We start from the raw sequence: 111394 nt of genomic DNA on the forward strand, positions 1-111394 counted from the left end.
GAAACCCTGGGACACACGCTGGAGAAGGGCGAGCCCTTTGCGGCGGCCTACGTGGATCTGGACAACTTCAAAGCCTTCAACGACGCCTACGGCTACGCCCGGGGCGATCAGGTGATCATTGCGCTTTCGCGCCTTTTACAGGCCCAGGTAGACAGCGCCGGCGGCTTTATCGGCCATATCGGCGGCGACGATTTCATGATGCTGCTGCCGCTGGATCACTGGGAGGGCGTGTGCCGCCAGATCCTCGATTCCTTCGAGGTGATGGCGCCAGGCTTTTTCGACGAGCGCGACCGCCTGCAGGGCGGGGTGCATATTGAAAACCGCCGGGGAGAGGCGGACTTTTTTGCCTTCGTCAGCGTGTCGATCGCGGTCAAGCCGATACTCGATACCACGAGCTGCCGGGCGCTGGAGATCGCCGGGCAGCTTTCGGAACTCAAGCATCAGGCCAAGAAAATCGCCGGTAATAGCCTTTTCGTCGAGCGCCGCGGCGACGGGGCCGCCCCCGCTGTTTACACCGCGGCGTCATAAAGGCGTCATGCAAGTGTCGCAGGGTTGTCACCCGGGCTTGTCAGCATAGCGCTACTTCAAACAACATTTTGGGTGATGTATGTCGACGCTCTCTCTTTCTCGTACTTTGTTAAGCGCTGCGGTCACGGGCGCATTCGCCCTGACCGCGCTCACCGCCACCGCCGATCTTTCATCGCGCTATACCGATAACGACGGTGACATGGTAGCCGACGTACCCGAAGACGCCGCCGAGTGGGTCAACCCGGATACGCTGGTATTTGCCTACACGCCGGTAGAAGATCCGGCGGTGTACGCCGAGGTGTGGGCGGATTTTCTGGATCACCTGAGCGAGGCGACCGGCAAGAACGTGCAGTTTTTCCCGGTACAGTCCAACGCCGCCCAACAGGAGGCGCTGCGCGCCGGACGCCTGCACGTAGCGGGCTTCAATACCGGCGGCGTGCCGGTAGCGGTCAACTGTGGCGGCTTTAGGCCGTTTGCCATGATGGCGGCGGACGACGGAAGCTTCGGCTACGAGATGGAGATCATCACCTATCCGGGCAGCGGTATCGAAGCCGTCGAGGATCTGGCAGGACGCCAGATGGCGTTCACTTCGGAAACCTCTAACTCCGGCTTTCGCGCGCCTTCGGCGCTTTTGCGCTCGGAATACGGCATGGAAGCCGGCGAAGACTTCGAAACCGCGTTCTCCGGCTCCCACGACAACTCCATTCTGGGCGTGGTCAACGAAGATTACGACGCCGCCGCCATCGCCAACTCCGTCGCCACGCGGATGCTGGCCCGGGGCGTGGTCAACGAAGGCGATTACGAGGTGATTTATACCTCGGAAACCTTCCCCACCACCGGCTACGGCCTCGCCCATAATTTGGACCCGGAGCTCGCCGAGCAGATTCAGGACGCGTTTTTCAGCTATGATTGGGAAGGCACGGCACTGGAAGAAGAGTTCGCCAACTCCGGTGAAGCGCAGTTCATTCCCATCACCTATGAAGAAGACTGGTCGGTCATTCGTACCATCGCCGACGCCAACGATGTGACCTACGACTGCGACTAAGCGCTGACGCACCACGAACGCCGGCCGAAAGGGCATCCTTTCGGCCGGCTTGCTATCCAGAGGAGGTGTTTCAATGCTTACCCTAACCGGCGTTGGCAAACGCTATCCCACCGGGGATCATGCCCTGACCGATATCGAGCTTTCGCTGCCCAAAGGGCAAGTCATGGCGTTGATCGGCCCCTCCGGGGCGGGTAAAAGCACCCTGATTCGCTGTGTGAACCGCCTGGTCGAGCCGACCCAAGGCAGCATTCGGCTGGACGAACTCGAACTGACCGGGCTTTCCGGGCGTGCGCTGCGCCGCGCGCGGCGCTCCATGGGTATGATCTTTCAGGAGTACGCGCTGATCGACCGGCTCACGGTGATGGAGAACGTGCTCTCTGGGCGGTTGGGCTACGTCGGTTTTTGGCGCAGTTTTTTGCGCCGCTACCCCGAGGACGCCGTGGCTGAGGCGTTTCGCCTGCTGGAGCGGGTGGGGCTCGAGCACGCTATCGACAAGCGCGCCGACGCGCTCTCCGGCGGCCAGCGCCAGCGCGTGGGCATTGCCCGGGCGCTACTGCAAAGCCCAAGCCTTCTGCTGGTGGATGAGCCCACGGCGAGCCTCGACCCGAAAACCTCGCGTCAGATCATGCGCTTGATTCGCGAGCTCTGCGCCGAGCGCGGCCTGGCCGCGATCATCAATATCCACGATGTGGCGCTGGCCCAGCAGTTCGCCGACCGCATCGTGGGGCTCAACGCGGGACGGACCGTCTTCGACGGCTCTCCGAGCGAGCTGACCGGCGATATCCTGACTACCATCTACGGGGAGGAGGAGTGGGACACCCGCGCCGAACCCGCCGAGGAGGCGGACGGCCCAACCCTTGAGGAGAGCACGCGGCCCATGGGGCGTGGCGATTCTGCTCGAAGGTCCCAACCGTTTCCGGCGGTCGCCGGCGAGGGCGGGCGATGAGTGCCGGAAACGCCCAGGCGCGTCAGCGGGCAGCCCGCGCCGGCCAGTGGCGGCGGCGGCCGTTTATCGAGAGCCCGCGGCTTCGTTGGGGCATTCTGCTCGGCCTCTGCGTTTATCTGGTGCTGGCGCTGGCCTCCGTCGAGGTGAACTGGGCGCGGGTCGCCGAAGGCGCCGGGCGGGCGGTCAATTTCCTGGCGGCGTTCACGCAGCCGGATTTCGTTAGCCGCCAAAACGATATCATCGCGGGCCTTTTGGAAAGCTTGACCATGACGCTCACCTCCACGGTGATCGGTGTGCTGCTGGCCATCCCCGTAGGGCTCGGGGCGGCGCGTAATATCGCACCGCTGCCGGTGTACGCGCTGTGCCGCGCGATCATTGCCATCTCGCGCACCTTTCAGGAAATCATCATCGCTATCCTGTTCGTGGTGATGTTCGGCTTCGGGCCGCTGGCGGGCATGATCACCCTGGCGTTTGCCACCATCGGCTTCATGGCCAAGCTTCTCGCCGAAGATATCGAGGATCTCGACGCGCGCCAGGTCGAGGCGGTGCGCGCCACCGGCGCCGGCTGGTGGCAGGTGATGAACCACGCCGTGCAGCCCCAGGTGATGCCGCGTCTGATCGGGCTCTCCATGTACCGGCTGGATATCAACTTTCGCGAGTCCGCGGTGATCGGCATCGTCGGCGCCGGCGGTATCGGGGCGACACTAAACACCTCGCTGAGCCGCTACGAGTACAGCACGTCCGCGGCTATCTTGCTGATCATCATCGCGATCGTGCTGCTGAGCGAATACGCCTCCAGCCACGTCCGCCGCTTTACTCAATAGGAGCCCGCGATGCCCGTTTCAACCTCCGCTACCGGCGTGCCGCTTTGGCAGCGGCGCACGTCTCGCGCTCAGTGGCTGCGTTTCGGTGGCTGGCTTTTTGGGGCAAGTCTCTTTTTGCTCTGCTGGAAAGTGATTTCCGACAACACCATGTGGGTGTTCGCCCTGGACGCCGGGCGCCAGGGGAGCGATCTGATCAGCCGGATGCTGCCGCCCAAGTGGGAATACGCCGCAAGGCTCTGGCAGCCCATGTGGGACACCATCAACATCGCGACCCTGGGCACGGCGCTGGGCATTTTAATGGCTTTTCCCGTGGCGTTTCTGGCCGCGCGTAATACCACGCCGCACCCGCTGGTGCGAAGTGCGGCGCTGACGGTCATCGTCTCGTCGCGCTCGATCAACTCGTTGATCTGGGCGATGCTGTTGGTCACCATCGTCGGCCCCGGCGTGCTGGCGGGCATCATCGCCATCGCGCTGCGCTCCATCGGCTTCGTGGGCAAGCTTTTGTATGAAGCGATCGAGGAGATCCACCCGACTCCGGTGGAGGCGATCAGCGCCACCGGCGCCAGCCGCCTGCAAGTGATGAACTACGCCGTGTTGCCCCAGGTCATGCCCGCTTTTGCAGGCATCAGCGTGTATCGCTGGGATATCAATATCCGCGAATCGACGGTGCTGGGACTAGTGGGTGCGGGCGGTATCGGCCTTCAGTTGAACGCCTCGATCAACAGCCTCGCCTGGAGCCAAGTCAGCGTGATCTTTGTCATGATTTTTGCCACGGTGCTGGTGTCCGAGTGGGTTTCGGCGCGGGTGCGCCACGCCATGATTTGACGCGCCAGGCGCAGGATCCAGTGGCGGGGGGCCGCGGCTTGGGCCATGATGAAGGCATCCCACTTCAATTGGCTGAGTGCTCCATGTCGACCACTTTGTTTTCGTTTGCCTCGTTCTACGTCCCTGGTCTTCGCCGTCTGGGGCCGCTTTTGGCCCTTTTTCTACTGGCCGGGTGCGCCAGTAAAGAGATCGCCACCGCGCCGGGAACCGGCCCCGGCACCATGGCGGGTGTCTCGATGGAGCGCGCGCTTATCCTCTCCCACGCCCAGCAGGCGATCGGTACCCCCTACCGCTTTGGCGGCAACTCCCCCAAGGGGCTCGACTGCTCGGGGCTGGTCGAGATGACCTATCGCGCCGCCGGTTTGCGCGTGCCCCGCACCGCCGACGCGCAGTACCGCGCGCTACCCAACACGGAAACGCCGCGCCCGGGGGACCTGCTGTTTTTTGGCAGCGGCTCCAAGGCGACCCACGTCGGAATTTACCGGGGTAACCGTCAGATGATTCACGCCCCGGGCTCCGGGCGTCACGTGGTGAGCGTGCCGCTGGATATCGACTACTGGGAACAGCGCTATTTAGGCGCCGCCGCCCTGGCGCCTTGAGCGGATAAGTAAACCTCGTACGTTTAATGCAAGCACGTCGGGAAAGTGTTAATAGTGTTATCCTGGACGAAATGAGAATTACCCTGATGCGGGTATGAGGGTTTTAATACCGTAACGCCGGGCGCGACCAGGTTTAGAGGTTCAGGGAGCCGTGGCCCGGCCACTCGATGGTTCGTTCGAGTGACGAACAGTATGAGCTACGCGTGTCAGTCACGCGTGTCAGCAAAGGTGGTCAAGCAAGCGGTATCAGTGACCGGTGTGTCGATTGTATAAGAGAGTAAGACGGGCGCCATAAAGCCTGCTGCTCGATCTGCTTAAGGAGCAGTTCATTGACCCCACAAAAAACCGATATTGCGCCGTCTTTAGGCCCCGGTGCACCGCTGTCGGTCATTGACGTCGGCGGCTCTTTCTCGCCCAGCGAGGCCGCGTTCGGCTACGCCAACGAAGCCATTATCATTACCGATGCCGACAATCTGGTGCTCGACGTCAATCCAGCGTTTTGCGAGCTGACCGGGCTTACACGGGAACAGGCGATGGGTAAGTCGCCCCAGTCGTTCAGTATTCTGGCGCTGGAAGATAGCCACGAATCGCGGCTGGTACGCGAGGAAGCGCAGTTTCGTGATCGCGGCAAGAGCCAGGTCAGCTACAAAAGCCACGATGGCAAATTCTATCCGGCGATGATGTCGACCAACCGGGTACGCGACGCGCAGGGCGCGGTGGTCTACCACGTCATCGTGCTCTCGGACCTGTCGGCCATCCCGGCCCATGCGCGGCATCTAAACCGTGAGGTCTATTTCGATTCGCTGACCGGCCTGCCTAACCTGCAGCTTTTGACCCAGCTGATCCAGGAATCCATTACCCACGCCGATGCCAGAGGGCTTCCGCTGGCGGTGTGTTCGCTAGACATCGACTACTTCCAAACGATCAACGAGCGTTTGGGGCCGCAGTGCGGCGACACGATTCTCGCCACGTTCTCCCAGCGCGTCAGCCACCTGCTGTTTGGCGATGACGTGCTGGCCCGCGTAGGCGGCGACGAGTTCGTGCTGCTGTTGCACCACGGCGTGGACAAGGCATATTTCGAGGCGCTGCTGGACTCCATTCGTCAGCCGCTGTTGATCGATGGGCAAAGCATCTACCTGACGGTGAGCCTGGGCGTCACCCTTTACCCCGAAGATGATACCCAGGGCGATGTGTTACTGCGCCATGCCAATCAGGCGATGTACCGTGCCAAGCAGCGCGGGCGCAATATCTACCACTTTTTCGACCCTCTCCAGGACCGGCTGCTGCGCGCGCGTCACGAACAGCGCAAGCGCTTCGTCGACGCGCTCAGCCATCAGGAGCTGCGCCTTTACTACCAGCCTCAAATCGATATGCGAAGCGGCGAGGTCATTGGTCTGGAGGCGCTGATTCGATGGCAGCACCCGGAAGATGGGCTGCTGGCGCCGGCGGCCTTTTTACCGGCCATCGAAACCACAAGCCTCGAGGTAGAGCTTGGCGAATGGGTGATCAACGAAGCGCTGCGCCAGCTCTCGGTGTGGCAACACCAAGGGCTGGCGCTGACGGTCAGCGTCAACATCAGCCCGGCTCATCTTCTGGCGAAGGACTTCAGCCAGCGCTTGTCGGCGTGTTTGGCGGCGTATCCCAACGTTTGCCCCCGCTTTTTGAAGCTGGAGGTGCTCGAAAGCGCTGCCATTCACGATATTCAGTCAGCCCTGGTCAACATGACCTGCTGCCAGGCACTGGGGGTCGGGTTTGCGATCGACGACTTCGGCACCGGCTTCTCGTCGCTGACCCACCTTCGCCAGCTGCCGGTGAACCTGATTAAAATCGATCAAAGCTTCGTGCGGGATATGCTCATCGACAACGACGACATGGCGATCGTCGAGAGCGTGATCTATATGGCCAATCGGTTTAAAAAACCGATGTTGGCCGAAGGTGTGGAAACGCTGGCCCACGCCAGCGCGTTGATGGCACTTGGCTGCCACCTGGCCCAGGGCTACGGTATCGCAAAACCCATGGCCGCCGGCCAGGTGCCTGGCTGGATCGAGCAGTGGCCCGAGCGTCTCGATTGGCAAACCCTCAAGCCGTTATCGAAAGGCCTGCGATAAATGTCGAACGATGTTAGTTTGAGTGATTTTTGAAGCCCCGATCATGCCCTCTATCGATGTTATCCTTAACCTGACCCAGCGTGAGTGCCTGGCGCACTACGAAGGGCGCTATAACAATGTACGGGCACGCAGTCTCGATGGCCGCTGGGTCGTGTTTCCCGCTGAAGCGCTTCGTCGCGTAGTGGACCAGGACGGTGTTCACGGCGTTTTTAGGCTGATCTTTACCGAAGAAGGTCGTTTTAGTCGTATCGTTTTTGTTCGAAGGTGATTTTAAATGCACTCCCAAAAGGCAGTAACGACAACCCTCGGGGAGTTGGTGCTTGGCGTTATTCCCAACCTGAACCTCGCGGAAAAACTGGTGTTCAATACGCTCGAAAGTTTGATCGAAAGCGCCAGCGACCCGTTCGAGGTGATAAGGCGTAAAGAGCAAAAAGAGCACTTTACACTGGAGGTGTATCGCTTGCGCCTGGCGCTGGAGGTGTTGTTGGAGCGCCACCGGCGCGATGTGAACGCGCTGCTTGCCGATGAACACCACCCCACGGAGGCACTTTGGCTTTCGGAGGACGAAGAGCTGGCCGTTGCCGAGGCCATTGCCATCTACCAGCGCGTACGGGCTTTTCAGCGCGGTGAGCGCTCGACGCCCATCCACCATTAAATCCCGGGTTTAGACTCCACTGGCACGCATATTGCCTCTATAATGAGACGCTCGCCCAGGGCTTACCCGCCCCGGCGGCTGGCAGCGGCCTACCCGGCAAGCTGCTTCATTGATCAGGAGATAACCCATGTCTGCCTCACCCGTTACCTTGATGGTGGCCCGCCGCGTGGCCGACGGCCGCTATCAGGACTTTAACCGCTGGTTGAACGAAGGCCGTGACCTGGCGGCGGATTTCCCCGGCTACCTGGGCTCCGGCGTATTGGCGCCGCCCAAGGGCGACGACGAGTATCAAATCGTTTTTCGCTTTAGTAGCCACCAAACGCTCAACGCCTGGCAGCATTCGGCCTCGCGGGGCGGCTGGCTCAAGCGGGGCAAGGGGCTTTACGATGCCCCGATCGAACAGCGCGCCACAGGGCTTGGCGCCTGGTTTCAAATGGATGGGGGCGAGCCGCCGCCGCGCTGGAAGCAAGCAGTGGCCGTGTGGCTGGCGTTCTTTCCCATTTCGCTGGTGTTTCAGGCGCTGTTTGGTGCTTTTTTGGCCGATTGGGCGCTGGTGCCCCGTGTGCTGGTCAGCACGCTAGCGCTCACTCCGGTCATGGTGTTTATCTTTATTCCGCTCTCGACCCGACTGCTCCGGCCCTGGCTTCAGGGCAAGTGGCCGCCGCGGGAGATGCTTTCGCGCTGGTGGCAAAGCTACCGCTCCCAGGCCAAGCTGTAATGGATGACGTCTGGCTGGCAAGCCCGGCCAGACGATAGCAGCAGGCAATACCGCCATCGACGACAGGGAAGGGCCATGATCCACGTACACCATCTCGAGAAATCGCGCTCCCACCGGGTTATCTGGCTTTTAGAGCTTTTGGAACTCGAGTACGAGATTCGCGTTTATAAGCGCAACCCCAAAACCCAGCAGGCACCCAAAGAGCTCAAGGACGTGCATCCGCTGGGCAAATCGCCGGTGATTACCGACGGCGAGCTGGTCATTGCCGAGTCTGGCGCGATTATCGATTACCTGATCGAGCGCTACGGCAACGGGCGTTTCAAGCCGGATACCGACGCGCTCAATGACTGGGTCGATTATCGTTACTGGCTGCACTACGCCGAAGGCTCCTTGATGCCGCTTCTGCTGATGAGCCTGGTCTTTAGCATGATTCCCAAACAGTCACCGGCCCTGGTGCGGCCCGTGGCCAAGGGCATAAGCTCTACGGTGCGCGAGCGCTTTATCGACCCGCAGCTCGACCAGCACGTGGCGTTCATGGAAGCGCACCTGGCAAAGCACGGCAACTTCGGCGGCCAGTGGCCAAGCGGCGCGGATGTGCAGATGAGCTTTCCCATTCTGGCGCTGAAGGGCACGCGCTCGCTGGAGGCGTATCCGAGCATCGACGCCTACGCCCAACGCATCGAAAGCGACCCGACCTGGCAGCGCGTGATCGAACGCGCCGGGCCTTTGGATATACTCGAGCGTTAGACGATTGCCCCGGCGCCTTGGGAGTGGCGCCGGGGGTAGAGCTAGCTGGCCGGGCCGAAGCTACCCGCGTTGAGCCACAGGTGGACCAGAATACTCGCTACGTAGCCAAGCAGGATCACCGGCGTCCAGCGAAGGTGCCCCATGAAGGTATACGACCCGCGCGCCTGGCCCATCACCGCGACCCCCGCCGCCGAGCCAATCGAAAGCAGGCTGCCCCCGACTCCGGCGGTCAGCGTAATCAATAGCCACTGGCCGTGCGCCATCTCCGGCTGCATGGTCAGCACGGCGAACATCACCGGAATGTTGTCCACCACCGCCGAGACCACGCCGAGCACCACGTTGGCCCAGGTCGGGTTCCAGCCGGTATAGAGCGCCTCGGACAAAAGCCCCAGATAGCCCATGAAGCCAAGGCCCCCCACGCACATCACCACCCCGTAGAAGAACAGCAGCGTGTCCCACTCGGCCCTTGCCACGCGGTTGAAAACATCGAAAGGCACCACGCTACCCAACTGCTCGAGCTTTTTATTGTCGCCCCGGCGGCTGTAACGTTCGCGCTTGCGCGCAAGCGACTTGGGTAAGCTTTTGCGCAGGTAAAAGCCGAAAAACTGCAGGTAGCCAAGACCGGTCATCATGCCCAGCACCGGGGGCAGGTGTAAAAGCGTATGACACAGCACGGCGGTGGTAATGGTGAGCAAAAACAGCGCAACGATACGCCGCGCGCCGCGTTTCAAGGCGACCTCCTCGTAAACGCTGCCCGGCTTTTGGTTCTTGATGAAGGCGCTCATGATCAGCGCGGGAACCAGGAAGTTGACCAGCGCCGGCACGAAGAGAATGAAGAAGTCCTGGAACTCGATGAGCCCGGCCTGCCACACCATGAGCGTGGTGATATCGCCAAAAGGGCTGAACGCGCCACCGGCGTTGGCGGCCACCACGATATTGATACACGCCAGGTTGATGAAACGCCGGTCGCCTTCGGCGACCTTGGTAATGACCGCGCACATCAAAAGCGCGGTGGTCAGGTTGTCGGCAATGGGCGAGAGCACGAAGGCAAGCCCCCCGGTCAACCAAAACAGCGTGCGGTAATTGAACCCTTTACGCAGCATCCAGCAGCGTAGTGCATCGAATATACGGCGCTCTTCCATGGCGTTGATGTAGGTCATGGCCACCAGCAAAAACAGCATTAGCTCGGTAAACTCCAAAAGGGTCATCCGAAACGCGTACTCCGACGCCTCTGATAGCCCGTTTTGAACGTATACCCAGCCAATGAGTCCCCAGATGATGCCCGCGGCGACCAGCACCGGCTTGGATTTGCGCATGTGAATCTTTTCTTCGGCCATGACCAGTGCATAGGCCAGTACGAACACGCCCAGCGCAAAAAAACCCACTATCGAGGTGGTCAGGTCGAGATCGCCGGTCACCGCAAACGCGGAAGGAGCCAAACAAAAAAGCACTAGTGACAACCAAAAAAGCCAGCGGCGAGAGGGTCTCGGCTGGCGTGGGGCTTGATGCAGCGTTAGCATGAGAGCAAGTTCCTGTGAGTTTAAAGAGAGCGAAAAAGTCCTGCCAAGTTTAACAATTGAGCTTTTATCGTAATACGGAATTAAAACGAACGAAGTTTGTATTAAGTTGGTTTAATGCATCTTTTTTTAGTAAATTAACCGTTTCGCTAATAGCCAATATCACCCATAAGTGGCATATCTCTTAATGCTCTTATCCGTTAGTCGAAACGCACTGTAAACGGGTTTCGATAAGCCGCCAGTCGACAAGACCGTATGGCACTATGGTCATGACACCATGGCTCAGCTCAGGCGCTGGCGCGGGGTACGCGCGGGCTGTAGCTGTCTCGAGCGTCAAGTCATGGTATGTTAGCCGCGCCGGCCTCGCGGGCTGGCCATCAAGAGATCTCTATCGAGAGCTGACCCCAACGAGGACACCCCATGCGCCATTTTACTTGCTCACTTCGCCGCGCACTGAGTGTATCGGCCACGTTGCTCGCCTTGAGTGCTTTATCCTTTGCCGCTCAGGCGGAAACCCGGATCACCTATAAATCGTCTTCGGCGGGAACCGCTTATTATCAAATGGGCGTCGAGCTTTCCGAAGCGATCCGCGAAGGTACCCAGGATGACATCATCCTGACGCTCGAGGAGAGCCAGGGCTCGGTACAAAACGTCATGGAAGTGATGGCGCGCCAGGGCAATTATGTGTTCACTACGCCGCCGACGCTCGTCGAGCAGGCGATGGCGGGCGAGGGGCCTTTTGCTCAGCGCCAGGGCCCGCGCCTACAGGAAATTCGCGGCCTTTTCCCGATCCCTTCCATTACCATGCACTTCGTGCTGGCCGACGACCAGGGGACGGCGTCGTTCGACGAGCTGGCGGGTAAGCACGTGTTGATCGGCCGCGGCACCTTTGGCGCCCGGGAAGCGCAGCGCTATTTCGAGCTGTTCGGCCTTGAAAACGACATTCGCGTGGCAGATGCGGCGCTGGGCAGCGGTCCGGATGCGCTTAAAAACGGCCAGATCGATGCCTTCGTGACCGCAAGCTCCTTCCCGACGCCCAACGTGATCGAAATCGCCGCCAGCATGCCGATCACGCTGGTATCGCTTACCGACGAGCAGATCGAGCAAACCGGCGCGACGGCGCAATTGATTCCCGGCGGTACCTATCCCGGCGTGGATGAAGACGTCAACACCACGTCGCTGCCGGTCATGGCCTTTACCACCGAGCAAATGGACGACGACACCGCCTACACGCTGACCAAAACCTTCTGGGAGCGCCGCGACGCCATGGCCGAAGAAGCCGCCTGGTGGGGCAGCATCACCCCGGCGCTTTTAGAAAACCTAACAACGCCGCTGCACCCCGGGGCGCTGCGCTATTACGATGAAGCCGGTATCGACGTGCCCGACGCACTGCGTTAATCCCCTTTATTTTCCTGATACGCACTACAGCGGCTTGGCCGCTGTAGTGCGTTTGTGTTGATAGGCATATCCGATGCAGGCTCTTTCAGAAACGCCCGCGCCCAAGACAAGCCCTTGGGCGAAGGGGTGGGTGGCCCTGGGCGCGACAAGCGTTATTTTTCACCTTGGACTCATTTTTTACGGTTTGGCCCCGGCGCTGGTCAGCCGGCCGCTGCACATGGCGCTTTTGCTGCCCTGGGTGCTGGTATATATGGCACGCACCCGCTTTCAGCGGCTAAGCGGCGGGTTGCTGACGCTTCTGGGTGTGGCGGCGTGTGCCTATATCGCGCTCAACGAGCAGGCGTTGGCTTACCAGTACGGCTTCATCGATACGCCGCTTCAGATGGCCATCGGCGTGTTCTTGATCTTTCTCGCCCTGGAGGCCGCCCGCCGCGCGATTGGCTGGCCGCTGCCGCTGGTAGCGTTGCTGGCGCTGATGTACGGCGTCTTCGGTGAGTACATTCCTGGCACGTTCGGCCACGCAGGGATTCCCTTACCCAGCATGGTGGGCACGCTCACCATCGCCGAAGGCGGTCTTTGGGGATCGCTTACCGGGGTTAGCGTCGGCGTGGTGGCGATCTTCGTCATTTTCGGTGCGGTGCTCAACGCAGGCGAGGCGGGCCGGGGCTTCATGAACCTGGCGGGCGCCCTTGCCGGGCGGCTGACCGGCGGCGGGGCGAAGGTCTCGGTGATCTCCTCGGCGCTGATGGGCTCGATTTCCGGGTCCGCCTCGGCCAACGTGGCTTCGACCGGCGCAATCACCATTCCCTCGATGGTGCGGCTGGGCTACCCGCGTTCGCTGGCCGGCGCGGTCGAAGCGGTGGCGTCTTCCGGCGGGCAGATCATGCCGCCCTTGATGGGGGCCGGCGCCTTCGTCATGGTCGAGCTGACCGGCACACCCTATACCCTGATCATGGCGGCGGCGGCCCTGCCCGCGGTGCTCTATTTTCTGACCGTTTGGGTGGGCATCAACGCCTATGCGACCCGTTACGATCTCAAGCCCGTGGCGGCCAGCGAGCGCCCGGCGGCGAAAGAGGTGCTGATTACCTCGCTGTTTTTCGCGGTGCCCTTCGTGCTGCTTTTGGAGCGTATTTTCAACGGCGGCTATACCCCACAGTACGCGGCAAGTATCGCGATTTTCGCGGGCATGGCGCTGCTTTTGTTCAACGTTCGCTTGCGCTTCTCGCTGGCCGGGTTTGGCCAGCGTTTGAGCGAGGCGGCCCTCACCGCCGGGCGCCAGATCGCCGTGATCGGGTCGATCATCGTCTGCGCCTCGCTGGTGATCGGTGTGCTTTCGCTGACCGGGCTGGGGGTGAAAATCACCTCGGGCATTTTGTCGCTTTCCGGCGATATGCTCTGGCCCGCGCTTTTGCTCACCGCTTTGGCCTGTTTGATTCTGGGTATGGAAGTGCCCACCACCGCCGCCTACGTCATTTGCGTGTCGGTGGCGGGGCCGGCGCTGACCTCACTGGGCCTTTCGCCGCTGCTGGCCCACCTGTTCGTGTTCTGGTTTGCGCTGTTGTCCACGATTACGCCGCCGGTGTGCGGTGGGGTGTTCATCGCTGCGGGCATGGTGGGGGAGAACTGGCTCAAGGTTGCCTTGAAGGCAATGGCGCTGGGTATCGGCCTCTACATCATTCCGCTGGCCATGGTGGCCAACCCAGCTATCATCGGCCTTGCCGTCGACCCCGCCCAGGCGGTGCTCATCGCGTTCAAGGTGGCGGTGGGCCTGGCGCTGATCTCGTTTGGCGTGATCGCCCGGCGCGTGGCCTGGTGGCGGGTGCCGCTGGTACTGTTAGGCGCCGCGGCGATCTTTCTCGTGTAGCCACAGCGGCGAATCCTTTCCAAGCGGGGTGGTTGCGTAGACCACCCAGCTATCCAGCGCCGGGCCTAGTGAGCGCGCAACGCGCAGCGTCTCTGGCGCGTTAAGCGCCACTGCCTCGGCGCAAATGCCCGCCACCTCTTCGCCTTCCAGCAGCGCCTGGGCAACGGCGGCGGTGGTCGGCCATTCCCGTACCTCGGCAAAGGCGCTCAAATCGGTGTAGTAACGAGTAGCCGCTTGAAGCGCCACCCGCGCGGGGCTTTCGACGTCGCGGCGCACCACCAACGCCAGCGGGTGGGAGCCGGCAATGAATGTGTCCACCGGAAAGGCGCGGTGCATGGTGCGGCTCACGCACTCGGCGTGGCTTGCGTGAGCGGTGCATTGCAGCAGGTGGGTAATCTCACCGTTTAAAAGTGCGGTGAAGGCACGCTCGAAGATGTCAAAGTAGACGCTCTGGCCCGCTGGGGCGTGGTGTGCCAGGTAGCGCTGGGCGATCAGCGCGTGGTTGCTGCTCTCTGGTCCTAATGTGCCCAAACGCACGGGCGGCTCCTTTCGTTGGCTGGGGGCGCATCATTATGCCAAAAGCGTAAAGCTTGCCGCTACGTAGGCCACATAGGCTGCCAGCAGCAGTGCCCCTTCCGTTCGGGAAAGGCGCCGCCCGGTGTAGAGAAATATCACCAGCACGACCGCCGCGCCCAGCATGACCCACTGGTCGAACGCCGCCATGCGCTCGACCAGCGTAAGCGGCTGTAAAAATGCCGATATACCCAGAATACCCAACAGGTTGAAGATGTTACTGCCCAGAATGTTACCCACCGCTACATCGGCGTGGCGGCGAAGAGCGGCCACCAGCGACACCGCAAGCTCGGGCAATGAAGTGCCCACTGCCACCACGGTCAGCCCGATGACCGCCTCGGAGAGCCCCGCCGCCTGGGCGATGCCCACGGCGCCGTAAAGCAGCAGTTGAGAGCCGCCAACCAACAGCGCGAGCCCGCCGGCGAGGCTGGCGAGAATCCACAGGGTCGAGGTAGGTCGCTTGGCCGGTGGTGGGGGTGTCGGAGCCTGGGCGAGCTCGGCCCCACCGCTCGCTTGACGCTCGCCCAGGTACGCCCAAACGAGGTAGGCGGCAAGCCCAGCTAGCAGCAGTATTGCATCCAACCGGCCAAGTTCGCCGCTCAAGCCCAGCGCGATGAATAAAAACGTGGCGAGCAGCATGACCAGGCCATCGCGCTTGAGCACTTCACGCTTGGCGGTAAGCGGGAATATAAGCGCACACAGACCCAGAATCAGCAGCACGTTGCCGATATTACTGCCCACTACGTTACCAATGGCGATATCGGGCTGTTGCCCGAGCGCGGCGTTGATCGACACCATGAGCTCCGGCATGGACGTGCCAAAGCCGACGATCACCAGACCGGTAAAAAGTGCCGAGACGCCGAGGCGCTCGGCGCCGGCGACCGCACCGCGAACGAGCCCTTCACCGCCCAGCGTTAAAAGCGCGATGCCGCCCAGCAAACTCAGTATATAAAGCATGTTCGATCCTTGTTATCCCCGGCCATGTAGGCGCCTACCCGCTTAAATTAGCGCGATAAAACGGTCACTACCAGGATTAAAAAAGCGACCAATACCATTGGCGAATCCTGCTTTTTATTGATATGTTATATCATTGTTTTAAGGGGTCTCCATCAGGCTCAAAACAAACCCTCGGGTTACATTTGGTTTAAAAACAGGAGCGTATATGTCACGTTTTTCAGGCAAGACACTAGGGGCGGTCGCCGCGGGTTCGCTGCTGCTGGCCGGTTTGCAGGGCGCGCATGCCGAGCAAGAGGATCACTCACACTCCCATGATCATGAGCACTCTCACGATCATGAGCACGACCATGGCCACGATCACGATCACGATCACGATCACGATCACGGCCATGACCATTCGCATTCCCACGATCACGACAGCGATATTTACGCCGGCTACTTCGATGATGAACAGGTAGAAGATCGCCCGCTGACCGACTGGGAAGGCGATTGGCAGTCCGTTTATCCCTATCTACAGGATGGCTCGCTGGCGCCGGTGTTCGAGCACAAGGCTGAAAACGGTGACAAAACCGCCGAGGAGTATGCCGATTACTACGACATCGGTTATGAAACCGAGGTCGAGCGCATCGTGATCGATGGCAACACCATCACGTTTTATGAAAACGGTGAAGAGCGCAGCGCCGAGTATCAATACGACGGTTACGAGATTCTGGAATACGAGGCGGGCAATCGCGGCGTTCGGTTTATCTTTGAAAACGAGGACACCGATAGCATGCCGCGCTATATCCAGTTCAGCGACCACGATATTTATCCGGTCCAGGCACATCACTTCCACCTCTACTGGGGCGATGACCGCGAAGCCCTGCTGGAAGAGGTGACGAACTGGCCAACCTACTACCCCAGCGCGATGGATAGCGACGAAATCGTATCGGAAATGCTCGCCCACTAACCAAACAGCAGTGCTGACAAAACCACCCCAACGCCCCCTGACGCTCAAGCGCCTGGGGGCGTTTTTTGGGTAGCGACCAAGAGAAAAGCGCGCTTTTTTTTAGAACGTGCCGGCGTTTGCGGGTGTCATAGCCTCCAGATGCGCCGCAAGCGGGCGATGGATTCAGCTGCCCCGCCGCCCCCTAAAAAGTGAAGGAACTGTTTTTATTGTGTAATTTATTTGTTTAATAGTGTGGGATATCAGCGATATCGGTTAAAAAGTGTATCATAGTGTAATTGAAAAGAGCCCTCCTGCGGCTGCCAGCTTCTTCACGGCTTGAGAGGGTAGTGAAGGACGCTGCTCAATCATGATTCATTGGACGAGAATACATGCTGGAACCTCTGGTAACGCCAACCCCTCTTGTTATGGAGCCCAACCGCCAGGCCATCGCCATTTTGGGTGGCCGGCCGGATAGCATGGGCTTGCATATTCTGGATGCCAGCGATGAGTACACGCGGTTTTGGGGCGGGGTGCGCAAGCAGTGGCTGGGTGCATCGCCTAAAATCGTGAGTCACGATATCGACAACCGAAAGCTTCTGCGTAAGCTAAGTTGTGCGTTGGCCAAGGGGGAAGTAGGCGATGGTTACTCGCTTTCCGGGCTCGATAAGAGCACGCTAAGTGCGGGCAAGCCGAGCGTACTGATCGAGTGGCGCGTTACGGCGATTACCATGCCCGGCTACACCGAGCGTGTGCTGGTACTGGTCCAACGCGATATTTCCAAACGTGTCGAAAAAGAGGCCGAACTCGAGCGCCTTGCCACCACCGACACGTTGACTGGGCTTTATAACCGCGCCCGCTTCGACCAGCTGCTTAAAAAAGAGATCAACCGGCTCAACCGTTACGTGCGCTCTTTCTCACTGATCATGCTCGATATCGACTTTTTCAAGACGATCAACGACAGCCACGGCCATGACGTAGGCGACCAGGTGCTGGCAAGGCTTGGCAGGTTACTGAGAAACAACCTGCGTAAAGTGGACCACTGCGCCCGTTGGGGCGGCGAAGAATTCATGATTCTGGCCCCGGAAACCTCCCTCGAACAGGCGGTACAGCTGGCGGAAAAGATCCGCTGCTGTATACAACAGACGCGCTTCCCCCAAGTGGGCAGCGTGACGGTCAGCCTGGGGGTCATTGAGGCACGCCTGAACGAATCGCAAAAAAGCGTGATGAAACGCGCCGATAACGCCCTTTACCAGGCCAAGGAGCAAGGGCGTAATCGGGTCCGCTACTAATCAGTCCTTATCGCGGTCCACGGCAAACGGGGACCACGCCTGACGTACCGGCATGATCTCGAGACGGTTGATATTGATATGCGCGGGCAGCGTGGCCAGATAAAAGAGTTGTTCGGCAATATCCTCGGCCTGCAACGGGTTCGTGCCACGATAGAGCTTATCCGAGGCTTCCTGATCGCCCTTGTTGCGCACCAGCGTAAACTCGGTTTCCGCCATGCCCGGCGCCAAGTCGGTGACGCGCACGCCGGTCCCCAGCAAGTCGCAGCGCAGGTTATAGCTAAACTGCTCGACGAATGCCTTCGACGCCCCGTACACGTGCCCACCCGGGTAGGGCCAGTGCCCGGCCACCGAACCCAGGTTCAAAATGCTCGCCCCTTCGCCGTGACCGATCAAAAGCGGAAGCGCTGCATGGGTGACGTTGACCAACCCGGTAATATTGGTGTCGATCATGGTATGCCAGTCTTTTAAATCGGCGTTCTGCGCCGGCCCCGGTGCTAGCGCAAGCCCTGCGTTATTGACCAGGCACGTCAGCGGTAAAAACGCCTCCGGCAGATTGCCAAGCTCGCGGGTAACGGCGTCGCTATCGCGCACGTCCAGCGTCAGCGTGAGTACGCTGACCTGATCGCCAAGCTCGCTTTCGAGCGCTTTCAAACGCTCTTCACGGCGCCCGGTCAAAATCAATGACCAGCCCGCCTTGGCAAAGCGGTAGGCGGCGGCCCGGCCAAAGCCCGACGTGGCGCCGGTAATCAAAACGCTAGGCATCGTCCCAATCTCCTTGTGGCTATTAACGTTGATCGTGCTACCCCAATGTAGCCTGATGTGAGCGCGTTCGGAAAGACCTGCCCAATGGTTTCCGCTGCGGCCAAGCGTGAAATCAGGGCCGCGGGTCGTTTATAGACCGCCGGGCACTTTGCTTTGCCCTGATAAACGTTTTAACCGACAATGCCGGACTTCTTTCCACGTGAGACGACGCGCATGCAGGCAAACGGATTTTTCGACGGAGTAGGCGAGGCCATCGGCGATGCAATTCGCGTGGTGGTGGAGTTCCTGCTGGGCATTTTTGGCAACTTCTTCGGCGCGTTTGGCGACTTCATCGATGGCCTGACCCGTTCACTTGGTATCAACGACTCCTTTTTCAGCATTGCCGTGCTGATCATTGGTCTGCTGATTCTATGGGGCGGCATCAAGTCGTTTCTGCGCGGTTCGATCATTGGCGGTATCGTGCAAACCTTGATCGCGCTTTTCATCCTCTCGTGGCTGATGATGTAGTGTCGGGTCTGGTTGAATGAAATTCATTCGATCTTGATCAATCACCACTTGCTTATTGAGTACATTTTGCGATTATTCGCACTCATTTAGTGCGTGCGTGAGTGTGATGAAAACGTATTTAGGCAAAATGCGCGGGGAGCCTTTCAAACGTGCCCGGGTAGGCTGGCAGGATGCACTCTGGTCCTGGATCGGGGCTTTCTGCGGTATGGCCCTGATTTGCTGGCTCAGCGCCGAGTGGCTTAGCCAGCAGCTTTTGATCGTGGGGTCGTTCGGCGCGACCTCGGTGCTGATCTACGCCGCCCCGGAAAGCCCCTTCGCCCAGCCAAGCCATGTGCTGTTTGGCAGCGTTCTCTCAGCCGGGGTGGGCGTTGCCTGCTACCAGGTACTGGGTGCTACGCCGGTCTCCATGGCGCTGGCGGTGTCGCTCTCCATTCTGGTCATGCAACTGACTCATACGGTGCATCCGCCTGGCGCTGCGGCGGCGTTGATCGCGGTCGGCGGCGGGAGCAGTGTGCACCAGATGGGGTGGTGGTATCCGCTGTTGCCGATCGGCATGGGCTGCGTGGTCATGCTGGTCGTGGCGATACTGGTCAATAACCTGGCTCGCCACCGCCGTTACCCGCGTTACTGGTAGTCTCAAAATCGTTTGAGCTGCTCCTCCAGCGCGAAGATATGCGCATCTTCTACGTTCAGCTCGCGCAGTGCCTGGGCAAGATTGACCAGGTAGTCGCGGTTGGGGCCGCTGGGGCCCACCGCGGCGGCAATTTGGCGCGCCATGGCGTCAAGCGGCGCGGGGCCCAAAAACGCCGGGTTATCGTCGGTCGCCATATAGACAAGTCCCTGGACCTCGCCGCCATCTGCAAAGTGCAGTGGGGTGATTTCGCGCAGGTAGCCGTTTTTTTCCCGATGATCGAGCGGTGCCAGGGTCTCCTCGGTAATTCGGTAGGCCATACCGTGACAGACCGCGCCTTCTACCGGTACCAGGGTGGCTACCCGGCCAGGCGCGCTAGGTGTTCCGCGGTGGTCGTGGGAGCCCTGCCAGAAGCGGCGCTCGAAGCCTTCGATAAAGGCGCTTCGCCGCTCCAGAAAGGGGAAGTCCGCCTTCCAGATCAGCGAGCCATAACCGAATAGCCAGATGTCACCGTTGTCATCGAAGGGGCGGCGGCTTTGGTTAACGGCGGTGGTATCTATCAACATGAAATCGCCACAAAAAGTCGGTAAACGGCCATGGTAACATGGCCTGAAACGCTCTTTGGGAGGCTTTCATGCGCGCGATTTTCCTGGTCGATAACGGCTCGCTGCGCCCGGCGGCAACGCTCAACCTGCGCCGGGTGGCGGGGGCACTCAGCGAACGGCTGGGCGAGACGGTCCAGCCCGCCTCGCTATTGCACTCCAACAAGGTGGATGCCGAGGCGCTCGGCGGCGTAGCGGCGCAGACGCTGGGCCCGGCCGCCGAACGAAGCGCCGAGGCGGGGGCCCGCGAGATCATCGTGCTGCCGTTTTTCTTCGGCGCAAGCCGTGCGCTGACCGACTACCTGCCCAAACGCATGGGCGAGCTGCAAGCGCGCTTTCCAAACGTACGGGTGCGCGTTGCGCTGCCGCTGGTGGACGAGCAGGGCGACAACGACCTGCGCTTGGCGCATTTATTGGCCGATAACGTCCTCCAGACAATGCCCGAAGGCGCCCCACCCAGCGTGGTGCTGGTGGATCACGGCAGCCCGATCTTCGAGGTCACCGCGGTGCGTAACCGCCTGGCGGGCCAGCTCGGCGCGGTGCTGGGCGAGCGTGCCGCCTGCGTGGCGCCGGCCTCCATGGAGCGCCGCGAAGGCGACGAATACCGCTTCAACGAGCCGCTTTTGGAGCATCTTTTAAAAAGCGATAGGTTTAATAGTGCCACCGTGGTGGTGGCGCTTTTATTCCTCTCCCCCGGGCGCCATGCCGGGGAAGACGGCGATATCGCCGAGATCTGCCGCGCCGCCCAGGCGCGCCATCCAAACCTCAAGGTGGTCACCACACAGTTGGCCGGTGAGCACGAAGGCATCGTGGCGATCCTGCACACGCGGCTGCGTCAGGCGCTGGATGAAGGCCGGGTTTTGCTAACGCTGCCCTAAAGCGTGCTGGGCGCGTTACGGTAGTGCCAGACGCGGTGAGAGCGCGTAGAATCGCGAGCCTTTAATGCGCGCACGTGTGCACTCATCATCAACCAGGGGCTCCTCTTGATCGCCACCGCCAATATCACCATGCAGTTCGGGGCCAAGCCCCTGTTTGAAAACGTCTCGGTCAAATTCAACAACGGTAACCGTTACGGGTTGATCGGTGCCAACGGCTGCGGCAAGTCGACCTTCATGAAGATTCTCGGCGGCGAGCTCGAGCCTTCCGCCGGCCAGGTGATGCTCGATAGCAGCACGCGCTTGGGTAAGCTGCGCCAGGATCAGTTCGCGTTCGAAAACGAGCGCGTGATCGACACCGTCGTCATGGGCAATGCTGAGCTCTGGAGAGTCGCGGCAGAGCGCGAGCGCATCTACTCGATGGCCGAAATGAGCGAAGAGGACGGCATGGCCGTGGCGGATCTCGAGGTGCGCTTTGCCGAGCTCGACGGCTACACCGCCGAGGCGCGCGCCGGCGAGCTGCTGCTGGGCCTGGGCATCCCCATCGAGCAGCACTTCGGCCCCATGAGCGAGGTAGCGCCGGGCTGGAAACTGCGCGTGCTGCTCGCCCAGGCGCTGTTCTCCGATCCGGACGTTTTGCTTCTCGACGAGCCGACCAACCACCTGGATATCAACACCATCCGCTGGCTGGAAGACATGCTCAAGGCGCGCAGCAGCACCATGGTGATCATCTCCCACGATCGCCACTTCCTGAACAGCGTCTGCACTCACATGGCGGACCTGGACTACGGCGAGATTACCCTGTTCCCGGGCAACTACGACGACTACATGACCGCGGCCACCGCCGCCCGCGAGCGCCAGCACGCGGACAACGCCAAGAAAAAAGCCCAGATCGCCGAACTTCAGCAGTTCGTCAGCCGCTTCTCGGCGAACGCCTCCAAGGCCAAACAGGCCACCTCCCGGGCGCGCCAGATCGACAAGATCAAGCTCGAGGACATCAAGCCTTCCAGCCGGGTCAGCCCGTTCATTCGCTTCGAGCAGAACAAAAAGATTCACCGTAATGCGCTGAACGTCGAGGCGATCACCAAAGGCTATGATGGCAACAAGCCGCTGTTCGAGCGCTTCTCCATGGGGGTCGAAGCCGGCGAGCGCGTAGCCATCATCGGCCCCAACGGCATCGGCAAGACCACACTTTTGAAGACCCTGTCCGGCGATTTCGCACCCGATAGCGGCGAGGTAAAGTGGACCGACGCCGCCGAGCTTGGCGTGTTCGCCCAGGACCACGCGGCGGACTTCGCCGAGGATGCCACCCTGTTCGAGTGGATGGGCCAGTGGACGCAAGGCGGCGAGCAGGTGGTGCGCGGTGCGCTTGGCCGCATGCTCTTCTCGAGCGACGATATCGGCAAGTCGGTGAAGGTGATTTCCGGCGGCGAGCAGGGGCGGATGCTGTTTGGCAAGTTGACCCTGACCAACCCCAACGTATTGCTGATGGACGAGCCCACCAATCACCTGGACATGGAGTCCATCGAGGCGCTCAACCTGGCCCTCGAGAACTACCCCGGTACGCTCTTTTTCGTCAGCCACGACCGGGAGTTCGTGTCGAGTTTGGCCACGCGCATTCTGGATATGCAGCCCGAGGGAATCATCGACTTCAGCGGCAGCTACGACGACTACCTGAAAAGCCAGGGCGTCGTCTAACCCTACTGGGTTTCGCCCAGTATTTGTTGGTAGGTCACTTCCGAGACAGGGTTTTGTTCGCTATCGAGAATATCGCCCTTGAAGGTGTCGTTCATCTCCTTGGCCAGCGCCACGTAAACGTGCATCTGCTGGTTGCGTCGCCGATGAATGGGCGGCTTGACCAGCAAGCTGACCCCACGAATGGTGCCGCCGGTTTCGCCCCTCAAAAGGTCCGGCATCTCCCCCGGGGGAAAGGCGTTGGCGATGACGATCGGGTTGGTACGCTTTTGCCCGTCGATCAAAAACACCTTCTTGAGTGGGTCGAACCGGGCGTTTTTGCCGCGTAGCCACTCGGTCAGGCGCTCGTCGGTGGTTACATCTGGCTGGGCGAAAATGACGAACAGCGAGTGCTGTTTTTTTCTATTCGCCGCCGGGGTGGGCGCCGTGGGCGCGGCGGTTTGAGACGCTTGCGCACGGGGCGGGTGGGTCGGCGGCGCGACCCTGGGTGCTTTGATGCGGCGTTTTTTCGTCAGCGCCCAATAAGCGAAAATCGCGATAGCGACCACGCCGAGAAGCAGCGAAAAAAGCGCAAATCCTACGGGAAGGGAAACAGTGTCCATTTTATCACCCTGAGCCTGGTACCAACATTAGGGACGCTCTTAATCAACCCTTGACGATGGGCGTCCTAAAACCTTATCGATAAGGTAGGTGAAAATAGCAGGCTTTACAGGCGGGAGGATATAAAAAAAGCACCACGTGAGTGGTGCTTTGGATCAATCAAGTACGTTTTATAAACGTCAATAACCTATCATAAAGCGACGCTTATTTGAGGCGGTCATGGCCGTTATCCATAAACGGATAGTCGGTGTAGCCTTTTTCATCGCCGCCGTAGAACGTGTCGTGGTTTGGCTCGTTGAGCGCCGCGTTGGCCCGGAAGCGCTCGGCCAGGTCCGGGTTGGCGATATAGGGACGACCATAGGCCACCAGGTCGCCGTTACCACCCTTGATCAGCGCCTCGCCTTTTTCGGCGTCGTAGTGGCCGCAGTAGATAATGCTGCCGTTGAAGCGCTCGCGCATCTGCTCGCGGAAACCGTCCGGGAACTCATTGTCACCGCCGGCCCAGTTGGGCTCGTTCAAGTGAATATACGCAAGGCCGCGCTTGGCGAGCTCGTCGGCCAGATAAAAAGACATCTCCTTGGGCTCGGCGTCGGTCAGACCGAAGATCTCGATGAACGGCGTCAGGCGGATACCCACGCGGTCGGCGCCATACACCTCGATGACGGCATCGACGACTTCCAGCGGGAAGCGCGCACGGTTTTCAACCGAGCCGCCATACTGGTCGTCACGCTTGTTGGTGCCGGTGGCCAGAAACTGGTTGAGCAGGTAGGCGTTCGCCGCGTGGACTTCGATCATGTCAAAGCCTGCGCGCTTGGCGCGAACGGCCGCCTGGCGGTAATCCTCGACGATGCCGGGAATCTCGTCGGTCTCGAGCGCTCGCGGCGTGCTCGCAGGGTGCTGGCCGGCGCTGCCATCCTCGAACTCGACAAAGGCCTGGGCGCCTTCACCTTTCAAGGCGCTGGGCGCGACCGGTGCTTGACCTTCGGGCTGAACCATTTCGTGAGAAACGCGCCCAACGTGCCAGAGCTGCATGGCAATGCGTCCGCCCTTGGCGTGCACCGCGTCGACGACGTTTTTCCAACCGGCTTCTTGCTCGTCGGTCCAGATACCCGGGGTATACACATAGCCCCGCGCAGTGGGCGAGATATTGGTCGCCTCAGAGATAATCAAACCCGAACCGGCGCGCTGGCCATAGTAGGCCTGCTGCATTTCACCGGGGACGCTGTCCGGGGTACGCGCCCGGGTGAGCGGCGCCATGATGACCCGGTTGGGAAGTGGCAGGCTGCCAAGCTGGGTAGGGGCGAGTAGTGTCTCGAACGCCATGAGCAAACTCCTTCTTGCGATCAAATAGTGTCAGGTGAGAATAGACCAGTTTACTACTAAGCGCCAATTACGATTTTATATGAGGGTCGATGCACTTATTGGATGGGCTAATCCTGACGCGGTTTCGAGCGTGTCTGAAAAACCGTTTCGAGCGTGTCTGAAAAAAATGAATAGTGCATGGGCGTTAAATACCCACCCGGTGGCACGGTGCGTGTCTGGCTAACGCGGTATCAGGACGGCCAGAACCAGTGTCTTTTAGGCGCGGGGGCGGCCATATACACAAGGGCGGTCGTAAGGGCAGTGACGATCGCGCCTAGCTGGCGGTGGCACACGGCGCTGCTTAAAACGCCGGGGCACTGTTTCAGCAACAGCTCGCACTGGGTAGAGGCCACGCAGAGCTGGGTGAAGGCATCCGGCGGCAGGCTCGATTTGGCCGCGTGGCTTGCATGTTTGAGCTCACTGGCGAGCATCGAGAGCGTATGGGTATCCAGCCAGCAGGGCAGCGGGTCTTCGAGGCGCACTACGATGGCGTTCTGCATCGCTTCGAACGAGGTGCGCAAAAAGAGCACGGTGTGGCGAAGTTGGCGCGGCTGCTGGGGGGCACTCCACCTTTTCATGCTGACGCTCCATTGCGGTTCATTAAAATAAAATGTTTCTCATTTGTATTTGGATAAAAAGATAGCGTGCGCCCGTGTCGGTGTCAAACGCGCGGCTTGGGCTAGCTCGCCAGCAGGTAAAGCCCCTGGATCAGATAAAACACTCCGATGGCGGTGACGATCCAGCGGGTCCAGGCGCGAAAGTTGGCATCGGTCAGCCGGTGCAGAATGCGCGTGCCGGTTTGGGTGCCCAAAAGCGCAAAGGGCGTGGCGAGCAGCACCACGGCCCACTCTCCGGCGCCAAGCGCCAGCGCCGAGCCCAGGTAAAAGAGAATCTTGATACTGTGCGCGATTACTTGAATCATCGCCTTGGTGGCGACGACTTCGCGGCGGTCCATGTTCGAGCGCACGAAGAAGATATCGATCAATGGGCCGGACACCCCCGCTGCAATGGTCAAGCCCCCGGAGGCGAGACCGCACGCCAGGGCGTGGCTTGCGCGGTTGGCGTTGAGCGAGAACCAGCGCTTGGGCATCCACACCAGCACCGGCAGCAGGCCGATCAAAAGCGATACCGTGGCGGCGTTGGGGCTGTAGTCGAAAAGCAGCAAAAGCCCCGCCGCGCCGGCCACGCCCGCGGCCATCAGCGCGACCACCCGCCAATTGATGAAACGCCGCGAAAGCCAGGCGCGGGAGGCGTTGGCGGTGAGCTGAATGACCCCGTGAACCGCCATGGCCGAAGCGGCGGGAAACACCAGCAGCAGAAACCATAAAAGCACCAGCCCGCCGGCCATGCCGAAAATGCCCGACAAAAGCGACGTCAAAAACACAACGCCGGCGAACACGGCGCCCATCAATAATGTCATGCGACGTCCCTAGCGGCAGAAAGGCCACACCTGATAGAACTTGCGGCACTGAAACTCCGCCTCGCAGGCGTTGAGCTGGGCCTGATAGCGACTCGATCGTTCCGCGATCTGGCGCCCGGCGCGGAGCACGTGGGGCTTACCTCGGTAGGTGCCGCGCTTATAGCCGCCGGCGCCTTCGTGGTAGGCGTAGTAGAGGTGCTCCGGGTTATTCAGCGAAATACCGGTTTGCGCGCGGGTGCGGGCGTTGTACCAGCCGATGAAGTCCGTGGCGTGCTTCATGTGGGTACGCCGGGCAAACAGGCTACCGGCCTGGTCGCGGTACTCGCCCCATACTGGGTCCTGGGCCTGGGCGTAGCCCTTGGCGGAAGAAGGGCGGGGGCCTGGTATGAAGCCCAGGTAGTATTTACGGTCTGGCCGAACGTGGCTTCGAAACGAGGACTCCTGCTGAATGAACGACATTTGCGTCGCAATCGGGGTGCCCCACTGGTTTTCGGAGTCGCGGGCGTAGTCGTACCAGCTGGGCTGTTCGCGAAAGATTTCGCACACGTTGCTTTGATTTTGCGGCGGGTTGGGCGCGAAGGTGGCGCAGCCCGAGAGCATGAGCAGGGCACACAGTGCCCAAAGACGCCGGGCGTGTCCGGTAAAGCCGCTAGGGTGGCGCATGAAGTCTCCTGTTTGATCCGTATGCGGTGTTATCGGTTGTTGGGGGGCTACCTTTAGCGCAAGAGCGCCGCCAGCCGGTGGCGCAGGCGCTGCACTTCCCGGGTCAGCGTTTCGCCGGAGAGCATGCCGACGCCCATCACCAGCCCCGAGCGGGTGTCCCCTTTGGCACACACCGGGCTTAGCGGGCGCGCGATCAGGTGCTCCTTAAAAAGCGCCTGGGCAATGGCCACGTCGTCGACGCCGGGCTCGAATTCGATGCACAGGCTAAGGGTGCTGCTGGGCGGCGATACCCGCTCGACCCGAGGCAGTGTGCAAAGCTGGTCGTGCAAGACTTGCTGTCGGCCCAGGTAGTCGCGCTGTATACGCCGGCACCAGCTGTCCAGGCTGCCATCGAACATGAACTGGGCGAGTACCGCCTGGTCGAGCATGCGGCCTTCGCGAAAGAGCTCGCTGCGCAGCCGGTTCATCGGCGCGGCCAGATGGCGGGGCACCACCAGGTACCCCAAGCGCAGGCCGGGAAACATCATCTTGGAAAACGAGCCTACCAGCAAATGCCGCGAAGAGCCGGGTTCGAACAAAAGCTCAGGGTGATCGTCTCGCGTGAACTCGTAATCGTCCTCCAACACGTAGGCGGGGTCGAGCGCCGCGCACAAGCGCTCCTTGTGCACGGCGCTCGCGGGCATGCTCAGCGGGTAGTGGTGGGAGCCGGTCAGGTAGGCAAGGGCAACGGGCTTCGATGCGCCGTCGAAGTCGTAGCCGTGCTCCGGATACCAGGGCCGCAGGTCGATATCGAGCCCGGCGGCGGTGAAAACGTTGCGCGCCCCCCAGTAGCAGGGCGATTCCATGACCACCGTATCGCCCACGTCGGTGAGCGCCATGGCGCAAAGCTCGATGCCGTTATGGGTGCCATCGGTGATGATGATCTGGTCCACGTCGCAGTCGATGTTGCGCCAGCGCGCCAAAAAATCGCGAATGGCGCGCTTTAAAGGCCCAAACCCGCCGGTGGAGTAGGAAAGCAGCAGCGCGTTTTGCGATACCGTGACGCTTTCATAAAGCTTTCGCCAGCGGCGCATGGGGAACTGGGCGATATCCGGAATGCCGGGCATGAAAGAGCCGTTTTGAATACTGCTCGACCCCGGCGCGCTCAATACCTGGCTTGCGCGTTTTGAAAGCGGCGTGGAAAGCGTCGAGGGCGCCGGGGCAGGAGGATGCCGGCGAACCCAGGTGCCTTGGCCGTGAGCGGTTTTGAGAAGCCCTTCGCCAAGCAGCGTATTGACCGCCTGCGCCAGGGTTTGGCGCGCGCAGCCAACGGCTTTGGCAAGCGCCCGGTGGGGCGGCAAGCGGCTACCCTGGCGCCAGTGCTGGGTAATCGCCTGGCGCAGCGCCTGCTCGATACGAACCTGCTTGTTGAGCCGCTCCGGCTGGGACTGAAAGAGCGCGGTTAACTGTGCGAGCATCTTCTCGTAGTCCATTGACGCTCCTTCAACGCTTGCGAGTAAAAAGCGTAGTGGCCCTAAAGTCGAGGCGTTATCGCATATTAGCGCAAAGTGGTCCAGTGAAACCCGAAAGTGGTCCATTCGCGTAGCTGGCCGGCCCTGCTAGCGTGTAGTAAAGCCCATGCCAGGGCTTGGCCCCACGGCCAGGGTCTGCATTGCGGCGCTCAATAACAACCTGCCACGCTCATACAACAACCAACCACAGCTGGGATATTTGCACATGACGACATCGACTCCTGAACAGGCAAAGCTTGTTCGCGTGTTGGCACGGGGGGACGTGCTGGCGCTGGCCTTCGGGGCCATGATCGGGTGGGGCTGGATTGTTCTGACCGGCACCGCTATTGAGTCCGCTGGCAGCGTCGGCGCCATTTTGGCGTTTATCCTGGGCGGCATCGCGATCCTGTTGGTCGGGCTGACCTACGCCGAGCTTGCCTCGGCCATGCCCAAGGTGGGCGGCGAACACGTTTATAGCTACCGGGCGCTGGGCCACGGCGCCTCGTTTTTATGCACCTGGGCGATCATCCTGGGCTATTTGAGCGTGGTGGCGTTCGAGGCCGTGGCGCTTCCCACCGTGGTCGAGCATATTGCGCCCGACTACGCCGTGGGCCATCTGTGGACTATCGGCGGTTGGGAGGTCAAGGCGACCTGGGTCGCGGTCGGCGTGGGTGGCTCGCTTGCCATGATGATGATCAACTACTTCGGTGTGACCACCGCCGCACTTTTGCAAAAGGTCGTCACCGGCTTGATTTTGTTGGTGGGCGTGATGTTCATTACCGGCGCTTTATTCGAGGGCAATACCGCGAACATGTCGCCGCTGTTCGCTTCGAATGAGACCGGTGTGATGGCCGGCATCGTGACGGTGCTGGTCATGGTGCCGTTTTTGTTCGTCGGCTTCGACGTCATCCCCCAGGCCGCCGAAGAGATCAACCTGCCTTATAAAGCGATCGGCAAGGTATTGATGGTCTCCGTACTGCTGGCCGTGGCGTGGTACTCGCTGATCATTCTGGCCACCAGTCTTTCGCTGGATAACGTGGCGCTGGAGGGATCGAGCTTGAGCGTGCCGGATGCCATGGGCGCGCTGTTCAACGCCCCCTGGGCGAGCAACCTGATGGTACTGGCCGGTATCGCGGGCATCATCACCAGCTGGAACTCCTTCTACATTGGCGGCTCCCGCGCCATCTACGCGCTGGCCACCGCGGGCATGCTGCCCAAGGCGTTCGCCAAATTGCACCCGCGCTATAAAACCCCGACCAACGCCATCTTCCTGATGGGCTTTCTCTCGTGTCTGGCGCCGTTTTTCGGCCGCCCGGCGCTGGTCTGGATCGTCAACGCCGGCGGGCTTGGCATCGTGATCGCCTACCTGTTCGTGGCGATTTCTTTCGTCGTGCTGCGCCTGCGCGAGCCGGACATGCCGCGCCCGTTTCGCGTGAGCTTCGGGCTGCCCTGCGGCGTGCTGGCGATTTTGCTCTCCGTCGGCATGGCGTTTTTGTACATGCCGGGCAGCCCCTCCGCGCTAAGCGGCGCCGAGTGGGTCATCTTCGCCGGCTGGTCGCTGCTTGGCGTGGCGCTTTATATCCATTCGCTGCGCACCTACGGGCGCGCCTACAGCGACCAGCACATGCTCGGCGATCTTTAATTTTTCAAGCGTTTAGGAGACTTCATGGGCTTTATCGAACAGTGGTTGAACGACAGCGTACCGGCGCTGATTGGCGGCGAGTGGCGCAAGGGCAAAGAGACCTTTGCTGTCGACAACCCGGCCACCGGCGAGACCATCGCCCGGGTGGCCGAATTGAGCGCCGATGACACTACGGATGCCGTGGCCGCCGCTTACAATGCCGGCGCCGCTTGGCGGGCCACCCCGGTCAAGGAACGTTCCAAAGTGCTGCGTCGCTGGTTCGAACTGATCAATGAACACGCCGACGACCTGGCCCGCTTGATGACCCTGGAGCAGGGCAAGCCGCTTACCGAGGCCAAAGGCGAGGTGGGCTACGGCGCTTCGTTCATCGAGTTCTTTGCCGAGGAAGCCAAGCGCATGGCCGGCGAAACCCTACCGGGCCACGGCGCCGACAAGCGCCTTTTAGTGCTACGCGAGCCGGTCGGCGTGGTCGCCGCTATCACACCCTGGAACTTCCCGCTGGCGATGATCACCCGCAAGTGCGCCCCGGCGCTGGCCGCTGGCTGCACCGTGGTGATCAAACCCGCCGAAGCCACGCCGCTCACCGCACTCGCCGCGGCTTACCTGGGCCTGGAAGCCGGCCTGCCCGCCGGCACCATCAACGTGGTCACGGCCTCGAAACCGGCAGACGTGGGCGAGGTGCTTACTACGGATTCCCGCGTGCGCAAGGTGTCGTTCACCGGCTCCACGCCGGTGGGCAAGCGCCTGCTCGCCCAGTGCGCCAGCACGGTGAAGAAAACCGCCATGGAGCTGGGCGGCAACGCGCCGTTCATCGTGTTTGATGATGCGGACGTGGACGCCGCCGTGGACGGCGCGATCGCCTCGAAATTCCGCAACGCCGGGCAAACCTGCGTGTGCACCAACCGCTTTCTGGTCCAGGACGGCATTTACGATGCGTTCATCAGTAAGCTCACCGAGCGGGTAAAAGCCCTGAAGGTGGGGGATGGTCTTGAGGAGGACAGCGTCATCGGCCCGCTGATCAACCAGGCCGCGGTGGATAAAGTGCAGCGCCACGTAGACGATGCTCAGCAAAAGGGCGCCCGGGTGCTGTGCGGCGGCCAGGCCCACGCGGCCGGCGAGCGCTTCTTCACGCCCACGGTGCTGGCGGATGTCACCACCGAGATGGCGGTGGCCGATGAAGAAACCTTTGGCCCGGTCGCGCCAGTGTTCCGCTTCACCCAGGATGAAGAGGCGATCCGAATGGCCAACGATACGCCGTTTGGGCTGGCGGCCTACTTCTACGCCACCGACTACCGGCGCATCTGGCACACCCTCGAGGCGCTCGAGTATGGCATGGTCGGCGTCAACGAAGGCCTGATTTCCACCGAGCTGGCGCCGTTTGGCGGCGTGAAGGAGTCCGGCCTTGGCCGCGAAGGCTCCCACCACGGCCTCGAAGAATTCACCGAGTTGAAGTACGTCTGCGTTGGTGGGCTTTGAGGCGTCGTCAATGCCCCGTCAGGCGCTGAACGTGCTCAAAAACCGGCACGTGGCCAGCGTCATCGAGCCGGTTCAGGGCGAGGGCGGCTTCTAAATCGCATCCCCTGAGTACCTGCCATTGGCTGATACGTCGCCCGAGGTTCTACGGCCTGCCCGCCGCAAGCGCTTGCTTGCGGCGGGTTGCGCGTTTTAGGGCTACAGTAACGCCCCTAAAAGGTGCCGGGCCCGCCCGCCGCGCCCTATCGATACCGCCGCTTTATCTATCAGGAGTCCCGATGAGTCTATTTTCCCTGGTGAGCGTACTGATTACGCTCGCCGCCGTCTCGAGCTACTTAAACTATCGCTATATCAAGCTGCCCACCACCATTGGTGTCATGCTGCTGGCGCTGGTGTCGTCGCTTTTGCTGATTATCGTCACGCCCTACACGGCGGGGCTGCACGGCCAAGCAGCGGCGCTGGTGGAGCGGATCGATTTCGATCAGGTGGTGCTGCACGGCATGTTGGCCTTTTTGTTGTTTGCCGCGGCCATACACGTCAAGTTCGACCACCTACGAGAAGAGTGGCTAACCATCGCGCTGCTTGCCGTAGTGGGTAACGTGATGTCGACCTTTATCATCGGCGCGTTGACCTGGCTGGTGCTGGGGTGGCTGGAGCTGCCCGTGCCCTTTTTGTATGCCCTGGTGTTCGGCGCCTTGATCTCACCGACCGACCCCATCGCGGTGGTGGGTATCATGAAATCCGTCGGCGTTTCCAGGCAGCTCGAAAATCAAATCGCCGGCGAGTCGCTGTTTAACGATGGCCTAAGCGTGGTGGTCTTTCTGGTGCTTTTGGGCCTTTCCGGGCTGGGCGCGACGGCCGGAGAAGAGGTACCGGTCGAGTCCTCTATCGACATCGCCGCCATCGGTTTGCTGCTCCTTAAAGAGGTTGGCGGGGCGGTGCTGTTGGCGTCAGTCGTGGGTTATCTGGTTTACCAGATGCTCAAGCGGGTCGATAACTACCAGGTCGAGGTGCTAATCACTCTCGCCTTGGCGATGGGCCTGTTCGCCCTGGCGGATAGCCTGCACTTGTCGGCGCCCATTGCCGTGGTGGTCGCGGGCCTGTTCATTGGTAACCACGGACGCTTGTTCGCCATGTCGGATAAAACGCGCGACAACGTCGACACCTTCTGGGAACTGATCGATGAAATCCTCAACGTGGTGCTGTTTTTACTGATCGGTTTGGAGCTTCTGGTGCTGCCGATCGAGCGTGACTGGCTGGTGGCCGGAGGGCTTGCGATCGTCATCGTGCTGGGAACGCGTTTGCTGTGTGTCGCCAGTATCCTGGGCCCGCTTGGCAAGCTTAAGGATCAGTCGAAAGGTGCGATTCCGATTCTGACCTGGGGCGGGCTGCGCGGCGGTATTTCGGTGGCCATGGCGCTGTCACTACCCGCAAGCGAGTTTCGCGACCTGGCGTTGACGTTGACCTACTGCGTGGTGATTTTCTCGATTGCCGTGCAAGGGCTGACCATGGGCAAAGTCATTCGCCTGAGCAGCCGTACGTAGTACGCTTCGATAGCGAACTCGGGATAAGGAGCAACGCATGCACCATACAAGAAAAGGGCAGTTCATCGTTACATCCAGCCGACAGATTTATAAAAACCCCTGGATCGAGGTGACGGAGGATAGCGTCATTAGGCCCGGTGGCGAGAAGGGAATATTTGGTACGCTCGATATGCGCGATGGCGTCGCCATTCTGCCGCTCTTTGACGATGGCAGCGTCCTGCTTGCCCGGGAATACAAGTACGCGCAGGAAAAAGAGATGATAGAGATCGTCGGCGGTGGGATCGACGATGGCGAGTCGCCGGAGAACGCCGCCGCCCGCGAGCTGGCCGAAGAGGCCGGCCTCGAGGCAGACGAGTTGATAAGGCTTGGCGTTGCAGACCCTTTCACCACGCTGGTCCGAACGCGGGACTATCTGGTAATCGCAACGGGGCTTCGTGAATTGCGGGAGAGACCGCCTGCCGATGATGTGGTCGAGCCCTTTAGAATTTCACTCGCGACCGCTGTCGATTACGTAATGGACGGTACGATTACCCACGCGGTTTCGTGCCTACTTATTTTGAGGGCGGCGCTCGCGTTTCCTCACCATGTGAAAGGCCGCACTCTGTCTTCGCGCTAGCAGTCTTGTGCCGTTTTACGCTGGCTTCCACTCGCTGGCCCAGGTTGGCCGGAGCTAGCTGGCGTCGGCAGTGTGGACTCCTATACTGAGCGCATACCCACTGCAAAGGATGTGCCTCATGGCAACAAATAAGCTTCCCTCCGGCGCCGGCGATGTCGCCGGTGAATACCCCGAGGTATGGGACGCCTACGCGGCACTGGGCAAGGCGTGCTCGCAGTCCGGGCCGTTAGAGGGCCGCGAACTACGCTTGGTCAAGCTCGCGCTTGCCATTGGCAACCGCTCCGAAGGCGCGGTGCATTCTCACGTGCGCCGTGGGCTCGAAGAGGGGCTAAGCGCTGAAGAGCTTAAGCAGGCCGCCATGCTGGCGGTGCCGACCATCGGCTTTCCCGCCGCCGTGGCCGCGCTCACCTGGATTACCGATATCACCGACGCCGGGTAGCACGAACGTTTCGGCCGAGCGCAAGGCTCGGCCGAAACGTGGGGCATGGTCAGTAAAGCATCAAGTGGCCGTGCGGCCCTGCTCCTCAAGTGCCTGGTCGACCGAGGACACATAGTACTCGGTGGCGAACGCGCCCTCGGGTTCCTTGAGCCAGACCAGACACACCAGCCAGCTAATGAAGGCACCCGCCGCGATGATCAGGAAAAATTGCGTGGGCGTCACGAAGGTATAGATCGTCAGGTACACCACCGCCCCCACGTTGCCATAGGCGCCGGCCATGCCGGAGATCTGCCCGGTGATACGCCGCTTGATCGAGGGGATGATGCCAAAAGTGGCGCCCTCCGCCCCCTGCACGAAAATCGACGTCGCGATGGTCACCAGGATCGCGAGGATCAGTGGCCAACTGGCATCGAGCAGCGCCATCAGCGCAAACCCAACGCTAATGCCGAACATGTAGCAGAGCATGACGAAGCGGCGGTTGCCCAAGCGATCCGACACCATGCCACCCATGGGCCGGGCCACCAGGTTGACGAAGGCGAACGAAGCGGCGATCAACCCGGCCGTGGCCGCATTGAGCCCCCAGGTTTGCTCGAAAAAGAGCGGCAGCATCGACACCACCGCAAGCTCCGCGCCGAAGTTGGCAAAGTAGGTGGTGTTGAGCGCGGCCACGCTATTGAAGGGGTACTTGTCATCCTCGGGTACGCCCTTGCGCAAAATGGGTAGATTGACCCGCAAAATCTGCACGATCTGATAAATGATGATCGCGACGATCACAAGGTACGCCGCCACCGCGCCGCTCATGGGCAGATAGCCCATGTCCTGGATACGCCACACGAGCACGGCCAACACGCCGACCAGCGGAATGGTCCAGACGATGAGTTTGATCATGTCCGCCCAGGAGCTGACCTCCATGGCGGCGGTTTTGCGCGGTTTACGGTGGGCGGCGGCGTCCGGGCCGTCGGTGATGGCGAACCAGTAGTAGACGCCATAGGCCGCCATTACGATGGCGCTTTGGGCGATTGCCCAGCGCCAGCCGTCCGGGCCGCCATACATCGAGAGCGCAATCGTCGGTAGCGACATGGCCGCCACCGCCGAGCCAAAATTGCCCCAGCCGGCGTAGAACCCTTCGGCAAAGCCGATATCCTTCGGCTTGAACCACAGCGCGGTCATGTGAATACCCACCACGAAGCTGGCGCCAATCGAACTTAACACCAGCCGAGCGACCAGCAATTGCGTCATGGTATTGCCGAAGGCGAAAGCCAGTGCCGGTACCGACATGCTGACCATCAACACGGAAAACACGCGCCGGGGGCCGAAGCGGTCGAGCATCATGCCGACGATGATGCGCGCCGGGATGGTGAGCGCGACGTTACAGATCGCAAACAGCTTGAGATCGTCCTGGGTCAGCCAATCGACGCTCTTGAGCATGCTCGAGGCCAGCGGCGCCATGTTGAACCAGGCATAAAAGGTAATGAAAAACGCGATCCAGGTGAGGTGTAGCGCCCGGATCTCGGGGCTTTTGAATTTGAAAACGGCAGATACTTTCATGGCCATTTCGTCCTGTATTCGACGCGCGGGATCGCCGCGGCTCATGGGCTGGCTAGCGTATGGGCTGGCCAGGTGAAGGGGAGAGCCCGTCAGGGACTGGGCAGAATCAACAACGGACACTCGGCGCGGCGCGCCAAAAACGAGCTGACGCTGCCAAAGGTCATGTAGTCGAGTTCGTCGACGAAGTAGGTCAACGATTTGGCGATGATGCCGCCGTCGGGCTGATGGCTGTGGCGCGCGATGACCAAAAGGTCCGGCGCGAGCTTGCGGGTGGCGGCGAGCAGCATCTTGCGCGCATCGCCTTCGGCCATTAGCTGCACTGCCTGAAACCCTTCGCCGGTGGCGAACGCCACGCCTTCTTCCAGGTGCTGCTTTAATTGCGCGTGGGCTTGCTGAAACAGGGTTTCGTTATGGTCGGTGGCATCGAGCGGGTTTTCGGCCACCCCCACCAGGGTGATCAAGGGCTGGTTGCAGCGAAACATGTTCACCACCTGAGCGAGCGCCAGCTTGGCGTTTCGCGAACCGTCGTAAGCGAGCATTATTTTCATGAGTCCTCCCGCTGGGGGGTAGGGGAAAGCCCCGGAGCCGGGCTCCGGGGTTAAGGGTTAAGGGTTAAGGGTTACGGATGCTGGCGCCCTGGCGCAGGTAGAACCACCAGTTGATACCCAGACAAACGGCGTAGAAGACGGCAAAGCCGTACATGGCAAGCTCCGGGGTGCCCGCCTGGATCTGCGCGCCGATGATGCTGGGGGCGATGAAGGCGCCATAGGCGGCGATGGCCGAGGTCCAGCCGAGCACCGGGCCTTTCTGCTGCGCATCGAAGATCACCCCGATACTGCGAAAGGTGGAGCCGTTGCCGATACCGCTGGCGGCGAACATCACAATGAAAAGCGAAAGGAAGAGCCAGAAGAATGCATTGGGGTCGGTGGCGTTGTAGGCCAGCATCATCACATAGCCGGTGGCAATGGAGGCCACCACCATGACCGCGGAGATGATCTGGGTGACGATGGCGCCGCCCACCTTGTCGGAGATCCAGCCGCCGACCGGGCGAATGAGTGCGCCGACGAATGGCCCTATCCAGGCCCAGGTGAGGGCGCTCGGGGCGTTAGGGTTGACCACGCGCACCAGGCTCCCGTCGGCGGCGCTCTCCATCATGTTGCCGAAGATCACGTTGATCGACAGCGGCAGCGCCGCCGAAAAGCCGATGAAGGAGCCGAAGGTGAGGATGTAGAGAATGGTCATCGCCCAGGTGTGCTGATTGGAAAAGATCGCGAACTGCTTCTGGATATTGGGCTTGATGTTGCCCGGTATCAGGCGTAGCAGGACCAGGGTCAACACGATGGTGAGCGGCAGGGCCACCCACATGTTGAGCCAGGCGAGCGCCAGCATGCCGAGGATCGAGGTCAGAAGGCCCACACCGTAAAGCCCGAGAATCTTGCCAAAGGCGGTGAGGGGGGCGCCCGGGTTGGGGGTGATCGTGCGGATATTGTTCATGCCGAACCAGCCTAAAAAGGCGAGCGGCACCAGCAACACCAGCCAAACGAAACCGGCGTTTTGAATCCAGGTGTCGGTGCCGGCCTCGATACGCCCGATCAAGGTGCCGCTGGCGCTTTCCAGTGCCATGGGGCCGCCGGCCAGCGCCCCGAAGAGCCCGACGGTCATCACCAGCGGAATCAAAATCTGCATGGTGGTGACGCCGAAGTTACCCAGCCCCGCGTTCATGCCCAGTGCGTAGCCCTGCTGCTTGCTGGGGTAGAAGGTCGAAATGTTGCTCATCGAGCAGGCGAAGTTACCGCCGCCGATGCCGGAAAGCAGCGCCAGCGCCTGGAAGATCCAGAACGGCGTATCCGGGTTCATCAGCGCAAGGCCGGTACCGGCGGCGGGAATGGCCAAAAGCGCCGTGGTCAAAAAGATGGTGTTGCGCCCGCCGGCAATGCGAATCATGAACGAGGCGGGAATGCGCAGCGTCGCCCCGGAAAGCCCCGCTAGTGCTGTGAGCGTAAAGAGCTGCTCGACGGAAAACGCAAAGCCCAGGTTCTGCATTTGGGTGGTGATCATGCCCCACATCATCCACACCGCAAACCCGACCAGCAGGCTTGGAATGGAGATCCAAAGGTTGCGGTTGGCAACGTGTTTACCCTGCTGCTCCCAGAAGCGCTCGTCTTCGACATCCCAAGTGACGATGTCGGCATTTCTCTTGGTCATGATGGTTCCCCTTTGCGTAAACCATTACCTGGCGTCGAACCAATAGCGGCTCACCGATAAGGGAAAGATACGCGCGCGAGGGGAGGCTGGGAATGGCCCTGAATATCAGCAAAATCAACAGCCTACCTCTTTATAGGTAGGTGCCTGGAAGAGCCAGAAGACTGATTTCATTGAAGAAAAAAACGAAGGGGTAAGCGCGCCGAGAAGCGAAGGCACCGGCGCGCTATTTGGAGGTATCTACATTGATTCGCTAGTCGTTAATGCCCGCCTGCACCGCCCAAACGGCCGCCTCCACCCGCGAGCGCAGGTTGAGTTTCTTGAGCAGGTGTTTGACGTGCACCTTCACCGTGCCTTCGGTGATATCCAGCTTGCGTGCGATCAGCTTGTTGGAAAGGCCGCCGGCGAGCTGGCGTAAGATCTCGCGCTCGCGCTGAGTGAGGCTGCGAATGTCCGGCGCGGTGGGCGTTGCACGCTGGTTGCGCAGCGCCTCGGCCAGAAGCGCTGTAAGACTTTCGCTGATCACCATGCGCCCGAGCGCTGCCTGGCGCAGCTGGCGCACCATGTCCTCGGGCTCCATATCCTTGAGCAGGTAGCCGTCGGCGCCGGCGCGCAGTGCCGCCACCACGTCCTCCTCGTGATCGGAAACGGTGAACATGACGATGCGGCCGCTAAAGTCGTTCTCCCGCAGGCGGCGAAGGGCCTCCAGGCCGTCGATATCGGGCATGTTCAAATCGAGCAGGACCAGGTCGGGCTCGAGCGAGAGCGTCATCCGAATGCCTTCTTCGGGGCTGCCGGTATCGCCGACCAGTTCCAGGTCGTCTTCGAGTTCGAGAAGCTGCGCCACGCCGCGGCGCAAGAGCGGGTGGTCGTCGATGATCAAAAGTGTGGCAGGGGTATCGTGGCTAGTCTGAGACATTAAAGATTCCGTGTGCCTGAGTGAGCATCGTCGGTGGCCGCTGTTGGCGGCTGTTGAGTCAAGCGAGCGGTCAAGGGGGTGAAGATGACCTCCACGCAAGCCCCGCCCCCGGGGCGATTGTGAATGGAGAGCTCGCCGTTCAGGGTGTTGGCCCGGTCGCGAATGATGACCAGCCCGTAATGCATCGGTGGCGAGGCGTCGCTTTGAAGGCCGATGCCGTCATCTTCCACGCGGACCTGCAAGCGGGCATCTCTAAAGCGCACGGTGATGCCGACCCAAGTGGGCTGGGCGTGCTTGTGCGCGTTGGCCAGCGCCTCGCGGATGATCTGCAGAACGTGGATCTCTTCATTGGGGTTGAGCAGGTAGGGCGGTACGTCGTAGTCGAGTGCGACCGCAAACCCCAGGCGCTGGGTGAACTCGTCCGTGGTTTGGCGCAGCGCGAACTGAAGCCCCGGGCCTTCCAGCTTGAGTCGGAAAGTGGTCAAAAGCTCGCGAAGCTGGCGGTAGGCGCTGTTCAGGCCGCTACGCAGCTCGTCGATCACGGTCGCCTGGGCCTCGCGAGAGGCCTCTTTTTGCTGCATGCGCTCGAGCCGGGTCACCTGCATCTTAAGATAAGAGAGCGACTGCGCCAGGGAGTCGTGCAGCTCGCGGGCGATGATCGTGCGCTCGTTGATCAGCGTGACCTGCTGCTGTTCGTCGATACGCCGCTGCAGATAGATGGCAGTGGCGAGCTGGTCGGCCAGAATGTTCAGAAGCCGGCGGGTGTTATCGTTGAGCTCGCCTTCGGGATACCACACCTCCAGGTTACCCAGTAGCGTATCGCCGGCGCGAATGGAGAGCGTCAGGCATTGGAGGCGCTCACCTGGCGTGGGCAGCGGGTCGATCAGGCACGCATCGCAGGCCATGTCGCGGCAGTACTCGGGGCGTTTCACCGAGTGGGTCTCCAGCACCGGCATGATGCGTTGATCGAAGGGGTCGTTGAGGGACAGGCGGATGGGGCCGATATTCAGAAGGCTTTCCAGCTCGCGCAGCATGGGGGCGGCGCTGGCGCAAAGGTCGTTGCCGCCGCCGAACAGCGTGCGGCTGGCATCGTGCATTACCCGCATGGCCTGATTACTGCGCTCGAGTGCCTGCTCCTTGCGCGAGACGCTCTCTTCGAGAGCGGCGTAGCTCGTTGCAAGCTCAGCGGCCATGGTGTTGAACGTTCGCCCCAGCCGCGCCAACTCGTCACTGCCCGTAAGCTTGGAGCGCTGGTTGAAGTTGCGCTTCGCCACTTCCCGGGTAAGCGTCATGAGCTGGTGCAACGGGGCGACCAGATTGTGGCGCACATCGAAAAGGGCAATGGCGACGACCAGGCTAATGAGTAGCAAAAAGAGCACCTGCATGATGCCCAATAACCTTACCTTGGCTTCGGTACTATGCTCTAACTGCTCGACCAGTATCTCGATATCGCCGACCAGCGTGGCCACCATGGTCTCGAAGGTGTCGAGGTCGATGTCACCACCGGCGCTCGCCTGCGCCAGAGCAGGCTGCACGGTCTCCTGCCAGTAGGTTTGAATATGGGTGAGCTGCTGGCGCCGCTCATGGTGGGCCTCCTCGGGCACGCTTTGCTGCAGGGTATCGCCAAACAGCCGCTGGTCGAAGCGCGCTACGATCGTGCCTAGCGGCTCGCCGATGGACTCATCCGGGGCGTACTGCAAGGACTGAAGCGAACTTAGAATCCGGAAGGCGTTCATGCGCAGTGACCCGGCCACGTTGATCGCCGAGGCGTCGCCGCGGGTGCTGTTCGACATGGTCATGGTCAGCGTGATGCTGATAAAGGCCATGGCGCTGATCGCGATCAGGGAGGCCATGATGCGGGCCACCAGCGAGCGTTGGAGCAGTTTCATAACGGTTCCAGCCGCCTTGGACGGAAAGAGGAGTGGGGCGTTATCGTGGTCGCCATGTGAGGTACTATCCCTTTGGGAGTAGACGGGCTACTCACAATGATTTTTGACCTGGATAAGACGAGTGCCGACAATTCTGGCATGTCTTCTGGCGCCTTCCTAGCCTAACGGAAACCTCACGATGCCCACTAGTGTGCCCCATGGCGCGGAAACCAGGCCGCCGCCACTCCCTGTCAATGACTACCAAAGGCTGGTCGCGATGCTGTTGGTGCCGCTGGCCAGCGCGGTGGCGGTGGCGGGCTGGACGCTTTACGCCATGCTCGCCGCCCGCCCGGCCTATGTATTGCTGCCCCTGGCGAGTGGCCTGCTGCTGGCTCTGCCTTGCGGATACTGGGCGCGGCGTTATAGCACCTGCTACTTGATGCTTGGGCTGTTGGCGGGGCTGGCTCTGGCGCTGCTGCTCTTTGGCGTTGCCCATAAGCCCTGGCAGTTCGGGCTGCTGGGTGTCGGGTTTGGGCTCGGGGGTGGCATCATCGCCATCGGTGCCGCCCATGCCCGGCGGTGGCTGCCCGGCTGCTGGCCATGCCTGGCCGCAACCCTTTGCGTTGCCATCCTGGCGGGCGTGGGATTTTCGCTGCGCCTGGTGCCGCTGGTGGTGCAGGCTTATGGCTGGCGAGCGGCTCCGTTGAGCCTGCTGGTGCCTTTGGGGATGATCATGCTGCTGCTGTGGCTGTTCGTCGAGGCGCCGCAGGTGGCACAGTGCTCGCTGAGCGACGGTGAGGGGTAGGCGAAAGGAGAGCCTTGCGTGATAGAGCACTACTTTTTGATCAAGCACCTTCACATGGGCGCGGCGGCGCTGAGTATCGGCCTTTTTTTGGTGCGCGCCTGGTGGTCGGTACGCGAAAGCCCGCGCCTGCAGGCGCGCTGGGTGAAAATCCTGCCGCACCTCATCGATACGGTGCTGCTGGGCCTGGGGGTCACGCTCATGGTGACGCTGCGGTTCTGGCCCTGGCAGCAGCCGTGGCTGGCTGCCAAGTTACTGGCGCTTTTGGTTTACATCGCCGTTGGCACCCTGGCGATCAAGCGGGGCGCCACGCCACGTCGGCGCGGCGTGGCCGCGCTGTTGGCGGTGGCGGTGTTTGTTTACATGGTGGGCGCTGCCATCCGGCACAGCCCGCTCTCCTGGCTTGCTTGAAGCCTGGCCGCCTTCGGTCGCGCGTTAACGTTACCTCAGCATGTTGAGGTACTGGCGCACCACGGCGGCGTTGTTGTAGCGCTCCTCCTTCGAGGCGAACACCAGGGTGACTTTCTCCTTTTGGGCGCGCCTGGCAAGCTCGCGCAGGCGCTCGCGGTGGCCGGTGAGCTCCTTCATGTAACGCTTGCGAAAATCGCCCCACCCGAGGGAGCCGTCGTGAAACGCCTTGCGCAGCGCGCTACTCGGGGCGATCTCCTTGGGCCACTCGTCGATGTTGGCCTCTTGCTTTGAAACCCCGCGGGGCCACATGCCGTCTACCAGCACGCGGTAGCCGTCCTCCTTGTGCGGTGTGTCGAAGGCGCGTTTCAGTTCGATTGCCATATTCCCTCCTCGATTCAGTAAGCCCAGACGATCGCCATCAATAGCCCCCAGGCCAGCACGCCGGCGGCCATGATGGTGTGAGTGACCGACATCAACGCGACGTCGCGGGTGTGGCGCTCGCAAAGCGCCTGTAGACCGTGGTAGACCAGACTACAGGCGAGGGCTAGCGCTGCCAGTACCAGTACCGCATTGACGACCAGGCTGGGGACTAAAAGCCCTAGCGACGCGACCCAGAGCGGCAGCGGCGCCAGGGCGGCGAGCAGGTAGGCACTGTGATAATCGATCGACAGCTCGTCGTGGCCGTTGACCACCGCCTGAATCAGCCAGCCCATCACGAAGAAGGTTAAAAGTTCGGCGAGAAACAGGATGGTCGTAATGAAGCGCCACTGGCGTTCGGCAAACCCGGCGGCGAAGGTATCGCCGTAGTGAGTCCCCGCATAGAAAAGCAGAATGGGCGGCAATAGCGACATGGGCAGCACCACGCCCCAAGCCAGTGTGGCGATGGAGGGGCGGTGTCGTTTGAGCGCTGGCCAGCCCGTCTGGTGAGTGAAGGGGAGTTGCAGGATATTGAGTGGCGTCATGATCGCCTCGCTTGTCGTTTGGAACGCACGTACCGGAAATGAGCGAATGCTTTATATCACGGTATGATATTATTTAGATTTAAGACGATCATGGGTATTTGTCAAGAGGAGAACGCAATGGCCGACGCGCCGCTATCCAAGCAGGACTTCCACAAGCTCTCCGACTTCCGCTATCAACTGCGCTGCTTTCTCAGGCAGAGCGAGGACATCTGCCGAGAACACGGACTGACGCCGCTGCAGTATCAGCTCCTGCTACACCTGATGGGGTTCGAGGGGCGCGAGTGGGCGAGCATCGGTGAGCTTGCCGAGCGGCTGCAGTCCAAGCACCACGCCGTGGTGATGCTAGTGGATCGCTGCGAACAGCTCGAGCTCGTCGAGCGCCGCCCCGGGCGAAGCGACGGTCGCCGTATGGAGGTCCACCTTCTGCCCAAGGGTGCGCAGCGCGTCGAAGCGATTGCCCGGCGCCACCAGCCGGAGCTTCGCCACTTGAACGAGAAGCTGGACCTGCCGGGGATCGCCGATCTGCTCTAGGAATGCGGGCCGGCGTTTGAAGCTTCTGTCTCCCTCTTCTACTGTATTGAGTACATTCAAGAGACAGGGAGCTGTCATGCCGATCGTTAAAAATCTCGAAGACGTCACACCGACCATGGTTCAGGATGCCGAGGCCGCCACGGACACCGGGCCGGATGCCAATCCGGGTGGGCATGAGCACACCAACAACCCGGTGGCGGACTTGGGTATGTCGATAAAACCCTTCATCGATCAGGGCATGTCGAGAAAGGAAGTCGCTGATCGTATCGGCGCCTCGACGGATCTGGTGGATCGCTGTATTAGCCACCCCATCGTCGCCCAGCTGGATGAAGGCACCGACGGGCGCTAAACGTCTGCCAAAAGGCCTTAAAGACAAGACCTTCAAGCCAGGTTTTTTCAAGCCAGGGTCTTGAGAAAGAATTCGGCCCCCGGGTGTATTGCACACCCGGGGGCCGTTTTTCGTCAGGCGGCTTCGAGCGGGCGCGCCGGGCCGAAGTGTTCGAAATGACGGCGGCTCTCCTCGATACCCAGCTCCGCCAGGGTGGCGTTCATTGCCGCCATGAAGCCTTGCGGGCCCACGAAGTAGCAGCGCGTGTCCAGGTTGGGCAAGTAGCGCGCCAACAGGTCGCGGTTGATGCGGCCCAGGTGATCCGCCTGGTCGCCCCGCTCGTGGACGTTGACCACTTTGAGCTGATCGGGGTAGTCCTGGGCCAACGCCTGGATGTCGTCGCGAAAGGCCTGATGCTCGCCGTCGATGGCCGCGTGCATGTATACCACCTGGCGCCCCTGGGAGAGCGCGTGGCGCGCGATGGGTAGCATCGGCGTTTGGCCCACGCCTCCGCTTGCCAATAGTACCGGCTCGTTGCCCTCGGCCAGGGTGAGATCGCCGGCGGGGGGAAGAAGCTCCAGCGTATCGCCGGGTTTCAGCACGTCGTGGAAATGGCGGCTGACGCGGCCTTGTTCTTCGCGCTTGATGGAGATGCGGTAGTTCTCGCCATTGGGCGAATCGGAAAGGCTGTAGTGGCGATACACCGGCTCACCATCGATCATCACGCGTACACCGATGTATTGGCCGGGCACGTGGGCCGCCACCGGGCCGCCATCCTCGGGTTCGAACACGAACGAACGGATGACCGAGCTTTCCTGCTGGGTGCGCGCGAGCTTGAAGCGACGCGTACCCCGCCAGCCGCCGGGGCGGCTTTCGAACTCGCGATAGCGCTGATCCTCGAGGTCGATCAAAAGCGCGGCCAGCTCGTTATAGAGCGCGGTCCAGGCGTCGGCGATCTCGGGGGTCACGGCGTCGCCCAGCACCTCACCGATGGTCTCCATCAAGCATTCGCCCACGATCGGATAGTGCTCGGGCAAGATACCCAACGAGACGTGCTTGCTGACCACGATGTCCAGCGCCGCCCGCGCCTTGGCGGGGTTGCTACGTAGCTGAACGTAGGCCAGTACCGAGGCGGCCAGCGCCCGCGGCTGGCTGCCGTTTTCCTGGTGTACCTGGTTGAAGAAGGTCTTGACCTCGGGGTAGCGCTTGAACATCAGCTGATAGAACTGCTGGGCGATGGTGTTGAGATGTTCGGCAACGACGGGCGCGGTGGCGCTGATCAGGGCTTCTTGTTCGTGGCTGAGCATGGCGTTTTTCCTTATAAGATGTATTTCATATGCATCTTATAAAGCGCGTTTTGAAAACACAATCTGAAAAGGGCGAGGCAAATTGATCTCAGTCAAGGTTATGTCGTTCAGTCTCAGGCGTTGACGGCGGGAATGCGCATCAGCCCGGCAAGCTCGGGGTGGCGGTTGTCGAGTACGTCCGAAAGCGTGTAGCGGTCGAGCACGGCGAAAAAGGCGGCCAGCGCCTCGCCCAAAACGGACTTGAGCTGACATGAGGGGGTAATGACGCAGGTGTTGCCTCGCTGAAAGCACTCGACCAGGCCCATGTCGTGCTCCATTTCGCGCACCAGCTCGCCCATTTTGATCGTTTTCGGGTCGCGCGCCAGCCATAACCCGCCGTGTTTACCCCGGGTCGCCGTCACGTAGTTTTTCTGGCTCAACTCCTGAACGACCTTCATCAGGTGGTTGCGCGAGATCTCGAAGGTCTCGGCAATCTCACTGATCGTTGCGCGCTCTTCCCCTTTCACGGCGAGATAAATCAACACGCGAATGGAGTAGTCGGTGAATTGGGTAAGTTGCATGGAAGGTGCGTTGCTCCTGAGTGGGCCGTTCGCCGTTGGATCCAGACCATTATAAGAAGATTGGGGGCCGCGCGGCTAATCCCGGCTGACACGCGCTCTATCACCTTGGAGGTAGACGGGCGGTATATGGAGGTAACCACGCAGTAATTCGCTTTTCAATCGCTCAGACTTGTTGCCATGGAGCCCGCCTGGCGGGCAGCGCCCATTTTCAAAGAGCCTGGAGAGCGACCATGAGTCACTTCATAGATCGGCTGAATTTCTTTCGCAAAGACCGCGACGCCTATGCCAACGGGCATGGCGAACTACGCAGCGAATCCCGCCAGTGGGAAGACAGCTACCGTTCCCGGTGGCAGCACGACAAGGTGGTGCGCAGCACCCATGGCGTCAACTGTACCGGTTCGTGCAGCTGGAAAATCTACGTCAAGAACGGCCTGGTGACCTGGGAGGCCCAGCAGACCGACTACCCGCGTACCCGCCCGGACCTGCCCAACCACGAGCCGCGCGGCTGCCCCCGCGGCGCCAGCTACTCCTGGTATTTATACAGCGCCAACCGGCTGAAGTACCCGTTGGTGCGTAAACCGCTGCTGGCGCTTTGGCGCGAGGCACGCAGCCAGCACGCCGACCCGGTGGATGCCTGGGCCTCGATCGTCGAAGACCCGACGAAAACGAAGCAGTACAAAAGCGCCCGCGGCATGGGCGGCTTCGTGCGCGGCGAGTGGGAGGAGATGAACGAGATCGTCGCGGCCTCCAACGTCTATACCGCGAAAACCTTCGGGCCCGACCGCATCATCGGCTTCTCGCCGATCCCCGCCATGTCGATGGTGAGCTACGCCGCGGGCAGCCGCTATCTGTCGCTGATCGGCGGTGTTTGCATGAGTTTCTACGACTGGTACTGCGACCTACCGCCGGCCTCCCCCATGACCTGGGGCGAGCAGACCGACGTCCCCGAGTCCGCCGACTGGTACAACTCGAGCTACATTATCGCCTGGGGCTCCAACGTGCCGCAGACCCGTACGCCGGACGCGCACTTTTTCACCGAGGTGCGCTACAAGGGCACCAAGACCGTCTCGATCACCCCGGACTACGCGGAAGTCTCCAAGCTCACCGATGAGTGGCTCTCGGCCAAGCAGGGCACCGACGCCGCACTGGCGATGGCCATGGGCCACGTCATCTTGAAAGAGTTCCACCTCGAGAACCCCAGCGCCTACTTCACCGACTACGTGCGCCGCTATACCGACATGCCGTTTCTGGTCGAGCTGGAGCCCCGCGCCGACGGCAGTTTCGCGCCGGGCCGCCAACTGCGCGCCAGCGATTTCGACGCCGCACTGGGTCAGGAGAACAACCCCGAGTGGAAAACCGTGGCCTGGGACGAGACCCGGGACCAGCTCGTGGTGCCCCGCGGCTCCATCGGTTTTCGCTGGGGTGAAACCGGCGATAACGTCGGCAAGTGGAACCTCGAGCCGCTGGACGCCGAAGGCGTCGAGATCAAGCCTCTGCTGAGCCTGGTGAGTCATCACGACAGCGTGGCGCGGGTGGCTTTCCCCTACTTCGGCGGTATCGAGCACGAGCACTTTACTCACGTGAAAGGCGAGGGCGCTGGCGCTGCGGACGATCTTCTGTTCCACCATCTACCCGCCAAACGCTTGAAGCGCGCCGACGGCAGCGAGATGCTGGCGGTCACGGTGTTCGATCTCATGTGCGCCAACTACGGTATCGACCGCGGCCTGGCCGCCGATGGCGGCGAAGACGACGGCGCCACCGATTACGCGCAGATCCGTCCGTACACCCCGGCCTGGCAAGAGAAGATCACCGGCGTATCGGCTTCGCAGTGTACCCGTATCGCTCGGGAGTTTGCCGACAACGCCCACAAGACCCAAGGGCGGAGCATGATCATCGTGGGGGCCGGTATGAACCACTGGTACCACATGGACATGAACTACCGCGGCCTGATCAACATGCTGATCATGTGCGGCTGTATCGGCCAAAGCGGCGGTGGCTGGGCGCACTACGTGGGCCAGGAAAAGCTACGCCCACAGACCGGCTGGACGCCGCTTGCCTTCGGCCTGGACTGGCAGCGCCCGCCGCGGCACATGAACTCCACCTCGTTTTTCTACAACCACTCCTCCCAGTGGCGCTACGAGAAGCTGGAGATCAAAGAAATTCTCTCGCCGCTGGCCAACGCCGAGGAGTATCCGGGCAGCCTGATCGACTTCAACGTACGCTCGGAGCGTATGGGCTGGCTCCCCTCGGCGCCGCAACTGGGTTCCAATCCACTGCGCCTGAAAGCCCAGGCCGAGGCCGCCGGCATGTCCACCGCCGACTTCGCCGTCGACCAACTCAAAAGCGGCAAGCTGCGCTTCGCCGCAGAAGACCCGGACGCCCCGGAGAACTTCCCGCGCAACATGTTCATCTGGCGCTCCAACCTGCTGGGTAGCTCCGGCAAGGGCCACGAGTACATGCTCAAATACCTGCTGGGCACGCGCCACGGCATTCAGGGCAAGGACCTGGGGGATTTCGGCGGCCAGAAACCCGAAGAGGTGGTTTGGCGCGACGACGCCCCGGAAGGCAAGCTGGACCTGCTGGTCACCCTCGATTTCCGCATGTCCACCACCTGTCTTTATTCGGATATCGTGCTGCCGACGGCGACCTGGTACGAGAAGGACGACCTCAATACCTCGGACATGCACCCCTTCATCCACCCGCTGACCGCGGCGACAGACCCCGCCTGGGAGTCGCGCAGCGACTGGGAAATCTATAAGGGTATCGCCAAGGCGTTCTCCAGCGTCTGTAAAGGGCACTTGGGTGAGGAGACCGATCTGGTCACGCTGCCCATGCAGCACGACTCCCCTGGCGAGCTCGCCCAGCCCGAGGTATTGGACTGGAAAAAGGGCGAGTGCGAGGCGATTCCCGGCAAGACCATGCCGTCACTCATCGAGGTGAAACGCAACTACCCGGAAACCTATGAGCGCTTCACCTCCGTCGGGCCGCTTTTGGAAAGCATCGGCAACGGCGGCAAGGGCATTGCCTGGAAGACCGAAGCCGAGGTCGAGCTTTTGGGTAAGCTCAACCACCGTAAAACCGAAGGCCCTCACGCCGGGCGTCCACGTATCGACACCGCCATCGACGCCGCCGAGATGATCCTGACCCTGGCGCCGGAAACCAACGGTGAGGTGTCCGTGAAGGCCTGGCAGGCGCTCTCCAACATCACCGGGCGTGACCATACCCATTTGGCCACCTCCAAGCATGAAGAGAAGATTCGCTTTCGCGATATCGTCGCTCAGCCGCGCAAGATCATCTCGAGCCCCACCTGGTCGGGCCTGGAGGACGAGCACGTTTCCTACAACGCGGGCTATACCAACGTCCACGAGCTGATTCCCTGGCGCACCGTTAGCGGCCGTCAGCAGTTCTATCAGGATCACGCCTGGATGCGCGCCTTCGGCGAGAGCCTTTTGGTCTACCGTCCGCCCATCGATACCAAGGCGGCCAAGGGCTTCATTCTGCCGGCGGACAACGGCTTCAAGAGTAAGGCGTTCAACTTCATTACGCCGCACCAGAAGTGGGGCATCCACTCCACCTACTCCGACAACCTGTTGATGCTGACTCTCAACCGCGGCGGGCCCGTGGTGTGGCTCTGCGAGAGCGACGCGGCGGATATCGGGATCGAGGATAACGACTGGCTCGAGGTGTACAACGCCAACGGCTCCATCGCGGCCCGCGCCGTGGTGAGCCAGCGGGTCAAGGAGGGCACGGTGATGATGTATCACGCCCAGGAGCGCCAGGTGAACGTGCCCGGCTCCGAAGTCTCCGGTACCCGCGGCGGTATCCATAACTCGGTGACCCGCGTCTGCCCCAAACCTACCCACATGATCGGTGGCTACGCGCAGCTCTCGTACAGTTTCAACTACTACGGCACGGTCGGCTCCAACCGCGACGAGTTCGTGCTGGTGCGCAAGATGCACCACGTCGACTGGCTGGATGGGGAAGGCAACGACAGCGTCCAAGAGCCTGGTAGTCAGAGCAAAGAAGCTCACAAAAGCGATGCGCACAACAACGATACGCAAAACAACAGTTCCCAGGAGGCCGTGAAATGAAGATTCGCTCCCAGGTCGGTATGGTCTTGAACCTCGACAAGTGCATCGGCTGCCACACCTGCTCGGTGACCTGCAAAAACGTCTGGACCAGCCGTGAAGGCATGGAGTATGCCTGGTTCAACAACGTCGAGACCAAGCCCGGCATCGGTTATCCCAAGGAGTGGGAGAACCAGAACAAATGGAAGGGCGGCTGGCTGCGTCGTGCCAATGGCAAGATCGAGCCGCGTATCGGCGGCAAGTGGCGGGTGCTGGCGAACATCTTCGCCAACCCGGACCTGCCCGCCATCGACGACTACTACGAGCCGTTCACCTTCGACTATCAGCACCTGCATACCGCCAAGATCGGTAAGCACCAGCCGGTCGCGCGCCCGCGCTCGCTGATTTCCGGCAAGCGCATGAAGAAAATCGAGTGGGGCCCCAACTGGGAAGAGATCCTGGGCACCGAGTTTGCCAAGCGGCGTAAGGACGCCAACTTCGATAACGTGCAGGCGGATATCTACGGGCAGTTCGAAAACACCTTCATGATGTACCTGCCGCGCCTTTGCGAGCACTGCCTGAACCCCACCTGCGTGGCCTCTTGCCCCAGTGGTGCGATCTACAAGCGCGAAGAGGATGGCATCGTGCTGATCGACCAGGACAAGTGCCGCGGCTGGCGGATGTGTATTTCCGGCTGCCCGTACAAAAAGATCTACTACAACTGGAAAAGCGGCAAGTCCGAGAAGTGCATCTTCTGTTACCCGCGCATCGAGTCCGGTCAGCCGACGATCTGCTCCGAGACCTGTGTGGGCCGTATCCGCTATCTGGGCGTGCTGCTTTACGACGCCGACCGGATCCAGGAGGTCGCCGCCTCCGCCGACGAGCGCGATCTTTATCACCGCCAACGCGAGATATTTCTCGACCCTCACGACCCGGAAGTGATCGCCCAGGCCAAGCGCGACGGCGTGGAAGATAACGTCATCAAGGCAGCCCAGGCGTCGCCGGTCTACAAGATGGCCATCGACTGGGGGCTGGCGCTGCCGCTGCACCCGGAGTACCGCACGCTGCCCATGGTTTGGTACGTGCCGCCGCTTTCACCGATTCAGTCCGCTGCCGAGGCCGGCCATATCGAGTTCGACGGCATCCTGCCCAAAATCGAGTCGCTGCGTATTCCCGTGCAGTATCTCGCCAACATGCTGACCGCGGGCGAAGAGGCCCCGGTGGTGCTGGCGCTCAAGCGCCTGATGGCGATGCGCGTTTACATGCGCGGCAAGCACGTGGAAGGCGAGGAAAACGACGCCGTGCTCGAGGCGGTGGGGCTAACCCGCGTTCAGGTGGAAGAGATGTATCGCTACCTGGCCATCGCCAACTACGAAGACCGTTTCGTGATTCCCACCAGCCACCGGGAAATGGCCACCGATGCCTTCCCCGAACGGGGCGGCTGCGGCTTTACCTTCGGCGATGGCTGCCACGGCGAGAGCCAGCCCAACCTGTTCAACGGCCGCAAGCAGACCAGTGTGCTGGTCGAGCCGGTCGGTGTTTTCGAGCCGCAATCCGAGGAGGTGCGTCATGACTAATGTAGCCCCACAAGCGCCCGACATCGAGGCGGTACCAGCGACACAGAGCGGCATGCGCACGCTGCGGGTATTGGCCCGCTTGCTGGACTACCCCAGTGCGGCGCTCCAGCAAGCCTGTGGCGAAATGGTCGAGATCATCGAGGCCGAGCCGCGCCTGGACGACGCCATGAAGGCGTCCCTGGCGGGGTGGTGCCAGCGCCTACAGGTGTACGATCTGCTCGAACTGCAGGCGGAGTATGTCGCCTTGTTCGATAAAGGGCGCGCCACCTCGCTTTTGCTCTTCGAGCACGTGCACGGCGAGTCCCGGGATCGCGGCCAGGCCATGGTGGACCTGTTGGACGAGTATCGCGCTGCCGGCTTCGAGCTTGACGCCCGGGAGCTTCCGGACCACCTGCCGGTCTTTCTGGAGTATCTGTCGTTTTGCAGCCCGGCGGATATCGGCCGTTGGCTGGGCGAGATCCGCCATATTCTGGCGCTTCTGACCGCGCGGCTCGAAGAGCGCGAGGCCGACCACGCTTTGGTACCGCTGACGCTTCTGGCGTTGATCGGGGCGCAGGAGGACGTCGCCGCCCACCGCCCTCAGGTGCAAAAGGAGGCGCCGGACCATACCCCCGAAGCGCTGGATGCGGTGTGGGAGGAGGAGGCCGTTCGCTTCTCCGCCAAATCCGACGAAGACTGCGCCCTGCAATCTGCCGAAGGGCGCCGCCTGGCCGAGCGCAAGCATACGGTACAGCCGCAGCCGGTGCGGATCATGCCCGGCAATGCCGGCTCGTCTTCCCCGTCCGCGGGCCGTTAACAGGAGAAAGATCATGTTTGATGCCCTTGAGCACTACTTCACCCACTTGATCTACGGCTACTACCCGTATCTGGCCGGCACGGTGTTTCTGATCGGCAGTCTGGTTCGCTTCGACCATGGCCAGTACACCTGGAAAACCGGTTCCAGCCAGATGCTCTCTCCCGGCACCATGCGCTTGGGGAGTAATCTGTTCCACATTGGGATCATCGTCATCTTCTTTGGCCATTTGTTCGGCATGCTCACCCCGCACTGGATTTATGAGCCCTTCATCGCTGCCCATAACAAGCAGCTGCTCGCCATCGTAGTGGGCGGTATTGCCGGGGCGATGTGCCTCGTCGGCGGAGGCATACTGCTTTATCGCCGCCTGTTCAATCTGCGCGTACGCCAATCCTCCAGCCTGATGGATACCTTGGTGCTGGCGATTCTGGTCGTGCAGGCGGGCCTGGGGATGGTCACGATCTTTTTCTCACTGGGCCATATGGATGGCGAAATGATGCTCACGCTCTCCAGCTGGGCCCAGGCCATCGTGTTCTTTGGTGGCGGCGCCGCGGATTACATCCAGGAAGTGCCCTGGATCTACCGGATGCACATCTTCCTGGGGCTGACCATCATTTTGCTATTCCCCTTCACTCGCCTGGTGCACGTCTGGAGCGCCCCCTTTGGCTACGTTACCCGGCGTTATCAGCTGGTTCGCCGCCGCGGTTAACCCTTTGAGTGAGCCATCGAGACAACGGTGATTGAGATGCAGGCAACGAATAGGCAAGCGACCGATATGAACAAAATCGATATAGAGCAGCTCCCCGGCAGTACCGCGGCCCCTTTGATTCGCGTAGGTGAGGCCGTGATCGACGAGGAGACCATCGCCCGGGAAATGCAGCACCACCCGGCGGCCACCGCTGAAGAGGCGCAAGGCCAGGCGGCGCGGGCACTGGTGATCCAGGAGCTTTTACGCCAGCGCGCCTGCGAGCTGGGGCTTTTATCAACGAGCGACGAGCGATCCAGCCCCGAGCAGGAATCGGCGATCACGGCCCTGCTGGAGCAGGAACTACAGGTACCGGAGCCCTCTGAAGAGGACACTCGGCGCTTTTTCGAGATGCACCAGCAGCGCTTCAACGAACCCGCGCAGATACACGTTCGCCATGTGTTGCTGGCTGCGGCACCGGACGACGCTGCCGGGCGCGACGAGGCATACCGGCAAGGCGAATCGCTGATCGAGACACTCGAGACGATGCCCGAGCGCTTCGACGAATTCGCCGCGCGTTACTCCGCCTGCCCCTCCAAGGAGAGCGGTGGCGACCTGGGCTGGCTGGTGCCCGGCCAGACCGTGGCGGAGCTCGACCGGGCGCTGCAGCATCTACCCGTAGGGCTTCACTCACGCCCGCTCGCCTCGCGTTACGGTTGGCACGTGGTCAGCATCGACGAGCGGGTAGAAGGGCGCGAATCCGTGTTCGAACACGTGGCCGATAGAGTCCGCCACCACCTGCGCGAGCAGACCTCGCGGCGGGCGCTTCGTCACTATCTGTTGGCCCTGGAAAGCGAGTTCGGCGTCGAAGGTTTTGTGCTGGACGACGACGCCGGCGGCTCCCTGATGCAGTAAGCAGGAGACATTCATGTCGCACACCCCGTTCGATGCCCGGTTCATTCCGCTCAACTGCGTGGTTCTGACCGTGTCCGATACCCGCGGACCGGACCGGGACGGCAGCGGTGATCTGCTCGCCCAGCGCCTGACCGAGCAGGGTCACGTACTGGTGGAGCGGCGTATCCTGGTGGACGATATCTACCAGATTCGCGCCGCGGTCTCGGCCTGGATCGCCAAGCCCGATGTGCACGTCGTGTTGGTCAACGGCGGCACCGGCTTTACCGCGCGGGACACCACGCCCGAGGCGCTGACGCCGCTGTTCGACAAGGCCATCGAAGGCTACGGCGAGCTTTTTCGCCACTATTCGCTGCAGACCATCGGCACGGCCACGATCCAGTCCCGCGCCGTGGCGGGGCTTGCCAACCAGACGCTGCTGTTCACCATGCCAGGCTCCCCCAAAGCCTGTGCGCTGGCCTGGGACAGGATCATCGCGCTGCAGCTCGATGCGCGCACCCGGCCGTGCAATTTCGCCACCATGATCTTTCCTACCGCGCCGCTTTGCGGCAGCCGCCGGCACGCGGTGGCCTCGAACGACCCGGAGGGCCTATGAGCTGCCCCTGTGGCGAGCTCGAACACCGCCCCCTCGTGCCGCTTTTCGAGGCCCGGCAGCGGCTGATCGACGCCGCGCCGCCGATTAACGCCACCGAGCGTGTGGCGCTTGCCCAAGCCCAGGGCCGCGTGCTGGCCCAGACCGTCACCGCGCCGGTGGATCTGCCCGGGGTGGACAACAGCGCCATGGACGGCTTTGCCCTGCGCCTGGCGGACTACGCCGTCACCGGCGAAGGGCTGCCCGTGGTGCTACGCGTGCCGGCCGGGGCGGGTGTCCTGCACCTGCAAGAAGGCGGCTGCGCGCGCATCTTTACCGGGGCGCCGGTGCCGCTGGGCGCCGATACCGTCGTGGCCCAGGAGCGCACCAGGCTGGATGAACGGGGCTGCCTTCATCTGGATGAGAAACCGACGCTGGGCGCCAACATTCGCCGGCAAGGGGAAGAAACGCGCAGCGGGGCCACGCTGCTCGAGGCAGGCGATACGCTGGACGCGCCGGCCATCGCCCTGCTGGCAAGCCACGGCGTTAACACGGTCAGCGTGTATCGTCGCCTGACCGTTGCGCTGCTTTCTACCGGCGACGAGCTGATCGAACCCTGGGCGGCGCGCGCGCCGGGGCAGGTCTTCGACAGCAACCGCGCCATGCTCAGCGCGCTGCTGGTAAAAGCGCAGTGCGAGGTGATCGATTTAGGAATCGTCGCCGATGAGCCCGAGGCGCTATATCGCGCCTTGCAAACGGCCACAACGTCGGCGGATGTAGTGCTTTGTAGCGGCGGGGCCTCGGTGGGGGAAGAGGATCACGTACGCTCGGTGATCGAGCGACTGGGACGAATCGACTTCCACGGCGTTGCCGTCAAGCCCGGTAAGCCCTTCGCTTTCGCCACGCTTGGAAGCGGCGACAAGGCCACGCCGCTGATCGCGCTGCCGGGTAACCCGGTCGCCTCGCTGGTGGGTTGGCACTGGCTGGCGCTGGCCTTCATTCACGCGCGACAAGGCCGGCGCGTGGCGCCACTTCAGCGCTACCGGGTAAAAGCCGGCTTCGGCCAACGCGGGCCCAGGGGCCGCTGTGAGCTTTTACGGGTGGCGCTGAACTGGCAGGACGACACACCGGTGGCCCGCCTGGCGGGAGGGCAGGGCTCGCACATGCTCAGCGCTGCCAGCCAGGCCGATGGCTACCTGATGGTCGAGCCGGACACCGATGTGGCCGCCGGGGGCGACTACCTTTTTTATCCGCTCTCCCCGTTCGATGGATGAAAGACGCCTGGGCCGTGCCTTCATGGCCCCGCGCTTTGTCACCCCTCGCTCGCCGAGCCAACAAAGCGGTAGGCACGACTAGCCCGCCCCGCTGCAAGTGTTCGCTTGCGGCGGGGGCGGGTTTTGTGTGTTATTGACCTTTACTTGCGAATGTTTCCAAGCGTTTAAACGCGTGTGCCCAGGGCAGGCGTCGGCCGCGCGCCTGCATTAATGTATAGGTTTGGTGGGCCTGCTCAGGGGTAATAAGCTGGTAGCGGATAAGTTCTTCAACGACCCAAATGGTGCCACGAACATCGATGGCCTCAGTCAGAGCAGTAGTTCTCAGCGCTTTGTCACCCGTGAGGAGGGGGCAATTTTCTTGACGTGCAAGCGCGAGCGCAAAGCAATCATTGCGACTGGGCCCGAGGGAATTTTGCATGATGCGCTGGGCATAAGTCAGCGTTTCAGGTGATAGCTCTCGTTGTGAAAGTCCCATCGAAAGCAAGTAACCATGTTGCTCTTCAAGTTCTTCTGCATAAAGAATATCGGGTACTTGAAAGTCATAGGGAAGAAGGAACAACGTAGCGATCAGCTCACCTTCTTCCAGGTCAATCAAGATATTGGTATCACTGATGAGTAGCTGTTGCATTCAATGGCTCCAGCTTGCGCTCCTTATGAAAGCGCATCAGTGAGATGCCGAGTAGCTCAGCTGCTTTTGATTCGCTGATGATTTTTTCGCCTAACGCTCGATAAACCAACTGCTGGAACGTTAGCGTCGTTTCCCCAGGATAATCAGCGCCCGGCTCTTTTTTGTGCCATCCATTCTTGGAAAACGTGATCGAAAGCTGGCGGTAGTAATGACTGTCGATAATCGTAAGGTCTAGCGCGCGAAAGACGCATGCCCGCATGCTAATCCCGTACTCCATTTTGAGCAGATAGAGCTCTTTGGGCTCGAGATGGCGGCGTTTCTCGCCCAAGTGCTGGTAAACCCGGGTGTCGGGTAGCAAGAATGCCCCGGCAAAACGGTTACAGGCCTTTTCTTCATCAAGGTGATCGCCCAGCCGCCCGTGAAGTAGCAAGTGGCCTAGTTCATGAGCCAGCGTAAAGCGCTGTCGATCCCCCGGCCAATTGGAAGAGACAACGATCACGGGCTTATTGGCAACCTTAGCCTGTAGGCCATCGAATTTGGTTTCTACATCTACGTTGGTGGTAATGACGAGGATGCCATGAGATTCGAAAGTATCGATCAAGTCATGTATCGGGTTGGTACCTAGCGCCCAGTTAGCGCGCAGTACATTAGCCGCATTTTCAACTTCATCCAGCGACTCAAAATGCTCGGAGAAAGCCTCAGGAATAACAAAATCAGCAAGTGGAGAATTAGGCCATAAATTCTCGAGTTCGGCCCATCGCTCGGCCTGGTCTAAAACATCGGCAGATATCTTATCGAGGAGTTTTTTAGGTGTTTTGGCGCGTTTGCGGTATTCCACGCCCGTTAACTCTACTTTCATCGGGCGGAAGAAGTATTCGCTGCGAACGCCAAGTGATTTCGCCAGCTTAATGAGCACGCCTGACCCTGGCATGCTTTCATCGTGCTCATATTTTTTGATCATATTGGCGCTGACGCCAACATGCTGGGCCAATACCTGCATCGAGAGACCCGCTGCAGCGCGGGCACGCTTAACACGCTCTCCAATCATGGCGACCTCTATGCGAACGGCATACGTTGGTTTATAAAAAGTACAATATGGTAAAAATTTTAAACCGAAATAGGCGGTGTGTCTAAACTATATGCGCGTGTTCAGGTTGGCTCTGGGGTCAAAATGCGGCCAAAGGGGGGCGAGTTTTGATTCTATAAGGCGCCGAGAGGCGGGTGTTCGTGGATGCACGTCGGTCAGTTAAAAAGCCAGAGACTCAATCCAGAGCTTCAGGCTCGTTGGCTTTGGCCGGGGTGAGCAGGTAGTAGAGCGCCAGCACGATGGCCAGCGCCAGCAGCGCAGCCGAGAGAGGTATTTTATGGCGCGCATCTTGAGACGAAGCCGCCTCGCAAGCGTTGAAAAGTCGACTATGCCTTAACGACCACTGGGGCGTTATACGATTTGCCCGATCATTGATTTGGACATAGAGTGCAGGCTGACTTCGAGCCGCTCAGGATCCAGGACATGATGCATTCAAACGACTATCTCCGCCCGCTAACGCTTGTGCTGGCCATTGGAAGCTGGGCGCTTTGCTCATCGGCATCGGCGCAGTGGGAGGGCACGCTGGGGGCGGGTGCGATCTACACCCCGGACTACCTGGGCAGTGACGACTACGAGTGGAACCCCTTCCCGGCGGTGGAGGCGACCTACGACGACACGCTGTTCTTGAGCATTCGCGACGGGATCGGCTGGAACGTCATCAATCAGGGTAACTTGAAGGTGGCGCCTTTTATCGGCTACACCTTCGGCCGCGACGATACCGGCGACCTGAGGCATTTCGAAGAGGTCGACGGTGGCGCAACGGCGGGGCTGCGCGTTAGCTACCGCGGTGCTGGCTGGCGCTACACCGGGTCGGCGGAAACGCCCTTTACCGGCGATATCGACGGCTACCGCCTCGCCTTCAAGGCCCGGCATGTCACGCGCTTGAGCGAACGCACCGTGATGACCTTTGGCCCGGAACTGGCTTATACCAGCGACAAATGGACCGACGCCCTGTTTAGTGTCTCGCCCGCCGATAGTGCGCGCTCCGGCATCGCGGCTTTCGAACCCGACGATGGCGCCTTCGCGCTAGGCGCCAATGCATCGCTGAGTTACTACCTGACAGAGCAGTGGTCGGTCACTGGCCTTCTGGGCGTGTCGAAGCTCACCGGCGACGCCAGCGACAGCCCGATCGTCGACGATGTAGGCAACGACGTGCAGTGGCGCACCGGCGCGTTCATCAACTACCACTTCTAGAAAGCGTACGATGGCGCCTTTGTTAGCCGCGAGCTAGCCACGCTCAGAACCCGACCCGCCGCCGTCAAACAGCGAAAGCTGCTGACGGTGGGCGGGTTTTGTCGTTTTACGCCGGGCGCTGGGGCGGCGCTGGCTGGCCAGGCGCGCCATCAGTTCCTGGCTGATAGCCTTGGCCTCGGGAGTGTGGCTTGCCTCATAAATCAGCGTTTTCCAGTGGCGGGCCTCGGTTTCGAAATCATGGGGCAGCGGGTAGTGCTCGCCGGGCATAAACCCGTAGCGCGTTTGCAGACTTTCCGGCAGCGCCCAGGGTTTGGCGCGCCACTCGACGGGTAACACGGCGAGCTCCGATACCCAGCGGGCGACGAACTCACCGCCGGGGTCGTTATCTTCGGCCTGCTTGAGGGGGTTGTAGATGCGCAGGGCATTGAAGCCGGTCGCGCCGGACTGCATCTGGATCTGCGGGTAGTGAATGCCGGGCTCGAAATCGGTAAAGAGCCTGGCCAGGTGGCGGCCCGGCTCTAACCAGTGAAGCCCCAAGCCGAAGGTAGCGAACGAGATCAGCATGGCGCGCATGCGAAAGTTGATCCAGCCGGTATGGATCAAGCAGCGCATGCAGGCATCCACCAGCGGCACGCCGGTTTGGCCCTGTTTCCAAGCGTGCAGGCGCGGGTGGTCCGGGTCGCGCTCGCGTAGCCCCTTAAGCGCCGGGTGCAGGGTTTGGGCTTCGATACTCGGCGCGCTTTCAAGCTTCTGAATGAAGTGGCAGTGCCAGTGAAGGCGCGAGGCCAGTGCTCTCAGCGAGCGTGCCCAGCGGGTTTCTTCCGCGTGCTTTTCGCGCTGGTGGCGAAGCGACTGCACGACTTCACGCATGGAAAGCGTGCCCCAGGCCAGGTGCGGCGAGAGCCGCGAGCCGAATTCCCAGGCCAGCAGAGGCTTGGAGATCGAACCGCGGTAGCGCTCGCCGCGCTGAGTAATGAAGCTGTACCAGAGGCCGCGCCCGGCGTGGCGACCCCCGGTCTGGCGGCCGGGGCAGGGCGTTGTATCCCTGCCAAGCGAAAGACCCGCCAGCGCATCGACTGAGAGATGATGAAACGCCCCCCAGCCGGGAGCGGGGCGGGCATTCTGCGGGGTCTTGAAGGGCGGCGCCTGCATCAGCGCTTCCCACTGCGCCTCCCAGGCGGTTTGGTCAGCGCGGCTTTTCAACCCGCGCACCACGCCCACCTGGCGCGCTTCCAGCCATTCGGTGTCGTGAGCTTTGCACCACGCTTTCACCTCGCGGTCGCGCTGATAGCTCCAGGCGTTGCCGGTTTCTTCGTGGGAGTGGAGCGTGATAGTGCCATAACGCGCCTTCAAGGCATTCAGCAGCGCGATAATATCACCCTGCCAGATACACAGCGGCAGGCCACGCGCGTCCAAAGCGCTTGAAAGATCCACCAGCGATTCCGCAGCGAACTGCCAGTGGCGCAGGGCGCTGTCCGGCGCCTGCCACTGGCCGGGCTCAATGGCAAACATGGGAAGCACCGGGCCCGCCACGCAGGCAAGGCTGAGCGGGGCGTGATCGTGAATACGCAGATCGCGCTTGAACCAAACCACCTGTACGCCGGTCTTTGCCATACTGCCTCCCAAGGCTATCCGCGCATGATCCGTGACGTTACCATCGAGTGACGTCACATCACCATTTTCCAAGGAGCAAGCCCATGTATATCGCCATGAACCGTTTTCGTATTGCCCCGGGCCGGGAAGAGGATTTTCTGGAGGTGTGGCGCAACCGCGACTCCCACCTTAATGATGTGCCGGGCTTCAAGGAGTTCAAGATGCTCCAGGGCGAAAGCCAGGGCGACCACACCGTGTTTATTTCGCACAGCGTGTGGGAATCCGAGGACGCCTTCCGCGCCTGGACCCAGTCAGAAGCCTTCCGCAAGGCCCACGCCAATGCCAAGTCGCCGGAAGGCATTTACCTTGGCCCGCCGAAGTTTGAAGGGTATGAAGTGGTGCTTTAACGCTCGAGCTTCAACCACAAAACACTGCCGCTTACGAGCGGCAGTGTTTTGTGGGGCGCCTAAAAATTGGGGAGTGCAGGCCTACGACCTATGGCTGAGGGCTGTCATCGAATTTACGCGTGACCTAAGGTAAGTTTGTGAGTAGGGTGTGATTTAATTGAGTAAAACGAGCAGGCACGCGAGGAAGGGATAGGCTGCCTGATAACTGTAACGACTTTATTTATCAATGGGTTATGGTTTCTGCTTTGGCTACATACCCTCAATAAACGTGCCGGCACGTTTATTGAGGGTATGTAGCTGGGCGTATAATCACTGTTAACTGCTCACTATATTTAGGATGAAGTAGATGCAAGAGTTCTCACTTGAGAGGATTTCAGAGCAAATCCACTACGGGAAAACAAAAGCGTACTTTCAAGAGGTTTTGTCCTCATACAACAATGGAAATTATCGTTCTTCCGTTGTCATGCTATGGTCGGTGGCAATATGCGATATTGTTTACAAACTCCAGAGCCTAATAGATTTGTACGACGACCCAGCAGCAAAGGAAATTCTTCGAGAAGTAACTGTTATCCAGAATGAAGATTACAAGTCGTCAGCTTGGGAGATAAAGCTTCTTGATGATGTTCACGAAAAGACTTTTTTGCTGGATTCATCGGAATATGAAAACCTTCGCTACCTCCAAAAACAAAGACATCTCTCTGCGCATCCCGTTCTCAATTCCGAGCGGGAACTCCATTCGCCGAACAAAGAAACCGTTCGTTCTCTCCTAAGGAACACTTTGGAAGAATTGCTTGTAAAGCCGCCGTTTTATACCCAGCGGATAATGAAAGAACTACTGGAGGACCTTTCGGAGTCAGCAGATGTTCTAAATAGTAGAAAGAAAGTTAAGCAGTATATTGAAAGCAGGTATCTTAGTAGAACTAAACCATCAGTAGAGATAAATATTTTTAGATCTTTGTGGAAGCTGGTTTTTAAACTAGAAAATGAGGATTGCGAAAAGAACCGAATGATCAACCTCCATGCTCTGGAGATTTTATCCGACCGGAACTCTGCTGCGATCCCCAATGAGGTGGAAGGCGATATCGACTACTACAGCAATATTTCCTCAACCGTTAATCTATTATCGTATTTAGTTTTTTATCTTTCAAAGAACCCTCAGGTCTATCCGCTTTTAAGCGACGACGCACGTTTGAAGGTAGATCATTGTATCGAGACGGACAATGTGGGAAAAACCATGGGATGGTTTAAGAAAGAAGGTTTAGATACGCATGGAAATGATATTGAAGAATGGATTCGAAGTGACGAGCATCCTACGTTTACTACAGGCCAATTTGACGCGTTGCTTGAAATAGCAGATACAGAAGAGTGGCAGAAAAGATTTTGTCGAGTTGTGACTGCTTATTATACAGTCAGTTATAGCTATGACCAAGCTGATACAAGGTTTCAGATCTCAATCCCAAAATACATAAACCTATTCGATGGCGACTCACTTGTTCATTTGGCGCAGGAAATCGAGAGTAATGGTCAATGTTACGCCCGCGGCAGAGCAAGAGAAGATTATGAGGTGATAAAAAAGCGCATTGACGAAGTTTTTGGAGATGATTTTGATTATGAAAATGTACCTTCTTTTCGGCGTAAGGTGGCAACGGCAGAGTGATGCAGCAGTTAACAAGCGCGTCAATTAGGACGCTCGCAAGCTCGCGCCTATTACGCGGGCGTTAGACGGATTTGGAAGCATGTCGATAGAACGTAGCGCTGATTTCATCTTGGCGGCCCTGTATCTGTCGAGATGCGGCCGTAATGTTGAGGGCAAGATGCCGTTTCCGCCTGAGAAGTTGGGAACGGATAGCTGGGCCGTTGCTTATGCTGCCTTCTTTGATCAACTGGCGGATGGTAGGTCTTTGCGGTCGTTCCGCAACAGTTTGAAAGCGACCCGGGATCAATTCGATAGCCATGTAGGTTCAGGGCGGCAAGGCTGGTTAATCGATGGTGCTCCCAGGCCATTGCCCGACCTTGATGCGTCTATTCTCAAGAGGTGGCAGCACCGGAGCGATCTAGAACTTTGGTCTGCCGTTTCCAGTTGGGCCGATCTAGACCTTCCAACGGTGCCGAAAGCCGTACTAAGTGATCTGGAAGCGGAATCAAACGAGGAAGAGGAACGGGTATCCCTTGGCCGCGAAGGAACGATCAAAGCTGTTGTTTCGAGGCGCCGAGAGAGATCGCCTACTTTGAGGGCTGCGGCTTTGCGGATTCATGGCTATCGCTGTCAGATTTGCGATTTCAGCTTCGCCGACACGTACGGCGAATGGGGTAAGGGGTTTGCTGAGGTTCATCACCTTCTCGAGCTAAGCCAAGCCGCAGATTCTGGCGTAGATACGAATCCGGAAACAGATTTGGCCGTTCTGTGCAGTAATTGTCATAGAATGGTGCACCGGAAGCCGAAGCGGGCGCTTACTCTTGGAGAGCTCCGCCAAATTATTGAAAAAGCGAGAAAATCTTAGTATAGGAAAGAATCTGCTTAACATTTTGCTGCAGGCGACGTTCGATCCGCCATCTACTTTTGCTGTCGCAAAAGCCAGCGTCGCCTCAAACGCGCTTGAGCTCAGGTGTCAGAAAGGACTAGGAAAAATGAGTATCATCGAAGAAGTTAAAGGATTGAATGCGAACTCAGCTGTAATATTGGCCATATTTTTTGTATCTTTTATTGCTCCTGCATTCTTACTTATTTATAGGCTCAATCCAGATTTGTTCTTGGCGTTAGATACAACAAAGCTACTTGTTCTTTCCATATCTGTTACAAGTCCAAGTTTTTTGGCACTTTTCATTGTTACATGGGTAGCTGACATAGTTCTGACCCATATGGGGTATCATGAGAAAGGACATTTAGGAACATATGTAGATTGGTTTGTAACTCATGGTATAAGCAACACAACTATTATGTACACCGTTTGCTTTTTAGTTTACGCATTCGGTATATCTTCAGCTTCGGTTGTTTGGTGGCTCATAGTTTTGGTAGTGCTATATATAGCCTTTGAGTTTTGGCGCGTCTTAATTGTTGCAAAAGGCCCAAACTTCAAAAAAAGCGCTATAAATCGTGAGTAAAATTTCTAAAAAGGGCAGGCGCGACGACGGCTTTTCTGTTGCAGCTTCGCCTTCACTATAAAGCTTTTCGTGTTGCGGGCGTGAAACCAAATCAAAATTTATTCCATGCTCCCGCATTGCTTGCAGGCGCAGCCTAATCAGACGACGAGACATTTTATTTGGCATTTCATTTACCTATCAGCTTTTCTAGCGCCACACTAAGAAGGTAAAAATCTTACGCCGACTGTAGAAGCCAGCTCGCGCTATCCACGAAATTGACATGCATTAGAAGGCTCATCACGATGCACGCTTGAAGTCTCACATGAAGTCACGAGTAACAGAAAATGGCGAAACCCAATAAAAAGGGCCCGACTAAAACGATCGATATCTTTTGTAAGAACTGCGGTGCCCAGCTGTTCAAATATCGCAAAGGGGGCAAGGGCGCGCTCGTGAAATGTTTCAAAGAACGCATTGTGGAAGACTTCACCACCCTGGCTTGTATATGCCCTCAATGTGAAAAAGCGTTCGCACGCGAGACCTTGGTGCGCGGCACGCCAGCGTATAAATTTATCGGTGGAAAAGTGTGGTTTAAATAACACTTCAATTCCTGAACCTGTTGGCTCAGTGGCTACTTTTCGCTCTGGACGAGCAAAGACGGCCAGCAGAAAGCGGGTAACAGCGACGTAGAACCGCGCTGGTTCATCGGTGCTCACGCTAATGTAGGCGGCGGCTATGGCACCGACGACACGCTGGCCGACCTATCGCTGAGCTGAATGGTAGCCAAAGCGCAAAAGGCAGGCCTAAAAGTGGCACCTTTCGATGCGGCTGGGCACGGCTGGAACATGGCACCCAAGGATTTGTGTTCTAAGGACCTCTACGCCAGATCCAAACGCCTTGGAAAGACAACGGACGGTCGTTTTTACCGGCCATATTCGCAGAGTATGCAGGGGCTGCCTGCGGTGAATATGTCAGTCGATGCGAGTGCATGGAAGCGCTGGGCCGATACCACGTATGAGTACCGGCCACGTACCTTGATTGATGCCCACCTTTCCCCACCCGAGGAGTAGGCTAGGCGGGCACTTTTGATTGGCATAGGCAGCCTTCACTTCAGCACTCAACCGGCTACGCGATCATTATGATCATCACGCTAGTCGATTCCATCCCTTCGCGGGACCAGACACCTAAGCGTCGCTGGCGCGCCACTTCTGGCCGCGGCGACAAAAACGTTAGGCTACTTAGAGAAATTAATGAACATCGAAGTTTGGCTGGCATTTACTGCAATTGCATCCGTAGCGACTATCGTGCCTGGGCCGGCGATGCTTCTGGTCGCCACACATAGTTTGAAATTCGGAATCCTTCAATCGTTAAAAACGATCCTGGGTAACATTACGGGTCTGGCCATTCTATCGAGCATCTCGGTTACGGGCTTAAGTGCGCTAATCATGTATTCTTCAGGCGCTTTTCTGACCGTTAAAATAGTGGGAGCGTTCTACCTCATATATCTTGGAGTCAAAATTTGGCGGAATGGCGTCTCGCCTATTAATGTCGAAGAGGCTGATTCAAACGAACGTGGTAGATTCTTGTACCTACAAGGTATCGCGGTTTCACTTTCAAACCCTAAAGCTATTGCGTTTACAACGGCGCTCTTTCCTCAGTTTATCGAGCAGAGCCAAAGCGTATTTTTTCAGTTTTCAATATTGTTAGGAACGTTTGTAGCTTTATCATTTAGCTGTTTATGTGTGTGCTCAATACTTGTACGCAAGGCGTCGCATAAAGTTGTAGGAAGTTTGCCGCTTAATTTGGGTAAAATATTTGGTGGTAGTTTAATTGGCGCTGGTGGTTTGTTGCTGGTTTCAAAGCATCAGTAGCCTAAAAAACAGCGGCAAAGCGACCGCCAGCGCCAGGCGTTAGGAACTGCAACCGAACCCAACGAATACCGATGAGATAGAGTGCACCGTGAATCGGTTCACTCTTTTTCGATTCGACACTGGTAGCAGTTGTTTGCGGCCGACCGCACGTGAAGATAAGCAACGCCTGGGTCCGCAAAAAGCGCTTCTGCGTAGTCCGAAATCAGAGTTCTCTGGGTAACCTTTCCCGTTCCATATCTTATTCTGTCGGAGGAATCGTAGCCTCTGACAATGTATTGAGCGCTATCCAGAATGGGGGGAAGGTCGCTACCGCTTTCATGCCTCTCGCATTCCTTCGCGTGCAGAAATATGGGGCCTTGCTCGGAATAGGGCTGGAGGGTAGAAAATGGGCGAAACGATAGAATTAGATATTTGTCACCCTCCTCGATGTCTCGAAGACAGTGGCGACACGGTATTCCGCCACCAGTGGAAGTCGCCTGCTCACACGGTTGCCCGTTGGCATCAAGCCCTCCATTCTGGAGCTTCCGTACGGAGGCAGTATCAAGAGCTACAAAACGAACCATTAGGCATACCTCGATCAATGAACTTTCGTTAGGGGTAGGACCTCCATTGTTGACAAGATTTTCTTCCAAGCCGACCCGTTTCTTGCGGTATTCAGTCTATCGCTGCACTGGATCTTTAGGATTCGGCATAATGGTTGAACGGGGATGAAGGAAGTGCCTAACAAGGTGCTGCAGCGGGCTCGGATTAGACGCAAGCCACTTTCCTTGGCTCCTCGTACGCGCCACTGGGCTTGGTCGTTAACTTTAATCTAGCGTAGGGCCCCATATATGGGATTCAGAGTCGGTGAATACGTCCAGAAGAACCCAAAAACATGGCAGCCTAATGAGTTCGACGCATGGGGGCGTGGCGTTGGAGTAGGACAAATTGTAGAGCCTCCTTTCGAGATGGCAGATGACCAGGTTGATGTTCGATGGCCCGAAGGCCGGTGCTTCGAAAGCGCTCATCGACTCTTGCCAGCAGGAAAAGATGATACGTTTAGCTGTGGCAGTCGATAAAGCGAATCAGCCGAATAATTCAAAGCGGCTTTCCGATTCGCTCCAAGCCACTTTGAATTACGCTGTTCGCGGCGTTAACTGCCCAATTTAAGGACAATAATGAATTACAAGTCATTGCTCGTCACAATAGCGTTAATTTTTTCATTCAATGCCGAAGCCGCTACACCTCAGGGTGACTGTACTGGCACACCTGACACCGCCGTTATAGAGCTACCTGAGCCATTGTCGGAATGGGGAGAAATAGTCTGTACTCCATACGGGCATATTATCTCTAATCGCGAGGGTTGGATTTGGTCAGAGCCTGCTGCGTACTCGCCGGTTTTCATTCCATCCCAGATGGTACAGACTCAGCCGGAACCGATTGGCGGAGCGTCTCACTTTACAAAGATTGAATTTTTAGAGATGCCTACTACCAATCCAGAGGCGCAGGCCGCTATAACTGAGCTGCAATCAGGACTAGACGCAGAGCCTGTAGAAAAAGCATACCGGTTAGCTGTAACTGGATCACTTAATCGAAGCCTGGTCATTTACTTCATTAATATCGGTAGCACGATTTGGGGTATCTGGTGTGGGAGCGATGGTGCTAGCTGCAGTTCAGATTCTAGATTCATGGTGTTGGAAATGCGGGATGGCAACTAAAAAATCACTTTAGGCTAAAATCAAACGTTAAGTATTAAAGGAGAGAAACGTTGCGGGACGAAGTGATAGAATATGGCCCCATAGTTCTTCGGTTCGACAAGAAAATTGTGCCCCAAGAGGTTGGCCAACTGGTGCCCTTCTATCGCTACTGCATTCATGCAGGCTCACAACAAGTGGGTCATATTTCTTTGAAAGACGGAAATACAGAACATATTTTGAAATACGCTGGACATATCGGCTATGGCGTCCATGAGAAATTTAGAGGAAACCGTTATTCTTATTTCGCATGCATGGCACTAAAGCAGCAGGCAGTCGATATGCATGGCGAATTAATTTTGACTGTGGAAGATGATAATAAGGCGTCTATCCGGGTCATCGAGCTCCTTGGCGCAGAATATTTAGAGACGCTAGTCGTTCCAAAAACCGACCCAGCGTATAAAAGTGGCGGCCGTTTAAGAAGAAGGTACAAATGGACCGTTTAGCTTGTTGCTTGCATCGGCTATCTGGAGCCATCAAACCTAATGTATCGCTGGATTCGTTAACCCGAAGCGCTGCCGGTGCTGCCAAGCCAGGTGCTGATCGCGGCGCATAGCCAGCACGTCATTCTGCTACAGGGAGCGTTATGGTAACCAGCCCCTATAGAAGCATCGCCATGAACCGTTTTCGGATTGCCCCCGGCCGGGAAGAGGATTTTCTGGAGGTGTGGCGCAACTGCGACTCCCACCTCGATGAAGTGCCCGGCTTCAAGAAGTTCAAGATGCTCCAGGGCGACAACCAGGATGACCACACCGTCTTCATCTCGCACAGCGTCTGGGAGAGTGAAGACGCCTTCCGCGCTTGGACCCAGTCCGAGGCCTTCCGCAAGGCCCACGCTAACGCCAAGTTGCCAGGAGGTATTTACCTTGGCCCGACGAAGTTCGAAGGGTATGAAGTGGTGCTTTAACACTTCGCTGTCCAACCACTCATTTAATGCTGCCGCTTACGAGCGGCAATGTTGTGTTGAGCCTGCCTGAAAAATTGGCGAGCGAAGGTTTGCGACCTATGGCTGACGACCGTCATCGAATTTACGCGTGACCGAAGGTAAATTTGTGGATAGGGTATGATTGAATCGGGCAAATCAAGCGGGCACGCGAATAATGGATATACTGCCTGACAAAGGGTCGGCGTTATATTGATCATTAAGTTACGGGCTGCGCTTGGGCTGCATAACATCAATAAACGCGCCGGCGCGTTTATTGATGTTACGTGGTTGGGCGTATAATCACTGTTAGGCGTAAATAGAGTGAGAGATTAGTGCCAATTTCAGATGTAGTGTTCCTCGAGGGAAATGATCCTGAGGAAGTGGTGAATAGCGAAGATCCGTATTCATACGGGAAATGGTTTAACGCGAAAAATATCGACATGATCCCGCTATCCCAGCTTGGTGACATTCTCGGTGTCTCCTCATATAAGGAGCTGATGAAAGGGTTTCAGCCCGTTCATCCACCGGAAGGGGAGGCCCTTATTTTGTCATTTCCTCAAGCCCTCCAGGATAAGATTAAGAATCTGAATGACGATGAAATATCCGAAGTAATTGGCAGATGGTCAAAAATTGAAGAATTTCATGGTGCTCCTGAAGAGCCACTTAGACAGTATTTAGCTGGTTTGCGGGAGTTTCTGAATGAAAACTCAGGTTACGCCAATCTGTTCTTATCAGTTTAGGTGTCAGTGCCTAACAAGCGCAGGCACAGGGACAAATTTTCCGCTGCGCTTCAAATTTGCCCGTGCTGTGGGCGTTATGTGCTTGGAGGGAAATCATGGATTCAAAGGAAGTTGTCTTGGCATTTTGGGATGCAATGAAAACTAATGATTTCGCGAAAGCAAGTGAGTGGCTTAGTCCTGATTTTGAGGGTTTTTGGCCTCAATCTGGTGAGCTTATTGTTGGACGAGACAATTTCACCGCGATCAACTCCTATTATCCAGCAAATGGCACTTGGAAATTCGTCGTTCATTCAATCGTCTGTGATGGCGAAACCGTAGTCACTGATGTTTTTATAACTGATAGCGTTCAAAAGGCGCGTGCTATTACGTTCCATACTGTAGAAAATGGACTTATTCGTAAGCAAAAAGAATTCTGGCCTGACCCAATGGAGGCGCAACAATGGCGTTCCAAGTGGGTAAAAGTGGTGTAAGAGTTGGCTACGCACATAACAAGTCGATTAAGGCGGACTGCAAAAGCGTGGCGGTCTTATTTTAAATTGGATTTATGTGTTTACGGTGGTAGTTTTAGATCTAGTGGGACGTTTGCAGTCACTTAGCAAAGCGTTATATTTTTAATTGAGATTCGAGATTATGGAAGAAAGAATTCAAGCTTATTTGAAAGAATATCTAAGCTCATTACCTGGCAAAACTGCGGAAAAATATACGTCTTTCAGTGCTGATTATTTCTGCGCAGATGAGTACAACGCCAATGTATGCGCCGACTTAATACTGCGCGGAGAAAAACGTGCCTCGTGCAGTCTGGAGTATTGGTACAGTCACGAGGGTGAACCCATGCCAGAAGTTGGTCATCTTCAAGTAGTGACGGATTGGGATGGGGCACCTGTCTGTATCATCGAACTCACCTCCGTTAGTAAGTGTAAATACAGCGATGTGACAGCGGCGTTTGCAGCAGAAGAAGGCGAGGGCGACAAGTCATTAAAGTGGTGGCGAGAAGCCCATTGGGAATTTTTTAGCTTAGAGTTCAGCGAACTGGGTGTTGAGCCAACAGAAGATATGCTGTTGGTTTTAGAACGCTTCAAGGTCGTCTATAAATAAAATAAAAAAACGGTTCAAGATAGACTGCCAACGCGTGGCATTTTTTTAAATTAGCATGTGTACTTACGGTTGTTATTTTAGGTTTATTGGTTTTGCGTTGTCAGCCCCTTAACCGGACGTTAACTGGCAGGAGAGAAATGGAAATTCAGCTAATCAAAATTAAAGAGCAAGAGCGCAAGGTACTTGAGAACCTGTTTTCCTATTACATATACGATATGACCGAGTATATGAAATGGAATCCTGACCATGAGGGTAAATTTAGTTACGACGTTTCAAAGTTTGACGTTTACTGGGAGCAGGAAGATTGTATCCCTTACTTTATTTACGTGGGTTCCGAACTGGCTGGTTTTGTGTTGATTCGTCGTTATCCTGGCGATTTATCAATATACGATGTCGCCCAGTTTTTCGTACTTCGTAAGTTTAAAGGTCAAGGAATAGGTAAAAATATTTTTTCGCAGGTGGTTAAGGCGTTTCCTGGTAAGTGGCAAGTTCGTATTCTTCTGGAGAACTCCGGCGCCCTGAGCTTCTGGGAATCTGCCGTTTCCAATGTCGTGGGTGAAGGTTACAGCTTGTCACAAGCTAAAGATGTCGATCTTCTAATGTTTTTTATCCACTTCGAGACAGCTAGTTAAAACGCGTTTAAAACGGGTTCGCAACGCTCGACTATTTTGGTTTAAGTTGAATTTCGTGTTTAAGGGTAAGGGACGATGGTTTAGGTGTGGTGGTCGGCGTTGCTCACCCCTTGACGCGGCGTTATATTGCAAATGAGTTTCATCGTATAAAAAGGAATATAAATGGTTGTGCTTCGGGAAATGCGAAAAGAAGAATATCCCACTTATTGTCAGTATTTTATTGACGACTACGGCCGGGAAATAGCCCAAAACTATGGGCACTCCATAGAGTGGGGAGTTGAGCTGGCTAAGAAGGATCTCCAACGTTGCTTTCCCAATGGTTTACAGGGGAGTGAGCATTCACTGTTGTGCATTGATGCTGACATTGATGGGCAGCTAAAGCATGTAGGTTATTTGTGGCATTCGATCAATGCTGAAGATAAGTCGACATATATTTGTGATTTCTTCGTATTGGATGAGTTTCGGGGTTTGGGTTATGGCACCTTGGCTATTGCCGCTTTTGAACAGCAGCTAAAAGAAGCTGGTATTAATCAAATAAAGCTAAGGGTAGTTTGCCAAAATGAGCGTGCGCTCAAGCTATACCAGGAAGTCGGCTTTGCGATTACTGGTTTCAATATGTCCAAGAACATTGATGAGTAGTAGCTGCGATCTAAAAATTGTTCAGTAGATTCGGCACGCATGGCATTTTTACTAAGCATTGGCTTTAGTGATTAAGGCGATATGTGTGGGTAGCGGTATCGTGTGCCTCACATCAAGATGGTTAGCCGCAGTTAAGTGCCCGTCGTTTATAACGGGCTCTCAACACTTGCCGACATCCCCTAAAAAAACGCCAACCCACTTGCCAGCAGTACGCTATACACCAGCGTGGAAAGCGCCGTCTTCTTCAACATTCCGGTCAGGGTTTCACCGTCGCGGGTGTGGCCAAGCGTTCTAGCGGCATCAGAGAGGGGCTTTGCCACCAGCAGGCAGCTCCAGCCCAGCCAGGGCACCGGTAGGAGTAGCAGGTAGGCCAGGGTCAGCAGTAGCGCCGTGCCCAGCAGCGCCCAGTGATAACGAAGGGCGCTTTCGCGGCCGAGCTTGACCGCCAGGGTCAATTTGCCATTACGTGCGTCGCTTTCGATATCGCGCACGTTGTTCACGTTCAGTACGGCGGTGCATAACAGACCACAGGCCGCGGCGGGGAGTATCGAAAGCCCGCTTATGTGCTGCGTATGAAGATAATACGTGCCCAGTACCCCCAGTAGCCCGAAGAACAGGAACACGGCGATATCGCCCAGCCCCCGGTAGCCGTAAGGCTTGCCGCCAAGCCCAACGGTATAGGTAACCGCCGCCAGCAGGGACGCCGCCCCCAACAGCAAAAACGCCAGAATATGCCCCCACTGCCCGCCGAACGCGGCCAGTAATAGCCCGCTTCCCAACACCGCGGCCGCCCCGGCGGTGACCACCATGCCCCGGCGCATTGCCGCCGCCGTCATAAGGCCCGACGATACCGCTCGCACCGGGCCGATACGCGCGTCGTCGTCGGCGCCAGAGGCCGCGTCGCCGTAGTCGTTCGCCAGGTTGGAAAGTATCTGTAGCGACATGGCCGTCAACAGGGTCAGCACGAAAATACCCGTCTCGAAACTTCCCTGCTGGGCGGCCAGCCCGCTACCCAGCAGGATGGAGGCGCAGGCCAGCGGTAAGGTGCGTGGCCGGGCCGCCAAAAGCCAGGTTTTGAAGTCAGGGTATCGTCTGAAATGGACCATCGATTACTATCTCTTTTAATAACATGGGTTAAGAAATGGCGAGTTGGCTCATCCTGCAAGCAACTCAGGCAAAAATGTAGGTGAATGGCCGGTTAAGTGATGAAACATAGACATATGTCATAAAGCGCCAGCCCACTTTCAACCACACTAAGGGTGTTCCCTTTTGAAAAGGAGTCTACGAAATGATCGGCGACTTATTTAGGAAAAACAAATATATGGCCTTCGTGTGGTTGGTGTTGCGCCTTTACCTGGGCGTGACCTGGCTCATGCTGGGTATCGGCAAGATCACCGGGGGCTTCGATGCTCAGGGCTTTTTGAGTAATGCCGTCGCCAACCCGGTCATGCGCGAGGGTAGCATGGTGTACCCCAACTACGTGGCCTTTCTGGAACACTTCGCACTGCCTTATGCCGAAGTGTTCAATGTGGTCATTCCCATAGGCGAAATACTGGTCGGGCTTGGGCTGATCGCGGGCGTTTTGACGTCGTTTGCCGCTTTTTTCGCCATCGTCATGAACATGTCCTTCTTGATGGCGGGCACCGTCTCGACCAACCCGTGGATGATCGCGCTCACTTTCTTCTTGCTGGTTGCCGGCGCCAATGCAGGCCGCTTTGGCGGAGACCGCTGGGTGCTACCCTATATCAAACACCGGTGGCTGGGTGTCCGCCATTCTTGAGTCTAACCACCTCTACATCGGGCCGTCGCATTGTGCAGCAGGTAAAGAAAATAGGTGCTCAATGAAGCCATCAGCAACCCCGGTCGTCGAGCTAAAGCGCCAGTTGGAAGCGCTTTGCCCTGACGACCGGCGGGGATTTATACGTCTGAGTACGCCTTGCCCGTGTGGCCCTTTGATGGATTGGCTGAACGGGCAGAGCGCGTTACCCAGGCTTTACTGGAAAGCGCGGGAAGCCGAGGCGCCGGAATACGCCATAGTGGGCGCCGCCCGGGCGTTTAATACCCTGGCGGCGCTGCATGGCGACCAGTGGGCCCTGGCCGCCGAACCAGGCGCGCAGCCCGGCTATTTTGGCGGAATGGCCTTCGACCCCGGAGCACCTGGGTGGACCGGGTTCGGCGCCTGTCATTTCGTGTTGCCCCGTATAGAGCTAAAGCGCGAGGGCTCGCTTACGACCCTGTCGCTGAATCTACGCTTTGATGAGCGCCCGCGGGAGCAGGAGCTGGCCGAGGCCCGGGCAGCGCTCGATTCACTAATGCCCCCACGACCCTTTCCGCCCCCCGTGCCGCTTACCCTTATGCGAGACGACATACCCACGCGGGCAGAGTGGGGTGAACGGGTCAAACGCGTGACACGGCCCGAGCAATTGAATGAAACGCCCAAGGTCGTGCTTTCACGCGAGACACGCCTGACGAGCAGTGAACTGCCGGACCCCTGGGCGCTGCTGGCGCGTTGGCAGGCGAAAGCCACCGGGTGTTTTCAGTTTGGTATTCAGTTCACCCCCGATGAGGCGTTTATTGGTTGCCCGCCGGAGCGGCTTTATGGGCGTGAAGGTCGCCACGTGGCGAGCGAAGCCCTGGCGGGCACGACACGCCGCGGGCGCGATGCTAAGCAGGATAGTGAACTGGCGGACGCACTGCTTCGGGATACCAAGAACAGTCTGGAAAACCAGTGTGTGTATCATCAGATACTGACCCAGCTAAAACCGCTTTCGCGCCAGGTAGGCATGGGTGAGGCGCACATCGTTACGCTGCGTTCGGTGCAGCATATCCGCCGCCTCATTCATGCCGAGCTTCACCCCGAGGTGACCGATCAGCAGCTTTTGATGCGCCTACCGCCCACGCCAGCGGTGGGGGGCGTGCCGCACGCCGCGGCGCTTTCGTTCATTCAGCGCCATGAAAGCCATCAGCGCGGTTGGTACGCGGGGGTGGTCGGGCGCATTAGTCATGCCAATAGCGACCTGGCGGTGGCGATCCGCTGTGCCCATGTAGGCGCCGATACGATTCGCCTCTATGCCGGCGCCGGTATCGTGGAAGGCTCTGAACCCGAGGCTGAATGGCGCGAGCTGGATAGTAAAATTGCCGATATCATGGCGCTTTTGGGTATGGGGTAACACACATGACCACGCCTGCTTCAATGCCTGGCTTTGCAACGCATCACGCCACTTTCAATCACCTCTGGGCCGCGCTGATGCTGGAGGAGCTTTATCGCCTGGGGGTGCGCGATGTCGTGCTGGCGCCGGGCTCGCGTTCGGCCCCGTTGACGGCGGCGGCCAGCGAACATGCGGGGCTAAACTGCCACTGCCATTTCGACGAACGCGGGCTTGGCTTTCTCGCGCTTGGCATGGCCCGGGGCAGCCATCGGCCGGTCGTGATCATCACGACCTCGGGGACGGCGGTCGCCAATCTTTATCCGGCGGTCGTGGAAGCCAAATTGACCGGCGTGCCGCTGGTGGTGATCTCCGCCGACCGGCCGATCGAGCTATTGGATAACGGCAGCAACCAGGCGATCGATCAGCGGGATATTTTCGCCCGCCACACGGTCGAGCACCGCGATTTGCCGCCGCCAGCCGCTGAGATGCAAGCGGCTTTTTTGCTGAGTACCATCGACCACTGTGTCGATCGACAGCGCCGCACGCCTGGGCCTATCCATATTAACTGCCGGTATCGCGAACCGCTCTACCCGGGTCGCGAGTTACTGGATGCCACCCACTATCTTGCCCCGCTAGGCCGCTGGCAGGCAGGCACCGCCCCCTGGAGTGATTGGCAGGCGCCTGTGGAAACCCCTGCACACACTAGCGCGTGCGATAGCGAGTGGGAGGTGTTTTCTCGAAAGCAGGGCATGATTGTCGTGGGCAATATCGAGGGAAGCGCCCATGCCCCCCACCAGGTAGCGAAAATCGTCGAGCTCTCCAAACAGTTGGGCTGGCCTTTATTGGCCGACCTGCAAAGCCAGCTTCGCTTCGATCCACAGAACCTGGTGTATTTCGACCTGGCCCTTCATGACCCGCAGTTTTACGAAGAGCTTGCCCGGGCCGAGGTACTGCTGCAGTTCGGCGGGCGGCTGATTTCCAAGCGGTTGACCGGCTTTATCGCGCAAAAGCCCTGGCAGGACACCTGGCTGGTCGATCCGCTGCCGCAACGGCTCGACCCCGATTACGTGATCAGGCGCCGCTGGGTCAGCCCGCCCGACGCGTTCATTGAAGCGTTGCCCACACTCGCCGAGCGGCCGCCCTGGCACCGGTTGGACAGCCTTCAGCGGCGCACCCGCGAGTGTGTCGACGCGCGATGTGCTGCGTTTTCCGAACTGGGGGTGTGCCACCAGCTGGCGCAACAGGCGAAAGGGCAGCTGGTGGTCGGCAATAGCCTGGTGGCGCGGCTGATGAATATGCTGGGCACCTCCCGTGAAATGCCCCTGCGGGTATTCACCAATCGCGGCGCTTCCGGCATCGATGGCCTAACGGCCACGGCCTACGGCCTCAGTTGTACCCATCCAGGGCCCACCACCCTCGTGCTGGGGGACACCAGCGCCCTGCACGACCTCAACAGCCTGGCGCTGCTGAAACAGGCGGCGCACCCCTTGGTGGTGGTCATTCTCAATAACGATGGCGGCAGCATTTTTCATATGCTGCCGGTGCCCAAAGAAGGCGAGCAGTTGGAGCGCTACTTTCGCCAGCCCCACGGGCTAAGCTTTGAGCATGCGGCTTCGATGTTCGGGCTTGCGTACGCCGCGCCCGATTCGCTCGATGCCTTTACCGCGGCCTACCAGCAGGCCCTCGAGACCGGCGTTACGCTGATCGAAATCAGCTTGCCTCATCAGCAGGTAGCGGATGAGCTGGCGGCCCTGGGCACAGCGATTCGAGAGGCCTGATATGAGCGACTCTACCAGGCATTCTTCCAGCCATTCTTCCAACCCGCCCCTGATAATGCTGCATGGCCTGTTAGGCGACCGGCACGACTGGATAAAGGTCCGTGACCAGTTGGCGGGGAAGGGTATTCCGACGCTGGCACTGGACCTGCCCGGCCACGGCGAGAACCACGGCGTGCAGGTAAGCTCTTTCGACGCATTTCATCACTGGTTGGGCAACACCTTGAACGCCCGGGGCATCGACCGCTACTGCTTGCTGGGGTATTCCCTGGGCGGGCGGCTGGCGCTTTATCACGCCAGCCGCCAACCGCCGGGGCTTCAAGCGTTATGGCTGGAGAGTGCCCACCCCGGGCTACCCGAAAGCGAGCGGCCGGGGCGTCTTGCGCATGATGAACGCTGGGCAATACGCTTCGAGCAGGAACCGCTTCAAAGCGTGCTCGCCAACTGGTACCAGCAGCCCGTATTTGCCGATCTCTCCACCGCGGCGCGCAGCCAGCAGTGCAAGCGCCGGGGTCACAATATCGGTAAGTCCGTAGCTTGCATGTTGCGGGCCACGTCGCTGGGGCATCAGCCCTCTCAGTGGCAGTGGCTGGCAGACACCTCGTTGCCGGTCGGCTACCTGTCCGGCCTTCACGACGCCAAATTCAACGGCCTGGCGACCCGCCTGGCAGCGGCGGCGCCCCACATAGCGCATGCCCCCCTCGAAGGGGGGCACAATCTGCATTCCGAGCAGCCCGGCCAGGTCGCGCGGCAGTTGGAAAGCTGGTATCGCGCGCTCCTTTAAGGGCCCTTTGCTCAGTGGATCAGCAGCAGCCACGGAAGCCCGACCGCCAACCAGACCAACAGAAACAGCAGGCCGAAGACCGCCCCTAGCCGCCACCAAAGGCCGCCCGGCAGGTAGCCGCTGCCGTAGTAGACAGGGCTTGGGCCGGTGCCGTAGGGCGTCAAAATGCCCATGAAGCCAAGCGTGGGGAGCAGCAGCAGAACGAACAGCTCCATATCCAGCCCCGCGATGCCCGAGGCCGCCGCCAGCATGACCGGCAGTAAAGCCGTCACGTGGGCGGTAACGCTGGCAAACAGGTAGTGGAGCAGATAGAAAATCACGGTGAGCGCGACCATGGCCATCACGGGGTTGAAGCCGCTGATCTGCCCGCCGACCACGCCACCGAACCAGTTGACGAACCCGACCTGGCTCAGCCCGCCGGCCAGGGCCACCAGGGTGGCAAACCAGACAAAGGTATTCCAGGCCGCGCGGTTATCGAGAATATCGTTCCAGTCGATGATGCCGGTCAGCAGCATGGCGCAAATGACCACCAGGCCCACCAGGGACGCCGAAATGATGTCGCCGCCAAAGATCCACAGCAGTAAGGCCGTGACCACCATAACGACCAAAAGGATTTCATGGCGAGTCAAGCGGCCCAGCTTGACCAGTTCTTGGCCGGCCCAGTCGGAAATTTCATTACCCGCTTTTACCTCTGGGGCGCACAGCCAGTAGCACAACAAGGGCACCAGGAGTAGCAGGAAAATACCCACCGGCGCGACCGCCATGAACCACTGCCCCCAGTTGATATGCAGGCCGGTGGCACTTTCGGTCAGTGCGATGGCCAGCAGGTTGGGGGCCAGTGCGGTCAGAAACAGCGAGCTTGTGACACAGGTGGACACGATGGCCGTCCACATCAAAAAGCTGCCCATGCGCTTCATGCTGGGGTCGTTGGGGTGGGAATCGTAAAGCGGCGGCAGGTTGCGAATCACCGGGTAGATGGTGCCGCCGCTGCGCGCGGTGTTGGAGGGCGTGAACGGCGCCAGAATCGCATCCGCGATCATGACCGCGTAACCCAGCGTTAGGGTGCGCTTGCCCATGGATTTCACCAGCCAAAGCGAGATGCGCCGCCCCAGGCCGGTTTTCTCATAGCCAAGGGCAAACATGAAGGCGCCAAAAATCAGCCAAACGGTCGAGTTGGTGAAGCCCGAGACCGCCCAGGCGAAGGCCTGGTTGGCAGCATTGAAGCCTTCCACTGCCAACTGCTCCGGCGAAAACAGTACCCATTGCGAAAGCAGCGCGGCCAGCGTCACCCCGAGTAGGCCAACGACTGCACCGGGCAGGGGCTCGAGTATCAGCCCGACCACACAGCCCAGAAAAATGGCAAAAAAGTACCACGCATGCGGTGCCAGCCCCGATGGCGCGGGTATCAAGGCAACGACGATGGCGACAAAAAGGGGTGCTAACAACTTCCATAACGGCACGGGTTGAGCACGACTGGTCATGTTGCCCTCTCTTATAGCGGGTCAGGTCAGAAAATTACCCGTAAATCACTTACGGGAGGAAAAAGTGGGGGTCAGTGGCCTCCTTGTACGCGGCCTGAAAGACGCCGGCGCAACGTCACGGTGGGTGGAGATATGACTGTAATACGTGCGCCCAAGGCCTTTGATTGACGTGTGTCAATAGTTCTTTGGATTAAGGCGCGGTCAATAACTTTGACGTGCCGGGGTATGGTAATTTCAAACCAGAAAAGAGTGCCGTAGAGCGCTTTATCGGTAAGCTCTTAACCTGGCCAGCGGAAGGGGGTGCCATGCGTCAGCAGGATTTCGATATTGTCATCGTAGGGGGAGGCGGTGCGGGGTTGCGCGCTGCGATAGGCGCGGCCGAGGCCGCCAAAGAGCAGGGTACCTCGCAGCGTATTGCAATGCTCTCCAAGGTCTATCCCATGCGCTCGCATACCGTAGCCGCCGAAGGTGGCGCGGCGGCGGTTACCAGCAGCGACGACACCCACCAAGCTCACTTCGATGACACCGTCTCCGGCGGCGACTGGCTGGTCGAGCAGGGCGTGGTGGATTACTTCGTTCATCATGCCTATCAGGAGCTGGTGCAGATGGAGCGCTGGGGCTGCCCCTGGAGTCGTAAAGACGACGGCCAGGTGCAGGTGCGCCGTTTTGGCGGCATGAAAACCGCCCGCACCTGGTTTGCCGCGGATAAAACCGGCTTTCACATGCTGCATACGCTCTTTCAGACCTCGCTCAAATACCCGGAGATCGAGCGCTTCGATGAGTATTTCGTGCTCGACCTGGCCGTTCACGAAGGCGCGGTCATCGGCGTCATTGCGCTGCAGATCGCGACCGGCGAGCTGACGCTGCTGCGCGCCAAGGCGGTGGTGTTGGCCACCGGCGGCGCCGGGCGCCTGTTTCGCTTCAATACCAATGCAGGCATCGTCACCGGCGACGGCATGGCGATGGCCTACCGCCACGGCGTAGCGCTGCGCGATATGGAGTTCGTGCAGTATCACCCTACCGGGTTGCCCGGTTCCGGCATTCTGATTACCGAAGCGTGCCGCGGCGAAGGCGGAATTCTGCTCAATAAGGACGGCTACCGTTACTTGCAGGATTACGGCCTGGGCCCGGAAACGCCGCTGGGCCAACCGGAAAACAAGTACATGGAGCTGGGCCCGCGGGACAAGCTCTCCCAGGCGTTTTGGCAGGAGCAGCAGGCCGGGCGCACCGGCAAATTCGGCGACAGCGACGTGGTGTATCTCGACCTTCGCCACCTGGGTGAGAAAACCATCCTCGAGCGCCTGCCGTTCATCTGCGAGCTGGCCAAATCCTATATCAACGTCGACCCGGTGAAGGAACCTATCCCCATTCGCCCCGCCGTTCACTACACCATGGGCGGGATCGAGACCAACCCACAGTGCGAAACCTCGATCACTGGGCTCTACGCCGCCGGGGAGTGTGCCTCGGTGGGCTTGCACGGCGCCAATCGTTTGGGCTCCAACTCACTCACCGAACTGCTGGTGTTTGGCCGCCTGGCCGGTGAACAGGCAAGCCGGCGTGCGGCACACACCGAGTGGGCCGATAGCGCTCTTCTACACGCCCAGGCCGAGCGCCAACAGGCCACGCTTGCGCGCCTTTGCGATGGCGGCGGCAGCGGCGAGAACTGGGTGGATCTCAAACATGCCATGGTGCAGGCCATGGAAAGCGGCTGTGGTATCTACCGCACCGAGGAGAGCATGGCCCAGGCGTTGGCACAAATTCGAAAACTGCGCGCGCGCTACCGCGAGATTCGTGTCAACGATACCAGCAAGATATTCAATACCGAGCTTCTGGAGTGCCTCGAACTTGGGTGTGGCCTGGATATCGCCGAAGCCTCGTGCCTTGGTGCCCTGGAGCGGCGTGAATCCCGCGGTGCCCACCAGCGTCTGGACGAAGGGATGCAAACGCGGGACGACGTTAACTACCTCAAGCACAGCCAGGTGTTCTATCAAGGCGAGGCGCCTGCCGAGCTGCACTGGCAGGAGGTCGATGTACGCTTTTCCGCCCCGGCAGAACGGGCCTATGGGGATGCCGGTAAAGGGGGCAAGGTATGAACAAGACCATCAGCGTTAAGCGCTACGTACCCGATAACGCGGCGGAGTCCTACTGGCAGGCCTTCGAGCTGCCGGTTGATGACAGCACGTCGCTACTGGACGCCCTCAACCATATAAAAGAGCAGTTGGATAGCACGCTGAGCTACCGCTGGTCGTGTCGCATGGCGATCTGCGGCTCCTGTGGGGTCATGGTGAACGGCATTCCCAAGCTCGGCTGCAAAACCTTTTTGCGCGATTATGACGGCGAGATCCGTATCGAGCCGCTCGCCCACTTTCCGGTACAGCGCGACCTGGTCGTGGACATGGAGATCTTTCTCGAGCACCTGGCGGCGGTGAAGCCCTACCTGATTGACGACAATCCGGTAAAACCTTACGACCCTAAAGCGCCGGAAACCTATAAGCAGTCGCCGGCGCAGCTTGCCCGCTACAAGCAGTTCGCCAACTGCATCAACTGCGGGCTCTGCTACTCGGCGTGCCCGCAGTTCGGGCTCAACCCCGAGTTTCGGGGCCCGGCGGCGATCGCGCTGGCCCACCGTTATAACCAGGACAGCCGCGACCACGGCAAAAAGCAGCGTATGGCGGAGCTTAACCGCCATGAGGGCGTGTGGAGCTGCACCTTCGTCGGCTTTTGCTCGAAGGTGTGCCCGAAGCACGTCGACCCCGCCGCGGCGGTGAACCAGGGCAAGGTCGAAGCGGCCAAGCATACCTTGATCGCCTTGTTCAAAGGCGATGAGATGAACGGCGAGGGGAAGGCGCATGAATAAAACATCATCGCAACGCTTGCCGCCACTGAAACGCAACTGGTGGCTAAAGCATCGGTTTTTCAAACTTTATATGCTGCGTGAAGCCACGGTCTTGCCGCTGGTGTTTTTCCTGCTTTGTTTGATGGCGGGAATGGTGGCGCTCGTTCAGGGGGCGGATAGCTGGCAGGGCTGGGTGGGCTTCATGGGCTCGCCGGTGGTGTTGGCGCTGAACCTTCTGGCGCTTGCCGCGAGCCTTTATCACGCCGCCACGTTCTTTGTGCTGTTTCCACGGGTCATGCCGCTGCGCATCGCGGGCCGTAGCCTGCCTGACAATATGATCGTGGCGGGGCAGTGGGCAGGTGTGGTGGTCGTCGCGCTACTGTTCTTCTGGTTATTGGGGAGGGCCTGAATATGAGCAAGCAAGCCATGAGTAAACCCGGCAGCCCACAGGCGGCCCCCCACCAACAAGCCTTCGATGAGCCGCTTTGGTGGGGGCTTTTCAGCGCGGGCGGCGTCTGTTTTGCGGTCCTTTTGCCTGCCGTCATCCTGTTTATTGGCGTTTTGTTGCCGCTTGGGCTGCTGCCCGCCGACGCGCTAAGCTACGGGCGGGCCACGGCGCTACTGTTCAGCGTACCGGGCTTTTTGTTTGTCGGCGCAGTGGTGTGCCTGCCGCTCTTTCATGCCGCTCACCGGCTGCGCCATGGCCTGTTCGATATAAGCGTGGGCCGCGACGGCTTCAACAAGAAACTGATGTACGGCGCGGCGGCGCTGCTGAGTATGCTGGCATTAGGCCTGGTGGTGGCCGGTATGCTGAGCTGACCGGCGCACGGGACGCAGAACGCCTTAACCGATTAAAAGAGACTGACATGATTAACGGACTGACTGAATCAGAACTCTATGCCCCCATCGCGTGGCAGGACAACTCCGCAGACTACCAGGATATTCTGTATCACACCTCGAGCGAGGGCGTGGCCCGCATTACCATCAACCGCCCCGAGGTGCGCAACGCCTTTCGCCCGCAAACGGTCAATGAAATGGCCCAGGCACTCAACCGCGCCCGCCACGACAGCGCCATTGGCGCCATTCTACTGACCGGCGCCGGTGATAAAGCGTTCTGCTCCGGCGGCGACCAGCGTATTCGCGGCGACTACGGCGGCTACCAGGACGAAGAGGGCACCCATCACCTCAACGTGTTGGATTTTCAGCGCGATATTCGCACCTGCCCGAAGCCGGTGGTGGCCATGGTGGCCGGCTACGCCATTGGCGGCGGCCACGTGCTGCACCTGATGTGCGATTTGACCATCGCCGCCGACAACGCCGTGTTCGGCCAGACCGGACCCAAGGTCGGCTCGTTTGACGGCGGCTACGGCGCTTCCTATCTGGCGCGCATCGTGGGTCAGAAAAAGGCCCGGGAGATCTGGTTTTTGTGCCGCCAGTACAGCGCCGAACAAGCGCTCGACATGGGTCTGGTCAACCACGTGGTGCCTTTGGCAGAGCTCGAACGCGAGAGCGTGCGCTGGTGTCGCGAGATGCTCCAGCACAGCCCCATGGCGCTGCGCTGCCTGAAGGCCTCGCTGAACGCCGACTGCGACGGCCAGGCGGGGCTTCAGGAGCTGGCCGGCAACGCCACCATGCTCTACTACATGACCGAAGAGGGCCAGGAGGGGCGCAACGCGTTCAATGAAAAGCGCCGCCCGGACTTCTCCCGCTACCCGCGTAACCCCTGATGGCGCGGGCGCTCTACCGCTACGCGCTGGCGCTGACTAAGCCGCTGATCTTCAACGGCCAGCGGCTGACCCACCGCGAAGGGCTGCTGGTCGAGGTTGACGGCCAGTGGGGCGAGATCGCCCCGCTGCCGGGCTTCTCCCGCGAGACACTGGCCCAGGCCGAAGCCGAGGCGCTTGACTGCCTTGCCGCCCTCGAGCGCGGCGAACCCATCGCCCCGCAGCTTGCCTCGGTGCAGTTTGGCCTCGACTGCGCCCGGCGCGCCTGGCCCGAACACTTACCCGAGGCGGCGGCTCCTTATCCGCTGCTCCAGGGTACGCCCGCCTATCTGATGGTCGCTATCGAAGTCCGCCTCAAGGCCTGGCGAGCGGCGCCGCCTGCGCACCTCAAACTCAAGGTCGCCCGCTACCCCCTCGATGAAGAGCTGGCGCTCATCAAGCGGCTAAGCGAGCGCCTGCCCACCACCCGGCTGATCCTCGATGCCAACGGGGGCTTTACCCGCGAGCAGGCGCTGCGCTTTTGTGCCCGGCTGCCCGAGGGGCAGGTCGATTATCTGGAAGAACCCTGCGCCGCGCTTGCCGACACCCAGGCGGTGGCCGAGGCGACCGGGGTGGCCTTCGCGCTGGACGAAACGCTCTCGCAGCAGCGCCCCTGGCAGCCCCACCCGCAGCTCGCCGCGCTGGTCATCAAGCCCACGCTGGTTGGCTCGCTCTCCAAATGCCAAGCGCTGGTCGAACGCGCCCGGGCGCTGGGGCTTGGCGTGGTGGTCTCGTCGAGCTTCGAATCCGACCTGGGGCTAGGCGTGCTTTCGCGCCTTGCCCGGGAGTGGGCGCCGGGCCAGCCGCCGGGGCTCGATACCGCGGACTCGCTTGCGGAGCGCGTCACCGATGAGCGCGGCGCGGTCCTGCGTGAGCGCTGCCAGTGCCTTTTCCGCGCCGAGTGAGACGCCATTACGTTCCCCGTTATCCACTTCATTCAGCCATCGTCAGGAGTGTTGCGTGACCGAGCCATGCCCCATCCATTACTGGGCCACCCAGACCCCCGAACATACTGCGATCGAAGCGGGCGACCTGCGGCTAAGCTACCGCGACCTGGACCGCCGCGTGGCAGCGCTGGCCCAGCAGTTGGCGCGCCAAGGCGTGGCGCCCGGCGAGCGGCTGCTGGTGCCCGCCCGAGGATCACTCGAGGCGCTGTTGCTGGCCTGGGCCTGCCTGCGCGCCCGCGTGGTGTTCTGCCCGGTCAACCCGGCATTTCCCGCCGCCCAGCAGCTCGCCATGGCGGGGCGCCTGCCCGCGCGTTTCGTGGCCCAGCCCGAAGGCGTCAGCGCGGAGCTTACAAGCGCCAAGGCGCTGACGCCGCTGGCGCTGGACTTCACCGCCGAGGCCGAACCGGGCGAACCCACCCTCGACCCACGCCAGCCCAGCAACACGATTTTCACCTCCGGCTCCAGCGGCACGCCCAAAGCGGTGCAGCACCGGCTGGGCAACCACCTGGCCTCGGCGCGGGGCTCGGCGTCGTTTATTCCCGTGGATCAAACGAGCGGCTGGCTGCTCTCGCTTCCGCTTTTTCATATCGGCGGCTACGCCATCGCCTTTCGGGTCTTTCTGGTCGGCGGGCGCGTCATTATCGACGACGGCTCGCCCTTATTGGCGCGCCTCGAGCAGCGGCCGATCACCCATCTTTCGCTGGTGCCCACCCAGCTATGGCGGCTGCTGCACGCGGGCTTTGACCCGCAAAAGACCAAACTGCGCGAGCTGCTGCTGGGCGGCGCGGCGATCCCCACGCCGCTGGTCGACAAGATGACCGCGCTGGGTTTAACCCCTAAAGTGAGCTATGGGCTCTCGGAGATGGCAAGCCAGGTATGCACCGGCCTGCCCGGCGACCCCGGCGTGGTCGGCGTACCGCTACCCGGGCGCGAGGTACGCATCAAAGACGGCGAGATTCAGGTGCGCGGCGAAACGCTCTTCGACGGCTATTTGCGCGAAGGGCAGCTCGACCCAGCGGTGGATAGCGAGGGCTGGTTTGCCACCAAGGACAAGGGCCACTTCACCGAACAAGGCGAGCTGGTCGTCGAAGGACGGCTAGACAACGCCTTTATCTCCGGCGGCGAAAACATCCAGCCCGAAGCCATCGAACAGCGCCTGGTCAACCACCCCGGCATCGCCCAGGCGCTGGTGGTGCCCGTACCCCACCCGGAATGGGGCGAACGCCCGGTGGCGTTTATTGACTACCACGCCGAGGCGGTGGCCGAAGCCGCGCTCGATGCCTGGGTACGTGAAGCGCTGCCCGGTTTCATGGCGCCGGACGCCTGGCTTGCCTGGCCCGAAGGCGTGGGCTTCAAGCCTTCGCGGCAGGCGTTTGCGGCGAAGGCGCGGGAAGTGCTTGAACCAGCCGAAAAGGTCAGCGAGTGAAGACCTACGACCTATGGCTGACGGCTGTCATCAAATTTACGCGTGACCGAAGGTAAGTTTGTGGATAGAGTATGATTTAATCGAGCAACGTGGGCGGGCACGCGAACAGTGGATATGCAGGCTGCAAATTGATCGGCGCTATATTGATCAGTGAGTTACGTTTTGTGTGTCGGCTGCATAACATCAATAAAAGCGCTGGCGCGTTTATTGGTGTCATGTGGCTGGGCGTATAATTCACTGTTAGCATTCATCGAGAAGTGTCATGGATAAAAAAAAACATAATTGATAGTTGCAGAGAAAAAGAATTCCATGCTTATGGAACAATAAGGATTTTTGAAAAACGAGCTAGAAATCTTCAAGTTCGTAGAACTTGGATAACCTTTCTTGGAATCGTAATTCCACTTGTGGTTGGTTCTATAGTTTTAGCGTTTGGAACACTAACTGCCGCGCTACCATATCTACTAACTTTTGCAGGTGTAGTTAGTACAATACAACTTATTTTATCTACATGGTCAATCGTATCTCGGTGGGATGAGAAGTATGATTATGCTATTGAGTCAGTAAGGGATAACACATATCTATACAATAAGTTTAAAGCTTTGGCAGAGAGGCCACCTAACGACCTTGATGTAAAATTTTTTGAGTTGACGAAAGAAAATGAAAGACGTGAATCAGCTGACATAACTAAGCACATTACCGATAAAGAAAAACGTTATGCCAATTATTTGTCATTAAAGTATTACAACAAGCCTTGCCATGTGTGCAATGAGATACCCAAAACATCAAAACCCTCTAAATGTGATGGTTGCGGTAATTTTTAACAAAGGAGTAAGTGATGAATCAAAATGTAGCTAAGTTTATTAAGGCGTTTCAATCGCTTTCAACTGATGAAAAGCGTCAGGTAATGGAAATAGCTAAAGCGCTAAATGATGCTGGCCCATTCAATGAAAGTCGAATAATTAAATCATTCGGCTTAGAGTCAATGGATACCACTGTAAATTTTGCGCCGGCACCAGGCCGTTGTCCAACTTGTGGTAAATAAATACTAACGAGAATTTAAGACGGTTCCAAAAATGCGTGCTGGACCCGCTTCGCTCAAACATAGCACGCATTTACTCACCGCTTGATTGGGCGTTTAATGTGACTCTCTAAGGTATCAAGATATGAGTTTTTTACACAAAAAATGGGGTATTTATGGCTCAATGCATAGCCAAATTACTTTGTAATTACGATGATAGAAATTCAGATATTGATCAAATATTGTCGCATCTAGAGTCATCAATAGAGAAAATAGTAAACGAAATCCAGGAGCTGCCAAGCCAACCTGATGAAAAATTAACACTCTATGGCCCCTACCTTGGTCGAGCATTGATGGAGTTAGCCACAACTGCAATGTTGGCAAAACTAGACCCATTAAGAATATTGATAACTAAAGGTAGGCAAACCCAGCCAGACTATGAACTAGAGCGGCCTCAGAAGGCGTCACTTAAGTGGCAGGGTGATGTAATGGGAGAGCAAGTACCTAATTTATGGGATGATAAATCTCTTAATAACCCAACTCGCGCCATTCTGGGCCGCTATAGCGTCGAACTGGTGCTGACGAAAAGTGCACAAAACCTATTAGATGAGGTGACTGAAGACGCGGTAGGTGAATGGCATCAAGATCTCACAAGCTTGGAAGCGAAGCCACTTGTTATGAAAATGATAACTCAACTTAGTAGTCTGTACTCCACATTGTCCAAAGGCATTCATCACGAATTACTAATTCCAATTGATTCAGTTTTAGACAGAGACACGGTAGTGAGCAGGCTCAATGAGACTATTTTTGTGGTGGCAACTCTTGGTTTGATAGTTTCTTTTGTTCCTCATGCGTATGCGAGAAATGACGTATCTACTAATTTTTCATTATATAAGTCAGCTAAAGAGTTAGAGGTTAACTGATGGAACATGATGCACATGAAGAGAACTCTCTTGTCTTGGCTGCTGAAGACTTTGATTTAAATAGTTTTGAAGAGTTCCATTTTTTTACAGCCCAAGATCGCAAAAATATATCAAAGTTGAGGGCGCACGGTCCAGTTTTGCTCAAGGGAGCGAGAGGCTCGGGTAAGAGTGCGTTAATGATCGAAGCACATTTAGGATTATATCCAAAAAATGAAGATAGCAATGTTATTGGGGTTTACGTGAGTCTCAGGCACCTAGAATTATTGAGATCAACAGGTGATGCCTACATAAAACTTCTTTGCAAACTAATAGCCAGAGAGGCTAATAGGAGCTTTGATAAAGAAGTCTTGCCTACTACGATTGAATCTATATTCGATTTGCAAGATGAATTAACTACTCTATCTGTCGAAGAAGATAAACGGCTAGTTCTCTTTTTTGATGACGCTGCCCACATTGGTAGAGAAGCTAATCTTAATGACTTTTTTGACGCTTTTAGAACTCTTTCAAATAGCTATATTTCATGTAAAGCGTCGATCTATCCTGGTGTAACTCGTTTTGGCACTAGATTTGATATTTATAATGATGCAACTGTAATTGATGTTAATCGATCTGAAAAATTGCCAGATTTTTCAAAGGTTTTTGAAGAAGTTGTAGAGCGCAGGTTTAGCAACTCATTGAGTCAAGATAAATTCTCAAAGTCTTTGTCCAAGCAGGACTTTTGTGACCTCGTTGGACAGTCCGTGCTTGGTAATATGAGGGCATTTATATTCGCGTGCAATGAAATTATTAGCATTGCGTCCGAATCAAAAAACATTGCATATTCCCATATATCCGAGTCATTTAAGCAGTTGTCAAGTAATTATTTTTGGCCACTCTTGGAAGAAATTAAGCCAAAGCTAGGAATGTATGAAGCAATGGTTGATCCAGCTGAACATATTGCTTTGTTGTTGTTTGAAAAGGTCGGGGGTAATAATGAAAGAGCAGTTATTATACTAAGAGAGATTTGCCATAAATATAGCAAGCCTATTGAAATATTAGAATATATCGGATTTATTTCACGTAGGGAGGTTTCTAGGGTTATGAAGTCTCGAGGGCGTGGAACCCGATATATGCTTAATGTATGTATACTTTCAGAGTATATGCCAAATGGGAGAATTAGTTCTGATGATTATGAAAAGTGGAAGAGTAGTGATGAAAAAGCTCTAGAGTTCCATCGTGGCAGCGAGTTGCTAGAGATAGAGTTACCTGAAGTTGGCGAAGATCATGACCTTGATATATTAAGAAAGCCGATAAGCATACTTTCTAAATCGAATGCCTATCCGTATGGATTGACAGAGTTAATGATCCAAAAGCTAGAGGAAAAGGGTATAGGAACTATTGAAAATCTGCTCGAAATACCAGATGAGGAAATAACTGAGATTGAACGGATTGGCGAGAAAACATTGAAAAGAATTAGAAGTACTACTAACCAGGCAGTTTGGATGTAGCACAGTTAACAAACGGCTGCACAGCGACCTATTTGAAGCCGCTTCGAGGCTCCAAGTCGGCGAATGAGCCGGGCGTTATGACTAAACGAACCGCCATCCTCCAACATCTCAAACGCCGTCTTTTTGAACCTCCCGGTAAGCATTTCGCCGCCGTTGGTGATATTTAGGCGGCGGATGGCACTAGCCTCGGCAACACCCCCTCCAACAACCGCGCCACATGCAGCAACTTCATGTCTTGGTACTTACCTGCCACCAAGTGAAGCCCCACCGGCAACCCCTGGTCATCCAGCCCGCAGGGCATGGAGGCGGCGGGTTGCTGGGTGAGGTTGAAGGGGTAGCTGAACGGGGTCCAGTCCATCCAATCCTTATAAGGCCCACCGGGCGGCACGTTATGGCCCGCCGTGAACGGTGATATCGGCATGGTGGGGGTCACCAGCAGGTCATATCGCTCGTGAAACGCCGCCATGTGGGCGGTCAGCTCGCTGCGCGCGCGCCGGGCGGCCAGGTACGCCGAAAGCGATACGTTTTGACCGCGCCGGGCAATGTCCAAAAAGCCCGGGTCCAAGGCCGCCTGCTGTGCCTCATCCAGCTTCTCCAGCGCCTGGGTGGCGCCCGCGAACCAGAGCGTATTGAACGTTTCCAGCGGGTTGTCAAAGCCCGGATCGATGCGCTCGACCGTGGCGCCCAGCGCTTCCAGATGGCCGATGGCTTCTTCCACTCGTCTGGCGATGTCCGGTGCCACGTCCACGTAACCCAGGTTCGCGCTAAAGGCGATGCGGTAGCCGCTCAGGTCGGCTGGCGGTGGCGCTCGCCAGTCGGGGCCTTGTGGGTTGCCCGCGTAGCCGTCGCGGCTGTCCGGCTGGGCCATCACGCTTAACATCAGCGCGCTGTCCGCGGCGGTGCGGGTAATCGGCCCCAGGTGCGAAAGCGTGCCCATGGCGCTGGCGGGCCATTGGGGCACCCAGCCAAACGTCGGCTTGATGCCAAAGGTGCCGGTAAAGCTGCACGGAATGCGAATGGAGCCGCCCGCGTCACTGCCCTGGTGAAGAAGGCCGAGGTTGAGCGCCGCCGCGGCGCCCGCGCCGCCGGAGGAACCACCGGGCGTCAGCCGGGTATCCCAGGGGTTGCGGGTAATGCCGTGCAGCGGGTTGTCGGTGACGCCTTTCCAGCCAAATTCTGGTGAGGTGGTCTTGCCGATCACGATGGCCCCGGCCTCGCGCAGGTGGCGGCTGATGGGCGCGTCCACCTGCCAGGGGCCTTCGGTCGAGGTGGTGGTCGAGCCCATGCGGGTGGGCAGCCCCTTCGTCAGGGTCAGGTCCTTGATGGTTACCGGTACGCCGTCCAGCGGCCCGCAGGGCGCGCCCTGTTGCCAGCGCTGGTGCGATGCCTGGGCGAGCTCGCGCGCCTCGCGCTCATTGACCACGCTAAAGGCGTTGATGCGTGGGTTGTCGCGCGCGATGCGGGCCAGGCAGTCTTCGACGAGGGTTTCCGGGCTGAGCGTGCCTTCGCGAAACCGCGCCAGCGCTTCACAGGCGGTCAGCGTCTCGAAGGTTTCCTGGGAAGGGTTGGTCATCACGCACCCCCTTCATCGGTACCCGCCGCGTCCAGCACCGCGTGAAGCAGCACGTTGGCGCCGGCGTGAACGTGTTCGGGTGTGGCGCTCTCGGCCTCGTTGTGACTGATGCCGTCCTTGCAGGGGATGAAGATCATCGCCGCCGGCGCCACGCGATTGATGAAAATAGCGTCGTGGCCTGCGCCGCTGATGATCTCCTGATGCGAAAGCCCCAGCGTCTCGGCGCCCTGGCGAACACGCTCGACGCAGGTTTTATCGAAAAACTCCGGCGCGAAGGTCGCTGTCGGCGTGAGCTCAAACTCGAGCCCGTGGCGCTTGCTGATCTCCTCGACGGCCTGGGTTACCTCGCGGCTCATCGCTTCCAGCGCCTCGGGCTCCCAGTGGCGCATGTCCAGAGTCATCTTCACTTGCCCGGGGATCACATTGCGCGAGCCCGGGTGAAGCGCCATGTAGCCCACCGTGCCCCGGCCGTGGGGGGCGTAGGCATGGGCGATACGGTTGAGCGCCTGGGTGACTTCCGCCGCGCCCATCATGGCGTCTCGGCGTAAATCCATGGGCGTGGGGCCGGCGTGGGCTTCTAACCCGGTGAGCGTCAGGTCGAACCACTGCTGGCCGAGGGCGCCGATCACCACGCCGATGGTGGTGTCGGTGTCTTCGAGGATGGGGCCCTGCTCGATGTGGGGTTCGAAGTAGGCCGCGATTTCCTCGGGGGAGACGTCGTCGCTGCCGCGATAGCCGGTCTCATCCAGCGCGTCGCTTGCCGTCATGCCCTCGGCATCGGTGCGCGCCATCATCTCGTCGAACCCGAGCTCGCCGGTAAACACGCCGGAGCCCATCATGCAGGGCGCAAAACGGCAGCCCTCTTCGTTGGTCCAGGCGGCGATCTCGACGGGCGCGCGGGTTTTGATGTCGCGCTGGTTCAAGGTGCGAACGACCTCGAGGCTCGCCAGCACGCCAAAGGCGCCGTCGTACTTGCCGCCGGTGGGCTGGCTGTCCAGGTGGCTGCCGGCCATGACCGTCTTGGCCTGCGGGTCGCGGCCTTCCCGGCGAGCGAAGATGTTACCGATGCGATCGATACGCACCGTGCAGCCTTCGGCCTTGCACCACTCGATGAATAAATCCCGCCCCTGGCGGTCCAGGTCGGTGAGCGCTTGACGGTTGACGCCGCCTTTAGGCGTTTCGCCCAGCTTGGCCATCTCCATCATCGAGGCCCAAAGGCGGTCGCTGTCGGTGGTCAGGTCGGTTGGGGTGGTTTGCGTCGCGGTCATGTTGTTCTCCTCGCAGGGTTAAGCGCTGAGGGCGCCGGTCGAGCGTTGTCTGTCAACAAATCGTGCAGTTTGGAGCGTTGATGTGAATCGAAGTGAAGGCTGCCGGTCAGCATCTGGGCGGCCATCTCGGCTTCTAGGGCGCTCATGTGAAATTCCGCATCCGCCATGTGCTCGGCCATTATCTTGCGCACGCGCGGCGTGTCCTCGGCGCGGTAGGCCTCTACCAATTGACGGTGGTAGTCCTGGTTGGCCCGGTCGAACTGGCCGCGTTCGGGCACGTAAGCTTTCTTGATGACGACCAGGTCGCGCAGCATGTCGTTGAGAAACCGGCACATGAATGCCAGCAGCGGGTTGGGGCAGGCGGCCGCCAGCAGCTGATGGAACTCGAGCTCCAGAAACCGCTGATGGCGGTGATCGTCCTCGCTGGCACCACAGCCGCCGCAAGCGGCCATATTGGCTTCGAGCTGGCGGTAATCTTCCTCACTCAGCCGACCGACCACGGAGGCGGCCAGCTCCACTTCCAGAAGTTTGCGCAACTGGTACACCTGCCAGCCGTCGAGCTTTTGAAAGTGCAGAAAATTGCGCAGCATGCGGCTGGCGGGTTCCATGCCCGGCTGATTGATCACCGCGCCTCCTTTGGGGCCGGTTTTCAAGGTGATCAGCCCCTCGACCTCGAGAATCTTCAGCGCCTCGCGCACGGTGGCTTTGGCGCTGCCGTAGAGTTCCATCAAGGCTTTTTCGTTGGGCAGCCGGTCGCCTTCACCGAGCGACTCAGCGGCGATCCAGCGCTTGATGTCGTCGCTGATCAGCTCGGCGAGCTTGGGGCGGCGGCCGGGCGTGGCGGGGTGAGCCATCAAGGCGCTCCTTACCGGTTACGCGTCGCGGTGGAAGCGGTATCGGCGGTCAGACGCTCCGGGTGGTACTCGGCGTCGTACTCCCTGCGCGCCTGGGTGAAGCGCTCGACCACCTCGGTGTCGCGGCGCTCTAACGCACGGCTCAGCCCGATAAACAGTAAAACGTTGAGCAAAAGCCCCCAGATGCCGGCGTGAAAACCGAAGGGTGCGCTCAGCGGGCCAAAGGTCATCAGCAGTACGCAGGCCACGCCCACCCACAGGCCGGCCAGGGCGGCGGTAGGGTGGGCTCGCTTCCAGGCGATAGCGCCAACGGTGGGCACGATCAGTTGCGCGGTACCCGCCAGCGCGGCAATGCCGATGGTCACCAGCACGCCGGGTACGGTGAGCGCCATGATGTAAGCAGCCAGCGAGAAGCCGACCAGCGAGTAGCGCCCGATGGTCACGATGCGTATCTGGCTCGCGTCCCGGTTCACGTAGCGCTTGTAGATATCCATGGTGACCACGGTGGACACCGCGTGGATCTGGGAGTTGGCCGTCGACATCGCCGCCGAAGCGCCCGCCGCCATGATCAGCGAGGCAAGCAGATAAGGGGCGTACTCCATCAGCATGATGGGCAGGATCTGGTCGGGGTTTTCCACGCCCGGCTCCAGCAGCACGCCGGAATAGCCCGACAGCACCGAACCCACGTAGGCAAAGGCCGCCAGGCCCAGCAAAAAGGGCATCAGGTTGAAGAGCTTGCCGTGTTTGACCGAGTACATGCGCAGCCAGATTTGCGGGCCCATGAAGGCGCCGATGGCCGTAATCGCAAACAGCGAGAACCACATGGGGTAGCCCATGTTGCCGTTCGGCCCCGGCAGGGTCAGGTGCGCCGGCGAGGATTGCTGTAGCTGGCTGAATAGCGCGACGGGCCCGCCCAGCTGGGTCGAGATGTAGTAGCCCGCGTATAGCATGCCGAAAAAGAGCAGGGCGCCGTAGATAACATCGGTCCAGGCGATGGCGCGGATACCGCCGATCCAGACGTAAACGATGATGATGAAGTAGAAAAGCAGCGCCGCCAGCCAGAAGGGAATCAAGCCGTTGGAGGCGACTTCGATCAAGTAGGCGCCGCCGGTGAGCTGGATCTGCAGGTAGGGGACGGTAAAAAACAGAATGATGGCGGCCACGGTGATGCGCAGCGCCTCGCTGTTATAAAAGTCGCCCATCAGGTCCGAAGGCGTTAAATAGTCGAACCGCTTGCCCAGAAACCAGACCCGTTTACCCACGGCGTAATACATGAAGCCAAACAGCAGGTTCCAGGCAAGGGCGGTGAGAAAGACCGGCCCGTTGGTGTAGAACGTGGCGTTGGAGCCCAGAAACGCGAAGGCGCTCCACCAGGTCGCCGCCACGGTAAAAAATACCGCAATACTGCCCATTGCCCGGCCCTGAACGAAGAAGTCCTCGCTGGTGGCCTGGGATTGGCGGGCCGATAGCACCCCAACGATCAACGGGATGATCATGAAGGCCGCAATGATAAAGAGGCTACCAGACATTATTTTTCTCCCTGATCAGCGGGGTGATGCCCTCGACGAGCCGGTGTCGCGCTGCCCCAGTTGGTGAAATACGCCACCAAAAACGTCAGCGTCAGCATCAGCCACCAGAACAGGTTCCAGGCCAGGAAGAAGGGAATGCCGAGCACCGTGGGCTCGATACGATTGGCCACCAGGATGAGGGGGCTTTCCAGCATTACAAAACCAAACGCGATGGCGCCATACAGCCACAGCTTGGCAGGAGGGAAGTGCTTCATGACGAATTAGCCCTTTGTTGATATCCGCTTTATACGTAGTTGTGAGCGGCAGTCAGCACCGTCGAGAGCCGCAAGGGCGCCGCGATATTTGACTTGGGTAGGCGTGCTTATCGGTTTTTATATTTATTCGTATAAATACAATAATTAGGGCTATTCCAAAAAAACGTCAAGGAGTGCGTGCCTGTCACGGCCACGTATTACGTATAAATTTACTAACGTGAGCTAAAGAGAAATCTTGTTTGATAAACGTATTTCGTAACGCATGCTGACTTCATATCCTTATCGCTATGGAGTTTGCCACCGTGACGGATCTCTCCACGACCTCGCACGCTGGCGCCCAGCAAGGCGCCAACGAAACGCTCAACAAGCACTACTGGATGCCCTACACCGGCAACCGCGATTTTCGCGCTCACCCCCGTGTCATTACCGGCGCCGAAGGGCGCTACTACATCGACGACCAGGGTCGTAAGTTGTTCGATTCGCTCTCCGGGCTCTGGACGTGTGGCGCGGGGCACAACCGGGAAGAGATCCAAAAAGCCGTCTCGAAGCAGCTCGGTTCGCTGGATTTCGCGCCGGGTTTTCAAATCGGCCACCCCCTGGCGTTCGAGCTGGCGGAGAAGATCGCAAGCCTTACGCCTAAAGGGCTCGACCATGTCTTTTTCACCAACTCCGGCTCGGATGCGGCGGACACCTCGCTCAAGATGGCCAGGGCCTACTGGCGCTTGAAGGGCAAGCCCGAAAAGACGCGCCTGGTCGGCCGCGCCAAGGGGTATCACGGCGTGAACGTGGGCGGCACGAGCATGGGCGGCATTGGTGGCAACCGTAAGCACTACGGCCAGCTGCTGGACGTCACGCACTTGCCGCACACCCTCCAGGCTGGCCACGCCTTCACCAAAGGCCAGGCCGAGACCGGCGCGGAGCTTGCCGATGCGCTGCTCGACCAGATCGCCCTGCACGACGCCTCGAACATCGCCGCGGTGATCGTCGAGCCGATGTCCGGCTCCGCCGGCGTCATCGTGCCGCCGAAAGGTTACCTGGACCGGCTGCGCCAGATCTGTACCGAGCACGATATCCTGCTGATTTTCGATGAAGTAATCACCGCCTTCGGGCGCAGCGGCGCGCGCACCGGCGCCGAGGCCTTTGGCGTGACGCCGGACATCATGAACGTCGCCAAGCAGGTCACCAACGGCGCGGTGCCCATGGGCGCGGTGATCGCCAACAGTGAAATCTTCGATACCTTCATGCACGGCGGCGGGCCGGACCACGCCATCGAGTTCGTCCACGGCTACACCTACAGCGCCCACCCGGTCGCTTGCGCGGCGGGGCTGGCCTCGCTCGAGCTGTTCGAGCGCGAAGACTTCCCCGGGCAGGTGCGCGGCATCGCCCCGGCGTTCGAGGCGAAGCTGCACGCGCTAAAAGGCCGCGCGAACGTGGTGGATATCCGCAATTTTGGGCTCGCCGGGGCCATCCAGCTCGCCCCGCGCGACGGTGACCCGACCATTCGCCCCCGGGATGCCCATATGGCACTCTGGGAGGCCGGCTTTTACGTACGCTTCGGTGGCGATACGCTGCAGTTCGGCCCTCCGTTTGGTACCACGGAAGCCGAGCTCGAGCGGCTGTTCGATGCGGTGGCAAGTACCCTGGATTCGTTGGCATAACCGATTGGAGTAAAGCGATGAGCGTTGTTTCTCATTTCATCAACGGCGAGCGCGTCGAAAGCCCGCGCACGCTGGACGTTACCAACCCCTCGACCGGCGACGTCATCCGCCAGGTATGCGATGCAAGCGCCGAGGATGTCGAGCGTGCAATCGAGGCCGCCCAGGCCGCGTTTCCGGCTTGGCGCGATACGCCCCCGGCCAAGCGCGCCCAGGTGATGTACCGCTTCAAGCAGCTTTTGGAAGACAACGAAGAGCGCTTGGTGCAGCTGGTTAGCGAAGAGCACGGCAAGACGCCGGAAGACGCCCTGGGCGAGCTCAAGCGCGGCATCGAGAACGTCGAGTACGCCTGCGGCGTGCCGGAGCTTTTGAAAGGCGAGTACTCCCACAACGTGGGCCCAGGCATCGATGCCTGGTCGAACTTTCAGCCGCTGGGCGTGGTGGCCGGCATCACGCCGTTCAACTTTCCCGCCATGGTGCCGCTCTGGATGTATCCCATGGCGATCGCCTGCGGTAACTGCTTCATTTTGAAGCCCTCGGAGAAAGACCCGTCCTCCACCATGGCCGTGGCCGAGCTTTTGAAAGAAGCGGGCCTGCCGGATGGCGTGATGAACGTGGTCCACGGCAGCCGCGAAGCCGTGGAAACGCTGCTGGATGCCAAGGCGGTGAAGGCGGTCTCGTTCGTGGGCTCCACGCCGGTGGCCGAGGCGATCTACACCCGCGGCACGGCCAACGGCAAGCGCGTCCAGGCCTTGGGCGGGGCGAAGAACCACGCCGTGGTGCTGCCGGATGCGGATCTCGACAACGCCGCCAACACGCTGATGGGCGCGGCGTTCGGTAGCTGCGGCGAGCGCTGCATGGCGATTTCGGTCGCGGTGTGCGTGGGCGATGAAACCGCCGACCGGCTGGTGGACGCCATGCTGCCCAAGATTGCCGATCTCAAGGTTGGCCCGGGTACCGACAAGGGCCTGGACATGGGCCCGCTGGTCACTGCCGAGCACCGCGACAAGGTGCTGAGCTTTATCGAAGACGGCGTGAACGCCGGGGCAAAACTGGTCGCCGACGGCCGCGAACTTACCGTGAAGGGCCATGAAAACGGCTACTTCGTCGGCGGCTGCCTGTTCGATAACGTCACCGCGGATATGCGCATCTACCAGGAAGAGATCTTCGGCCCGGTGCTTTGTGTGGTGCGCGTGGGCAGCCTGGATGAGGCCATGCAGCTGATCAACGACCACGAGTACGGCAACGGCACGTGCCTGTTCACCCGCGACGGCGAGGCGGCGCGCCGCTTCACCGACGGCATCGAAGTAGGCATGGTCGGCGTCAACGTACCGCTGCCGGTCCCGGTGGCCTACCACAGCTTCGGCGGATGGAAGCGCTCGCTGTTTGGCGACCTGCACGCCTACGGGCCGGATGCGGTGCGCTTTTACACCCGGCGCAAGGCGGTTTCCCAGCGTTGGCCGTCGGTTAGTGAGGCCACCCGCGCCGAGTTCTCGTTTCCCGCTAACCAGAACTGATGCGTTAACCCTGCTAAACGTTCGTCGCTGCACCGCCGCCAGGCGGTGCTTTTTTATGCACGAAACGTCACTCCTCCATCTCGAGTCGAGAGAAGCGGGAGGCTGCCATCCACCTAGTTAGCTCGCTAATATCAGCTACACTATTGGCCCACCCCATACCCGCCGGGCATCGCTTGGCCGCTCGATCCGCAAGGAGGTTTATGAGTTCGTCACACGCGTCTCCGCCGCGTCGCGCCACTCTCTTTTTAGGCGCCGCCCTGGCCTTCATGACCACCATGATGGGCACGACGTTGCCCACGCCGCTGTATCCGCTTTATCAGGCCGAAATGGGGTTTTCGCAGCTAATGGTCACGGTGATTTTCGCCGTTTACGCGGCGGGGGTGATCTGTGCGCTGCTCGTCACCGGGCGCTGGTCGGATCAACTAGGGCGCCGGCCGTTACTCCTGGCAGGCCTGGCGCTCTCTGCGATTAGCGATCTGGTTTTCTGGCAGGCCGATGGGGTGGGTGCCCTGCTGCTGGGCCGGGTGCTCTCCGGGCTATCGGCAGGCATCTTTACCGCGACCGCCACCGTGGCGGTCATGGAGCTCGCCCCGCCCAATTGGGGGCGCACCAGCACCCTGGTCGCCACCGCCGCCAACATGGGCGGGCTGGGGCTCGGGCCCATGTTCGCCGGTGTGTTGGCCACGCTGTTCGCCGCCCCTTTGCTCGTCCCCTTTGGTGCGCATTTCGTGCTGGTGCTGATCGCCGTGGCCTGCATCTGGCGCGCGCCGGAAATGGTCGAGCGGCCCGCGCGCATTCGTCTCACCTTGCAAACGCCTAAAGTGCCCCAGGAAGTACGCAGCGTGTTCGTGCCCGCCGCCATCGCGGCGTTTGCAGGGTTCATGGTGTGCGGCTTTTACACCGCGGCATCGCCCTCGGTGCTAAGCCAGGAGCTTGGCTATAGCCACCAGGCGCTGCTGGGTTTCGTGGCCGGGCTTTTGTTCATTGCCTCCACGGTAGGGCAAATTCTCCAGGGCCGCCTTTCAGAGCCCAGCCGCCTGCCCGGTGGTTGCGCCGTACTATTGCTGGGCGTGCTGATCGTGGCCTGGGGGATCGCGGGCGAGCAGTTGGCCGGGTTCGTTCTGGGCGCCATCGTGGCGGGTATCGGCCAGGGGATCGCCTTTCGCGCGGGGCTCGGCGCGGTAGCAGCGGCCAGCTCGGCGGAGAACAAGTCGGCGGTGGTCTCCACCTTTTTCGTCATCGCCTACGTGGCGATCTCGATTCCGGTGGTGGGTATCGGCCTGATGGCCTCGGTCGCCGGTCTTAAGGCCACGGCGCTGACTTTCGCCCTCATCGCGGCACTTTTATGCTGTATCTCCCTGGTGTTGCTTTGGCGCAAGCGGGCCGACGCCGTTTAGTCGGCCCGGCCGAGGTAGAACTCTCCTCGACCCACCCGCACGGCGTGACCGCTTACCTGCACCCGGTCGTTCTCCATGTGCGTTTCGATCACGCTAGGCCGGCCCATCTCGGTGCCCTGGTGAATGGTCCAGCGGCGCGTATTACCTTGGGTAGCCAAATAGCCACTCAGAGCAGCGGCGGCGCTGCCGGTGGCCGGATCTTCGCAAAGACTATCGTTCATCGAGAACATGCGGCTGCGAATTGACCCCTCGTGGCTCGTTTCTTCCTCCCGTACGTAAAGATAGATCTGCTCGGCGCCGCTCGGGGCAATCGTCGCGCTCCACTCGGCGGCGGATAGCTGCACGGCGCCCAGGGCCTTGGTATCACTCAGCTCGACAAGATGAAACGCCAGCCCGCAAGAGGCGACGACCGGCTCACTCATCACCTGATCGGGTTCAAGCCCTAAAAGAGCTGCGGCTCCTTCGCGGCTGAGCGGGCTCGCGTCGATGCTGGCCGCGCGGGCGGTCGTGAAGGTGGCCTTTGTACCCGAGAAGCGCACGGCCAACTCGCCTACCGGCGGCGCCAATACCAGCGGTTGCTCGCGCTCGACCAGGCCAAGTTCGGCGAGCAGTTGTGCAGTGCCCACGGTAGGGTGGCCGGCAAAATCCAGCTCCTCGATTGGGGTGAAAATGCGCATTGGATAGTGCCCGGGCGCTTTGGCCGTGCCCAGAAACACCGTTTCCGCCAGGTTCAGTTCGTGGGCGATCGCCTGCATGGTGGGGGTATCGAGCGCGTCGCTTTCCAGAAACACCGCCAGCGGGTTGCCGGTAAAGGGTCGATCGGTAAATACATCGAGCAGGTAGTAATCAGCGCGTGTCATACGGGCCTCCTTTGGGTAGTGAGCTGCGCCAGCACGGGCGCTTGGCCTCGCGATTGACCTGGGCGCGGCTGATGCCGATATCGCGCAGCAGGCGGTCGTCGAGGGTTAACAGCTGGCGGCGGCTGCGGCGGCGTTCGCGGTACTTGCGCAGGGTAGCGCGAAGCAGGTTTAGGCTGAAACGGGGCATGGCGAGTCTCCTTGGGAGGGCTTTTCCAAGGTAACCGGCGCGCGAATGAGGATACAGATATAGGATTTATTGATTTTAAGATACAGAGGGCCGATATTAGCGCTCTGTAGGGTAAAAATCCTTCAATCTGTATGGTCGTTGAAGCGTTCATCGGGAGACTGGTATGACGCGTTACGAGCAAGTGGCGGGTATCCTGCGCGAGCGCATCGAGCACAATATTTACCCCGTGGGCGAGCGGCTACCCTCGATTCGCGCCGTGTGCCAGGAGCTGGATGTAAGTATTTCCACCGCCCAGGAGGCGTATCGCCAACTGATGGATTCGGCGGTGATCGAATCCAGGCCGCGGTCGGGCTACTTCGTTTTGGCCCGCCGGGCGCCGGCGGCGTTGCCTTCGGTATCGCGCCCGGCCCAGCGCCCGCTGGACGTTTCCCAGTGGGACCAGGTGCTCGAGATGGTCGCCACTCAGCGTGACGACCAGCGCCTGCTGCTGGGGCGCGGCATACCCAACCTGGAGTACGAAACGCTCAACCCGCTTTCCAAAATCCTCTCGGGGCTGCACCGCCGCACCGATCTTCACGGCTTCAACTACGATAAGCTCATCGGAAGCCCCGAGCTTCGCCAGCAGGTGGCGCGCCTGGCGGTCGCCTCGGGCTGTTTGCTCCACCCGGATGACATCATGGTCACCACCGGCTGCCAGGAGGCGCTGTCCATCGCGCTACGCACCCTGACCCAGCCCGGCGACGTGGTCGCGGTGGATTCCCCGAGCTTCTACGGCACCATGCAGATTCTCAAAGCCAGCGGGTTAAAGGCGCTCGAGATTCCCACCGACCCGCAAACCGGCATCAGCCTGGAAGCCCTAGAGCTGGCCCTGGAGCAGTGGCCGATCCGCGCTATTCAGGTCACGCCCACCTTTAATAACCCGTTGGGCTACACCATGCCCGCCGCGCGTAAGCGGGCGCTCTTTCAGCTCGCCCAGCGTTTTGATGTGGCGATCATCGAAGACGACATCTACGGCGACCTGTCATTCAGCCAACCCCGACCGCCCACGGTGAAATCCTTCGATGACGATGGCCGGGTACTGCTGTGCAGCGGCTTTTCCAAAACCGTGGGGCCGGGGCTTCGGGTAGGGTGGATGGCACCGGGGCGCTACCGCGACCAGGCGCTGCACATGAAGTACGTCTCCACCGGCGCCTCGGCCACGCTGCCTCAGCTTGCCGTGGCAGAGTTCGTCGCCAAGGGCTATTTCGATCGCCACCTGCGCTTTGTCGTTCGCCAATACCAGCGCCAGCGCGATGTGATGATCAACTGGGTGCAGCGCTACTTCCCCGACGGCACGGCGATCAGCTACCCCCAGGGCGGCTTTCTACTCTGGGTAGAACTGCCCGCCGCGGTGGACTGCGTACGCCTGAACGAGCGCCTGGCCACTCATGCGCTTCATATATCGCCAGGGTCGCTCTTCTCTGCCTCGGGCAAGTTTCGCCAGTGCCTGCGGCTGAACTACGCGTTCACGCTGACCCCGGCGATGGAAACCGCGGTGCGTACGGTGGGGGAATTAGCGGGGGAGATGGTGGAAGAGTCGCGGGCGTCGCTTGCGTAACAAGCCCCTTGGACTCACCGCGCGTTATTAAGTAGGCCTCAAACGATGCATGCTCATACCTTAAGGAACCCGGTCTGGTACGATTTTTATATGCTCCCGCAACATCCTGATTTTATTGATCTTTAACAATATTCTGCTGGTCAAAAATTGACCTAAACGGCTGGTGGATTTTCTGATGTCTATTTTTATCTTATAGATCAGCCATCTACAATTAGTCCGTTCCCCACAGGCGTGGGGATGAACCGCTTTGCTTCTCTGTCATCATAACGCACCAAGACCGTTCCCCACAGGCGTGGGGATGAACCGAGATCCAAAAGATCAGCGGTCCCGAGGAGCTGCCGTTCCCCACAGGCGTGGGGATGAACCGATACGTCATTGATCGGCCTCGATCAAGCGACGCCGTTCCCCACAGGCGTGGGGATGAACCGTGTATGCAGCCGTTGTAGGCACGGGGGCAGCGCCGTTCCCCACAGGCGTGGGGATGAACCGCACACACCAGCACCGCCTGCAGCGAGCCCAATCCGTTCCCCACAGGCGTGGGGATGAACCGCCTGCATGAACGCTCTTTGGTACACAAGCAAGCCGTTCCCCACAGGCGTGGGGATGAACCGCCCTTTGGTAATCCATTAGGCGATGGGTCGGCCCGTTCCCCACAGGCGTGGGGATGAACCGGTCAGCACGTCATACCGTGGCGGCACGTTGCACCGTTCCCCACAGGCGTGGGGATGAACCGGCTTCTTCGTTCGCTGTATTACGATAGATTGCCCGTTCCCCACAGGCGTGGGGATGAACCGAAAACAGTGCAGATATTGTCGTCGTAACCAGGCCGTTCCCCACAGGCGTGGGGATGAACCGCTACGTGCCGCAGGCATAGGAATTGAAGACGCCCGTTCCCCACAGGCGTGGGGATGAACCGTCGAATGGTCGGGTAATCCTTCTCGTTGGGGTCCGTTCCCCACAGGCGTGGGGATGAACCGTACAGAGACCTTTCAGCTTGAGGGTTACGGCGCCGTTCCCCACAGGCGTGGGGATGAACCGCGGTGCTAACGTCGGAAATGCGCACGTTAGGTCCGTTCCCCACAGGCGTGGGGATGAACCGCCGACGAATACGCCGTCGCCCGCCAGGTAGCGCCGTTCCCCACAGGCGTGGGGATGAACCGTAGTTGTGCGTTTGACTGAAGTTGCTACGCCGCCGTTCCCCACAGGCGTGGGGATGAACCGGCGCTGCAGCGCATTCCGACAATCGGCAAGGTCCGTTCCCCACAGGCGTGGGGATGAACCGCCGGAAACGCTGCGCAAGAAGATCGATGATCGCCGTTACCCACAGGCGTGGGGATGAACCGATTATTTGCATTGTCGCCGCGGTCACTGGGCTCCGTTCCCGGCAAGTGCGGGGATGAACCGTTGCCCGTTTTCAGCACAATGTCGAGGTTCAAGCATTCCGCGTAGGCGTGGGGGTGAGTCGTCTATCAAAACGCATATAGTCTCTGCGGTTTAATCAGATCGTCGTTTTGATTTACACAGCTTCCTTGATACCCAAAAAGCCCGGCGTCCCAGTACACCGGGCTTTTTGGCTGGGTATTAGACCCAGTCAAGCAGTAGCAAAATTATCTATGTGATTCTGCTCTTTGCGCTCAGCCTGCCACAACTCGTAACTCGACTGCATTGCTAGCCAATGCCGGGCATTACCGATGCCACCATGTTCGAGCCTAACGGCAAAATCAGGGGAGATGCTGGCGCGCTCATTTAATACGCGCGATACAGCAGCGCGTGACATGCCCAGCTTTTCGGAAAATTCGGTGACCGTCAGCCCTAGCGCCGGAACGATCCGACGGCGCAATAAGCTACCTGGGTGGGGTGGGTTTATCATCGTCATTTTTTTGAGTCTCTCTACTCTATTTAAAGGTGGTGCCATCCCGGCTACCGGCATCGCCGGTAACAACCTGTTCGGTGCACCTTGATAACCGTACCGAGCCAGTTATCAAGATGCGCCGCCACTAGTGGTAATCCAAATAATCGACAAGGGTTGCCAGGTCACCTTCAAACGTAAATATGACTACCCAATTACCGTTTACATGCACCGAGAAAAAATCCTTTCTCTTGCCTTTCAAAGGGTGAAAATCAAACCCGGGCAAATCCATATCCTTGGGTTTTACGGCATCGTCCAGTGCTGAAAGTATTTCTCTCAAATCGACGGCATGATCTTGCTGGACTCCCTGTGTTTCACCATGCGTATAGAGCCGTCTCAAACCTTGGTGCTTAATCTTTTTAATCATCGCATTGCTAACCCTTCCCATGTTGTAAATGTCGATAGCAATGTAGCGCGTAACGTTACACGCTACAATCTGTGCGTTGATTTCTTCATTGGTTTTTACATGCCGTTCTCCACAGGCGTGGGGATGAACTGATCAAGGTAGCCGAATACGGTTCTTTACAATGGTGTAACGCGTTTACTTAACGGTCGTTTTGAGCCTTCCTTTTGACTTCCAGACACGCTATTGTCGGCTTTAATCATTTCGCTAATTTTACTGAGTGAGTGTGACAGCCGGGGTGGCCGCCAAAGCCCGGCTTTGGTCGCCGAGATGAACGTGGCTTTCATCCAGCTAAGAAGGAACGCTTTGGCCATGCCGACCCAAGCGCAACGACCGTCCTATCACCGCTACGCCGGCAAGGCGCTACCGGGCCAATCGGGCGATGCCTGCCATCTGCTGGCTTGGCACAACCTGGACGTGGCGGCCGTTGGCTGGCACCTGCTGGCACCTGCTGGCGCCGGAGCGCCCCTTGACGAAGCAGCTGGCCGCACAGCTGGGTATCCAGCCCGAGCCAATGAGGCGGCTGCTGGTGTTTCTGCTGGGCCTTCATGATCTTGGCAAGTTCTCCCGCGCCTTTCAGGAAGTGTTGAAGCTCGCACTCGATGATATGGCCCCGCCGCAAGGCAAACCCTATAAGCAGCGTCACGACCGTTTGGGCGTGTTGCTCTGGGACGCCTGCTGGAACACCTGGCGCAAGGACGGCGTGCTGCGCTGGCCGGAGGCAAGCACGGCGACCAAACGAAAGCTGTTGACGCCGATGGACCACCTGATGGCGCCTTTTTTCGGCCATCATGGTTACCCCGTAGCGACCGGCCAACTGACGTTTGCGGACTTTTTCGTCGATGATGGCGAGCTGGACGATGCCGCCGCCGCTGGCGATTTCTTCGCCGACTGGGCCGCGTTGGTTGGGCCTGACTGGCCGGTTGAAAAGCTGCTGGATCAAGAGTGGCTGGCGCGTTTCAAGGCGCTGAGCTGGACGATCGCCGGGTGGGCGACGCTCAGCGACTGGCAGGGTTCGAACCGGGACTATTTCCCCTATTGCCAGCAGGCCATGGCGCTGGCCGACTACTGGCCGCGAGCGCTCGAGCAGGCCGAAGCGGTGCTGGACGCTACCGGCTTTGCGCGCCCGCCGGAGCCCGTGTCCTACGCCGGGCTGGCACAGTGGTTTTCAGGCAAGGTAACGCCGACCCCGCTGCAGCAGAAGGCGGAAGAGCTGCCGCTTCAGGCCGGGCCGCAGCTGTTCATCCTCTAAGATCTAATCGGTGTAGCCTAAAAGTTTAGTCACCCGTTAAGGGATATTTGAGGCGGTAAGTCACGAAATAACCTCCCGCTGCCTCACAATGCATCAAGGCAAAATGAGGGTGAGATGCATGGTTCGACATCTAGAGACTTCACAGATCCAGTTGACCGCTTTTTCGTCGCTGAGTGATCCAGCGCGGTCAATGTGGTCCAAAAGTGCGGTAGATGATGGTTCAGGTCATAATTTACTTGCCCATATGCTGGACGTGGCTGCGGTGGTGGAAACACTGCTCGAGCAAGAGCCACCAACAAGCCTGAATTGGGCCAGTCAGGTGCTCGATTTGCCGCGGGAAGGCTGTATTCGCTGGATTGCCGCTATTGCTGGATTGCACGATTTTGGTAAGGCCATACCGGGTTTTGTGCTCAAGTGGCCGGTAGGTTATGCGTGCGCCCAGGCTGCCGGCCTGGATTTTCCAGACGAGGCGACGAGACGTGGCAACCACTCGTTGGCGACCGCGGCGCTGCTCGCCGAGCCATTACAAGCGCTCACGCAGGCACCCTGGGGATGGGTGACCGCAGTCGTGCAGGCGATTGCCGCACATCATGGCCGTCATTTTCGCGCGGACGAGCAAGCGTATGGCCGGCCGAAGCGCGAGCCGGCTAAATGGGCGGCCGCGCGTAGCGAAATACTCGACGTGTACTGGCAGACGCTGAATCCTCAAGGGTGTCCGAGCCACGAGGAGCTGGATCTGGTCGCGGTGAACTGGCTGGCCGGTCTGACCAGTATTGCGGACTGGATCGCGTCCAATGAGGAGTGGTTCGCGCTCGGCGAGCGCCATGACGACTTGCACGAGTACTACCAGTACGCACGCTCGCTTGCGAAGGATGCATTGGCGAGTGCCGGTTGGCCGCGATTTCACCAGCTGTTGTCAGAACCTTTCACGGCGGAGACCCTGCTTGGTCGTATCCGCGGCAAACCGACGGCGCCGCGCCCGTTGCAGCAGGTCGGTGAGGCGCTGCTTCAAGACGCGCGTGGGCCTACCTTGCTGCTTGTTGAAGCACCGATGGGCGAGGGCAAGACCGAGTTGGCCTACTTGGCTTATCTTCGTTTACAGGCTGCGAACGCGCATCGCGGACTTTATGTCGCCTTGCCCACCCAGGCGACCGGTAATGCGCTTTTCGACCGCACCCAAGAGTTCCTGAAGGCCTTCGACGAAGCAACAGACGTGAAACTCGTTCATGGTGGTGCGGCGATGAGCGAGCAGCTACGCCATTTGCGCGGTGTCGCGAACGATCAACAAGAGAGTGTCTCGGCCTCGGTCTGGTTTTCCCAGCGCCGTCGGCCATTGTTGGCACCGTACGGGGTGGGCACGGTCGATCAGGCGTTGCTCGGCGTGCTCAATGCCAAGCACCACTTCGTGCGGTTATGGGGACTAGCGAATCGAGTGGTCGTGCTGGACGAGGTGCACGCCTACGACACCTATACCAGCGTGTTGATCGAGGCGCTCGTCCGTTGGCTTAAGGCCATGGGTAGCTCGGTCGTGCTCATGAGTGCGACCCTACCGCAGGGCAAACGTGATCGACTGGTGAGAGCCTGGGGCGCTGACCCACAACATGTCCCGAAAGCTGATTACCCGCGTCTGACGCAGATCGATGCACACTCGATTCGCAGCGAGACGTTCGACAGCCGGCCGCAGGCCCCCATTGTCGTGCATGGTCTCGACGAGTCGTTGGAGGTGATCAAGGATCAGGCGGTCGCATTGCTCGAAGAGGGCGGTTGCGGCGCGGTGATCGTCAATACCGTCGATCGTGCGCAGACGCTGTTTCGTTTGTTGGACTCGCAGGCTAAAGAAAGCAATATCGAAATGGTGTTGTTCCATGCTCGCTTTCCTGCCGATCAACGCGCTGAGATTGAAAAGCGTGTACTTGAGCTTTTTGGCGATGCGAGTGATTCCGGCGATAGCTCGCGACCGGCCGCGGGTCTGTTGATCGCGACGCAAGTGGCCGAACAATCGCTCGACCTAGACTTCGACTTCATGCTGAGCGATCTCGCACCCATTGATCTTCTTTTACAGCGGGCCGGCCGCATGCATCGCCATGATCGGGAGCGACCGGCCGCGCATGTTCAAGCACGCTTCTGGATTGCAGGGCTGCATTACGATCGTTTGCCGTCGCTCAAGGAAACCGCCTGGGAATATGTCTATGATCCGTTCGTGCTGGGTCATACTTGGGCCTGCCTGCGCGAGCGGCAAACGCTGGAGTTACCAACTGATATCGATACGCTCGTGCAGCATGTTTACAGCTTCCCAGATTTGCCAACCTCGATCAGCGAACAGATTCGTGACTTTTTAGAAATCGAATCCTACGGCGCGCATCTGGGGGTCGAGAAAGGTAAGCATCAACTGGCAATCGATATCTCGCTCGACCCGGAGGACGAGCCGGCCCGCGCCTACCAGAACAAGCCGTTCGGCGGTGACGATGAAGAGGGCGTGAGAAATGTAACTCGACTTGGGCCGGAGTCGGTGAGTCTCGTGCCAGTCGATGTGATCCACGACGCCTGGACGGTCGACGGCATCATTATCGATCCGACACAGGTACCGTCCGACGATGTCGCACGCCGCCTATATGCCCGCCAGCTGCGCGTATCGCGCAAGGCGGTCGTGCTGCATTGCCAGCAGACCGAGAAGCCCGCGGCATTTGCGGATCACCCGCTGCTACGGCATCTCCACCCCGTGCCCATGGCCGAGGGCCGCTGCGAATTGGGTAAGCAACTGATTTATCTCGATCCGGATCTGGGGCTCGTTTATGAAGCGAGTGATAAGTGAGGGGAGAAAGCTCCCCCTCGTCGGCCTCACTTGTGTGGGGAGGTCGAGCAATTCGTGCGTGAGCAAAAAGAGCTATTCGGTTTATTTCTGCTTAAGCAGAGCGCTCGACTATAAGCCAATCGTCGAGGTTACTTATAGATTTACAAAGATCTATTCTTAACTAAAGCTTGGTCGTTCGGGCCTTATCGGTACAGGGGTATATATGACAGACACGAGCGATAGCATCCGGGCGAAGGTTGAACTTTCTATTCCGGCCTATAATCTGCTCCGAGAACCTTGGTTGGCTGTCCGCCTAACAGACGGCGCGGTTACCTCGATGGGGCTGGTCGAGGTGTTCGAGCGGAGCCGAGAGATCGTGGCACTGGCGGACACGGCACCGCCGAGCGTTGTAGCGCAATACCGGTTGCTGCTGGCGATCACTCACCGCGCGATCACCATGGCGCAAGGGCGTTGGCGAGATTCCGAGCGGGCCGAGTGGTACCGAAACGGCCTGCCCGTCTGTGCGATACGCGCGTATCTCCAGCACTGGCAAGAGCGCTTCTGGCTGTTTCACGATACCCACCCGTTCATGCAGGCGGCCGTTCTGGATATGGCCGGGCCCACCCGCGATAAACTCAAGAGCGTGGCGCAAATATCGCTGGCGAGCGCGACCGGCAATACGCCCGTGGTGTTCGACCACGCCTATGACAGCGAGCCGGCAGAATCCACCCCGGCCCAGGCGTTGAATACGCTGCTCGGGTTTCTGCAATTCACGCCCGGTGGTCTGGTCAAGGTGTTTCGTGGTTCGGACAAGGCCGGGGCGCTGGCCAATACGGCGGCAACTATTCCCCTAGGGCAGACGCTTGCAGAGACGATCGCGCTGGGGCTTCACCCTGATGAGCACCGCTCGAACGCGGAACAGGATCTCCCCAGCTGGGAACGTGACCCGCTCACCGAGAAACAGCTCACCGGCGAGCCGGTATTCGCCACGGGGCCGAATGATCGCTACACGCGTCAGAGCCGTGCCGTGCTGTTCAAGCGGGAGGACAGCGGCAATATCCGCTGGTTGCGTTTCGGCGCCGGGTTTGCCCTGGGTGACAGCGAGACCCAGCCCGATCCGATGGCCAGTTTTCGGGCCGGTCAGAACGGCCCCGTACGTATAAGCTTTACTGAAGCTCGTGCGACATGGCGCGACCTGCCCGCGCTCGTCCCCGGGCCTGCAACCGAAACCGAGAACCGGCGTCCGGCGGCGGTCATCGCGTACGCCGCAAGCCTGCATCGAGCGCTCGGGCCCGGCTCGAACCGTTATCAGCCATTGTTGGTGGCCGGGCTGGCGAGTGATCAGGCCAAGCTGCTGCGCTGGCGTATGGAGCAGATCGTGCTGCCGGCCAACCTGCTGGTCGATCCCGACCGCTCCGAGACCCTCCAGGAGAAAGTGGCGGATGCCGAAGCGCTCTACTACGCGCTGCGAACGCTGGCGCGCGCGATGCTCGCCGACAGCATGCCGGATCCAGATAACAAGGAGACGAAGGCCCGGGCTCAGAGCCTTTTAGCGGCCGGGCCACTGACGCCTACCTATTTCGCAACCGCAGAGCGCGCCTTGCCCACGCTCATGGCGCAGCTCGCCGCCGATGAGTTTGAACTCGCAACAGACCACTGGAACGATGCGCTACGTGACGCGGCCCAACACGCCTGGCGCGATGTGGTCGCGGGGACGGGCAGCACGCCGCGCGGACTGCGCGCAGAAGCCCGGCACTATCCGCGGCTGCTGGGTCTGCTCACCAAATACGCGCCCAAGCCAGACCTTGCCGCAGGAGAAAAACCATGACCTCCCCTGCAGGCAAGTTTGTTGGCTATCTCGAAACACTGTATGCAAATAATCCCGGCGCCATTGCCCGCCTGCGTCATAGTCGGGCTCAACCGGTCGGCGAAGATCCAAACGCGATGGCCATCGTCGAGCGCTTTGTAGGCATGGAGCGCGACGCAGACGATCCGTATCGACTGGCGTTGTATCTCACCGCTGGTCTGTACGCGAGTCACCCGGAACAGGCAGGCGCCACGCTTGCACAGGCGTTTGGCACGCTATGGGGTGCTCGGCAAAATCCAAGCATAGAGCAACGCTTCATTGCCCTGCTGCAAGCGGACGAACAGCAGATCGTGGCACGTCTGCGCCAGGCCACGACGCTTCTCGCGGCGGACGGCTACGGCTTTGATTACGTCCAGCTCATCGCGGATATCGCGCTGTGGCTCGATCCTCTCAAAAACGAGTACCGGTGGCAGGCGATGCGCCAGCGCTGGGGTCGTGAGTTTTACCGAGCGGGGCTGTCGGGGCAGATCATACAAAATGCGCCCGATGCGTTGACACAACATCTGCTGACGCTTGCGAAGAATGAATCCTCGGTACTTGCCCGTCTGCGCCGAAGCCTGACGCTCTCGCCCGGTGAAGATCCTGCGGTATTCCCCTGTATTGAGCCTTTCATTGATCCCGCATGGAAAAGCGGCGATCCGCGACGACGAGCACGCTACCTCGTGTCAGGCCTTTTCGCAGCTCATTCGAAATACGAGCCGGGCCGTACTCTGGCTTCTGCGCTCAGCCGGTTGGCGGCGCAGGAGAAAAATGACGCTGAAAGCGTCGAGCGTCGTTTCATAGCGGTGCTTGGCGCATCGCCCGATACCATCGCTGACCATCTACGCCAGGCGATGGCTTTGCTTCGCGACACCCAGATTGGTTACGACCCCGCACTTCTTATCCAAGATATGGAAGTCTGGTTGGCACGCACGCCTAACGTGGCACGCCTCGATCGATGCCGCCAGCGCTGGGCAAGGGATTTCTACTGGGTCTCGCGTAATGACGAACACGATAACCAATCCGAAACAGCACAAGCACAGGGGACCTGAACATGCGTGCATTTCTCGAATTCCACATCATCCAGAATTTCGCACCGTCCAATCTCAACCGCGACGATACCGGCGCGCCCAAGGATGCGATTTTTGGCGGCCATCGCCGTGCGCGGGTGAGCAGTCAATGCTTTAAGCGGGCTACTCGGTTGGCGGCAGCGGAATACGATCTCATCGATGAAGCTCATCGCGGCATACGCACCAAGCGGCTCAAGCGACTGCTGGTGGAGCGTCTGATCGACCGCGATCCGGAAGAAGCGGCGGGCAAGATCGAAAGCGCGCTGGCTGCGGCCGGTCTGAGTTTATCCAAAAAGGATAATGACAAGACCGAATATCTGCTGTTTCTCGGCGAAAAGGAGATTGCTGGATTCGCCGAGCTGGTTGACCAGCACTGGGACGAACTGACCGACGTTGATGCGAAGGCCAACAAAAAACAACGCAAGGCCGCGGCTCCGCCTGAAGTCACAAAAAAGGCCAAGGCGCTGCTGGACGGTGGCAAGGCGGTGGATATCGCGCTGTTCGGACGCATGCTCGCTGATTTACCGGCCGTGAATCAGGATGCGGCATGCCAAGTGGCGCACGCGATCAGCACCCATCGCGTTGAGCGCGAATTCGACTATTACACGGCAGTTGATGATCGCGGCCTGGAAGACGATACCGGCGCCGACATGATCGGTCAGATCGAATTCAACTCGGCTACCTTGTATCGCTATGCCGTGCTCGACATTCACAAGCTGCTCGGCAACCTCCAAGGAGATCGGGAGCTTGTCTTGTCAGCCGTAGAAGCGTTCACAACCGCGTTCGTGCGTGCCGTACCTAGCGGCAAGCAGAACACGTTCGCGGCTCATAACGCACCGGACTTCATCGGTGTGAGTTTGCGCCACGTCGCGCCCATGAGTCTCGCTAACGCGTTCGAAAAGCCGGTGACGGCAAATCTGCGAGAATCGCTTACTGAGCAATCGGTTCAGCGGTTGCAGGAAAGCGACAAGAAGCTGTCTGCCGTCTACAGCGATGGCCAGGACCAGTGGCTCTATCTGGATTTGACCGGGAAGTGGCAGGACACCGATCAAAGTGAAGCGT

General features: G+C 59.3%; 109 protein-coding genes, 1 pseudogene and 1 CRISPR repeat array (2 of these 111 cut by a window edge). Of the genes and pseudogenes, 75 read left to right on the top strand and 35 right to left on the bottom strand.

What is annotated here, in order from left to right; translation table 11 throughout:
• The 11 genes from ACWFVE_RS01395 to ACWFVE_RS01445 all read left to right on the top strand — a co-directional run.
• On the top strand, positions 1–528 hold the end of the coding sequence (locus tag ACWFVE_RS01395) for a bifunctional diguanylate cyclase/phosphodiesterase (protein WP_447527510.1). It extends 1236 nt beyond the left edge of the window; only the last 528 of its 1764 coding nucleotides appear in the window; the start codon falls outside the window, past its left edge; its stop codon occupies positions 526–528.
• A 79-nt stretch (positions 529–607) separates the two neighbouring features.
• Complete coding sequence (phnD, locus tag ACWFVE_RS01400; RefSeq protein WP_447527511.1) at positions 608–1573, top strand: phosphate/phosphite/phosphonate ABC transporter substrate-binding protein; 966 nt, start codon at positions 608–610, stop codon at positions 1571–1573.
• Between the two features lie 73 nt (positions 1574–1646).
• The gene (phnC, locus tag ACWFVE_RS01405; RefSeq protein WP_447527512.1) at positions 1647–2519 is read left to right on the top strand and encodes a phosphonate ABC transporter ATP-binding protein; all 873 of its coding nucleotides are present in this window, start codon (positions 1647–1649) and stop codon (positions 2517–2519) included.
• Complete coding sequence (gene phnE, locus ACWFVE_RS01410; RefSeq protein WP_447527513.1) at positions 2516–3343, top strand: phosphonate ABC transporter, permease protein PhnE; 828 nt, start codon at positions 2516–2518, stop codon at positions 3341–3343. Before phnC ends, phnE (ACWFVE_RS01410) begins: the two co-directional genes overlap by 4 nt.
• Positions 3344–3352: 9 nt before the next feature.
• Complete coding sequence (gene phnE / locus ACWFVE_RS01415) at positions 3353–4168, top strand: phosphonate ABC transporter, permease protein PhnE (protein ID WP_447527514.1); 816 nt, start codon at positions 3353–3355, stop codon at positions 4166–4168.
• 83 nt (positions 4169–4251) lie between these two features.
• Positions 4252–4767, top strand: coding sequence for a C40 family peptidase (locus ACWFVE_RS01420; protein ID WP_447527515.1), 516 nt, complete (start codon positions 4252–4254; stop codon positions 4765–4767).
• A 329-nt stretch (positions 4768–5096) separates the two neighbouring features.
• A complete protein-coding gene (locus ACWFVE_RS01425; protein ID WP_447527516.1) occupies positions 5097–6875 on the top strand; it encodes a putative bifunctional diguanylate cyclase/phosphodiesterase in 1779 nt (592 codons plus the stop codon).
• A 43-nt stretch (positions 6876–6918) separates the two neighbouring features.
• Complete coding sequence (locus ACWFVE_RS01430) at positions 6919–7143, top strand: DUF2835 family protein (RefSeq protein ID WP_447530485.1); 225 nt, start codon at positions 6919–6921, stop codon at positions 7141–7143.
• Positions 7144–7149: 6 nt separating this feature from the next.
• Positions 7150–7530, top strand: coding sequence for a hypothetical protein (locus ACWFVE_RS01435; RefSeq protein ID WP_447527517.1), 381 nt, complete (start codon positions 7150–7152; stop codon positions 7528–7530).
• 127 nt (positions 7531–7657) lie between these two features.
• Positions 7658–8248: an antibiotic biosynthesis monooxygenase gene (locus ACWFVE_RS01440; RefSeq protein WP_447527518.1), complete on the top strand. Its 591-nt coding sequence runs from the start codon at positions 7658–7660 to the stop codon at positions 8246–8248.
• 75 nt (positions 8249–8323) lie between these two features.
• Complete coding sequence (locus ACWFVE_RS01445) at positions 8324–8995, top strand: glutathione S-transferase (RefSeq protein ID WP_447527519.1); 672 nt, start codon at positions 8324–8326, stop codon at positions 8993–8995.
• 41 nt (positions 8996–9036) lie between these two features.
• On the opposite strand, the gene nhaD is transcribed toward ACWFVE_RS01445, so the two are convergent.
• Positions 9037–10515 carry a sodium:proton antiporter NhaD gene (gene nhaD, locus ACWFVE_RS01450; protein WP_447527520.1) on the bottom strand — a complete coding sequence of 493 codons (1479 nt, stop codon included), beginning with the start codon at positions 10513–10515 and terminating at the stop codon, positions 9037–9039.
• Positions 10516–10932: 417 nt separating this feature from the next.
• Here nhaD and ACWFVE_RS01455 point away from each other — a divergent pair, with 417 nt between their 5' ends.
• Both ACWFVE_RS01455 and ACWFVE_RS01460 read left to right on the top strand, forming a co-directional pair.
• The gene (locus tag ACWFVE_RS01455; RefSeq protein ID WP_447527521.1) at positions 10933–11910 is read left to right on the top strand and encodes a TAXI family TRAP transporter solute-binding subunit; all 978 of its coding nucleotides are present in this window, start codon (positions 10933–10935) and stop codon (positions 11908–11910) included.
• Between the two features lie 73 nt (positions 11911–11983).
• Positions 11984–13774, top strand: a complete 1791-nt coding sequence (locus ACWFVE_RS01460; RefSeq protein ID WP_447527522.1) for a TRAP transporter permease — start codon at positions 11984–11986, stop codon at positions 13772–13774.
• On the opposite strand, the gene ACWFVE_RS01465 is transcribed toward ACWFVE_RS01460, so the two are convergent.
• The gene (locus ACWFVE_RS01465; RefSeq protein ID WP_447527523.1) at positions 13745–14311 is read right to left on the bottom strand and encodes a hypothetical protein; all 567 of its coding nucleotides are present in this window, start codon (positions 14309–14311) and stop codon (positions 13745–13747) included. The genes ACWFVE_RS01460 and ACWFVE_RS01465 overlap by 30 nt on opposite strands.
• Positions 14312–14344: 33 nt before the next feature.
• Positions 14345–15304 (bottom strand): calcium/sodium antiporter, encoded by a 960-nt coding sequence (locus tag ACWFVE_RS01470; protein WP_447527524.1) that lies wholly within the window; start codon positions 15302–15304, stop codon positions 14345–14347.
• A gap of 205 nt (positions 15305–15509) precedes the next feature.
• Between ACWFVE_RS01470 and ACWFVE_RS01475 the strand changes: the two genes are divergently transcribed.
• Both ACWFVE_RS01475 and ACWFVE_RS01480 read left to right on the top strand, forming a co-directional pair.
• A complete protein-coding gene (locus tag ACWFVE_RS01475; protein ID WP_447527525.1) occupies positions 15510–16253 on the top strand; it encodes a metal-binding protein ZinT in 744 nt (247 codons plus the stop codon).
• Positions 16254–16621: 368 nt separating this feature from the next.
• Positions 16622–17521, top strand: coding sequence for a GGDEF domain-containing protein (locus tag ACWFVE_RS01480; protein WP_447527526.1), 900 nt, complete (start codon positions 16622–16624; stop codon positions 17519–17521).
• On the opposite strand, the gene ACWFVE_RS01485 is transcribed toward ACWFVE_RS01480, so the two are convergent.
• Positions 17522–18283: an SDR family NAD(P)-dependent oxidoreductase gene (locus ACWFVE_RS01485; RefSeq protein ID WP_447527527.1), complete on the bottom strand. Its 762-nt coding sequence runs from the start codon at positions 18281–18283 to the stop codon at positions 17522–17524.
• Between the two features lie 213 nt (positions 18284–18496).
• On the opposite strand from ACWFVE_RS01485, the gene ACWFVE_RS01490 reads away from it, so the two are divergent.
• On the top strand, positions 18497–18790 hold the full coding sequence (locus ACWFVE_RS01490; protein ID WP_447527528.1) for a hypothetical protein: 294 nt from the start codon (positions 18497–18499) through the stop codon (positions 18788–18790).
• Positions 18791–18896: 106 nt separating this feature from the next.
• Entirely contained in the window at positions 18897–19424 is a 528-nt protein-coding gene (locus ACWFVE_RS01495) for an HPP family protein (protein WP_447527529.1), read from the top strand.
• Positions 19425–19426: 2 nt separating this feature from the next.
• On the opposite strand, the gene ACWFVE_RS01500 is transcribed toward ACWFVE_RS01495, so the two are convergent.
• Positions 19427–19987, bottom strand: coding sequence for a gamma-glutamylcyclotransferase (locus tag ACWFVE_RS01500; protein WP_447527530.1), 561 nt, complete (start codon positions 19985–19987; stop codon positions 19427–19429).
• Positions 19988–20055: 68 nt separating this feature from the next.
• On the opposite strand from ACWFVE_RS01500, the gene ACWFVE_RS01505 reads away from it, so the two are divergent.
• Both ACWFVE_RS01505 and ACWFVE_RS01510 read left to right on the top strand, forming a co-directional pair.
• Positions 20056–20901 carry a sirohydrochlorin chelatase gene (locus ACWFVE_RS01505; protein WP_447527531.1) on the top strand — a complete coding sequence of 282 codons (846 nt, stop codon included), beginning with the start codon at positions 20056–20058 and terminating at the stop codon, positions 20899–20901.
• A gap of 105 nt (positions 20902–21006) precedes the next feature.
• Positions 21007–22596, top strand: a complete 1590-nt coding sequence (locus ACWFVE_RS01510; protein ID WP_447527532.1) for an ABC-F family ATPase — start codon at positions 21007–21009, stop codon at positions 22594–22596.
• A 2-nt stretch (positions 22597–22598) separates the two neighbouring features.
• On the opposite strand, the gene ACWFVE_RS01515 is transcribed toward ACWFVE_RS01510, so the two are convergent.
• From ACWFVE_RS01515 to ACWFVE_RS01540, 6 genes are all read right to left on the bottom strand, one after another.
• Positions 22599–23195 carry a cell division protein ZipA C-terminal FtsZ-binding domain-containing protein gene (locus ACWFVE_RS01515; RefSeq protein WP_447527533.1) on the bottom strand — a complete coding sequence of 199 codons (597 nt, stop codon included), beginning with the start codon at positions 23193–23195 and terminating at the stop codon, positions 22599–22601.
• A gap of 202 nt (positions 23196–23397) precedes the next feature.
• Positions 23398–24516, bottom strand: a complete 1119-nt coding sequence (locus ACWFVE_RS01520) for an alkene reductase (RefSeq protein WP_447527534.1) — start codon at positions 24514–24516, stop codon at positions 23398–23400.
• A gap of 230 nt (positions 24517–24746) precedes the next feature.
• Positions 24747–25133 carry a hypothetical protein gene (locus tag ACWFVE_RS01525; protein WP_447527535.1) on the bottom strand — a complete coding sequence of 129 codons (387 nt, stop codon included), beginning with the start codon at positions 25131–25133 and terminating at the stop codon, positions 24747–24749.
• A gap of 101 nt (positions 25134–25234) precedes the next feature.
• Complete coding sequence (locus ACWFVE_RS01530) at positions 25235–25975, bottom strand: TSUP family transporter (protein ID WP_447527536.1); 741 nt, start codon at positions 25973–25975, stop codon at positions 25235–25237.
• A gap of 9 nt (positions 25976–25984) precedes the next feature.
• Complete coding sequence (locus ACWFVE_RS01535; protein WP_447527537.1) at positions 25985–26638, bottom strand: transglycosylase SLT domain-containing protein; 654 nt, start codon at positions 26636–26638, stop codon at positions 25985–25987.
• A 53-nt stretch (positions 26639–26691) separates the two neighbouring features.
• Positions 26692–28110: an aminotransferase-like domain-containing protein gene (locus ACWFVE_RS01540; RefSeq protein WP_447527538.1), complete on the bottom strand. Its 1419-nt coding sequence runs from the start codon at positions 28108–28110 to the stop codon at positions 26692–26694.
• Between the two features lie 244 nt (positions 28111–28354).
• Between ACWFVE_RS01540 and ACWFVE_RS01545 the strand changes: the two genes are divergently transcribed.
• The 5 genes from ACWFVE_RS01545 (at position 28355) to ACWFVE_RS01565 (ending at position 33842) form a co-directional block, all read left to right on the top strand.
• Positions 28355–29770: an APC family permease gene (locus ACWFVE_RS01545; RefSeq protein WP_447527539.1), complete on the top strand. Its 1416-nt coding sequence runs from the start codon at positions 28355–28357 to the stop codon at positions 29768–29770.
• Between the two features lie 24 nt (positions 29771–29794).
• Positions 29795–31246 (top strand): NAD-dependent succinate-semialdehyde dehydrogenase, encoded by a 1452-nt coding sequence (locus ACWFVE_RS01550; RefSeq protein ID WP_447527540.1) that lies wholly within the window; start codon positions 29795–29797, stop codon positions 31244–31246.
• Between the two features lie 275 nt (positions 31247–31521).
• Positions 31522–32787 carry a cation:proton antiporter gene (locus ACWFVE_RS01555; protein WP_447527541.1) on the top strand — a complete coding sequence of 422 codons (1266 nt, stop codon included), beginning with the start codon at positions 31522–31524 and terminating at the stop codon, positions 32785–32787.
• Positions 32788–32824: 37 nt separating this feature from the next.
• Positions 32825–33403, top strand: coding sequence for an NUDIX hydrolase (locus tag ACWFVE_RS01560; RefSeq protein ID WP_447527542.1), 579 nt, complete (start codon positions 32825–32827; stop codon positions 33401–33403).
• Positions 33404–33521: 118 nt separating this feature from the next.
• Positions 33522–33842, top strand: a complete 321-nt coding sequence (locus ACWFVE_RS01565; protein ID WP_447527543.1) for a carboxymuconolactone decarboxylase family protein — start codon at positions 33522–33524, stop codon at positions 33840–33842.
• A 60-nt stretch (positions 33843–33902) separates the two neighbouring features.
• Here the strand turns inward: ACWFVE_RS01565 and ACWFVE_RS01570 are convergent, their stop codons facing one another.
• From ACWFVE_RS01570 to ACWFVE_RS01590, 5 genes are all read right to left on the bottom strand, one after another.
• On the bottom strand, positions 33903–35390 hold the full coding sequence (locus ACWFVE_RS01570) for an MFS transporter (protein ID WP_447527544.1): 1488 nt from the start codon (positions 35388–35390) through the stop codon (positions 33903–33905).
• An 89-nt stretch (positions 35391–35479) separates the two neighbouring features.
• The gene (locus tag ACWFVE_RS01575) at positions 35480–35938 is read right to left on the bottom strand and encodes a universal stress protein (RefSeq protein ID WP_447527545.1); all 459 of its coding nucleotides are present in this window, start codon (positions 35936–35938) and stop codon (positions 35480–35482) included.
• Positions 35939–36002: 64 nt separating this feature from the next.
• Positions 36003–37595 (bottom strand): antiporter, encoded by a 1593-nt coding sequence (locus ACWFVE_RS01580; protein WP_447527546.1) that lies wholly within the window; start codon positions 37593–37595, stop codon positions 36003–36005.
• 250 nt (positions 37596–37845) lie between these two features.
• On the bottom strand, positions 37846–38511 hold the full coding sequence (narL, locus tag ACWFVE_RS01585; RefSeq protein WP_447527547.1) for a two-component system response regulator NarL: 666 nt from the start codon (positions 38509–38511) through the stop codon (positions 37846–37848).
• Positions 38511–40400, bottom strand: a complete 1890-nt coding sequence (locus tag ACWFVE_RS01590) for a histidine kinase (protein ID WP_447527548.1) — start codon at positions 40398–40400, stop codon at positions 38511–38513. Before ACWFVE_RS01590 ends, narL begins: the two co-directional genes overlap by 1 nt.
• Positions 40401–40578: 178 nt before the next feature.
• Here ACWFVE_RS01590 and ACWFVE_RS01595 point away from each other — a divergent pair, with 178 nt between their 5' ends.
• Together ACWFVE_RS01595 and ACWFVE_RS01600 are read left to right on the top strand one after the other, a co-directional pair.
• The gene (locus ACWFVE_RS01595; protein ID WP_447527549.1) at positions 40579–41184 is read left to right on the top strand and encodes a hypothetical protein; all 606 of its coding nucleotides are present in this window, start codon (positions 40579–40581) and stop codon (positions 41182–41184) included.
• A gap of 21 nt (positions 41185–41205) precedes the next feature.
• Positions 41206–41592 carry a SirB2 family protein gene (locus ACWFVE_RS01600; protein ID WP_447530486.1) on the top strand — a complete coding sequence of 129 codons (387 nt, stop codon included), beginning with the start codon at positions 41206–41208 and terminating at the stop codon, positions 41590–41592.
• Positions 41593–41622: 30 nt separating this feature from the next.
• Here ACWFVE_RS01600 and ACWFVE_RS01605 read toward each other — a convergent pair whose 3' ends face one another.
• Complete coding sequence (locus tag ACWFVE_RS01605; protein WP_447527550.1) at positions 41623–41973, bottom strand: DUF488 domain-containing protein; 351 nt, start codon at positions 41971–41973, stop codon at positions 41623–41625.
• Between the two features lie 14 nt (positions 41974–41987).
• Positions 41988–42554: a YIP1 family protein gene (locus ACWFVE_RS01610; RefSeq protein WP_447527551.1), complete on the bottom strand. Its 567-nt coding sequence runs from the start codon at positions 42552–42554 to the stop codon at positions 41988–41990.
• Positions 42555–42671: 117 nt separating this feature from the next.
• Between ACWFVE_RS01610 and ACWFVE_RS01615 the strand changes: the two genes are divergently transcribed.
• Both ACWFVE_RS01615 and ACWFVE_RS01620 read left to right on the top strand, forming a co-directional pair.
• Positions 42672–43085, top strand: coding sequence for a MarR family winged helix-turn-helix transcriptional regulator (locus ACWFVE_RS01615; protein WP_447527552.1), 414 nt, complete (start codon positions 42672–42674; stop codon positions 43083–43085).
• A gap of 76 nt (positions 43086–43161) precedes the next feature.
• Positions 43162–43434, top strand: coding sequence for a hypothetical protein (locus ACWFVE_RS01620; protein WP_447527553.1), 273 nt, complete (start codon positions 43162–43164; stop codon positions 43432–43434).
• Positions 43435–43547: 113 nt separating this feature from the next.
• On the opposite strand, the gene hmpA is transcribed toward ACWFVE_RS01620, so the two are convergent.
• On the bottom strand, positions 43548–44720 hold the full coding sequence (gene hmpA, locus ACWFVE_RS01625; RefSeq protein WP_447527554.1) for an NO-inducible flavohemoprotein: 1173 nt from the start codon (positions 44718–44720) through the stop codon (positions 43548–43550).
• A 113-nt stretch (positions 44721–44833) separates the two neighbouring features.
• Positions 44834–45280, bottom strand: coding sequence for an Rrf2 family transcriptional regulator (locus ACWFVE_RS01630; protein WP_447527555.1), 447 nt, complete (start codon positions 45278–45280; stop codon positions 44834–44836).
• A gap of 230 nt (positions 45281–45510) precedes the next feature.
• Between ACWFVE_RS01630 and ACWFVE_RS01635 the strand changes: the two genes are divergently transcribed.
• The 7 genes from ACWFVE_RS01635 to ACWFVE_RS01665 all read left to right on the top strand — a co-directional run bounded on the left by ACWFVE_RS01635 (position 45511) and on the right by ACWFVE_RS01665 (position 55159).
• Positions 45511–49371, top strand: a complete 3861-nt coding sequence (locus tag ACWFVE_RS01635; RefSeq protein ID WP_447527556.1) for a nitrate reductase subunit alpha — start codon at positions 45511–45513, stop codon at positions 49369–49371.
• Positions 49368–50924, top strand: coding sequence for a nitrate reductase subunit beta (gene narH, locus ACWFVE_RS01640; RefSeq protein WP_447527557.1), 1557 nt, complete (start codon positions 49368–49370; stop codon positions 50922–50924). The genes ACWFVE_RS01635 and narH overlap by 4 nt, the downstream gene beginning before the upstream one ends.
• On the top strand, positions 50917–51720 hold the full coding sequence (gene narJ, locus ACWFVE_RS01645) for a nitrate reductase molybdenum cofactor assembly chaperone (protein ID WP_447527558.1): 804 nt from the start codon (positions 50917–50919) through the stop codon (positions 51718–51720). Before narH ends, narJ begins: the two co-directional genes overlap by 8 nt.
• Positions 51721–51733: 13 nt before the next feature.
• Entirely contained in the window at positions 51734–52426 is a 693-nt protein-coding gene (gene narI, locus ACWFVE_RS01650; protein WP_447527559.1) for a respiratory nitrate reductase subunit gamma, read from the top strand.
• 66 nt (positions 52427–52492) lie between these two features.
• On the top strand, positions 52493–53317 hold the full coding sequence (locus ACWFVE_RS01655; RefSeq protein WP_447527560.1) for a peptidylprolyl isomerase: 825 nt from the start codon (positions 52493–52495) through the stop codon (positions 53315–53317).
• 13 nt (positions 53318–53330) lie between these two features.
• Positions 53331–53909, top strand: coding sequence for a molybdenum cofactor biosynthesis protein B (gene moaB, locus ACWFVE_RS01660; protein ID WP_447527561.1), 579 nt, complete (start codon positions 53331–53333; stop codon positions 53907–53909).
• A complete protein-coding gene (locus ACWFVE_RS01665) occupies positions 53906–55159 on the top strand; it encodes a molybdopterin molybdotransferase MoeA (protein ID WP_447527562.1) in 1254 nt (417 codons plus the stop codon). The genes moaB and ACWFVE_RS01665 overlap by 4 nt, the downstream gene beginning before the upstream one ends.
• A gap of 130 nt (positions 55160–55289) precedes the next feature.
• On the opposite strand, the gene ACWFVE_RS01670 is transcribed toward ACWFVE_RS01665, so the two are convergent.
• Positions 55290–55787, bottom strand: coding sequence for a PIN domain-containing protein (locus tag ACWFVE_RS01670; protein ID WP_447527563.1), 498 nt, complete (start codon positions 55785–55787; stop codon positions 55290–55292).
• Complete coding sequence (locus tag ACWFVE_RS01675; protein WP_447527564.1) at positions 55765–56835, bottom strand: helix-turn-helix domain-containing protein; 1071 nt, start codon at positions 56833–56835, stop codon at positions 55765–55767. Before ACWFVE_RS01675 ends, ACWFVE_RS01670 begins: the two co-directional genes overlap by 23 nt.
• Positions 56836–57297: 462 nt before the next feature.
• Here ACWFVE_RS01675 and ACWFVE_RS01680 point away from each other — a divergent pair, with 462 nt between their 5' ends.
• Positions 57298–58068 carry a MipA/OmpV family protein gene (locus ACWFVE_RS01680; RefSeq protein WP_447527565.1) on the top strand — a complete coding sequence of 257 codons (771 nt, stop codon included), beginning with the start codon at positions 57298–57300 and terminating at the stop codon, positions 58066–58068.
• 33 nt (positions 58069–58101) lie between these two features.
• On the opposite strand, the gene ACWFVE_RS01685 is transcribed toward ACWFVE_RS01680, so the two are convergent.
• Positions 58102–59682: an FAD-binding domain-containing protein gene (locus tag ACWFVE_RS01685; RefSeq protein WP_447527566.1), complete on the bottom strand. Its 1581-nt coding sequence runs from the start codon at positions 59680–59682 to the stop codon at positions 58102–58104.
• Between the two features lie 83 nt (positions 59683–59765).
• Here ACWFVE_RS01685 and ACWFVE_RS01690 point away from each other — a divergent pair, with 83 nt between their 5' ends.
• The 7 genes and pseudogenes from ACWFVE_RS01690 (at position 59766) to ACWFVE_RS01720 (ending at position 65017) form a co-directional block, all read left to right on the top strand.
• A complete protein-coding gene (locus ACWFVE_RS01690; protein ID WP_447527567.1) occupies positions 59766–60068 on the top strand; it encodes an antibiotic biosynthesis monooxygenase family protein in 303 nt (100 codons plus the stop codon).
• A 346-nt stretch (positions 60069–60414) separates the two neighbouring features.
• Positions 60415–61725, top strand: a complete 1311-nt coding sequence (locus tag ACWFVE_RS01695) for a hypothetical protein (protein ID WP_447527568.1) — start codon at positions 60415–60417, stop codon at positions 61723–61725.
• Positions 61726–61804: 79 nt separating this feature from the next.
• The gene (locus ACWFVE_RS01700; protein ID WP_447527569.1) at positions 61805–62569 is read left to right on the top strand and encodes an HNH endonuclease; all 765 of its coding nucleotides are present in this window, start codon (positions 61805–61807) and stop codon (positions 62567–62569) included.
• 127 nt (positions 62570–62696) lie between these two features.
• On the top strand, positions 62697–63170 hold the full coding sequence (locus tag ACWFVE_RS01705; protein ID WP_447527570.1) for a hypothetical protein: 474 nt from the start codon (positions 62697–62699) through the stop codon (positions 63168–63170).
• A 323-nt stretch (positions 63171–63493) separates the two neighbouring features.
• Positions 63494–63745, top strand: a complete 252-nt coding sequence (locus ACWFVE_RS01710; protein WP_447527571.1) for a hypothetical protein — start codon at positions 63494–63496, stop codon at positions 63743–63745.
• 54 nt (positions 63746–63799) lie between these two features.
• Positions 63800–63922: pseudogene (locus ACWFVE_RS01715) on the top strand (hypothetical protein); the annotation flags it as partial.
• Between the two features lie 474 nt (positions 63923–64396).
• The gene (locus ACWFVE_RS01720) at positions 64397–65017 is read left to right on the top strand and encodes a LysE family translocator (RefSeq protein WP_447527572.1); all 621 of its coding nucleotides are present in this window, start codon (positions 64397–64399) and stop codon (positions 65015–65017) included.
• Between the two features lie 98 nt (positions 65018–65115).
• Here the strand turns inward: ACWFVE_RS01720 and ACWFVE_RS01725 are convergent, their stop codons facing one another.
• Positions 65116–65580, bottom strand: coding sequence for a DUF1203 domain-containing protein (locus ACWFVE_RS01725; protein WP_447527573.1), 465 nt, complete (start codon positions 65578–65580; stop codon positions 65116–65118).
• Between the two features lie 594 nt (positions 65581–66174).
• Between ACWFVE_RS01725 and ACWFVE_RS01730 the strand changes: the two genes are divergently transcribed.
• From ACWFVE_RS01730 to ACWFVE_RS01765, 8 genes are all read left to right on the top strand, one after another.
• The gene (locus ACWFVE_RS01730; RefSeq protein ID WP_447527574.1) at positions 66175–66714 is read left to right on the top strand and encodes a hypothetical protein; all 540 of its coding nucleotides are present in this window, start codon (positions 66175–66177) and stop codon (positions 66712–66714) included.
• A gap of 50 nt (positions 66715–66764) precedes the next feature.
• Complete coding sequence (locus ACWFVE_RS01735) at positions 66765–67196, top strand: GNAT family N-acetyltransferase (protein WP_447527575.1); 432 nt, start codon at positions 66765–66767, stop codon at positions 67194–67196.
• Positions 67197–67336: 140 nt separating this feature from the next.
• Positions 67337–67657 (top strand): antibiotic biosynthesis monooxygenase family protein, encoded by a 321-nt coding sequence (locus ACWFVE_RS01740; RefSeq protein WP_447527576.1) that lies wholly within the window; start codon positions 67337–67339, stop codon positions 67655–67657.
• Positions 67658–68007: 350 nt separating this feature from the next.
• Positions 68008–68415 carry a hypothetical protein gene (locus ACWFVE_RS01745; RefSeq protein WP_447527577.1) on the top strand — a complete coding sequence of 136 codons (408 nt, stop codon included), beginning with the start codon at positions 68008–68010 and terminating at the stop codon, positions 68413–68415.
• Between the two features lie 95 nt (positions 68416–68510).
• Positions 68511–68885 (top strand): nuclear transport factor 2 family protein, encoded by a 375-nt coding sequence (locus ACWFVE_RS01750; protein WP_447527578.1) that lies wholly within the window; start codon positions 68511–68513, stop codon positions 68883–68885.
• A gap of 160 nt (positions 68886–69045) precedes the next feature.
• Positions 69046–69510, top strand: coding sequence for an ASCH domain-containing protein (locus ACWFVE_RS01755; RefSeq protein WP_447527579.1), 465 nt, complete (start codon positions 69046–69048; stop codon positions 69508–69510).
• A 137-nt stretch (positions 69511–69647) separates the two neighbouring features.
• Positions 69648–70142: a GNAT family N-acetyltransferase gene (locus ACWFVE_RS01760; RefSeq protein WP_447527580.1), complete on the top strand. Its 495-nt coding sequence runs from the start codon at positions 69648–69650 to the stop codon at positions 70140–70142.
• Positions 70143–70304: 162 nt separating this feature from the next.
• On the top strand, positions 70305–70781 hold the full coding sequence (locus ACWFVE_RS01765; RefSeq protein ID WP_447527581.1) for a GNAT family N-acetyltransferase: 477 nt from the start codon (positions 70305–70307) through the stop codon (positions 70779–70781).
• A 179-nt stretch (positions 70782–70960) separates the two neighbouring features.
• On the opposite strand, the gene menA is transcribed toward ACWFVE_RS01765, so the two are convergent.
• Positions 70961–71887 carry a 1,4-dihydroxy-2-naphthoate octaprenyltransferase gene (menA, locus tag ACWFVE_RS01770; RefSeq protein WP_447527582.1) on the bottom strand — a complete coding sequence of 309 codons (927 nt, stop codon included), beginning with the start codon at positions 71885–71887 and terminating at the stop codon, positions 70961–70963.
• 215 nt (positions 71888–72102) lie between these two features.
• Here menA and ACWFVE_RS01775 point away from each other — a divergent pair, with 215 nt between their 5' ends.
• The 4 genes from ACWFVE_RS01775 (at position 72103) to menH (ending at position 76489) form a co-directional block, all read left to right on the top strand.
• Positions 72103–72561 (top strand): DoxX family protein, encoded by a 459-nt coding sequence (locus ACWFVE_RS01775; RefSeq protein ID WP_447527583.1) that lies wholly within the window; start codon positions 72103–72105, stop codon positions 72559–72561.
• A 61-nt stretch (positions 72562–72622) separates the two neighbouring features.
• Complete coding sequence (locus ACWFVE_RS01780) at positions 72623–73951, top strand: isochorismate synthase (protein WP_447527584.1); 1329 nt, start codon at positions 72623–72625, stop codon at positions 73949–73951.
• Positions 73952–73956: 5 nt separating this feature from the next.
• Positions 73957–75708 (top strand): 2-succinyl-5-enolpyruvyl-6-hydroxy-3-cyclohexene-1-carboxylic-acid synthase, encoded by a 1752-nt coding sequence (gene menD, locus ACWFVE_RS01785; RefSeq protein WP_447527585.1) that lies wholly within the window; start codon positions 73957–73959, stop codon positions 75706–75708.
• A 1-nt stretch (position 75709) separates the two neighbouring features.
• Positions 75710–76489, top strand: a complete 780-nt coding sequence (gene menH, locus ACWFVE_RS01790; protein WP_447527586.1) for a 2-succinyl-6-hydroxy-2,4-cyclohexadiene-1-carboxylate synthase — start codon at positions 75710–75712, stop codon at positions 76487–76489.
• Positions 76490–76500: 11 nt separating this feature from the next.
• On the opposite strand, the gene ACWFVE_RS01795 is transcribed toward menH, so the two are convergent.
• Entirely contained in the window at positions 76501–77970 is a 1470-nt protein-coding gene (locus tag ACWFVE_RS01795) for an anion permease (protein WP_447527587.1), read from the bottom strand.
• Between the two features lie 305 nt (positions 77971–78275).
• Here ACWFVE_RS01795 and frdA point away from each other — a divergent pair, with 305 nt between their 5' ends.
• From frdA to ACWFVE_RS01850, 11 genes are all read left to right on the top strand, one after another.
• The gene (gene frdA / locus ACWFVE_RS01800) at positions 78276–80063 is read left to right on the top strand and encodes a fumarate reductase (quinol) flavoprotein subunit (RefSeq protein ID WP_447527588.1); all 1788 of its coding nucleotides are present in this window, start codon (positions 78276–78278) and stop codon (positions 80061–80063) included.
• Positions 80060–80827 (top strand): succinate dehydrogenase/fumarate reductase iron-sulfur subunit, encoded by a 768-nt coding sequence (locus tag ACWFVE_RS01805; RefSeq protein ID WP_447527589.1) that lies wholly within the window; start codon positions 80060–80062, stop codon positions 80825–80827. The genes frdA and ACWFVE_RS01805 overlap by 4 nt, the downstream gene beginning before the upstream one ends.
• Positions 80820–81215: a fumarate reductase subunit C gene (locus tag ACWFVE_RS01810; RefSeq protein WP_192536599.1), complete on the top strand. Its 396-nt coding sequence runs from the start codon at positions 80820–80822 to the stop codon at positions 81213–81215. The genes ACWFVE_RS01805 and ACWFVE_RS01810 overlap by 8 nt, the downstream gene beginning before the upstream one ends.
• A gap of 2 nt (positions 81216–81217) precedes the next feature.
• Complete coding sequence (gene frdD / locus ACWFVE_RS01815) at positions 81218–81625, top strand: fumarate reductase subunit FrdD (protein WP_447527590.1); 408 nt, start codon at positions 81218–81220, stop codon at positions 81623–81625.
• A 47-nt stretch (positions 81626–81672) separates the two neighbouring features.
• Positions 81673–82533 (top strand): 1,4-dihydroxy-2-naphthoyl-CoA synthase, encoded by an 861-nt coding sequence (menB, locus tag ACWFVE_RS01820; RefSeq protein WP_447527591.1) that lies wholly within the window; start codon positions 81673–81675, stop codon positions 82531–82533.
• Positions 82533–83474 (top strand): o-succinylbenzoate synthase, encoded by a 942-nt coding sequence (menC, locus tag ACWFVE_RS01825; RefSeq protein ID WP_447527592.1) that lies wholly within the window; start codon positions 82533–82535, stop codon positions 83472–83474. Before menB ends, menC begins: the two co-directional genes overlap by 1 nt.
• Before the next feature lie 55 nt (positions 83475–83529).
• Positions 83530–84942, top strand: a complete 1413-nt coding sequence (gene menE, locus ACWFVE_RS01830) for an o-succinylbenzoate--CoA ligase (RefSeq protein WP_447527593.1) — start codon at positions 83530–83532, stop codon at positions 84940–84942.
• 257 nt (positions 84943–85199) lie between these two features.
• Positions 85200–85763, top strand: coding sequence for a mobilome CxxCx(11)CxxC protein (locus ACWFVE_RS01835; RefSeq protein WP_447527594.1), 564 nt, complete (start codon positions 85200–85202; stop codon positions 85761–85763).
• 14 nt (positions 85764–85777) lie between these two features.
• Positions 85778–85984: a hypothetical protein gene (locus ACWFVE_RS01840; RefSeq protein WP_447527595.1), complete on the top strand. Its 207-nt coding sequence runs from the start codon at positions 85778–85780 to the stop codon at positions 85982–85984.
• A gap of 152 nt (positions 85985–86136) precedes the next feature.
• Positions 86137–86883 (top strand): hypothetical protein, encoded by a 747-nt coding sequence (locus tag ACWFVE_RS01845; RefSeq protein WP_447527596.1) that lies wholly within the window; start codon positions 86137–86139, stop codon positions 86881–86883.
• The gene (locus ACWFVE_RS01850) at positions 86883–88370 is read left to right on the top strand and encodes a hypothetical protein (RefSeq protein WP_447527597.1); all 1488 of its coding nucleotides are present in this window, start codon (positions 86883–86885) and stop codon (positions 88368–88370) included. Before ACWFVE_RS01845 ends, ACWFVE_RS01850 begins: the two co-directional genes overlap by 1 nt.
• Positions 88371–88533: 163 nt before the next feature.
• Here ACWFVE_RS01850 and ACWFVE_RS01855 read toward each other — a convergent pair whose 3' ends face one another.
• The 5 genes from ACWFVE_RS01855 to ACWFVE_RS01875 are packed head-to-tail and all read right to left on the bottom strand — an operon-like array spanning position 88534 to position 93848.
• Positions 88534–89943 (bottom strand): amidase, encoded by a 1410-nt coding sequence (locus tag ACWFVE_RS01855; RefSeq protein ID WP_447527598.1) that lies wholly within the window; start codon positions 89941–89943, stop codon positions 88534–88536.
• Positions 89943–91211, bottom strand: coding sequence for a Zn-dependent hydrolase (locus tag ACWFVE_RS01860; RefSeq protein WP_447527599.1), 1269 nt, complete (start codon positions 91209–91211; stop codon positions 89943–89945). Before ACWFVE_RS01860 ends, ACWFVE_RS01855 begins: the two co-directional genes overlap by 1 nt.
• On the bottom strand, positions 91208–92065 hold the full coding sequence (locus ACWFVE_RS01865) for a FadR/GntR family transcriptional regulator (protein WP_447527600.1): 858 nt from the start codon (positions 92063–92065) through the stop codon (positions 91208–91210). Before ACWFVE_RS01865 ends, ACWFVE_RS01860 begins: the two co-directional genes overlap by 4 nt.
• 11 nt (positions 92066–92076) lie before the next feature.
• Complete coding sequence (locus ACWFVE_RS01870) at positions 92077–93594, bottom strand: sodium:solute symporter family protein (RefSeq protein ID WP_447527601.1); 1518 nt, start codon at positions 93592–93594, stop codon at positions 92077–92079.
• The gene (locus tag ACWFVE_RS01875) at positions 93594–93848 is read right to left on the bottom strand and encodes a hypothetical protein (protein ID WP_447527602.1); all 255 of its coding nucleotides are present in this window, start codon (positions 93846–93848) and stop codon (positions 93594–93596) included. The genes ACWFVE_RS01870 and ACWFVE_RS01875 overlap by 1 nt, the downstream gene beginning before the upstream one ends.
• Before the next feature lie 377 nt (positions 93849–94225).
• Here ACWFVE_RS01875 and ACWFVE_RS01880 point away from each other — a divergent pair, with 377 nt between their 5' ends.
• From ACWFVE_RS01880 to ACWFVE_RS01890, 3 genes are all read left to right on the top strand, one after another.
• Positions 94226–95506: an aminotransferase class III-fold pyridoxal phosphate-dependent enzyme gene (locus tag ACWFVE_RS01880; RefSeq protein ID WP_447530487.1), complete on the top strand. Its 1281-nt coding sequence runs from the start codon at positions 94226–94228 to the stop codon at positions 95504–95506.
• A gap of 17 nt (positions 95507–95523) precedes the next feature.
• Positions 95524–97020 (top strand): CoA-acylating methylmalonate-semialdehyde dehydrogenase, encoded by a 1497-nt coding sequence (locus tag ACWFVE_RS01885; protein ID WP_447527603.1) that lies wholly within the window; start codon positions 95524–95526, stop codon positions 97018–97020.
• A gap of 200 nt (positions 97021–97220) precedes the next feature.
• Positions 97221–98417, top strand: coding sequence for an MFS transporter (locus ACWFVE_RS01890; RefSeq protein ID WP_447527604.1), 1197 nt, complete (start codon positions 97221–97223; stop codon positions 98415–98417).
• Here the strand turns inward: ACWFVE_RS01890 and ACWFVE_RS01895 are convergent.
• Both ACWFVE_RS01895 and ACWFVE_RS01900 read right to left on the bottom strand, forming a co-directional pair.
• Positions 98414–99277, bottom strand: coding sequence for a PhzF family phenazine biosynthesis protein (locus ACWFVE_RS01895; protein WP_447527605.1), 864 nt, complete (start codon positions 99275–99277; stop codon positions 98414–98416). The two genes, ACWFVE_RS01890 and ACWFVE_RS01895, sit on opposite strands and share 4 nt — an antisense overlap.
• The gene (locus ACWFVE_RS01900; RefSeq protein ID WP_447527606.1) at positions 99264–99464 is read right to left on the bottom strand and encodes a DUF1127 domain-containing protein; all 201 of its coding nucleotides are present in this window, start codon (positions 99462–99464) and stop codon (positions 99264–99266) included. The genes ACWFVE_RS01895 and ACWFVE_RS01900 overlap by 14 nt, the downstream gene beginning before the upstream one ends.
• A gap of 163 nt (positions 99465–99627) precedes the next feature.
• Here ACWFVE_RS01900 and ACWFVE_RS01905 point away from each other — a divergent pair, with 163 nt between their 5' ends.
• Positions 99628–101061 (top strand): aminotransferase-like domain-containing protein, encoded by a 1434-nt coding sequence (locus ACWFVE_RS01905; protein WP_447527607.1) that lies wholly within the window; start codon positions 99628–99630, stop codon positions 101059–101061.
• Between the two features lie 216 nt (positions 101062–101277).
• Positions 101278–102465: direct repeats of the CRISPR family, unit length 29 nt; unit sequence CCGTTCCCCACAGGCGTGGGGATGAACCG.
• Positions 102466–102652: 187 nt separating this feature from the next.
• On the opposite strand, the gene ACWFVE_RS01910 is transcribed toward ACWFVE_RS01905, so the two are convergent.
• Both ACWFVE_RS01910 and ACWFVE_RS01915 read right to left on the bottom strand, forming a co-directional pair.
• Positions 102653–102937, bottom strand: a complete 285-nt coding sequence (locus ACWFVE_RS01910; RefSeq protein WP_447527608.1) for a HigA family addiction module antitoxin — start codon at positions 102935–102937, stop codon at positions 102653–102655.
• A 121-nt stretch (positions 102938–103058) separates the two neighbouring features.
• Positions 103059–103337, bottom strand: coding sequence for a type II toxin-antitoxin system RelE/ParE family toxin (locus ACWFVE_RS01915; protein ID WP_447527609.1), 279 nt, complete (start codon positions 103335–103337; stop codon positions 103059–103061).
• A 505-nt stretch (positions 103338–103842) separates the two neighbouring features.
• Between ACWFVE_RS01915 and ACWFVE_RS01920 the strand changes: the two genes are divergently transcribed.
• The 5 genes from ACWFVE_RS01920 to cas7e form a co-directional block, all read left to right on the top strand.
• Entirely contained in the window at positions 103843–104625 is a 783-nt protein-coding gene (locus ACWFVE_RS01920) for a CRISPR-associated endonuclease Cas3'' (RefSeq protein ID WP_447527610.1), read from the top strand.
• A 118-nt stretch (positions 104626–104743) separates the two neighbouring features.
• The gene (gene cas3, locus ACWFVE_RS01925) at positions 104744–107437 is read left to right on the top strand and encodes a CRISPR-associated helicase Cas3' (protein WP_447527611.1); all 2694 of its coding nucleotides are present in this window, start codon (positions 104744–104746) and stop codon (positions 107435–107437) included.
• A 202-nt stretch (positions 107438–107639) separates the two neighbouring features.
• The gene (casA, locus tag ACWFVE_RS01930) at positions 107640–109244 is read left to right on the top strand and encodes a type I-E CRISPR-associated protein Cse1/CasA (protein ID WP_447527612.1); all 1605 of its coding nucleotides are present in this window, start codon (positions 107640–107642) and stop codon (positions 109242–109244) included.
• Positions 109241–110314, top strand: a complete 1074-nt coding sequence (gene casB, locus ACWFVE_RS01935; protein WP_447527613.1) for a type I-E CRISPR-associated protein Cse2/CasB — start codon at positions 109241–109243, stop codon at positions 110312–110314. Before casA ends, casB begins: the two co-directional genes overlap by 4 nt.
• Positions 110315–110316: 2 nt before the next feature.
• Positions 110317–111394, top strand: partial view of a type I-E CRISPR-associated protein Cas7/Cse4/CasC gene (gene cas7e / locus ACWFVE_RS01940; RefSeq protein WP_447527614.1) — the 5' portion only. Its footprint extends 65 nt past the window's final position; the window shows 1078 of its 1143 coding nt (coding positions 1–1078); the start codon lies at positions 110317–110319; the stop codon falls past the right edge of the window.

The sequence above is a fragment of the Vreelandella mediterranea genome (assembly GCF_970647075.1).

What these genes read in the sequence shown, in the direction of transcription:
- phnD (WP_447527511.1), top strand. Translation starts at nt 608, where the DNA reads ATGTCGACGCTCTCTCTTTCTCGTACTTTGTTAAGCGCTGCGGTCACG.
- phnC (WP_447527512.1), top strand. Translation starts at nt 1,647, where the DNA reads ATGCTTACCCTAACCGGCGTTGGCAAACGCTATCCCACCGGGGATCAT.
- phnE (WP_447527513.1), top strand. Translation starts at nt 2,516, where the DNA reads ATGAGTGCCGGAAACGCCCAGGCGCGTCAGCGGGCAGCCCGCGCCGGC.
- phnE (WP_447527514.1), top strand. Translation starts at nt 3,353, where the DNA reads ATGCCCGTTTCAACCTCCGCTACCGGCGTGCCGCTTTGGCAGCGGCGC.
- ACWFVE_RS01420 (WP_447527515.1), top strand. Translation starts at nt 4,252, where the DNA reads ATGTCGACCACTTTGTTTTCGTTTGCCTCGTTCTACGTCCCTGGTCTT.
- ACWFVE_RS01430 (WP_447530485.1), top strand. Translation starts at nt 6,919, where the DNA reads ATGCCCTCTATCGATGTTATCCTTAACCTGACCCAGCGTGAGTGCCTG.
- ACWFVE_RS01435 (WP_447527517.1), top strand. Translation starts at nt 7,150, where the DNA reads ATGCACTCCCAAAAGGCAGTAACGACAACCCTCGGGGAGTTGGTGCTT.
- ACWFVE_RS01440 (WP_447527518.1), top strand. Translation starts at nt 7,658, where the DNA reads ATGTCTGCCTCACCCGTTACCTTGATGGTGGCCCGCCGCGTGGCCGAC.
- ACWFVE_RS01445 (WP_447527519.1), top strand. Translation starts at nt 8,324, where the DNA reads ATGATCCACGTACACCATCTCGAGAAATCGCGCTCCCACCGGGTTATC.
- nhaD (WP_447527520.1), bottom strand. Translation starts at nt 10,515, where the DNA reads ATGCTAACGCTGCATCAAGCCCCACGCCAGCCGAGACCCTCTCGCCGC.
- ACWFVE_RS01455 (WP_447527521.1), top strand. Translation starts at nt 10,933, where the DNA reads ATGCGCCATTTTACTTGCTCACTTCGCCGCGCACTGAGTGTATCGGCC.
- ACWFVE_RS01460 (WP_447527522.1), top strand. Translation starts at nt 11,984, where the DNA reads ATGCAGGCTCTTTCAGAAACGCCCGCGCCCAAGACAAGCCCTTGGGCG.
- ACWFVE_RS01470 (WP_447527524.1), bottom strand. Translation starts at nt 15,304, where the DNA reads ATGCTTTATATACTGAGTTTGCTGGGCGGCATCGCGCTTTTAACGCTG.
- ACWFVE_RS01475 (WP_447527525.1), top strand. Translation starts at nt 15,510, where the DNA reads ATGTCACGTTTTTCAGGCAAGACACTAGGGGCGGTCGCCGCGGGTTCG.
- ACWFVE_RS01480 (WP_447527526.1), top strand. Translation starts at nt 16,622, where the DNA reads ATGCTGGAACCTCTGGTAACGCCAACCCCTCTTGTTATGGAGCCCAAC.
- ACWFVE_RS01485 (WP_447527527.1), bottom strand. Translation starts at nt 18,283, where the DNA reads ATGCCTAGCGTTTTGATTACCGGCGCCACGTCGGGCTTTGGCCGGGCC.
- ACWFVE_RS01490 (WP_447527528.1), top strand. Translation starts at nt 18,497, where the DNA reads ATGCAGGCAAACGGATTTTTCGACGGAGTAGGCGAGGCCATCGGCGAT.
- ACWFVE_RS01495 (WP_447527529.1), top strand. Translation starts at nt 18,897, where the DNA reads ATGAAAACGTATTTAGGCAAAATGCGCGGGGAGCCTTTCAAACGTGCC.
- ACWFVE_RS01500 (WP_447527530.1), bottom strand. Translation starts at nt 19,987, where the DNA reads ATGTTGATAGATACCACCGCCGTTAACCAAAGCCGCCGCCCCTTCGAT.
- ACWFVE_RS01505 (WP_447527531.1), top strand. Translation starts at nt 20,056, where the DNA reads ATGCGCGCGATTTTCCTGGTCGATAACGGCTCGCTGCGCCCGGCGGCA.
- ACWFVE_RS01515 (WP_447527533.1), bottom strand. Translation starts at nt 23,195, where the DNA reads ATGGACACTGTTTCCCTTCCCGTAGGATTTGCGCTTTTTTCGCTGCTT.
- ACWFVE_RS01520 (WP_447527534.1), bottom strand. Translation starts at nt 24,516, where the DNA reads ATGGCGTTCGAGACACTACTCGCCCCTACCCAGCTTGGCAGCCTGCCA.
- ACWFVE_RS01525 (WP_447527535.1), bottom strand. Translation starts at nt 25,133, where the DNA reads ATGAAAAGGTGGAGTGCCCCCCAGCAGCCGCGCCAACTTCGCCACACC.
- ACWFVE_RS01530 (WP_447527536.1), bottom strand. Translation starts at nt 25,975, where the DNA reads ATGACATTATTGATGGGCGCCGTGTTCGCCGGCGTTGTGTTTTTGACG.
- ACWFVE_RS01535 (WP_447527537.1), bottom strand. Translation starts at nt 26,638, where the DNA reads ATGCGCCACCCTAGCGGCTTTACCGGACACGCCCGGCGTCTTTGGGCA.
- ACWFVE_RS01540 (WP_447527538.1), bottom strand. Translation starts at nt 28,110, where the DNA reads ATGGACTACGAGAAGATGCTCGCACAGTTAACCGCGCTCTTTCAGTCC.
- ACWFVE_RS01545 (WP_447527539.1), top strand. Translation starts at nt 28,355, where the DNA reads ATGACGACATCGACTCCTGAACAGGCAAAGCTTGTTCGCGTGTTGGCA.
- ACWFVE_RS01550 (WP_447527540.1), top strand. Translation starts at nt 29,795, where the DNA reads ATGGGCTTTATCGAACAGTGGTTGAACGACAGCGTACCGGCGCTGATT.
- ACWFVE_RS01555 (WP_447527541.1), top strand. Translation starts at nt 31,522, where the DNA reads ATGAGTCTATTTTCCCTGGTGAGCGTACTGATTACGCTCGCCGCCGTC.
- ACWFVE_RS01560 (WP_447527542.1), top strand. Translation starts at nt 32,825, where the DNA reads ATGCACCATACAAGAAAAGGGCAGTTCATCGTTACATCCAGCCGACAG.
- ACWFVE_RS01565 (WP_447527543.1), top strand. Translation starts at nt 33,522, where the DNA reads ATGGCAACAAATAAGCTTCCCTCCGGCGCCGGCGATGTCGCCGGTGAA.
- ACWFVE_RS01570 (WP_447527544.1), bottom strand. Translation starts at nt 35,390, where the DNA reads ATGAAAGTATCTGCCGTTTTCAAATTCAAAAGCCCCGAGATCCGGGCG.
- ACWFVE_RS01575 (WP_447527545.1), bottom strand. Translation starts at nt 35,938, where the DNA reads ATGAAAATAATGCTCGCTTACGACGGTTCGCGAAACGCCAAGCTGGCG.
- ACWFVE_RS01580 (WP_447527546.1), bottom strand. Translation starts at nt 37,595, where the DNA reads ATGACCAAGAGAAATGCCGACATCGTCACTTGGGATGTCGAAGACGAG.
- narL (WP_447527547.1), bottom strand. Translation starts at nt 38,511, where the DNA reads ATGTCTCAGACTAGCCACGATACCCCTGCCACACTTTTGATCATCGAC.
- ACWFVE_RS01590 (WP_447527548.1), bottom strand. Translation starts at nt 40,400, where the DNA reads ATGAAACTGCTCCAACGCTCGCTGGTGGCCCGCATCATGGCCTCCCTG.
- ACWFVE_RS01595 (WP_447527549.1), top strand. Translation starts at nt 40,579, where the DNA reads ATGCCCACTAGTGTGCCCCATGGCGCGGAAACCAGGCCGCCGCCACTC.
- ACWFVE_RS01605 (WP_447527550.1), bottom strand. Translation starts at nt 41,973, where the DNA reads ATGGCAATCGAACTGAAACGCGCCTTCGACACACCGCACAAGGAGGAC.
- ACWFVE_RS01610 (WP_447527551.1), bottom strand. Translation starts at nt 42,554, where the DNA reads ATGACGCCACTCAATATCCTGCAACTCCCCTTCACTCACCAGACGGGC.
- ACWFVE_RS01615 (WP_447527552.1), top strand. Translation starts at nt 42,672, where the DNA reads ATGGCCGACGCGCCGCTATCCAAGCAGGACTTCCACAAGCTCTCCGAC.
- ACWFVE_RS01620 (WP_447527553.1), top strand. Translation starts at nt 43,162, where the DNA reads ATGCCGATCGTTAAAAATCTCGAAGACGTCACACCGACCATGGTTCAG.
- hmpA (WP_447527554.1), bottom strand. Translation starts at nt 44,720, where the DNA reads ATGCTCAGCCACGAACAAGAAGCCCTGATCAGCGCCACCGCGCCCGTC.
- ACWFVE_RS01630 (WP_447527555.1), bottom strand. Translation starts at nt 45,280, where the DNA reads ATGCAACTTACCCAATTCACCGACTACTCCATTCGCGTGTTGATTTAT.
- ACWFVE_RS01635 (WP_447527556.1), top strand. Translation starts at nt 45,511, where the DNA reads ATGAGTCACTTCATAGATCGGCTGAATTTCTTTCGCAAAGACCGCGAC.
- narH (WP_447527557.1), top strand. Translation starts at nt 49,368, where the DNA reads ATGAAGATTCGCTCCCAGGTCGGTATGGTCTTGAACCTCGACAAGTGC.
- narJ (WP_447527558.1), top strand. Translation starts at nt 50,917, where the DNA reads ATGACTAATGTAGCCCCACAAGCGCCCGACATCGAGGCGGTACCAGCG.
- narI (WP_447527559.1), top strand. Translation starts at nt 51,734, where the DNA reads ATGTTTGATGCCCTTGAGCACTACTTCACCCACTTGATCTACGGCTAC.
- ACWFVE_RS01655 (WP_447527560.1), top strand. Translation starts at nt 52,493, where the DNA reads ATGAACAAAATCGATATAGAGCAGCTCCCCGGCAGTACCGCGGCCCCT.
- moaB (WP_447527561.1), top strand. Translation starts at nt 53,331, where the DNA reads ATGTCGCACACCCCGTTCGATGCCCGGTTCATTCCGCTCAACTGCGTG.
- ACWFVE_RS01665 (WP_447527562.1), top strand. Translation starts at nt 53,906, where the DNA reads ATGAGCTGCCCCTGTGGCGAGCTCGAACACCGCCCCCTCGTGCCGCTT.
- ACWFVE_RS01670 (WP_447527563.1), bottom strand. Translation starts at nt 55,787, where the DNA reads ATGCAACAGCTACTCATCAGTGATACCAATATCTTGATTGACCTGGAA.
- ACWFVE_RS01675 (WP_447527564.1), bottom strand. Translation starts at nt 56,835, where the DNA reads ATGATTGGAGAGCGTGTTAAGCGTGCCCGCGCTGCAGCGGGTCTCTCG.
- ACWFVE_RS01680 (WP_447527565.1), top strand. Translation starts at nt 57,298, where the DNA reads ATGATGCATTCAAACGACTATCTCCGCCCGCTAACGCTTGTGCTGGCC.
- ACWFVE_RS01685 (WP_447527566.1), bottom strand. Translation starts at nt 59,682, where the DNA reads ATGGCAAAGACCGGCGTACAGGTGGTTTGGTTCAAGCGCGATCTGCGT.
- ACWFVE_RS01690 (WP_447527567.1), top strand. Translation starts at nt 59,766, where the DNA reads ATGTATATCGCCATGAACCGTTTTCGTATTGCCCCGGGCCGGGAAGAG.
- ACWFVE_RS01695 (WP_447527568.1), top strand. Translation starts at nt 60,415, where the DNA reads ATGCAAGAGTTCTCACTTGAGAGGATTTCAGAGCAAATCCACTACGGG.
- ACWFVE_RS01700 (WP_447527569.1), top strand. Translation starts at nt 61,805, where the DNA reads ATGTCGATAGAACGTAGCGCTGATTTCATCTTGGCGGCCCTGTATCTG.
- ACWFVE_RS01705 (WP_447527570.1), top strand. Translation starts at nt 62,697, where the DNA reads ATGAGTATCATCGAAGAAGTTAAAGGATTGAATGCGAACTCAGCTGTA.
- ACWFVE_RS01710 (WP_447527571.1), top strand. Translation starts at nt 63,494, where the DNA reads ATGGCGAAACCCAATAAAAAGGGCCCGACTAAAACGATCGATATCTTT.
- ACWFVE_RS01720 (WP_447527572.1), top strand. Translation starts at nt 64,397, where the DNA reads ATGAACATCGAAGTTTGGCTGGCATTTACTGCAATTGCATCCGTAGCG.
- ACWFVE_RS01725 (WP_447527573.1), bottom strand. Translation starts at nt 65,580, where the DNA reads ATGGTTCGTTTTGTAGCTCTTGATACTGCCTCCGTACGGAAGCTCCAG.
- ACWFVE_RS01730 (WP_447527574.1), top strand. Translation starts at nt 66,175, where the DNA reads ATGAATTACAAGTCATTGCTCGTCACAATAGCGTTAATTTTTTCATTC.
- ACWFVE_RS01740 (WP_447527576.1), top strand. Translation starts at nt 67,337, where the DNA reads ATGGTAACCAGCCCCTATAGAAGCATCGCCATGAACCGTTTTCGGATT.
- ACWFVE_RS01750 (WP_447527578.1), top strand. Translation starts at nt 68,511, where the DNA reads ATGGATTCAAAGGAAGTTGTCTTGGCATTTTGGGATGCAATGAAAACT.
- ACWFVE_RS01755 (WP_447527579.1), top strand. Translation starts at nt 69,046, where the DNA reads ATGGAAGAAAGAATTCAAGCTTATTTGAAAGAATATCTAAGCTCATTA.
- ACWFVE_RS01760 (WP_447527580.1), top strand. Translation starts at nt 69,648, where the DNA reads ATGGAAATTCAGCTAATCAAAATTAAAGAGCAAGAGCGCAAGGTACTT.
- ACWFVE_RS01765 (WP_447527581.1), top strand. Translation starts at nt 70,305, where the DNA reads ATGGTTGTGCTTCGGGAAATGCGAAAAGAAGAATATCCCACTTATTGT.
- menA (WP_447527582.1), bottom strand. Translation starts at nt 71,887, where the DNA reads ATGGTCCATTTCAGACGATACCCTGACTTCAAAACCTGGCTTTTGGCG.
- ACWFVE_RS01775 (WP_447527583.1), top strand. Translation starts at nt 72,103, where the DNA reads ATGGCCTTCGTGTGGTTGGTGTTGCGCCTTTACCTGGGCGTGACCTGG.
- ACWFVE_RS01780 (WP_447527584.1), top strand. Translation starts at nt 72,623, where the DNA reads ATGAAGCCATCAGCAACCCCGGTCGTCGAGCTAAAGCGCCAGTTGGAA.
- menD (WP_447527585.1), top strand. Translation starts at nt 73,957, where the DNA reads ATGACCACGCCTGCTTCAATGCCTGGCTTTGCAACGCATCACGCCACT.
- menH (WP_447527586.1), top strand. Translation starts at nt 75,710, where the DNA reads ATGAGCGACTCTACCAGGCATTCTTCCAGCCATTCTTCCAACCCGCCC.
- ACWFVE_RS01795 (WP_447527587.1), bottom strand. Translation starts at nt 77,970, where the DNA reads ATGACCAGTCGTGCTCAACCCGTGCCGTTATGGAAGTTGTTAGCACCC.
- frdA (WP_447527588.1), top strand. Translation starts at nt 78,276, where the DNA reads ATGCGTCAGCAGGATTTCGATATTGTCATCGTAGGGGGAGGCGGTGCG.
- ACWFVE_RS01805 (WP_447527589.1), top strand. Translation starts at nt 80,060, where the DNA reads ATGAACAAGACCATCAGCGTTAAGCGCTACGTACCCGATAACGCGGCG.
- ACWFVE_RS01810 (WP_192536599.1), top strand. Translation starts at nt 80,820, where the DNA reads ATGAATAAAACATCATCGCAACGCTTGCCGCCACTGAAACGCAACTGG.
- frdD (WP_447527590.1), top strand. Translation starts at nt 81,218, where the DNA reads ATGAGCAAGCAAGCCATGAGTAAACCCGGCAGCCCACAGGCGGCCCCC.
- menB (WP_447527591.1), top strand. Translation starts at nt 81,673, where the DNA reads ATGATTAACGGACTGACTGAATCAGAACTCTATGCCCCCATCGCGTGG.
- menC (WP_447527592.1), top strand. Translation starts at nt 82,533, where the DNA reads ATGGCGCGGGCGCTCTACCGCTACGCGCTGGCGCTGACTAAGCCGCTG.
- ACWFVE_RS01840 (WP_447527595.1), top strand. Translation starts at nt 85,778, where the DNA reads ATGAATCAAAATGTAGCTAAGTTTATTAAGGCGTTTCAATCGCTTTCA.
- ACWFVE_RS01845 (WP_447527596.1), top strand. Translation starts at nt 86,137, where the DNA reads ATGGCTCAATGCATAGCCAAATTACTTTGTAATTACGATGATAGAAAT.
- ACWFVE_RS01850 (WP_447527597.1), top strand. Translation starts at nt 86,883, where the DNA reads ATGGAACATGATGCACATGAAGAGAACTCTCTTGTCTTGGCTGCTGAA.
- ACWFVE_RS01855 (WP_447527598.1), bottom strand. Translation starts at nt 89,943, where the DNA reads ATGACCAACCCTTCCCAGGAAACCTTCGAGACGCTGACCGCCTGTGAA.
- ACWFVE_RS01860 (WP_447527599.1), bottom strand. Translation starts at nt 91,211, where the DNA reads ATGACCGCGACGCAAACCACCCCAACCGACCTGACCACCGACAGCGAC.
- ACWFVE_RS01865 (WP_447527600.1), bottom strand. Translation starts at nt 92,065, where the DNA reads ATGGCTCACCCCGCCACGCCCGGCCGCCGCCCCAAGCTCGCCGAGCTG.
- ACWFVE_RS01870 (WP_447527601.1), bottom strand. Translation starts at nt 93,594, where the DNA reads ATGTCTGGTAGCCTCTTTATCATTGCGGCCTTCATGATCATCCCGTTG.
- ACWFVE_RS01875 (WP_447527602.1), bottom strand. Translation starts at nt 93,848, where the DNA reads ATGAAGCACTTCCCTCCTGCCAAGCTGTGGCTGTATGGCGCCATCGCG.
- ACWFVE_RS01880 (WP_447530487.1), top strand. Translation starts at nt 94,226, where the DNA reads ATGCCCTACACCGGCAACCGCGATTTTCGCGCTCACCCCCGTGTCATT.
- ACWFVE_RS01885 (WP_447527603.1), top strand. Translation starts at nt 95,524, where the DNA reads ATGAGCGTTGTTTCTCATTTCATCAACGGCGAGCGCGTCGAAAGCCCG.
- ACWFVE_RS01890 (WP_447527604.1), top strand. Translation starts at nt 97,221, where the DNA reads ATGAGTTCGTCACACGCGTCTCCGCCGCGTCGCGCCACTCTCTTTTTA.
- ACWFVE_RS01895 (WP_447527605.1), bottom strand. Translation starts at nt 99,277, where the DNA reads ATGACACGCGCTGATTACTACCTGCTCGATGTATTTACCGATCGACCC.
- ACWFVE_RS01900 (WP_447527606.1), bottom strand. Translation starts at nt 99,464, where the DNA reads ATGCCCCGTTTCAGCCTAAACCTGCTTCGCGCTACCCTGCGCAAGTAC.
- ACWFVE_RS01905 (WP_447527607.1), top strand. Translation starts at nt 99,628, where the DNA reads ATGACGCGTTACGAGCAAGTGGCGGGTATCCTGCGCGAGCGCATCGAG.
- ACWFVE_RS01910 (WP_447527608.1), bottom strand. Translation starts at nt 102,937, where the DNA reads ATGACGATGATAAACCCACCCCACCCAGGTAGCTTATTGCGCCGTCGG.
- ACWFVE_RS01915 (WP_447527609.1), bottom strand. Translation starts at nt 103,337, where the DNA reads ATGATTAAAAAGATTAAGCACCAAGGTTTGAGACGGCTCTATACGCAT.
- cas3 (WP_447527611.1), top strand. Translation starts at nt 104,744, where the DNA reads ATGGTTCGACATCTAGAGACTTCACAGATCCAGTTGACCGCTTTTTCG.
- casA (WP_447527612.1), top strand. Translation starts at nt 107,640, where the DNA reads ATGACAGACACGAGCGATAGCATCCGGGCGAAGGTTGAACTTTCTATT.
- casB (WP_447527613.1), top strand. Translation starts at nt 109,241, where the DNA reads ATGACCTCCCCTGCAGGCAAGTTTGTTGGCTATCTCGAAACACTGTAT.